Genomic DNA, 111,641 nt, shown 5'->3' with positions numbered 1-111,641 from the left:
CCAAGAAGGCGGTCCAGGACATCCTGGAGCTGGTCGGTCTCAACCCCGAGCACTACAACCGCTACCCGCACGAGTTCTCCGGCGGGCAGCGCCAGCGCATCGGCATCGCCCGCACCCTGGCGCTGAAGCCGAAGCTCATCATCGCCGACGAGCCCGTCTCGGCGCTCGACGTCTCCATCCAGGCGCAGGTGGTCAACCTCCTGGAGGACCTGCAGAACGAGCTCGACCTCACCTATGTGGTGATCGCGCACGACCTGTCGGTGGTGCGGCACATCAGCGACAGGGTCGCGGTCATGTACCTCGGCAAGATCGTCGAGATCGCCGACCGCAAGTCGCTCTACACCTCGCCGATGCACCCCTACACCAACGCGCTGCTGTCGGCGGTGCCGGTGCCCGACCCGAAGGCCCGCGCCGAACGCGAGCGCATCCGCCTGCAGGGCGACGTCCCGAGCCCGATCAACCCGCCGCCCGCCTGCCGCTTCCACACCAGGTGCTGGAAGGCGCAGGAGATCTGCAAGACGGTCGAACCGCCCCTCGAGCAGCTGGCCAGCGGGCACCGCGTCGCCTGTCACTTCCCCGAGAACGCGCCCACCGTCACCCCCGCGCCCGAGACCATCACCGCCTGACCCGCGGCGCGCCAAGGCTGGGGTGGCCTCGATCCGTACGCACAGCCGGATCGAGCCCACCCCGGCCACGGGGCGACCCCCACCTCGTGGGTGAAGATCTCATGGGTGAAGACCTCATGGGTGAAGATCGTGCGCCCTCGCAGGATGAGCCGGCGTCGATCGTGGTGCCCGCCGGAAGGGCGGGCGAAGATCGTGTGCCCTCGCAAGAGCCGGCGAGGATCGTGCGCGGCCGCCAGTAGTGCCGGCGTCGATCGTGCGTGCTCGCCGGAAAGGCCGGGCGAGCATCGTGCGCGCTCGCCCGGACGGCTCAGGAGAGGGCGCCGGGGGTGCTGAGCCCGCTCTCGTAGGCCAGGACGACCGCCTGGACGCGGTCGCGCAGGCCCAACTTGGTCAGCACGTTGCCGACGTGCGTCTTGACCGTCGTCTCGCTCACCACCAGCTTGGCCGCGATCTCCGCGTTGGACATCCCCTTGGCGATCAGTTTGAGCACCTCGAGTTCGCGCTCGGTCAGCCTGTCGAGCCGCGCCGGGGTCGTCTGCTGGTAGGCGGAGGGCAGCTTGGCCGCGAACCTGTCGAGCAGCCGCCTGGTGACGCTGGGCGCCACGATCGCGTCGCCCGCCGCCACCACCCTGATCGCCTGCACCAGCTCGTCAGGCGGCACGTCCTTCAGCAGGAAGCCCGAGGCCCCCGAGCGCAGCGCCTCGACGATGTACTCGTCGAGGTCGAACGTCGTCAGCACCAGCACCTTCGGCACGTGCGCGCCCGCCGCGGCCTCGCGCACGATCCTGCGCGTCGCCTCGATCCCGTCGACGCCCGGCATCCTGATGTCCATCAGGATCACGTCCGGCATCAGCGCCCGCGCCTGTTCGAGCGCGCCCTTCCCGTCACCCGCCTGGCCCACCACCGCGATGTCGGGCTCGGCCTCGAGGATCAGGCGGAACCCCGTGCGCAGCAGTGGCTGGTCGTCCACCAGCAGCACCCTGATCGTCATCATCCGTCCTTCAGCGGGAAAGTCGCCCGCACCTCGAAACCGCCCCCAGTGCGCGGACCGACCCTCAGGATTCCACCATAGAGGGCCACTCTCTCTCGAATCCCGACCAATCCGTGCCCCGTCCTGTCGGCCTGCTCGGCGCTCGAGCCCTTGCCGTCGTCCTCCACGAGAAGGGTGAGCTCGCGGGGCGCCTGCCGTACCGAGACCCTGGCGCGGGCGCCGGGGCCCGCGTGGCGCAGGCTGTTGGTCAACCCCTCCTGGACCAGGCGGTAGGCGGCCAGGTCGAGGCCCGCCGGTACCGCGCTCGCGCCCTCGACCTCCAGCTCGATCGGCAGGCCCGCCTCGCGCATCTGATCGACCAGCGCGGGCAGGTCGCGCAGGCCGGGTTGCGGGCCGCGCTCGGGAGGACCCGAGGGGGAGTCGGTGCGCAGCACGCCGACGATGTTGCGCATCTCGTTCATCGCCATCCTGCCGGTCTCCTCGATCGCCGTCAGCGCCTCACCGGCCAGGTCGGGATTCGCCGTCAGCACCTTCCTGGCCGCCGCGGCCTGCACGGTCATCACGCTCACGTGATGGGCCACCACGTCGTGCAGCTCCCTGGCGATGCGGGAGCGCTCCTCGGCCCTGGCAGCGCGCGTGTCGGCGTCCCTCGCCCGCTCCAACCTCGCGGCGCGGTCCTTCAGCTCCTCGAGATAGGCCCGGCGCAGCCGTACGCTCCTGCCGGTTCCCCACACGGCCACGCCCACCAGCGTCGTCAGCGCGTGGGAGGTCCACATCATCGACGAGGCCGACAGTGAGGCGGAGGTGAAGTACCCGATGGTCGCCACCGACAGCCCCGCCAGCGCGATCGCCAGCCCCCTGTGCGCGGCCACCGTGTAGAGCAGGATGAGCCCCGCGAGGCCGGCCAGCCCGGGATCGCTGTCGAGCGCGCCGAGCAGCACGATGGGCAACTGCGCGAGACAGAGCGCCGCCAGCGGCCGGCGCCTGCGCGCGGCCACCGGCGCGCACGCCAGCACGAGCAGCGCGGCCTCGCCAGGGCCGCCGTGACCGCCGGCGGCCGACAGCGCCACCGAGGCCGCGGCCAGGGCCGCGGCGAAGAGCGAGTCGCGGAGCAAGGCTCGGTCGGTGCGCACCGCTTCAATGTATGACCAGGTGAGAGCCGGAATCCTCCTCCTTTGGGAGGACTTCAGAGCTCGTCCGTGGCCGTCCGCCTGCTGCTTCTGACCGTGTCGCCCGGCTGCCTGGCGGGCACCGGCGGGGGAGTGCCGCCGTACTCGGGGCACAGCGCCTGATGATCGCACCAGTCGCACAGCCTGGACGGCCTGGCCCGCCACTCGCCCGTCTCCAGCGCGCGCTCGATCGCCGCCCACAGCGCCTGCACCTTGCGCTCGGTGGCCCGCAGATCGGCCTCGTCCGGCGCGTAGCGCAGCACCTCGCCGCCGCCACCCAGGTAGACCAGCTGCAGCAGCCTGGGGATCGCCCCACGCAGCCGCCACAGCACCAGGGCGTAGAACTTCATCTGGAACAGCGCCTTGGCCTCGAAGTCGGGCCCAGGCGCGCTGCCGGTCTTGTAGTCGACCACCCTGACCTCGCCGCTGGGCGCCACGTCGAGCCTGTCGATGTAGCCGCGCAGCATCAGGCCGCTGTCGAGGACCGCCTCCACGTAGAGCTCGCGCTCTGCGGGCTCCAGCCGGGTCGGATCCTCCAGCGTGAAGTAACGTTCGAGCATCGAACGGGCCTGCCCCAGCCATTCGCGCTGCTCGGCCTCGTCGGCGAACATCTGCGCGTAGGCGGGCTCCTCACCGAGGAGCCTGTCCCACTGCGGCTCGAGCAACCCGAGCGCCGCCTCGACCGAACGCCGGGGCGCGGGCAGGTCGTAGAGCCGCTCCAGCACCGCGTGGACCACCGTGCCGCGCACCGCCGCCGCCGACGGCTTCTCGGGAATCCTGTCGATCACGCGGAAGCGGTAGAGCAGCGGGCATGTCATGAAGTCACCCGCCCGCGAAGGGGAGAGGGCCCCGATGATCACGGGTTCGGTCAACGTCATGCACCGCACTGTAGGTCAAGGCGCCGACAGAATGGGCACGCCGAGTAGCATCAAGGCAGTCCCCTGGACGAAGGAGTGATGGGTGAGCACCGAGAGTCCGCGTCAGGAGTTCTCCGGTATCCGGATGGGCAGGCCCTTCGGGATCCCTGTCTACGTGTCGTGGACCTGGTTCATCGTGGCGGCCATCATCACCTTCATGTTCAGCGACCAGGTTCGCGGTCAGCTGCCCGAGCTGTCGGAGCCGGCCGTCTACGGCGTCGCCTTCGCCTACGCCGTGCTGCTCTACGTGTCCGTGCTGCTGCACGAGCTGGCACACAGCGTCCTGGCCAAGATGTACGGCCTGCCGGTGCGCCGCATCACCCTCTACCTCCTCGGCGGCGTCTCGGAGATCGAGAAGGAGCCGCAGACGCCCGGCCGCGAGTTCATGGTGGCCGCGGTGGGCCCGCTGGTCTCGCTCCTTCTGGCCGGCATCGGCCTGCTGGCCGACCTCTTCCTGGTCGACGGCGGCGGCATCCCCGAGATGATGGTCTGGTGGCTGTGGGTGGCCAACCTGATCGTCGGCGTCTTCAACCTGCTGCCAGGCCTTCCGCTCGACGGCGGCCGCATGCTGAGGGCGGGCGTGTGGAAGGCGACCCGCAGCCCCGGCACCGGCACCATCGCCGCGGCCTGGGCAGGCAGGGTGCTCGGCGCCGTGCTCATCGTCGGCCCGCTGCTGCTCTACTGGTTCGGCGGGCAGCCCCAGCAGGAGCTGAGCCTGCTGTGGGGAGCCGTCCTCGGCGCCTTCATCTGGTTCGGCGCCACCCAGTCGCTGCGCGTGGCCCGCGTGCGCGCCAGGCTCCCGCAGGCCAACGCCCGCGCCCTGGCCCGCCGCGCCATCCCCGTCACCGCCGAGACCCCGCTGTCGGAGGCGCTGCGCAAGGCGGCCGAGGCCCACGCGGGCGCCATGGTGGTCGTCGACCACGACGGACGCCCGCTCGCCATCGTCAACGAGGCCGCCGTCCAGGCCACACCCGAGCACCGCAGGCCGTGGGTCAACGCCGGCTCGCTGTCGCGCGCTCTCGAGCCCTCCATGGTGCTGCCCGCCGACCTGGTGGGCGAGTCGCTGATCGACGCCATGCGCGACGCGCCGTCGGGCGAGTACCTGCTGGTCGAAAAGGGCGGCGAGGTCTACGGCGTGCTGGCCACCGCCGACGTCAACAGGGTCTTCAGCGGCGTCTGACGACTCGTCTAAACGGCCGCCCCGAGCTAATGTTCTGACAACTGATCAGGTACCAAGGTTTCGAGGCGAGCGGCTCAGGCCGATACTGTTCCTCCAGGTCTGGGTATGCGTATGGCTGGCGGTTGACCGGCGTTTTCCATGGAGGGGAGAGTTCTGTGGCTGAGCAGGGCTTCGGGGTGGTGCGTCCGCTGCCGGGCAACGGGCTGGTCGCCCACATGGGCGGGCTGCTGCTGGTCTGCGACACGGCCGAAGGCACGGGCGGAGAGCTGCTCGAGACTCTGCGCGAGAGCGCCGAGTCAGGAGCGGACGGCCTCGCGCTGGCCCGCCGCGCCGCCCAGGTGCTGTTCCGCTCGATGTCGGGCGAGCCTGTGGCCTGCGCCGTCGCAGGGCCCGCCGCTGGAGGCATGGCCGTGCTCGTCAGCGGCTCCGCCTCGGCGGTGGTCGTCACCGACGACGGCGAGACCCGGCTGTCCGGCCGCGACTCCCTGACCTGGACCGACCGCCTCATCCCCGGCCCCGTGCAGCGGGTCGAGCTGCGCCTGCCCGACGCGGGGGAGGCCCACCCCGTCGTCCGCCTCGACGCCGGCGTGGTCATCGGCGGCGGGGTCCACGGCGAGGTCGACGAGAACGCGCAGCCGCCCGTCAGGCCTCAGGTCAGGCCGCTGGAGACCAGCGAGCTGCCCGCCACGGGCCTCCACTTCGAGCCTGACCTGCTCCCCGGGCCGCCGAGGCAGGATCCGGCCAGGCACGAGCCGTCCAGACACGAGCCGTCCAGACATGAGCCCACCGGGCCCGAGCCGTCCAGACAGGATGCTCACCAGCCGGTCCACGAGCAGCCCCCGCCGCCTCCGCCCACGCACTCGACCCCGCCGCCCATGGCCCCCTACCCGATGGGCGCGCCCTCAGGTCCCCAGGCGCCGTTCGGTCAGCCGCCGATGCCCGAGCCGCATCCCGAGCCCGCCCCGCCGATGCACCAGGGCCCGCCGCCCCTGCAGGGCCCGCCCGGCCCCCACTCCGGTCCGATGCCTCCGCTCGGCCCGCCCCCAGGCCCGATGCCGCCCGCGGGACCGCCCTCCTACGACGAGCACCCCGACTTCGGGCCGCCGCCGCAGGAGCAGCAGGGTGAGCAGCAGACCGACGCCGACGGCAGGCCGATGGTCTTCGGCGTCGACTGCAAGAACGACCACTTCAACGACCCCCGCTCGCCGTACTGCGTGATCTGCGGGATCGAGCTCGTGCAGCGCACGCTGGTGCCGTACAAGGGGCCGCGCCCCTCGCTCGGCGCGCTGCTGCTCGACGACGGCACCTCGCTGCCCCTCGACAGCGACTACCTGCTGGGCCGCGACCCCGAGCGCGCCCCCGAGGTCGCGGGCGGCAACGCCAGGCCCGCCAAGGTCACCAGCCCCGACGGCTCGGTCTCCCGCCGCCACCTGCGGGTCGCGCTGGAGGGCTGGGACGTCAACCTGGTCGACCTCGGCTCGGTCAACGGCACCCAGATCCAGCCGCCGGGTGACCCCAACTTCTACGACATCCCGCCGAACGAGCCCGTCACGATCGCGCCCGGCACGACTGTCCGCATCGGCGTCTCCCGCACGATGCGCTACGAATCCCACCGCAACTGACGGCCTGCCACTGACGGCCGCCTGCTGACCCCGGCGCGGGCCGCCCCCGGGCGCGCGCCCAGCTTCCCCGTCCACACCCGGCCTCCGCCAGGCATGGACGGCGGCAGCGGCGGTCCCCGGTCCCGGGCGGTCAGTGGAAGCGGTTCAGGGCCTTGGCGAGTTCGGCGGGGCTGTTCACCCCCAGCTTCCAGTAGGCCTGGTTGCGATGGTTCATCGCCGTCCGCATCGCGATGCCCAGGCGCTGGGCGATCTCCCTGTGCGAGTGCCCCGCCGCCGTCAGCTGCGCCACCTGCAGCTCCCTGTCGGTCAGGTCGGGCGCCGCCAGGCCGCGCAGCGCCGGAGTGTCCGGCCCTTGGCACGCTCCAGCCAGCGACCACGCCTCCGTCGTCGCCGCCCTGGCCGCCTTCTCGCCCCTGGCGCGACGCAGCACCGCGGCGGCATGGGCGGCGGCCTCGGCGGCGTGCAGGCGCATCCCCAGGGCGTCGAAGCCCTCCGCCACGCCCAGCAGCCCCTCGGGGTCGCCGCCCGCCAGCGCCGCCGCGTGCCGTGCCGCCAGCCGTACGCGCGGGCCCTCGTGCGAGGAGGCCAGCTCTGTGAGCCTGGGGAGCGCGGCGGCGGGGGCGCCGAGCCGTACCACGTCGTGGAGGGCGACCGCCTCGAAGGCGGCCAGTCCGCTCTCACGGCAGTCGGCGGCGGCCGCGAGCGCCAGCTCGACGGCCCTTTCGGTCTCGCCCTCCGCGGCGGCGACCCACACGCGGGTGAGGGCGACCCAGCGCATGAAGGCGGTCCAGGTGGCGCGGTTGCGGGCCAGCGCCGCCCGGAGGGTGTCGCGGGCGGCGGACGCCTCGCCGCGCAGCGCCTGGGTGGCGGCGTAGGCGGCCATGCAGCCGCCCACGGTCAGCGCCGTCTCATGGTTGGCGGGAGCGTGCAGGACCAGCAGCGCCGCGCCCAGCTGCCCGCGCAGGGTGGCGGCGTTGCCGCGGGCGAGCGCGAGGCTGCCTTCGCCGCGCGACCAGCCGCGCTGGCCCGCCAGCGCGGCGCGCATGGAGGCGATGGCCTGGTCCATGACGGCCAGGTCGCCGGAGAAGTACCCGCACATCGCCCACGTGGAGTGCAGCGGCGAGATCAGGGCGGGCAGCTCGTCGCGCCAGGCAGCGGCGTCCCGCAGCGCCTCGTGGACCACCGTGACCGCCTCGCTTGTGCGTCCGGCGTAGCAGAGCGACAGCGCGCGGGAGCTGAGCACCTGGGCGCGCTGGGCGGGGCCGAGGTCGTGGGCGAGCAGGTCGGCGCTGAGGCGGAGCGCGTCGGAGGGCCTGGCGGCCGAGGCGGTCAGCCCCAGCCGCTGGACGGTGACCTGGCGGCGCGGCGGCGCGGCCTTGAGCTCCTTCTCGGCGGTCGACAGCAGGTCGAGCGCGTCGCCGAGACGGTCCATGCCCCAGGCCAGGTTGCTGGCCTGGGCGAGGACCAGCCGCGCCCTCGTCGGCTCGTCCTCGGGCTCGGGGGTGGCGTCGAGCACGGCCCTCGCCCTGTCGGGCTGCTGGGCGTAGTCGAGCAGCGTGGCCAGCTGCAGCGAGGCGGACACGCCGCCGCCCTCGAGGGCGGCCTCGCCGAGGCGGATGGCCAGCGGGTAGTCGTGGGCCGACCAGGCCAGGCGGGAGGCCTCCAGCAGCGGGCGGGGCGCGGCGCCGAGACCTCCCGCCAGGCGCCACACCGTCACCCTGAGCGGGTCCTCCCTGCGGTGCAGGCCCGTGGACTCCAGCGCGGCGACCAGGTCGGCGTGCCTGCGGCGGCGGCGAAGCTCGGGCAGGCGCTCGCGGGCCACCTCGCCGTAGAGGGGGTGGCCGAGGCGGGCGATCTCGCGCCGCCTGTCGACGCGGACCCTGACCAGGCCGCGCTCCTCCGCCTCCAGCAGCGCCCGCTCGGAGGTGAGCGAGCTGAGCGTGCGGGCGCCGATCGGCTCGGCCAGCGCGGTGTACTCCAGCACGTCCTTCAGCTCGGGCGACAGCGCGCCGATCCGCTCGTGGATCAGGTCGACCAGGCGCGGCGCCAGCGGCGGATCGCCCGTCAGCTTCCACATGCCGTGAATGGGCGACAGCGCGCCCGAGGCCATGGCCGCCTGCACCACCTCGTACAGGAACAGCGCGTTCCCCTCCGTCACCTCGCCGAGCCTGCGGACCGTGGCGTCGTCGGGCTGGGCGCCGAGGGCGGCGGTGAGCACGGCGGCGACGTCGAGGTCGCTGAGCGGGTCGGTGTCGTACCTGCGCACATGGCCTTCGCGCCACAGAAGCGTCACCGCGTCGGGAGCCGGCTCGCCGGTGCGCAGGGTGGCGACCATCCGCGCCTGCCTGGCCCTGACCAGTGAGGCGATCACCTCGGCGGAGTGGCTGTCGAGCAGATGCGCGTCGTCGACGGCCAGCACGAGCACGCGTCCCCTCGCGTGGGCCAGCAGCTCGTCGGCGGCCCACCGTAACGTGTTCACCAGGTGCGGAGGGTGCTGTCGCGGGATGAGGTCGGCGAGCGCGCCGTTGGGGATGGAGCTGGCGGCCTTGGTCGCCCTGACCGGCACCAGCGTCACCTTGGCGGCGTGGAAGTGCGTGAGCACCTCGCCTGCCAGGCGCGACTTGCCCACCCCAGCGGGGCCCGCGATGACGACGCCCTGTGCCGTCGGATCCCTGGCCAGACGCACCAGGTCCTCGAGCTCCTGCCTGCGGCCCGCGAACGGCCAGCGTTTCATGGGCCCTCCCATTACGCCCTTGTGGCCAATTTCATCATCCCTTATCGTCCTTTTGTGGCGCGATGGGGTGCGAAATTCGATGTTGATTGTCCGAGTTGTGTCCGCCCTACTGTCGCACGCGAACCTGACGGATTACACAGGGTTTTTCTGCCCGAGCGATTGCGTCCCTATTGGCTGGCGCTGTGCCAGAGCTGCGGGCAGGCGCTGCTGCTGGAATCGGAGCAGGAATTCGACGACCGCGACCCCGACGACCTGCCGGCCAGACCCGCCACCGTGCTATGGCCGCAGGACGGCAGGCCCATCGCCGCCGAGGTGTCACCCGTGGTGCGCAGGGAGCTCACGGCCGCCCGCGCGGGGGTGCGCTCGGGCTCGCCCGCCTCTGCCGTCCTGCACGTGCGGCGGCTGCTGGAGGCGGTCTGCGCCGACCACGGGGTCACAGGGCGCACGCTCTTCCACGCCCTGCGGGAGCTGCGGCGCGGAGGGCTGATCGAGGACTGGCTGCTGAGCTGGGCCGAGGAGCTGCGCGAGCTCGGCAACGAGGCGGCCCACCTCGGCCCGCGTCCGCTGGGCAAGTCCGAGGCGGAGGACGCGGTGGAGCTGGCGGAGGCGTTCGTCGATTACGTTTACGTTATCTCAGGGAAATACCACCGCTTTCGAGTACGGCGCGGCCCCGCCAAATCAGCAAATATCCGAAATGTCGTGCAAGAGACCCCGGCTATCCGGATTCTTCGTCAATCCCAGGTGGCGTTCAGGGTCCATCCTTATCCCCACGATCCGGCCAGGACGAAATCAAGGGCGGCGGTCGCCGACGAACTCGGGATCTCGCCCATGCGCCTGCTCAAGGCCGTCATCCTCTATCTCGGCGAGCACGCCGTCGTGGCCATCGCACCCGTCGAGGGCGTGATCGACGAGCGCGCCCTGGCCCGCGCCTTCGGCGCCACCCGCGCCAGGGTCGCGGGCCTGGCCGACGTCATGCGCATCGGCGCGACGTTCGCCGCCGACGTCGTCAGCCCGCTGGCGCTGCCGTACCTGCCGTCGGTGCTGGAGGAGAGCTCGGCCGCCGCGTCGAGCGTCTTCGTCTCCAGCGGCCGTCACGGGCTCGAACTCGAACTCGACCCTGCCGACCTGGTCCGCCTGACCAGAGCCAGGACCGCTCCGATCGTGAGGTGAGGACATGGCCGAGGTCGTCTTCGAGGGATCCTTCGACGAGGTCGCCTCGCTGGAGGAGTGGCTGCGCGACGCCGACGCGCTGCGGGGCAGGGTCCGGCTGGAGCATCGCGCTCCAGGGCAGGGGCGGATGGGAGGCGAGCCGCCCGCGCTGCGGATCGAGGTCGAGTCGGCGGCGCAGGCCGCCGCCCTGACCAGGACCGTGGAGTTCTGGCTGCGCTCCAGGGGCAGCGACGTGGCGCTCAAGCTGCGGATCGGTTCGGAGGTCACCGCCGACCTCGACCTGCGCGCCAAGCTGGACGTCGACGCCCTCGTCGCCCAGGTCGCCGCCATCCTGCGCGACGCGCTGAACACCGCGGCCGACTGACGACCTGACCTGGCCCGACCCGACCCGACCCGACCGGACCCGGCCGGACCTGGCCCTGCCCTGCCCGACCGGACCCTGCCCTGCCCTGCCCGGCCCGGCACGAGGCCGTGAGGCCGCGCCGCCACGGGCCGCGGCGCGCTCAGACGGTGAACGCGTGGACCGAGCGCAGCATGCGGGCGGCCGCCTCGAGCCCCCTGGAGGCCTCGAGCGCCCGCCCGCAGGCGAGCGCGAGCCTGCCGAGCAGGTGCTCCTCCCTGTCGGTGAAGCGCCCTCCCGCCACCCACAGGTGGGCCAGGTCCCGCGTGGCCAGCGGCACGGGGACCGAGAGGAAGCCGGGCGCGCCCATGGACGGGTCCCGCGCCATCAGGACGGGGCCTGAGCTGACCGCCAGCTCCTTGAGCACGTCCGACTCCTGCAGCCACGCGCGCACGCCCAGCCGGTCGTCCTGCGGGATCAGCACGTGCGAGAGGCGGGCGCGCACCTGCAGGGGGTCGACCTCCACGAACCCCGCGTACGGCGTGTCGCCCACCGCGGCCGCGCACCTGACGACCAGGTCCAGCAACTCGTCGGGCGCCATGTGGGAGAACGACTCGATGAGCTCCTTGACGCAGTCGCTGGTCATTCATCATCCCCTGCTGGAAGGTTCGCCGACGATCGGCGGAGGGTCAACGGGCGGCGACTCGGAGTATCACTCTCAATCCCGCCCTTGAACACCCCTCAACCGGAAATCCGGATTTCTCAGCCTTCATGGGGACGAAGGAGCAGCCACTCGACATCGTCTCCCCGAGTGCCGTCAGAGCGCGGGAACAGCTCCCGATGCACTGCCTCCCTGCTGAAACCCGCCCGCTCCAGCACCATCTGGGAGGCCTGGTTGGTCACGTCGGTGCCGGCCACGATCCTGTGCAGCGCGGTGTTCGCGAACGCCCAGTCGACCAGCAGCCGCACCGCGCGCGACATGTACCCTCTGCCGCGGAAGGCGGGCAGCAGCGAGTAGCCGAGCATGGCCTGGTCGATCAGCGGCGCGATCTGCGCGAGCTGGATGTGGCCCGCGAAGGCGTCGGTGGCCGCGTCGCGTACGGCGAGCTCCACCCGCTGCCCCGACAGCCACCAGTAGCCGGTGTAGCGGCAGCGGCGCTCTGTGCTCTCGATCGTGGAGGCCGGGGCCATCATCCAGTGTGTGACGCTCGGCGCACTCAGCAGGCGGTGGAAGTCAGGGGCGTCGGCGGGGGTCACCGGCGCCAGCCGCACCACGCCGTCCGACAGCCCTTCGGCGTCGAGGAGGGGCAGGTAGCGCGGCACCGCCTCACCAGGGTCGGCGGCCAGCCTCGCGAAGGCCACGAAGTCGGCGGGCCTGCCGTCCCTGGTGCGCCGCCGCTCCCTTTCGATGCCCTCCTGGAGGTATCCGGCGGCGTAGGCGACGCGCAGGCTGGCCAGGTTCTCCACCTCGGCGCGCAGCTCGATGCGGCGAACGCCCTTGTCGAAGGCCCACTCGCTCACCGCCCTGGTCGCCGCGGTGGCCACGCCCTTGCCCCTGGCCCACTCGGCCACCCGGTAGCCGATCTCGTGCGCGCCGTGCCCGCCGGTGGCGCGCAGGCCCACCGCGCCGAGGTAGCGGCCGGTGGCCGCGTCGACGACGCTGAACTCCGCGCCACCCTCGGCCCAGCGCCGCTCGGCCAACTCCAGATAGCTTTCGGCGTCCTTGCTCGTGTACGGCACGGGCAGCAGATAGAGGAACCTGGCGGTCTCGGCGTCAGAGGAGGCCCGCACGATCGCGCCGAGGTCGTCACGCGACGGGGGGCGCAGGATCAGCGAACCGACGGAGATCACTTCACGCGGCAACATGGTCCATTGCTATCAATCCTCCTCCTCTGGCGGCGAATCGGTGTCGAGCAACTCGGTCAGCTCCGTTCTGCCGTTGACGCCGAGCTTGCCGTAGACCGACTGCAGGTGGTTGTCGACGGTCCTGATCGACAGCACCAGCCGGGCCGCGATCTCCTTGCTGGCCAGGCCCGCCGCCGCGAGCCTGGCGATCTCCCTCTCACGCGGGGTCAGCACGGGCCCCTGCAGGCGCGCCAGCGCGGGGGTGCGCGGGTCGCCACAGGCGGCGGCGCACGCCGACGCCCTGGCGGCGGAGGTCCTGCCCTGCTGGGGGCGGCCCCTGGCGCGGTGGGCGGCCGAGGCCTGCGCGTAGGCCTCGGCGGCGTGCAGGATCATCCCCAGCTGCCGGTAGGAGGCCGCCACCCGGTCGAGTTCCTCGCCGTCGCCCGAGGCGGCGGCCGTGGCGTGCGCGGCGTAGACGGTGGCCAGCACTCCGTCGTGGCGCCTGGCGACCTCCGTCAGCCGGGACACCACCCTCCGGGCCGCGCCGAAGCGCACCGCGTCGTGCAGCGCGACCAGCTCGATGGCCAGCAGGTCATGAGAGCGGGCGCGGGCGGCGTGCTCCAGCGCCAGCTCCACGGCGCGCGGCAGCCGTCCGCCCATCGCCGTCACCCAGCGCTGCGCCGAGTCGATGGAGGTCTGCAGCAGGTAGAGCACCTCGGTGCGGTCCCGCTCCGCCTCCGCCAGCAGCGCGCGGGCGCCGGCCTGGTCGCCGAGCAGCGCCGTGCAGTGGGCCAGCTCCGCCACCGCGAGCGCGGTGAAGTGCCCGGCGCCCGCCAGCGTGGTGGCCTCCTTGGTGACGCGCGCCGCCTCGGCAGGCCTGCCCCGCATCCTGGCGATCTCGCCGTGCCACTGCAGGAACATGCGCCTGAACAGCCGCAGCGCGCTGTCGTCGCCCAGCACCTCCTGCCCTTGCAGGACGGCCCGCTCGGCCGCGTCCAGGTCGCCTGACAGCAGCTCGGACAGGTAGTTGCCGGCGATGAGCTTGAGCACCTCGGAGGGCGCCGCGTCGTGCCAGGAGGCCTCGACCGCCCTGGCCCTGCGGAACATCCGCCTGGCCTCGTCGCACCTGCCCGTGTACGGCAGCCCGTAGGCGGTGATGCCCAGGGCCATGGCCTCGCCGACCACCGACAGCTGCTCGTCCTCCAGCATCTCGCAGGCGATGCGCGCGCACTCGTGCACCTCGCCGCGCAGGACGCGCAGGTTCAGCCGCATGGCCTCCACCAGCTGGCGCGGCGACGGATCGTCGAGCATCGCCTCGGCGGCGTCGAGCACGGCGTCGGCCTCGGCCGGACGGCGCAGCCCGAAGTTGAGGTTCCACGCGCGCTGCATGGCCAGCTGCGCCCGCAGGTCGGGCCCGCATGGCTCGTTCCACACCGAGGTCAGCGCGGCCTCGGAGTCGGTGAAAGCCTCCGAGAACGACAGCACGTCCGACAGCAGGATGGCCGCCCGTGCCCCGCCGCCCGCGTTCAGCGCCGCCCAGCCCAGGCGCGTGGCGAGGGTGGCGTCGTGCGCCGCCCACGCGATCGCGCAGCCCGACAGCAGCGGGGCGGGGTCCTTGACGGCGCCGCTCTCCAGACGCCACACCGCCAGCCTCACCACGTCGTCGCGCCGCCGCGCCCCTGCCGCTTCGAGCGCCTCGGCCAGCTGGCGGTAGCGGCGCCTGGTGCGCAGCAGGGGGCTGCCGGCCCTGATCGCCTCGCCGTACAGGGGGTGGGCCAGGCGCACCAGCGTGCGTCTGCCGTCCACCAGGACCCTGATGAGGTCCTTGGCCTCCAGCGACTCGACGATGGCGGCGGGAACCAGGCCGGCCAGCAGTTGCGCGCCGAGCGGCTCGCCCAGCGCGATGTACTCCAGCGCCTCCTCCTCCAGGGGCTCCAGGCGGCCGATGCGGGCGGCGACCAGGTCGGCCAGCGCCGGAGCGACCGGCGGCGCGGACTCCAGGCGCCACAGCCCCTGCACCCGCACCAGCGCCCCCGCGTCGAGCGCGCCGGCCACCAGCTCGCGAAGGAACAGCGCGTTGCCCTGGGCGAGCCTGTGCAGCCTGGTCACGCTGGCCGACTCCACCGGATCGCCGAGCACGGCGGCCAGGATGCGCCCCACGTCGCGCAGGCTCAGCGGGGTCAGCTCCATCCTGGCCAGCCCGAGGTCCTTCCACAGCGAGACCACCGCGTCGGGCACCGGCTCGCCGCTGCGCAGGGTGAGGAGCAGCTGGGCGGCGTCGTCCTGCGCCATGTGCTGCAGCACCGCCGCCGACCCCGGATCGAGCAGATGGGCGTCGTCGATCAGCATCAGCGGGCGCCGCTCGGTCCCGACGAGCGTCTCGGAGATCCACTTCAGCGGGTTGGCGCCCTGGGGCAGCGCGGCGGGCAGCAGGTGGGCCAGGGTCCCGAAGGGCAGCTCGCGGGCGGCCATGGAGGCGATGGCCTGGACGGCCGTGCGGCCGCGCGAGCGCAGGGAGCTCACCACCTCGACCGCCAGCCTGCTCTTTCCCACGCCCGCCGCGCCCACGATCGCGACCCCGCGGACGGCGGGATCGTTCATCAGCGTCAGCAGCCGGTCGGTCTCCTCGATGCGACCGGCGAAGGGCCAGCGTGTCGGCACGTGGCGATGTTACGGTCCAGAGGGGCCCGAATACAGGGGGTCGCGACGGGCCGTTCGAGTGTGCGATTCGCCCTATCCTCATCCCCATGGGTTTTCGCAGGCACGGGCCGTTCCAGGTGGGGGATCAGGTGCAGCTCACCGACCCCAAGAACAAGCGTCACACGATCACGCTGAAGGAGGACGGGGTCTTCCACACGCACAAGGGCGCGATCCCGCACAGCGACCTGATCGGTCAGCCCGAGGGCTCGGTGGTCCGCTCGGCCAACGGCACGCAGTACCTCGCCTTCAGGCACCTGCTGCAGGACTACACGCTGTCGATGCCGCGCGGCGCGGCCGTGATCTACCCCAAGGACGCCGCCCAGATCGTCGGCATGGCCGACATCTTCCCCGGCGCCCGCGTCATCGAGGCGGGGGTCGGCTCGGGCGCGCTGACCTGCTTCCTGCTGCGCGCGGTGGGTCCCGAGGGCAAGGTCACCTCCTACGAGCGGCGCCAGGAGTTCGCCGACGTCGCCAAGAAGAACGTCGAGAAGTTCTTCGGCGGGGAGATGGACAGCTGGCGCCTGGTCGTCGGCGACCTGAACGACTCCATCGACGAGGGCGACGTCGACCGGATCATCCTCGACATGCTGGCCCCGTGGGAGTGCGTCGAGTCGGCCGCCAAGGCTCTCACGCCGGGCGGTGTGATCTGCGTCTACGTGGCCACGACCACGCAGATGTCCAAGACTGTCGAGGCGCTTCGCGAGCACGGGAGTTTCACCGAGCCCCACGCGTGGGAGACCCTGGTTCGCGACTGGCATGTCGAGGGACTCGCCGTAAGGCCTGACCACCGGATGATCGGGCACACCGGGTTCCTCGTCAGCGCCCGCCGCATGGCGGACGGCGTCACGCCCCCGCCAAGGCGCAGACGACCGAAGGGAACCACCGAAGAACTATGACAATTTGGCCACGGCGGTGCCTTGGTGCGTGACACGGGAACAGATCGCCGTGTTCATATGCTGCATGTACTAAACGCTGCAATAGGGATAAATAGCCGAATACTGAATGTCACTCGACGAACACTGCCCGGCCAGGTTACGGAGGGGCCCGAGATAGGTAAGGTCCTTAGTAGTCGCCCTCGACTGGGAAGGAGGTGACGGGGCGTGGCAGCTCGCGATGATGCTGAGGCTCGAGCCGCGCAGCGCGAACGGGAGGTCGCTGATCTTTCAACACAGGTCTCCTTCCTGCAGGAGGAGATCACCGCGCTGAGGCGGAAGCTGGCCGAGTCACCCCGTCAGGCCAGAGTCCTCGAAGAGCGTCTCCATGAGGCGCAGGCCAACCTTGCGGCGGTCACCAGCCAGAACGAACGGCTGGTCGCCACACTCAAGGAGGCCAGAGACCAGATCGTCGCCCTCAAGGAGGAAGTCGACCGGCTGGCCCAGCCGCCATCCGGCTTCGGCGTCTTCCTCGAGGCCAGGGAAGACGGCACGGTGGAGGTCTTCACCGGAGGCCGCAAACTGCGGGTCAACGTCAGTCCCGCGGTCGACGTCGAAGCACTCAGGCGTGGCCAGGAGGTCATGCTCAACGAGGCGCTCAACGTGGTCGAGGCGCTCGGCTACGAAGAGGTCGGCGAGATCGTGATGCTCAAGGAGCTGCTCGAAGACGGGCAGCGCGCCCTGGTCATCTCCCACGCCGACGAGGAGCGCGTCGTGCGCCTGGCGGAGTCGCTGGTCGGACAGCCGATCCGCGCGGGCGACTCGCTCCTGCTGGAGTCCCGCTCCGGCTACGTCTACGAGCGCATCCCCAAGTCCGAAGTCGAAGAGCTCGTGCTCGAAGAGGTCCCCGACATCTCCTACGAGGAGATCGGTGGCCTCATGCGGCAGATCGAGCAGATCAGGGACGCCATCGAGCTGCCCTACCTGCACGCCGACCTGTTCCGCGAGCACAAGCTCCGTCCGCCCAAGGGCGTGCTGCTGTACGGCCCGCCCGGTTGCGGCAAGACGCTCATCGCCAAGGCCGTCGCCAACTCCCTGGCCAAGCAGGTCGCGGAGAAGACAGGGCAGTCCGGCAAGAGCTTCTTCCTCAACATCAAGGGCCCCGAGCTTCTCAACAAGTACGTCGGCGAGACCGAGCGGCACATCCGCCTGGTCTTCCAGCGAGCGCGTGAGAAGGCTTCAGAGGGCACCCCGGTGATCGTGTTCTTCGACGAGATGGACTCGATCTTCCGCACCCGAGGCTCCGGCGTCTCCTCCGACGTCGAGAACACCATCGTCCCGCAGCTGCTGTCGGAGATCGACGGCGTTGAGGGCCTGGAGAACGTCATCGTCATCGGCGCGTCCAACCGCGAGGACATGATCGACCCGGCGATCCTGCGGCCCGGCCGTCTGGACGTCAAGATCAAGATCGAGCGGCCCGACGCCGAGGCGGCGAAGGACATCTTCTCCAAGTACCTCATCTCCGAGCTCCCGCTGCACCCCGACGACCTGTCGGAGCACTCCGACTCCCGCGAGTCGACCATCCACGGCATGATCCAGAGCGTCGTCGAGCGCATGTACTCCGAGAGCGAAGAGAACCGCTTCCTCGAGGTCACCTACGCCAACGGCGACAAGGAAGTCCTCTACTTCAAGGACTTCAACTCCGGCGCGATGATCCAGAACATCGTCGACCGGGGCAAGAAGATGGCCATCAAGCAGTTCCTCGAGACCGGGCAGAAGGGCCTGCGGGTGCAGCACCTGCTGGCGGCCTGCGTGGACGAGTTCTCCGAGAACGAGGACCTGCCCAACACCACCAACCCCGACGACTGGGCCCGCATCTCCGGCAAGAAGGGCGAGCGGATCGTCTACATCCGCACGCTGGTCTCCGGCAAGACGGGCACCGAGGCAGGGCGTTCGATCGACACCGTCGCGAACACCGGCCAGTACCTGTAGTCCTCTGGTCGAAAGGGCCGCCTCCCGAGAGGGGGCGGCCCTTTCGACGTCAGGGGCCGGTCAGCCACTCCCCGAGCTTCCTCCTTCCCAGGGGCGGCGCTCGGGCGGGCCGTCGCGGCCGACACCCACACGCGTCTCCGGCCGGCATCAGCCTCAAGCCGGGAGCCGTCAACGCGCCCACGGTGCGCACGACGTCGGCCACCACTCATACAACGGAGAACGTCCTCCTGGCGGGACGACTGGAGGGAGACCGGCCCAGACGGCGCTCGAGCCGCTCAACGTGCCGCTGACAGGCTCGGCGTCGCCGCGATCCGCTCCTCCCCCTGCAGCCGTCAGGTGCGTGGTTCGGGGCGCACCGGCCGCTCGTCGACGTGGCCTACGCGCCGACGGGGCCGCCTCCCGGCGACCGGTGTGCGGCGAGATCGCGCGGCCACCACCTGCTCGACGATGTGCTCGCGCTGAGCGCGGGCCACGGCAGCAGGAGGCCGCGGGCGAGGATCCTCCACCGTGGCCGTGTCCGATGGAGGCGATCGCTCCCGCGCCGCCGGTTACGTGGACGGGGCCCACCGAGCCGAGCCCGCTGTCGGTGGCCACCTCTCGCGCCGCCGGTTACGTGGGCAGGGTCCACCGAGTCGAGCTCGCTGTCGGTGGCCACCTCGCGCCGCCGGTGACGTGGACGGGGTCCACCGAGTCGAGCTCGCCGTCGGTCGTCACGTCCCGTGCCGCCGATTACGTGGGCAGGGGCCTCGCCGATGGGAAATGATCCTGGTCGGCGACGCCCCCTCGCGCCGTGGGGAGGGCGCGGCGTCCGCTCGCGCCCTCCAGCGGGCTCTGTCGCCCCCCCCGTCTCTCGGCGGCCCCGGCGGAGGCGTCCAGGGGCCGCTGGTCCTGCGGCTAGCCCACCTCGACGCTCTCCAGCAGCCCGAGCGCGTCGGGGACCAGGACGGCCGCCGAATGGTAGGCGGTGACCAGGTAGGAGATGATCGCCTGATCGGAGATCCCGGTGAAGCGCACCGACAGGCCCGGCTCGCGCTCGTCGGGCAGCCCCGTGCGGCGCAGCCCGATCACCCCCTGGTCGTCCTGGCCCAGGCGCATGGCCATGATCGAGGTCAGCCCCCTGTCGGTGACAGGGATCTTGTCGCACGGCAGCAGCGGCACGCCCCGCCAGGCGATCACCCTGCCCCCCTGCACCTCGGTCACCGCCGGATAGAGCCCTCGTGCGTTGCACTCGCGGCCGAACGCGGCGATCGCCAGGGGATGGGCCAGCAAGCAGTGCGTCTTCCTGCGCCTGGACAGCAGCTCGTCCAGGTCGTCAGGGGTGGGAGGCCCCGAGCGGGTGTGGACGCGCTGCCTGAGATCGGCGTTGTGCAGCAGGCCGAACTCCCTGTTGTTGACCAGCTCGTGCTCCTGCCTTTCGCGCAGGGCGTGGACGGTCAGCCGCAGCTGCTGTTCCACCTGGTCCATCGGGTCGCTGTAGAGGTCGGCGACCCTGGTGTGCACCCGCAGAATCGTCTGCGCCACGCTCAGCTCGTACACGCGCGGCGACAGGTCGTAGTCGACGAACGTGCCCGGCAGCCTGGCCTCGCCCACGTGACCCGCCGCCAGCGCCACCTCCGCCTCGCCGTACCTGTTCTGCGGCTTCGGCGCTCCCGAAGGCGTCAGATGGGCACGCAGGGCGGGGGAGCGGTCCAGCAGCGCCCGCAGGGCGGGCGCCGGCAACGCCAGGACGGTGCAGGCGGTGAGGGCGCGGACGGTGAACGCCCACAAGGGGGAGCCGCCGGTCAGCAGCGCGTCACCCACGTGGTCGCCGTCGGCCAGCCGCCCGAGCCCGGCCGAGCCGTCGTAGGCGCCACGCGCCGACTTCTCCAGCTTGCCGTGCGCGACCAGCAGCACCTCCTCGACGGGACGGCCCTGCTCGACGACGACCTGGTCCGGCTCGTACTCCCGCTGCTCGAACAGCCCCGCGAGCTCCGCCAGCGCCTCGGCGTCGTCGAAGCCCCGCAGCGCGGGCAGCTCGCACAGCTCACCCGGGATCACCCTGACATCGGCGCCCGTCGAGGTGAAGCTCACCCTGCCGTCGCCGACCTGGTAGGTGAGGCGCCGGTTGACGCGGTAGGCGCCGCCCGTCACCTCCACCCACGGCAGCACCCGCAGCAGATGCCGAGGGGTGATCTCCTGCATGAACGGCACGGACTTGGTGGTGGTCGCCAGATTCCTGGCGGCCGCCGTGCTCAGACTCAGCGCGGTCACGAGGCGGTCCTCCCCAGCAGCGTGCCGATCCTCGTGCCGGCGGTGCCCAGCCCCGTCGGGCCGGGCACCCAGCGGGCACCCTTCAGCGTCGCCTCGTCATAGCGCCTGCACTCCCTGTGCCAGCGCAGGATGGCGGCCATCCAGTCACCCAGCTCGGCGACGTAGTCGGCCACCGACGCGCGCAGCCGCGCGTCGGCGTCCATGTCGTCGAGCAGGGCGGGCAGGTCGAACTCCGCCACCTTCTGGAACTGCCGCATCCTGGCCGTCACCAGCGAGCCGACCAGCTCGGCCGCCCTCGGCAGGTCGCAGTCGAAGAACGTCTGCACGACCAGCACCATGTTGTGCAGCTCGCCCTCGTACTCGATCTCCTTCTGGTAGGAGAACAGGTCGTTGAGCATGCAGCAGTAGTCGTTGGCCGCGGCGACCATCGCCGTCATCGGCCGCGACCCCCACACCTCGGAGGGGATCGTCCGCCCGGGCGCCAGCCGCGCCAGAGCCATCGTCATGTCCGAGCCGAACGTCTTGCGCCGCATCTCCACGTAGTCGACGGGATCGGGAACCCTGTTCTGGATGTGGTTGGCCAACTCCCACACCCAGCTGGCGGTCATCGCCTCCACCCCCGCCCTGAACTCGGCCCTGCCCTCGGGCGACATCGGCCCCGCCGTACGGAGCCACAGGTCGGCCAGGCCGCGCTCCACGGGGTTGGCCGCGACCGCGGTCACGACCAGATCGAGCGGCATGAACTCCGACAGGCGGCGGTTGAACGCCTTGGCCCCCACGAAGTCGCGGGAGCGGCCGAAGACCACCGGCAGATAGTCGTCGCCGTAGGTGCCCCAGCTCAGCCAGTCAGTGGCCAGGACGAGCTCCTCCAGGCTCGCGTCGGGGTCGATGCCGGCGGCGCACAGCGCCAGGTCGTAGCCGTCATGGCTGTCCCTGTCCCACACCATCGTGTAGAAGCCCATCGCCTCCGCGTAGTCGAGAGTCGCCCTGCGCGCCTCGTCCAGGTGCGGGTTCTCCCGCGCCTGGAACGGCATGAAGATCTCCGGCAGCGGCAGGTGGCCCACCTTCCGGTGCGGGACGTGGGTGTGGTTGCGCAGCCCGCCGGGGCCCATGACATGCCGGGGCGAGACGTGGAAGCCCGTACGCCCGCCGCCGTTCATGTAGCGGTTGGAACGCATGTGCCACTCGTGCCCACCCGACTGCCAGTCCTGCAGGCCCCGCGCGTAGCGCAGCACCGCCTCCTGCTCGTGCGGCGGCAGCGCGTACTCCGCGAACAACACGGGCAGCTCGGTGAAGGTCGTGTGCTCGAAGACGTGCAGGCGCGAGGTCAGCAGGTCGTTGGTGATCTCGGCCGCCTTCTGGGTGTCGCAGCCGAGGAAGCGCTCCACGACCAGCACGCAGTTGGACAGCTCGCCCTCCTCCTCCACCTCCCGCTGATAGGAGAACAGGTCGTTGCGCAGATGCACCGCGTCGGCGAAGGTCTCCGTCAACACCCTGATCGGGCGGCTGCCGACCACCCTCTCCGGCACCTCCACCCCCACGGCGTGCTCCACCAGGCAGGCCGACCACGGAGCGCCGCCGACCTTGCGGCGCTCCTCGATGTACTCGATCGGATTGGACACCTGGCCGTCCTCGATGTGGAACAGCTCCCACATCGACTCCTGCATCAGCTCGTGGTTGGTCCTGGTGAACCGCTCGCGCCACAGCCGCGACATGCCGGGCACCGTACGGGCCCACAGATCCTTCAGCCCGCGCTCCACCGCATTGACCGGCTCGGGCGGATCGTCGGTCATGAACAGGTCGAGCCTGTCGAGGTAGGCCTGGCCGCCCACCACGTCGCGGGTCCGCTTGAACGTCTCGAGGAAGTGGTCGTCGAAGTAGAAGACCCAGACGTACCAGTCGGTGACCAGGTCGAGTTCGGCGGCGTCGCACTCGGGATGTGTGTAGGCGCACAGCAGCCCGTAGTCCATGCCGTCGAACCTGCGCTCCTCCCAGATCTCCGGGTCGTCCAGCATGCCCATCTCCCGCGCCCACTCCTTGGTGTGGGCGCGGGCGCTCTCGACGTGCGGGTTGAGCCTGGCCGGATACGGGAGGTAGAAGTCGGGGAGCTCGAAGGGGCCCATCAGCCGACTTCGACGCTTTCCAGGATGCCCAGCGCGTCCGGCACGAGCACGGCGGCCGAGTAGTAGGTGGTCACCAGGTAGGAGATGACCGCCTGGTCGTTGATGCCCATGAAGCGCACCGAAAGGCCCGGCTGGTACTCGTCGGGCAGGCCGACGCGGTTCAGGCCGATCACACCCTGGTTGGCCTCGCCCAGGCGCATCGCCATCATCGAGGTGACGCCCTTGTCGCTGACCGGGATCTTGTTGCAGGGCAGCACGGGAATGCCCCGCCAGGCGGGCACGCTCTGCCCGCCGTACTCGGTGTTGGACGGATAGAGACCCCTGGCGTTGCACTCGCGGGCGAAGGCCGCGATCGCCTTCGGGTGCGCCAGGATGACCGCGGGGTCCTTCCACACCTTGGCCAGCAGCTCGTCGAGGTCGTCGGGGGTCGGAGGGCCCGAGCGGGTGTGGATGCGCTGCTTCAGGTCGGCGTTGTGCAGCAGGCCGAACTCCCTGTTGTTGACCAGCTCGTCCTCCTGCCGCTCCCTCAGCGCCTCGATCGTCAGCCGCAACTGCTGCTCGGTCTGGTTCATCGGCTCGTTGTAGAGGTCGGCGACCCTGGAGTGGACACGCAGGATCGTCTGGGCCACGCTCAGTTCGTACTGCCTCGGCTTCAGCTCGTAGTCGACGAAGGTGCCGGGCAGCCTGGCCTCGCCCACATGGCCGGCGGCCAGCGCGATCGCGGCCTCGCCGTGATCGTTCTGCGCCCGGTCGGCGGGGCTCGAGGCGCTGTCGAGGTGCGCCCGCAACGACGCGGAGGAGTTGACCACCTCGCGGAAGGCGTGCGCGGGCATCGTCAGCACCGTGCAGGCCGTCACCGCCCTGGCCGTGTACTCCCACTCGCCGTCCTGGCCCAGCAGAACCTGCTCGCCCAGGTAGTCGCCGTCGGCGAGCACCCCCAGCACGCTCTCGTTGTCATAGGCGCCCTGCGCCACCTTCGCCACCTTGCCGTGCGCGATGAGCACCACCTCGTCGCGCGGCCGCCCCGCCTCGACGATCGCCTCACCCTGGGCCACCTCCCGCTGCGAGAAACGGCTCGACAGCGCGGCCAGCGCGTCCTGGTCCTCGAACCCGCGCAGCGCGGGCAGCTCGGCCAGCTCGCCGGGGATGACCCGCACGTCCGCGCCCGTCGAGGAGAAGGTCACCCGCCCGTCGCCCAGCGCGTACGTGAGCCGGCGGTTGACCCGGTAGACCCCGCCGATCGCCTGGACCCAGGGCAGGACCCGCAGCAGGTGCCGCGAGGTGATCTCCTGCATCTGCGGCACCGACTTGGTCGTCGTCGCCAGGTTCCGTGCCGCCGCTGTGCCAAGGCTGAGCTGGTCGTCCGTCATTCCCTCACCCATCCGTTCCGGAGGACTTCGACACGCTCAGTTATCCACAGCTGACGCAAAGTGAAACCTCGAAATGGCAAAGTCTCACCAGCCTCACGGAACCCAACCGCAACAGAACCCGTCAAAAGGGCGTGCACAGACGACGGAAGAGCGCCGGACGGCCACAGGGAACCGGGCGGCTCGCGGAGCTCGACCTGCTTCGCTTCATAGCGGCCATGGCCGTCCTCGCCTTCCACTTCTTCGTCGCCTTCGCCTCCGTCTGGGGTGAACGGCCCGCGACGCTGTTCCCCTGGCTGGCACCCGTGGCGGGGCTCGGCATCCTCGGCGTCGAACTGTTCTTCGTGATCAGCGGCTTCGTCATCCTCATGACGATCTGGGGTAGGGGGCTCGGGGCGTTCGCCTGGTCCAGGTTCGTGCGGCTCTACCCCGCCTACTGGATGAGCCTCGCCGCCGTGGCCGTCGTGTACGGCGTGCTGGCCGCCGAACCTCTGAACCCCAAGCTGTCGGCGGGCGAGTACGCGACCAACGCCACCATGTTCCAGCGGCTGTTCGGCGTGCAGGACGCCAGCGGCGTCTACTGGTCGCTCTGGGCCGAACTACGCTTCTACCTGCTGATCTCCATCCTGGTCATCGCAGGCGTCACCTACGGGCGGGTCCTGGCCTTCATGGGCCTCTGGCTGGCCGCCGCGCTCCCCGTGCACTTCCTCGGCGCCCACGTCGCCTTCTTCCGCGAAGAGGCCGTCCTGCAGATCGTCATGCCCGGCTACGCCGGATACTTCATCGCCGGCATGGCGCTGTACCTCATCCACCGGTTCGGCTCGGCCTGGCTGCCCTGGCTGCTGTTCGCCGCCTCATGGGTGCTGTCGGTGGACTCCGCCCTCGTCCGTGTGGCCAAACGCGTCACAGCGGCCGGCGCCAAGGCCATGCCCGTCACGGACTTCGGCGTGGTCTTCACCATCACGCTGATCTTCGCCGTCATGGCCATGGTCGCGCTCGGCTACCTCAGGATGCCGTCCTCGCCCGCGCTGACCGCGCTCGGCGGGACCACCTACCCGCTCTACCTCTTCCACAGCGTCGTCGCCGTGGCCCTGATCCCGCCGCTGGTCGGCACGATGCCCGCCTGGATCATCGGCGTGATCGCCACGCTTGTGACCCTGGTCTTGTCGTATCTTGTCTATTCCTGTGCCGAACGACCTCTTCAGCGACTCCTCCGGCCTCGCCGCTCACCGCAAAGCACGCCAATGCCCGCCGTACAGGCTGAAAAGGCGTCGGTGCCATAACTCTGTGACCCTCAGGGACTGTGAAGGGCATAGGCTCGGGCATATAAACGGCGGATAGACAGACCCGGACGAACAGAGGGTGCGCATGACGGTGCGTCGGGTGATGGGCATCGAGACCGAGTACGGCATCTCCGTACCCGGCCAGCCAGGCGCCAACGCGATGGTGACCTCCTCACAGGTCGTGAACGCCTACCTGGCCGCCTCGGCCGCCAGGGCGCGCAGAGCGCGGTGGGACTTCGAGGAGGAGAACCCCCTTCGTGATGCCAGGGGCTTCGATCTGGCCCGCGAGGTCGCCGACCCCAGCCAGCTGACCGACGAGGACCTCGGCCTGGCCAACGTCATCCTCACCAACGGAGCGCGCCTCTACGTCGACCACGCCCATCCCGAATACTCCACGCCCGAGTGCACCAACCCTCGTGCGGCCGTCATCTGGGACAAGGCGGGCGAGCGGGTGATGTACGACGCCGCAGTGCGCGCCTCGGCCATCCCCACCAACGCGCCCATCCAGCTCTACAAGAACAACACCGACGCCAAGGGCGCCTCCTACGGCTGCCACGAGAACTACCTCATGCGCAGGGCCACGCCCTTCGCCGACATCGTCAGGCACCTGACCCCCTTCTTCGTCTCGCGCCAGGTCGTGGTGGGCGCCGGCAAGGTCGGCATCGGCCAGGACTCCCGCGGCGAAGGCTTCCAGATCAGCCAGCGAGCCGACTTCTTCGAGGTCGAGGTGGGCCTGGAGACGACGCTCAAGCGGCCCATCATCAACACCCGCGACGAGCCGCACGCCGACCCCGAGAAATACCGCCGCCTGCACGTGATCATCGGCGACGCCAACATGTCGGAGATCTCGACCTACCTGAAGCTCGGGACCACCGCCCTCGTCCTGGCCATGATCGAGGACAACTTCCTCACCCGCGACCTGGCCGTCGACAACCCCGTCCAGGCGCTGCGCGCGGTCTCCCACGACCCCACCTGCCGCTACGAGATCCCGATGCGCGACGGGCGCAAGCTCACCGCCGTCCAGCTGCAGATGGAATACCTCGAGCAGGCCCGCAAGTACGTCGAGGAGCGCGGCACCGCCACCGAGGAGATGAACAAGGACATCCTCGACCGCTGGGAGTCCGTCCTCACCCGCCTGGCCGAGGACCCCATGCAGCTCTCCCGCGAACTCGACTGGGTCGCCAAGCTTGAGCTCCTCGAGGGCTACCGCACCCGCGACGGCCTGGCATGGTCCCACCCGCGCCTGCAACTGGTCGACCTGCAGTACTCCGACATCAGGCCCGATCGCGGCCTCTACAACCGCCTGGTCGCCCGCGGGCGCATGCAGCGCCTGGTCACCGAGGAACAGGTGCAGCGCGCCGTCGAGAACCCGCCCACCGACACCCGCGCCTACTTCCGCGGGCGCTGCCTGCGCCAGTACAGCGAGTCGGTCGCGGCCGCCTCCTGGGACTCCGTCATCTTCGACATCCCCGGACGCGAGTCCCTCCAGCGGGTGCCGACCCTCGAGCCGTTGCGCGGCACCAAGGCCCACGTCGGCGAGCTGTTCGACCGCTGCCGCACCGCCGGCGAGCTCGTGGCGGCCCTGACCGGCGGAGACTAGCCGAAGCCCTCTCCCGCGGGTGCGCGCGTCCTGCGCGTCCCCGGGAGACGGCGTGCCCGCTAGAGCAGCGAGACGCCCAGCGTCAGCGTCCCCGCGGCCAGCGAGAGACCACCCGCGAAGGTGAGCCAGATCAGCCGGCTCGGCTTCGTGTCGCTCGGACGGACCACCGACAGGAAGAAGCCCAGCGGCATCAGGATCGGCGCCGCGACGATCAGCGTGCGCACCAGCGTCCTCATCCCGTCCGTCAGCGGCGACGCGTCGATGTACAGCAGGGCGACCAGGCTGAACAGCACCAGCACGCCCGCGTGAGCGTGTCCCGCCCTCCAGAGCCCTCGGCGGACCGGGTTGTCGTTGTATCCGGGGACGTTGCGCATGAGGTAGGTCAGCAGCGTGACGCCGCCGTAGGCGACGCCCGGGACTGTGATGAGCAACACACCCGCGGTGCTCAGGGTCGAAGGGGACATTCGGGACCTCCTGTGGGATAGGGCTCCAGTATTGGATAGGAGCGCTATCCAGTCAACCCGCTGAAGATCGCGGGGCATGAGGCGCGCAATGTCGGTCGGTTCGGGGAAGATATCCAGTAGAGGCAGTCCCCCAAGCGGAGGTTGATCATGGCGAACAGGGACACCGGCGGTCAGAAGCAGACCGGTCGTCGCGAGAACGAGGTCGAGGAGACCGAGGCCTCGGCAGGCGGCGATGTGCAGGAGCGGCAGGAGAAGCTGACCGACGACGTCGACGCGATCCTGGACGAAATCGACGAAGTTCTCGAAGAGAACGCAGAGGAGTTCGTGCGCTCGTACGTCCAAAAGGGCGGAGAGTAGGGCAAAACGGACAGGCGAAAGGTGCTAGATCGGGTGGAAACGCCGGGTGGGGTTAAGTGGTGTTCGGATTGTGGAGAGACCAAGGCGCTCTCCGAGTTCGGGCTCAACAAGCGCATGGCCCACGGGCGTGCGCGCTACTGCAAGACCTGCTTCCGGGTGAAGTCCACCCAGAGCTACCGCAAGCGCAAAGCCGAGCAAGGAAAGACCGTGCGCGAGCGAGTAGCGGCGCCTGAGGGGCACAAGTACTGCCCCCGCTGTCATGAGATCAAGACCAGTGGCGAGTTCGGCAGGAACCGGTCGCAGAAGGACGGGCTGACCGACTACTGCAAGCCGTGTCACACGCAGGCCATGCGTGAGATCAAGATCAAGAATTACGGTAGTGAGCGGAACTATCAGCTCAAGTACCGCTATGGCATAACAGAGGACGACTTCGAGCGGATGCTCGCCCAGCAGGGCGGGCTCTGCGCCATCTGCCGGGTGGTGCCCGGCACGCACGTCGACCACTGCCACACGAGCGGTCTGGTGCGGGGTGTTCTCTGTTTCAACTGCAACAACGCGCTGGGTCACTTCATGGACGATGTCGTGCTCATGGAGGTGGCCGCCCACTATCTCGACGGCGTCGTGCTGTGGCCGGACTATGTGATCCTGCCCGGGCCGCGGAGTGGATCCGCGGCGCCGACCAGGACGTATCACCTGTCGCAGCGCTATCGGATGCGGCACGAGGACGTGGAGAGGATGATCGGCGCTCAGCACGGCCTGTGCGCCGTCTGCTGGGATCGTCCGCCCGAGCATGTGGATCACTGTCATCGTTCGGGTGATGTGCGGTATGCGTTGTGTCTGCCGTGCAATACGGGGATCGGGCAGTTCAGGGATGACGCGGGGGTCGTGCGGAGGGCGATCTCGTATCTGGAGGCGACCTTCGTCGAGTGGGAGTTGGGGGAGGACGAGCTGGCCGAGCTGGCGCGCCAGGAGGATGCGCGGTGGTCTGAGTTCCTGTCGCGGGCGTCGCTCGTGTAGGTGATCGGGGGGTCGTCGGCCGGGTGTTCACCGGCCGGGTCATGCCGCCGGAGTGGGCTTGGCATGCAGGGTTCCGCCGTTGCCTTCGCCGGTCTGTCCCGGTGGACGGTGAGGTGGGTGGCCCATGCGACCATGTGCCATGGTCATTCCTCCCGCGTTCGTCACCGTCGGTGAAGGTCACCGGTTGGCGGTCCGTCGTAGCGGCCACGGTGGCGTGCCGCTGCTGCTTGTGCACGGCTTTCCCTGTACGAGCCTCATCTGGTCGCACAACATCGAGGAGCTCGCAGCGGCGGGCTTCGATGTCGCCGCCCCTGACCTGCGCGGCTACGGCGACTCCGATTTCGCTCCCGACGGCTTCTACGACTTCGCGGCCTTCAACGCCGACCTGACCGGCCTCATGGACGCCTTCGGCTGGGAGCGGGCGGTCGTCGCGGGGCACGATCTCGGTGCGATGATCGCCATCGATCTGGCCACCCGTCACCCCGGCAGGGTCGACAGGCTGGTGGTGCTCGACGATTCGATGCCCGATCTTCCCGAGGCGTTCGCCGCGGCCGGGATCCCGCCGGGCACGCCCAAGCCGGCCGTCTACGACTACCAGCGTCGCCAGGGCCTGCACGCCGATGAGCTGGTCGCCGAGCTGGACACCCCCGAGCGGCGGCGCCGCTACATCGGCGAGTTCTTCGGCCATCGGATGTGGTGTCCGCCCGGTGCGTTCAGTGAGGCCGATCTCGAGGTGCTGACCGAGCCGTACGGTGACGCCGACCGGTTGCGGGCCTCCTTCGCCGACTACGAGGTGGTGATGGGCGCGCGTCCCATGTCGGCCCCCGAGATGACCGACAGGCCGGTCCAGCAGCCCACGCTGGTGCTCGTGGGGCCCGATCAGGTGACGCTCGGCGAGCACGTCGAGGAGCGGTGCGCGATCGCCTATCCGCAGGTCGTGGGGCCCTTCTGGGTGCGGGGGGCGGGGCACTTCATGCCGTGGGAGAAGCCGACGGTGGTCAACCGCGCCATCCGGTCGTTCTGTGGGGACCTGCTGGCGCGCCACGCGGACTCCAAGGGGGCGCTCTAGCCGTACTCCACCGAGACGCCGAGCAGGCGGACGGGCCGGCCGTGGTCGAAGCGGTCGAAGACGGCGAGGGCGGCCTGTTCGATGGTGGCGGCGTCGTGGGTGGGTTCGGGCAGCTTCGCCTGACGGGTGTGGGTGGTGAACGGGGCCGAGCGGACCTTCACCGTGACGCGGACGACAGGCCGTCCTTCGGTCTCGGCCGCCAGCCGTACGGCCAGGGCGGCGATCTGGGCGCGCATCGCGGCTGGGTCGGTGAGGTCCTGGGTGAAGGTGGTCTCGTGGCTGTGGCCGCGGGGCACCCACGGGGTGGTGGTGACGGTGCTCTCGCCCTTGCCGAGCGCCAGGTAGCGCAGCCAGGGGCCGTTGGTCGGGCCGAAGCGGGCCGCGAGTTCGGTGGGGTCGGCGGCGGCGAGCTGGGTGACCGTGCGCAGGCCGAGGTCGGCGAGCTTCTTGCCGGTCTTGGCGCCGATGCCCCACAGGGCCGTGGTCGGACGCTCTCCCATGACCTCGGGCCAGGTGTCGGTGGTGAGGCGGGAGACGCCTGAGGGCTTCTCGAACTGGGCGGCGAGCTTGGCCTGGTGTTTGTTGTCGCCGATGCCGATCGAGCAGGTGAGCCCGGTCTTGTCGGTGACGGCGCGCTGGATGTCGCGGGCGAGAGCCTCGGGGTCGTCGGTGCGGGCGCCGAGGAAGGCCTCGTCGAGGCCCCACACCTCGACGGTGACGGGGAAGGTGTGCAGGAGCGTCATGACGGCGGCGCTGGCGGACTCGTAGGCGGGCAGGTCGATGGGGAGGTAGACGGCGTCAGGGCAGCGTCTGAGGGCTGTGCGCATGGGCAGGCCGGAGTGCACGCCGTACTCGCGGGCCTCGTAGGAGGCGGTGGCGACGACGGTGCGAGGGGTGGTGGGGTCGCCGTTGCCGCCGACGACGACGACGGGACGGCCACGCAGCTCGGGGTTGCGCAGGATCTCCACCGCCGCCATGAAGGCGTCGAGGTCGAGATGGAGCACCCAGTCGCGCATGGTGTCCAGTATGGACGGGTGCGGACGATCATCGCAGCTCGGCGGGGGAGCGGGCGGAATCGCTACGAGGACGTTGTCACGACATATCGACAATCCGGTCGGTCACTTGGCGCAGAAATGGTTCGCGCTCAGCTGATCGTGGGAAGTGCATGCACCAGCACAACATGAGTAGGGTCGCCCCTAAGGACACTGAGGTTTTGGAGGGAGTCGCGTGGCACAGCACAGGGATCTGCCCGCCGGCTTGATGAGCCAGCTCTTCGTGAACAACGGAAATTCCTCGTTCTCCGAGTTCGTCGGCAGGCACGCTCCTGACCTACTGCCGGCGCGCGGCGAGGCGCTGGCCACGCCGGTCGGGGACCAGGTGCCGCACGCGACCACGATCGTGGCCGCCACCTGCGCCGGCGGTGTGGTGATGGCGGGCGACCGCAGGGCGACGTCGGGGAACGTGATCTCGCAGCGAGACATAGAGAAGGTCTTCAGGACCGACGACTACTCCTGCATGGGCATCGCGGGCACGGCCAGCACGGGCATCGAGATGGCCAGGCTCTACCGGGTGGAGCTGGAGCACTACGAGAAGATGGAGGGCCGCACGCTGTCGGTGGCCGGCAAGGCCAACCGGCTGGCGACGATGATCCGCGGCAACCTCGCGATGGCGATGCAGGGCCTGGTGGTCGTGCCGCTGTTCGCCGCCTACGACCCCGAGCGCGACAGCGGGCGGATCTTCAGCTACGACGTCGCGGGCGGGCCGTACGAGCGCGACAAGTTCGACGCGATCGGCTCTGGCTCGATCTTCGCCAGGGGCTCGCTGAAGAAGCTCTACAGGGAGAACGCCTCCGCCGACGACATCGTGACAACGGTGATCCAGGCGCTGTACGACGCCGCGGACGACGACTCGGCCACCGGCGGTCCCGACGTGACGAGGAAGATCTGGCCGATCGTCTCCGTCATCGACGCCGACGGCTTCCGCCGCCTCAGCGACGAACAGGTCGCCGGCGTGGTCCAGCGGATGCTCGAGGACCGCATGATCTCCCCTGACGGCCCCATCGCCCCGCTGCGCTAGAAAGGACCTGCCGAAGTGTCCATGCCTTTTGGATATGCATCGCCCGAGCAGATCATGCGCGACAAGGCCGACTACGCGCGCAAGGGCATCGCGCGCGGCCGCAGCGTGGTGGTGCTGCAGTACGTCGACGGCATCCTGTTCGTCGCCCCGAACCCCTCGAGGGCGCTGCACAAGGTGAGCGAGATCTACGACAGGATCGGCTTCGCCGCGGTGGGCCGCTACAACGAGTTCGAGGAGCTGCGGCTCGGCGGCATCCGCTACGCCGACATCAACGGCTACACCTACGACCGCACCGACGTGACGGGCAGGGGGCTGGCCAACCTCTACGCCTCCAACCTCGGTCGGATCTTCACCGAGTCGATCAAGTCCCTCGAGGTCGAGGTGGTGGTGGCCGAGGTGGGCGACACCGCCGACGGCGACGCCATCTACCGGCTCACCTTCGACGGCTCGGTCTTCGACGAGCACGGTTTCGCGGCGATGGGCGGCCAGGCCGAGGCGGTGGCGACCCGGTTGAAGGAGCGCTATCGCGAGGGGATGACGCTGGCCGAGGCGCTGGAGGTGGCGCTGGCGGCGCTGACCGAGCCGGGCGGCGAGCGCCCGCCCGCCAACCAGCTGGAGGTGGCGGTCCTCGACCGCAACCGCGAGCACCGCAAGTTCCAGCGCCTGGCGGGTCCCCGGCTGGAGCGCCTGCTCCCGGCCGCTCCGGCGCCCGCGGCCTCCGACGACGAGGACAGCCCGCCCACCGCCCCGGCGTCCGGCGCCGGCGACGGCACCGAATAACCCACCAGCCCGGCAGGCGCATGTACCGGCCCGCAGAGGGCACCAGTCTGTACGGCAGGCGATGCTACGGCCACCGGGGTCACTCGGTGGCCGTCCGTCTTCCACGCTCCTCCAGCGCGACTCCGGCCCTCGCCGTCACATCGCCCCGCACACCCACTGACCCCGGCCCCGCGGCGAGGCCGCTCGCGCCCCGCCCCATGGGGAGGTCGGAGCACCCAGCCCTACGGTGACATCGCCCCCGCACGCGCTCCGGCTGGCGCATCGCCTTTCGCACACCCGTCGGCCTCGGCTACCGCCGTGCGCTCGTCTCCCGCGCATCGCCGGCCGACGGCAGGGGATTGGGGTCGACTTCATCGCTCACCGTCATCTGCCCCGCACTCTCGATGGATGTGACCGGGATCACGTGATCCCGCGCGAACCGGGGCTCCAGGTTGTGGATCAAAGAGCGTGTGAAGACGAGAACCCTCGCGACCGGCGTAGCCGTGCTCGCCTGTTCCCTGGCCCTCACCGGCGGTCTGGCCGCCCAGGCGGAGGCCGGGGCGATCCCGAAGTACAAGGCGCCCCAGATCTTCGGGACGACCTTTCAGGCCGACCCCGGCCATGACTTCACCAAGGGTCTCCACTCGCGCCGCAACGGCATTCTGCGCGGCTGGATCACGGCTGTGCGGAGCGACGGCACCGCCGAGTACGAGCCGATCAAGTGGAAGAGGGGCAAGCACACCGAGGGCTTCTTCGTCGGTCCTCCCGAGGGCGACGTGACCGCCTACGCCTCGCCGATCGCCAAGAAGGTGGTCTTCCTCAGCGCCTCGGGCTGCGGCGGGTCGGGCGTGGGCATGACGGTCGACCGCAGGACCGGCCTGGGCAACAAGAGTTGCTCGAGGAGCGCGCTGATCAAGCGGGCGAAGGCGGGCCAGCGGGCCTCGCTCATCACGGTCCACAAGGGCGAGATCGTGAAGGTTCAGGAGATCTTCACTCCGTGATCGCGCGCGGGACCGTCCGCGGGGGCGGCGGTCCCGCGAGCCACGACGACGGCCACGAACAGCGCCAGGCACAGCGGCGTGTACAGCAGGGCGTTGAGCCAGTAGAACGGCGTTGAGGTCTGCACGCCGATTCCGAGGGTCCACACGAGGCCGAGCACGGCGCGCGCCAGCACACCGAGCGCCAACACCCCGGTGACCAGCCGCACCACGCGCCTCACCAGGGGTCCCGGCATGCGCCGAGCCCCCACCACTTCGGCGACTCCGAGGGCACCGAGCCCGCCAGCGCCACCGCCAGCGCCACCGTCGCCGCCGTCGGCTCCGGCGTCACCATCGCCGGCTTCGGTACCTCCGGTGCCACCAAGGCCGCCGACGCCGCCGTTCCCGGCCCTGTCGGCTCCGCTCGCGCTGTTCCCGATGGCGTGCACTCCGCTCGCGTCGTTCCCTGCGCCGTCGGCTCCGGTCGCGCCGGTCCCGACGTCGCCGAGTCTGGTGGTGGTGAGCAGGGCCGCGGCGGCGGTCAGGAGGGCGGTGGCCAGGGGGAGTAGCACGCGGGGCGTGAAGGGCACCTCCGCGTTGAGTACCGCCAGGGACAGGGTCCTGACGTCGGGGGCGGGCCAGGTGGCGCCCGTCGTCCAGTAGAGGTGGGCGGCGGCGTCCACGGCCAGGACGGTGGCCGCCGCGAAGGCGGCGCGCGCTCTTGTCTTTCGCTTCATGTCCACCAAGGAGGCCGCGCGGAGTCCGGGGGTTCCCGCTTGTGACGCTCCTCACAGGAGGGAACCGATCTTTCCGCCTGTCACTCTTGGCAGGTATGAGGACAGTGACGCGCGCCGCACGGCCGGTACGGCCCCGCGTGGGGCGCCGCCGGGGCCGGGAGCGCCAGTGGTAGATCCGGAGCTGCTGAGGGCCGCCCAGGGCGGCGACACGATGGCGATGAACGACGTGCTGGACGAGCTGTCGCCGTACGTCTTCAAGATCTGTGGTGCGATCGCGCCGCAGTACGGCCCCGACGCGGCGCAGGAGACGCTGATCGCGGTCTTCCGTCATCTGGCGGGGGTGCGGGAGCCCGCGGCGCTGCGCGGCTGGGTGCGGGCGATCGCGGTGCGCGAGGCCGTGCGGATGGCCAAGAGGAACCCGCCAGGGCGCGAGGCCGCGGGGGAGCGGGCCGCCAGGGACGGCGGCGAGCTGTCGGTCGAGGTGCGCGACGTGCTGGCGCGGCTGTCTCCCGAGCACCGGGCGGTGCTGGTCCTGCGCGACCTGGAGGGGCTCGACGAGGAGCAGGCGGCCGCGGTGCTCGGCCTGCCCAAGGGCACGGTGAAGTCCCGCCTGCACAGGGCGCGGCTCGGATTCAGAAGGGCATGGCAGTGAACATGGCGGTCAACGATGATCTGGATTCTGTACGGCGCCTGCGTGTCATGGCGGCCGCGACCCCCGGCTGCGTGGTGGTGGAGCGCGTGATCGCCGCGCCGTTCGAGGAGGTGTGGGCCGTCGCCGCCGACCTGGAGGGCGAGCTGCCGCGCTACCAGCCCAGCGTCAAGACGCTCAGGGTCACCCCGGGCGAGGGCGACAGGCTGGAGGCGGTCGCTCTCGGAAGGGCGGGGCTGTGCGCGAGTTTCGCGGCCGTGCTGCGTCCCGGCTGGTGCTGGATGCAGAGCCGCACCAGCGTGTTCGGGCTCGCGGCCGTCCCCGTCGAGGGCGGCACGCTGCTCGGCCGCGCGGGCGCGACGCGGCGGCGGGGGCTGCGGATGGTCGCCGCGCCGCTGCTCAGGCGGGCCTTCGCCGCCGAGCTCGACAGGTTCGAGTCTCGTGTCAGGCAACGCGCTCAGTAATCGAAAGAAAACTGAAACACGCGAAGATCTCTCCCGCTGGCCTTTTCGGGGAACTAGTGTGAGGTGATGGATCGTCGCATCTTCGGGCTGGAGAACGAGTACGGCGTGACCTGCACGTTCAGGGGGCAGCGCAGGCTGTCGCCTGACGAGGTCGCTCGTTACCTGTTCCGCCGGGTCGTCTCCTGGGGCCGATCGAGCAATGTCTTCCTCCGCAACGGCGCGCGTCTCTACCTCGACGTGGGCAGCCACCCCGAGTACGCAACACCAGAGTGTGACAACGTCATCGAGCTCGTCACCCACGACAAGGCGGGCGAGCGCATCCTTGAGGGCCTGCTCGTCGACGCCGAGAAGCGGCTGCGCGAAGAGGGCATCGCGGGTGACATCTACCTGTTCAAGAACAACACCGACTCGGCCGGGAACTCCTACGGCTGTCACGAGAACTATCTGGTCGGCAGGCACGGCGAGTTCGGCCGCCTGGCCGACGTGCTGATCCCGTTCCTGGTCACCAGGCAGATCATCTGCGGCGCGGGCAAGGTGCTGCAGACGCCGCGCGGCGCGGTCTACTGCGTCTCCCAGCGGGCCGAGCACATCTGGGAGGGCGTCTCCAGCGCCACGACCAGGTCCAGGCCCATCATCAACACGCGCGACGAGCCGCACGCCGACGCCGAGCGCTTCCGCAGGCTGCACGTCATCGTCGGCGACTCCAACATGAGCGAGGCGACCATGCTGCTCAAGGTCGGCGCCACCGACCTGGTGCTGCGCATGATCGAGGCGGGCACGGTGATGCGCGACCTGTCGCTGGAGAACCCGATCAGGGCCATCCGCGAGGTCTCCCACGACATGACGGGACGCCGCAGGGTGCGCCTGGCCAACGGGCGCGAGGCCTCCTCGCTGGAGATCCAGCAGGAGTACCTCACCAAGGCCAAGGACTTCGTCGACAGGCGCGGTGGCGACCCCATCGCCCGCAGGGTGCTGGAGTTGTGGGAGCGCACCCTGCACGCGGTCGAGACCGGCAACCTCGACCTCGTCTCCCGCGAGATCGACTGGGTGACGAAGTACCAGCTCATCGAGCGCTACCGCAAGAAGTACGACCTGCCGCTGTCGAGCCCTCGCGTGGCCCAGCTCGACCTGGCCTACCACGACGTGCACAGGCGGCGGGGCCTGTTCTACCTGCTGCAGAAGCGCGGCGCGGTCGAGCGGGTGGCCTCCGACCTGAAGATCTTCGAGGCCAAGTCGGTGCCGCCGCAGACCACCAGGGCGCGGCTGCGAGGGGAGTTCATCCGCAAGGCGCAGGAGAAGCGGCGCGACTTCACCGTCGACTGGGTGCACCTCAAGCTCAATGACCAGGCGCAGCGCACCGTGCTGTGCAAGGACCCGTTCCGAAGCGTCGACGAGAGGGTGGACAAGCTCATCGCCGGAATGTAGAGACCGTTTACCAGTTACTTATCAAGGTCGTACACGGGGGTCGGGTAGGGTGACGCGAACCTGTCCGACTTCCTTGAGGGAACTCCATGCGCCGCCGCCTGGCCGTACTTGCAGCAGTGCCTTTGATCTTCGCCGCAGCGTGCGGCACGCAGCCCGCCAGTGACACGTCCGCCGCGGCGTCCGGGCTGAAGGTCACAGGGAACGTGGGTGCCAAGCCCACGGTGACCTTCCCCGCCGGCGACCCCGCCAAGAAGTCGTCGGTGGAGGTGCTGAGCCCCGGCACGGGCGCCGGCGTCGCCAAGGGTGACACCGTGTTCGTGAACCTGTCCGTGTGGAGCTGGGACGGCAAGCAGAACACGCTCGAGGGCTCCACCTACGACACCAAGAAGACCGAGCCGATCACCGTCAACGACAACATGCCGAAGGTGATGATCGACGGCTTCGGCAAGACCAAGCTCGGCGGCCGGTTCATGACCGTGGTGGCCAACGACAGCTACACCGAGCAGGAGCTGGCCCAGGCCAAGCAGAACGGCGTCGACACCACCAAGCCGAGGGTCTTCGTCTTCGACCTGGTCTCCACGCTGCCCAAGGCCGCCCAGGGCGAGGCCAAGGACGTCAAGGTCAAGGGCGTGAAGCTGACCAACCCCGGCGGCGACGCCGCGCCGGTGCTGACGACCAAGACCTCCGACAAGCCGCCGGCCAAGCTGATCAACAAGACGGTCATCGAGGGCACGGGCCCGGCCATCAAGAAGAACCAGTCGGCCGTCGTCCACTACACCGGCAAGCTCTGGGGCAGCGACAAGCAGTTCGACTCCAGCTGGGGCAAGGACCCGTTCACCCTGCAGGGCGTCGGCACCGGCCAGGTCATCAAGGGCTGGGACCAGGCGCTCGAGGGCGCCAAGGTCGGCAGCCGCCTGCTGCTGGTGATCCCGCCGAACCTCGGCTACGGCGACAAGGACTCCGGCACCATCCCCGCCAGCAGCACGCTCGTCTTCGTGGTGGACGTTCTGGGCGCCTACTGACACGAAATCTGATAGACCGGTGGCCCGGTGGCAGAGTCTCTGCCGCCGGGCCATTCGTGTCCGACGGGGTGTGTCTCAGGGAGGACGTCCATGCGCCTGCTTCTGCTGCTGGTGCCGCTGGCGCTGCTGACCGCGTGTACGGGCGCCTCCGCGGGCGACGACCTCGACCTCAAGGTGGGCGGGCAGTTCGGGGCGAAGCCGACCATCGTCTTCCCCGACGGCAAGCCCTCGGCCGAGCTGCAGATCGACCAGCTCACCGCGGGCAAGGGCGCGAAGCTGGGCAAGGACGACGTGGCGATCGTGCAGTACACCGCGCACATCTGGGACGGCAGGGAGAACCGCCTGGTCGACTCCAGCTTCAACCGCGGCACGCCCGCCGCCTTCCCCGTCGGCCAGCTGCTGCCCGGGCTGGACAAAGCCCTGCAGGGCCGGGCCGTGGGCAGCAGGGTGATCGCCGCGATCCCGCCCAAGGACGGCTTCGGCGCCAACCCGCCGCAGGGCATCGGCCCGGACGACGGCCTGTTCTACGTGATCGACATCCTCGGCGCCCACGCCAGGGACGCCCACGCCTCGGGCGCCGGCGCGCTGGGCGGGGTCAGGGTGAGCGGCGCGGGCCGTCCGAAGCTGGTCATCCCCGCCGGCGCCGCGCCCCGCGCGTTCGCGGCGAAGGTGCTCGCGCGCGGTGAGGGGCCGAAGACCAGGGCGGGGCAGCTGCTCGTCACCCAGCACGAGGGCGCGGTGTGGGGCTCCAGGAGGGTCTTCGACTCCACGTGGAAGTCGGGCCAGCCCAAAGCGTTCAAGATCGGCGAGGGCAGCGTCATCAAGGGCTGGGACCGCGCGCTCGTGGGCGTCCCGACGGGCAGCAGGGTGCTGATGATCGTCCCGCCCTCCCACGGCTACGGCGCGACGGGCCATCCGCAGTTCGGCATCACGGCGACCGACACCCTGGTGTTCGTCGTGGACGTGCTGGCCGCCTACTAGGGGCTCGTAGACTCCCCGCTGTGAGCGACCTCGAGGCTTTGGCCCAGCTGAACGACCCCGTCCGACGCAGCCTGTACGCGTTCGTGTCGGCCAGCGGCGGTGAGGTGGGGCGCGGCGAGGCGGCGGCGGCCGCCGGGGTGTCCAGGACTCTGGCCGCCCACCACCTCGACAAGCTGGTCGAGGCGGGGCTGCTGGAGGCCGGGTTCAGGGCGCAGGAGCGCAAGGGTCCGGGCAGCGGCCGTCCCGCGAAGGTCTATCGCAGGGCGCGCGCGGAGCTGTCGGTGAGCCTGCCTCCTCGTGACTACGGCTCGCTGGCCTCGGTGCTGGCCGAGGTCGTCGACCTGCTGGGAGGCGAGGAGCAGGCCGAGGAGGCCGCGCGCAGGATGGGACGCAGGCTGGCGGCGGGGCGCGAGGCCGACGCGGTGGAGGTGCTGCGCGAGCGCGGTTACGAGCCCTACGCGGAGGAGGGTGAGGTCAGGCAGCGCAACTGCCCCTTCCACGCGCTGGCCGAGCGGCAGCCGCTGCTGGTGTGCTCGATGAACCTGGCGCTGTGCCAGGGGCTGCTCGAGGGCCTCGGCCAGGATCCGGGGCGCGCCAGACTCGACCCGCGACCAGGAGAATGCTGCGTCGCTCTTTCTAAAACCAATGAGAATTGACATAGTAGGGGTCATGCATCTCGCCCAGCTGAACATCGCACACCTGCGCGCCCCCCTCGACACCCCCGAACTGGCCGACTTCGTCGCCAACCTCGAACCCGTCAACCTGCTGTCCGACGCCGCGCCCGGTTTCGTGTGGCGGTTGAAGGAGAGCGAGAGCGACCCGACCGCCACCGTCCAGCACGAGTACGGCGACCACCTGGTGATCAACTTCTCGGTGTGGGAGTCGCGCGAGACGCTCTGGAACTTCGTCTACAAGAGCCCGCACATGGCCGTGCTCAGGCGGCGCAGGGAGTGGTTCCTTCGCATCGCCGACCCCTACAGCGTGATGTGGTGGGTCCCCGAGGGGACGATCCCCTCGCTCGCCGAGGGCATGGAGCGCCTTGACCGCCTCAGGGCAGAGGGGCCCGGCCCCGAGGCGTTCATCTTCAAGGACTTCTACGAGGCGACCACGATGCCCAGGCACATCTCGTCCTGGGTGCCCTCGCCCCAGACCACGTAGCGCGGCGGCAGGTCGCGCAGCAGCGGCAGCTGGGCGCGCAGCGAGGCGTCGTGGGTGCAGGTGGTGCGGATCGTGTCGCCGGGTTTGACGGTGACAGGCTCGGCCAGCGGCTGCAGCGCCTGGTTGTCGAAGTCGTAGCGCGGCACGTCGAGCAGGGTCCGCGCGCCTGATTTGCCGGGGTTCAGCTCCACCTTGATGGAGCGGCCCAGCAGGTGCATGTGCCCCGCCAGGGCGTGCAGCGTGGCGGGCTCCTGGATCGGCATGTCGCAGTGCTGGGTGGGGCCAGGTGAGGGTTCGCCTCCCGAGCACCACTTCACCAGGGCGGTGGTCTGCTCCTTGGCGTCCAGGCTGAAGCGCCTGCTCACGTCGGCGATGGCGGCCTCGCGCTCGCACAGCGCGCCCTTCTCCTCCGCCGTGCACGGCAGCTCGATGGGGGCCATGAACAGCTCGGTGCGCAGCGGCGTCAGCTTGCCGGTGGTGAGGCGCAGCCTGACACTCGACTGGTCCTCGCCCGCCGGACGGTCGCCGATGGCCAGCGTGCTGTAGTGCACCTGCATGATCAGCGCGCTGCCCGCGGCCATCGGGTAGCCGAGCTTCGGATCGAGCAGGATCTCGCTGGTGCCGGGCGCCCAGTGACCGATCCAGTCGGCGTCGCCCACCCCCGCGTCGCCGAAGCAGCCCCAGCCCTCGCCCGGCTCCTTGGCGTCGTGGGCGCGCACGCCCGCCACCTTGTCGGCGTCCACCCTGAACAGGATGGCGTGGTGCACCACGTCGCCGTTCTGCGCGGCGAACTGGGTGCCGGTCAGGAAGGTGTCGCCGTCCTTCAGACCAGGGTCGATGAGGAAGCAGCGGTATTCATCGGTGCCGCCGTTGGGGGGCTTGGGCGTGTAGGGCTTGGGCATCGTCAGCGTGACGAACCGCTCGCCCCCGCGCAGCGGCGCGGTGGCGGGTGCCGTCTCCGGGCTTCCGTGCAGGCCACTGTGAGCGCCGCTGTGCTGATCACTGGGCCGGGCGGTCGGCCGGGCGCCGCCGGAGACGGCGCCGCCCGCCCCGCAGGCGGTCAGGGCCAGCGCCAGGATCGTGAGCAGCGCGACACGAGTTCGCTTCATCACCTCACGATCCCCGCACGGAGGCGCCGTGTCGTCACTCCTCGGGAGGATCCGGCTCTAGTCCAGAAGTGTGACCGCGTGCCGCCCGGCCGCCGCCGAGGCCAGGAAGTAGGCCAGGTCCTCCTCGAGACCCCGGCCCATCGTCGACAGCTTGACAGGCGAGTCGAGCAGCGCCTCGTACAGCCCGTCCACGGGCACGGAGACCAGCTCGTGCCGTACGGCCAGCAGCTCGGCCTGGTCGCGCACCCGCTCGCCGAACTCACCCGGCAGCTCCGGCACGACCACCTGGGCCGGTGTGAGCGCCACCCTGCCGTAGGCGGTCAGCGAGTGGTGCGAGACGCCGATGTGCCGCTCGCGTGTGTCCCCCTCGCTGATCCGCAGCGCCGCGACCGGGCGGCCGCCCAGCACGGCCGCGGCGTTGACCGCCTCGCCCGCCGACACCCCCGAAAAGCCCCACCTGGTGCCGGTGCCGAGGTTGCCGGGGCCCTGGGTGACGATCACCACGTCGGCCTTCAGCACGTGCCTGGCGGCCAGCAGGCCGGTGTGGGTGGTGACGGCCTCCACGTCCCCGCCGAAGGACTGGCCCACGGTGACCACGCCGGCCAGCCAGCCGATCTCGCGCAGCTTCGCGCAGGCCATGGAGAACCAGGCGGGAAGCGCGCCGCCGTCGAGCATCACGTAGGCGACCCTGGGTCTCGGCCGCATCCCGCACAGGATCGGCGGCAGAGCCGAGTGCAGGTCGGCCACCACGACGGGCATCCCGTCGAGGGAGTCGGCCTCGCGCAGCAGCTCGTGGAAGGGGGAGTCCTGCTCGTCCGCGCCGAGCACGGTGGCCTGCATCGGGGTGTAGCGTGCCTTCACCAGGTGGCCTGGACCTTCAGGATCTTCCGGCAATCTGTTCGGGACGGCCACCACCATGGCGTAACCTCCCGTACCGAGACCCATCGCGAGTGCGGTCGTGTTGAGCAGCACCTCGTCACCCGGTTCAGGACGCCCCACCAGTGGGGGATAGGCCAGCGCCCTGCAGGTCCCCTCGGGGACGGTGACCTCGAGCTCCACAGCTCCCGGCCACTCGCGCCGGATCCGGACAACCTCGCCCTTGCGCCATCTGATCACGGAGGCAGGGTAGCGTCGAATGAGTGAGGAGAAGGGCAGATGTCGCGCCGTAAGACAGAGCGGTTGCTCAATCTTGTGATCTGCCTGCTCGCGACGCGCCGGCCGCTGTCGGCCGAGCAGATCCGCCAGGCCGTCCCCGGCTACGACCGCGACGGCGACGAGGCCTTCCAGCGGATGTTCGAGCGCGACAAGAACGAGCTGCGCGAGATCGGCATCCCCATCGAGGTCCACCGCGACCCGTGGGAGGACGAGCCGGGCTACCGCATCCAGCGCGAGGCCTACGAGCTGCCCGAGATCACGCTGGAGCCCGACGAGGCGGCCGTGCTCGGCCTGGCCGCGCAGGTGTGGCAGCGCGCCAGCCTTGCCGAGGCGGCCAGCGGGGCGCTGCTGAAGCTGCGCGCGGGCGGCGTCGCCACCGACGCGGGGCCCGGCGAGGCGCTGGAGCTGCGCGTCGACACGCGCGACCCCTCCTTCCCCGCGCTGTGGGAGGCGGTGCGCGACAGGCGCGTCGTCAGGTTCGACTACCGCCCCGCCGCGGGCGAGTCGGTGCGCACGCGCACGGTCGAGCCGTGGGGCGTCATCAGCCGCAGGGGCAAGTGGTACGTGGCCGGCTTCGACCGCGACAGGCACGCCCCCCGCGTCTTCAGGCTCAGCCGCATCACGGGACAGGTCGCCCCGGTCGGCAGGCCAGGGGTGGTCGAGGTGCCCGAAGGGGTGGACCTGCGGGAGATGGTCGGCTTCCCCGAGGAGGCGATGCAGGAGCGCACCGCCGTCCTCGAGGTACGGCAGGGCGCGTGCGAGGGGCTGCGGCAGGTCGCGCGGGCCGTACACGAGGGGCGCGAGGGATGGGACACGGTGGAGCTGGTCTTCGCCGACCCCGAGCGGCTGGCGGGATGGATCGCGAGCCTGGGCGCCGACGTGAGGGTGGTGGGGCCGCCCGACGCGAGGGAGGCCGTGATCGCACGACTGAAGGGGGCGCTGGCATGAGTTCGACGGCGGATCGGCTGCCGAGGCTGCTGGCGCTGGTGCCGTACCTGATGTCCCACCCCGGGGCGCAGGTCGACGAGGTGGCGGCGGTGTTCGGGCTGAGCGAGAAGCAGCTCATCGACGACCTGCAGCTGGTGTGGATGTGCGGGCTGCCGGGGCACACCCCCGGCGACCTGATCGACGTCTCGTGGGACGGCGGCGAGATCATCATCGACAACGCCGACACCATCGCCCGCCCGTTGCGCCTCGGCATCGACGAGGCCAGCGCGCTGCTGGTGGCGCTGCGGATGCTGGCGGCCACCCCCGAGCTGGCCGAGTTCGCCCACGGCGACGCGCTGCCCCGCGTGGTGGCCAAGCTGGAGCAGGCGGCGGGAGAGGGCGCGGCGGCCGTCAGCAGCCAGTTCGCCGTCGACGTGGAGTCGGCCCCCGACGCGGCCGCCAGGGTGCGCGAGGCGCTGACCGGCAGGCGCAGGCTCTCGCTGCGCTACTACGTGCCCGGCCGCGACGAGGTGACGCCCCGCGAGGTCGACCCGACCCGCCTGGTCATGGCCGACGGCCGCACCTACCTGGAGGGCTGGTGCTACAGGGCGGAGGCGATGCGGCTGTTCAGGCTCGACAGGATGCTGACGGTCGAGGTGCTCGACGTGCCCGCCGACCCGCCCGCGGGCGCCGAGCCGATCGACGTCACCCAGGGCGTCTTCAGGCCCTCGCCCACCGACGAGCTGGTCGTGCTGGAGGTGACGGCCGCGGGTCGGTGGGTGGCCGAGTACTACCCCTACGAGCAGGTCGAGGAGCTGGGGGAGGGGCGCATGCGCATCACGCTGCGCGCACGTGACGACGACTGGACGCTCAAGCTGCTGCTGCGCCTGGGCGACACCGGCAGGATCGTCTCGCCGCAGGCCATGGCGGCCAGAGTGCAGCAGGAGGCCGAGCGGGCGCTGGCGCTGTACGCTCAGGCGTCATGAGCTGGATCTACGTCGCGGTCGCGCTGGGCGTGGCCGGCCTTGCCGTTCTGGGGTTCGCGACGGCCAGGGTGTTGACCGAGGCCAGGCGGCTGAGCGACGAAGTGCGGCGGGCCGGCGCCCGGATTGCGTCCAGCGAGCAAACATTGCGCCTCCGAAATGGGGCGAAAGGGAGCCGAGGGGATGAGTCTGGGCTTCCGGCAGCGTACGATCGTCGGTGAGATTGCACCTCGCTCAATAAGGATGTTTCATGCCAAACCTCGGAGTGCCTGAGCTGCTGATCATCGCCTGCGTGCTGGTCCTGCTGTTCGGGGCCAAGAAGCTGCCGGAGATGGCGAGGGGCGTGGGCAAGTCACTGCGCATCTTCAAGGCCGAGACCACCAAGCTGCGCGAGGAGGACGACGAGTACAGCGCGACGCAGGGCGCCCAGCCCGCGCCCGCCCAGCCGCAGCCTCAGCCCGCCCAGCCGCTGGCCGCCGCCGCTCCCTCGCCCGAGGAGCAGGCCCGTCAGCTCGAGGAGCAGGCCGCCAAGCTGCGCGCGCAGGCCTCGGCCAACAAGAACGCCTGACTCACACCCCACCTCTCCAGGGACCGCTGAATGGCGCTGCTCAAACGGCCGACCAAGGCCACCGTCGACGATGAGGGGCGCATGCCCCTCATGGAGCATCTGCGCGAGCTGCGCAACAGGCTCGTCTACGCGCTCCTCGCGCTGGTCGTCGGCGCTGTCGTCGGGTTCTTCGTCTTCGATCCCGTCTGGGCCTTCCTCAAGGAGCCCTTCTGCGACACAGCCGCGGCCCAGCAGCTGCGTCCTGGACAGTGCACGCTGACCACAGGCGGCATCCTCCAGTCGTTCTTCACCACGCTGAAGGTCTCGGCGATGGTGGGCATCCTGGTGTCCTCGCCCGTCTGGCTCTACCAGATCTGGGCGTTCGTCACTCCCGCGCTCTACCGTAACGAGAAGCGTTACAGTGTGGCGTTCCTGGCCATCGCGATCCCGCTCTTCCTCGGTGGCGCCGCGCTCGCCTACATCATCATGGACACCAGCCTGGCGATCCTGCTGGGCTTCATGCCGGCCGACACCGTCGCCACCATCCAGATCAACGAGTACCTCGACTACGTGCTGATCATGCTGGTGATCTTCGGGGTCTCGTTCGAGCTGCCGCTGATGCTGGTCTTCCTCAACGTCATCGGGGTGCTGTCGCACGCCACGGTGAAGAAGCACCGCCGCACCGTCGTGTTCCTGATGTTCGTCTTCGGAGCCGTCATCACGCCTGGCGGAGACCCGGTCACGATGATGGCGCTGGCCGCGCCGATGGTGATCCTCTACTTCCTGGCCGAGACCGTCATCTACCTGCGCGAGAAGCGCAGGCCGCAGGATCCCGACGCGCTGCTGTCCGACGACGAGGCGGCCCCGCTCAACCTGGACGACTGACGGGTGGACCTGGCCCTCTTAGTCAACCCCGCCGCCAGGGGCGGCAGGACGCTGCGCCTGCTCGCGCCGCTGGTGCGCCGGTTGCGCCAGGGCGGGGCCGAGGTCAGCGTGATCGTCGGCGACGGCCCTGCCGACGCCCTGGACAGAGCCTGCACCGCGGTGGCCGAGCGCCCCGACGCCCTGGTGGCCTTCGGCGGCGACGGCCTGGTCCATCTGGCCGTCCAGGCGGTGGCCGGAGGCGAGGTGCCGCTGGGCATCATCCCCGCGGGCACCGGCAACGACTTCGCCGCCGCGCTCGGCCTGACGGGCCGCGACCCCGTCAAGACGATCCTGCGCGGCAGGGCGCGCGCCATCGACGCCGCCCGTGTCGGCCCCGACGAGTGGTTCGCGAGCGTGGTGTGCTGCGGCTTCGACTCCAGGGTCAACGAGCGCGCCAACGCGCTCACCTGGCCGCCCGGCATGGCCAAGTACCTGCTGGCCGCGGCCGGCGAGCTGCGCGACTTCAGGCCCATCCCCTTCAGGATCACCCTGGACGGCCGGGTGGTCGAGCAGGAGGCGATGCTGGTGGCGGTCGGCAACACCCGCTCGTACGGCGCCGGCATGCGGATCTGCCCCACCGCCGAGCCCGACGACGGGCTGCTCGACGTGACGATCCTCGGCGCGGTCGGCAAGGGCGCGTTCGTCCGCTCCTTCCCGCGCGTCTACAGGGGCGGGCACGGCGCCCACCCGGCGGTCACCATGCTGAGGGCGAGGACCGTCACGCTGGAGGCGCCCGACGTGGTCGCCTACGCCGACGGTGAGCGGATCGGCCCCCTCCCGCTGACCTGCGCCGTTTCGCCAGGAGCGCTGCGCGTCCTGATTTGAGTAGTGGGCTACTCAGGCGCTGTCCTGCCGGTCGGCTCACCATGGACGCATGCCTCGCCTGATCGTCATCCATCCCCCCGGACTGGAGGGGACCGTCCTGCCCGTCGGGGAGCGGCGGCAGGTGATCGGCCGCGGTTCCGCGGCGGATCTGCGCCTGGAGGATCCGCACCTCAGCGCCGCGCACGCCGCCATCGTGCCCGTCGGGGGCGGCGGCGTCACCATCGAGGACCTCGGCTCCCGCAACGGCACGATGGTCGAGCGGGAGCGGGTCTCCAGGCCGAGACGGCTGCGCGACGGAGAGGTCGTACGGCTCGGCACCGTGCACGCCCGCTACGAGGACGACACGGGCGCGGGTGAGCGCGGTCATACGGCCGCCATGCCGAGAGCCGCCGCCTACCACGTCGGCAGCCAGGCGGCCCACCAGCTCAACAACGTGGCGGGCGACCAGTACAACCACTACATCGAACGGCGCGACAGCTTCCTGCGTCAGGTGGCCGCCTACCGCAGCAAGGCCAGGGCGGTGTTCTGGCTGGGCGTGCTGATGATGTTCGGCGGCGCCGCCGTCTACGCCTACTTCCTGCTCAGAGGGATGGGGGACTTCCAGAGCTCGTTCGGCAGCGGGCAGATGCCAAGGGATTTCCCGTTCGGGCCCGACGTTGGTCTCGGGGTGCCGATCGGGCTCGTCGCCTTCGGCGTGGGCTTCGTCGGCAACATCCTGTTCTGGATCGGGCTGATCATGCAGATCGTCGCGGCGGCGCGGGCGCGCAAGGTCGACGTGGATCCGAGGCACTCATGGAACGCGCCCGCTCTACGGAGGTAGCAGTGGTCTTCAACATCGGTTCGCAGCAGGGCAACATCAACAACGTCGCGGGCGACCAGACGATCCACGGCGGCCAGCAGGCCTTCGTGGGCGGGCAGCCCGCCGACTGGGCCGCCCAGCTGGCCGAGGCGTTGCGGGGGGCGGGGATGGCGGTCCAGGCGGCGCAGGCCGAGGCCGTCAGGGCCGAGCTGGAGAGTCCCGCGCCGGACAGGCAGGCCATCGCGGGACGGCTGACGAGCATCGCGCAGGCCGTCGGAGCAGTCGCGGGGGCGGGGACGACGCTGCGCGAGCCGCTCGCCGCGCTGTGCACCTGGCTGGGGTCCGTGGGGACGCCGATCCTGCGGATGATCGGCCTCTGATCTACAATGTAAAGGCGCTCGCCCGGGACACCCGCCGCCGCGACGGGCGTCCCGGGCTCAGCGCAGGGGCGACCGGCGGAAGGCGCCGATCGGGGTTCCGGCGTGCTGGAATACGGGCCTGCCGGCTGCCTGGCCTGACCGGAATGGCGGTTTCGGTAGGCTGGCGGGTATGACAACGCCAGCGGAACGCTACGCGGCCTTCCGTGACAAGCACGGGGACGACGGCGCCGCACTTCGATCGTTTCGGGGGCACTACGAGTTCGAGCTGGACGACTTCCAGCTCGACGCGTGCAGGGCGCTGGAGGCGGGCGACGGCGTTCTGGTGGCGGCGCCCACGGGCTCGGGCAAGACGGTGGTGGGCGAGTTCGCCGTCCATCTGGCCCTTGAGCAGGGGCAGAAGTGCTTCTACACCACCCCCATCAAGGCGCTGTCCAACCAGAAGTACAACGACCTGGTCAAGCGGTACGGCACCGCCAAGGTCGGCCTGCTCACCGGCGACAACAGCGTCAACGGTGACGCTCCCGTGGTGGTCATGACCACCGAGGTGCTGCGCAACATGCTCTACGCCGGCTCGGCGACCCTGGCGGGGCTGGGCTTCGTGGTGATGGACGAGGTCCACTACCTGGCCGACCGCTTCCGCGGCGCGGTGTGGGAAGAGGTCATCATCCACCTGCCCGAGTCGGTGCGCCTGGCGGCGCTGTCGGCGACGGTGAGCAACGCCGAGGAGTTCGGCCAGTGGCTCGGCGAGGTGCGCGGCGACACCACGGTGATCGTCGACGAGCACCGGCCTGTGCCGCTGTGGCAGCACATGATGGTCGGCAACCGCGTCTACGACCTGTTCTCCACCGAGGAGGGCGACAACCTCTCCAGGATCAACCCCACCCTGCTGCGCCTGACGCGCGACGAGGAGCGGCTGGCGGGCGGCAGGGGCAGGAGAGGGTACGGCAGGCCGCAGCGCTTCCGCACGCCCGACAGGGCCGTGATCATCGACAAGCTCGACTCCGAGGGCCTGCTGCCCGCGATCACCTTCATCTTCTCCCGCGCGGGCTGTGACGCGGCCGTCATGCAGTGCCTGTTCGCGGGCATCAGGCTCACCACCGAGCGCGAGAGCCACGAGATCCGCCAGATCGTCGACGAGCGCACCGCCCACCTGCCCGACGAGGACCTCACGGTGCTCGGCTTCCTGGAGTGGCGCGACTGCCTGGAGCGCGGCCTGGCCGCCCACCACGCGGGCATGCTGCCGGCCTTCAAGGAGGTCGTGGAGGAGCTGTTCACCCGCAGCCTGGTCAAGGCCGTCTTCGCCACCGAGACCCTGGCGCTGGGCATCAACATGCCCGCGCGCAGCGTGGTCATCGAAAAGCTCGACAAGTGGAACGGCGAGACCCACGCCGACCTCACCCCGGGCGAGTACACCCAGCTCACAGGGCGGGCAGGCCGGCGCGGCATCGACGTCGAGGGCCACGCGGTCGTCGTCTGGCAGCCCGGCATGGACCCCATCTCGGTGGCGGGTCTGGCGGGCACCCGCACCTACCCGCTGCGCTCCAGCTTCCAGCCCTCCTACAACATGGCCGTCAACCTGGTCGGCCAGTTCGGCCGCGAGCGCGCCAAGACCCTCCTCGAGGCCTCCTTCGCGCAGTTCCAGGCCGACAGGGCGGTGGTCGGCATCGCCAAGCAGCTGCGCAAGCACGAGGAGGCGCTCGAGGGCTACCACGAGGCGATGCACTGCCACCTCGGCGACTTCCCCGAGTACGCGGGGCTGCGCCGCCGCCTGTCCGACCGCGAGACCGAGCTGGCCAAGCAGCGCGGGAGCGCGCGCAGGGCCGCGGCGGTGCGCTCGCTCGAGGCGCTGAAGCCGGGCGACGTCATCCGCGTGCCCGGCGGACGGCGGGCGGGCCTGGCGATCGTGCTCGACCCCGGTCTCAACCCGCGAGGGCACGGGCCCAACCCGCTCGTGCTGACCATCGGCAAGCAGGTCAAGAAGCTCGACCCCGCCGACTTCCCCGTGCCGGTCGAGCCGCTCGACAAGATCCGCATCCCGCGCAACTTCAACGCCCGAGCGCCGAAGGAGCGCGCCAACCTCGTCTCCACGCTGCTGGCCAAGATCGGCGACCGAGACCTCGGCAAGCCGCCGCGCGCCCGCGACCACGCGGTCGAGGACGAGGAGATCATCGAGTTGCGGCGGCTCATCCGCCAGCACCCCTGCCACGGCTGCGCCGACCGCGAGGACCACGCCCGCTGGGCCGAGCGCTACTACAAGCTGCTGCGCGAGACCGAGGGGCTGCGCCGTCGCGTCGAGGGCCGCTCGCACGTCATCTCCCGCACCTTCGACCGCATCTGCGCGGTCCTCGAGCAGCTCGGCTACCTCGAGGACGAGAACGTCACCGCGGAGGGCCGCCGCCTCGGCCGCCTCTACACCGAGCTCGACCTGCTGACGGCCGAGTGCCTCAGGACGGGGCTGTGGGAGGAGCTCGACGCCGCCGAGCTGGCCGCGTGCGTCTCGGCGCTGGTGTTCGAGTCGCGCCAGGCCGACGACGCCAGGCGGCCCAAGATCCCGGCGGGGCGCGCCCAGGACGCGCTCACGGCGATGGTCAGGCTGTGGGGCGAGCTGGAGGGCATCGAGAAGGACAACGGGCTGTCCATCATCCGCGAGCCCGACCTCGGGTTCGCGTGGGCGGCCTTCCGCTGGACGAAGGGCCACACCCTCGACGCGGTGCTCACGGACGGCATCAACGGCAACGAGCTGGCGGCGGGCGACTTCGTGCGCTGGGTCAAGCAGCTGATGGACCTGCTGGGGCAGGTCGGCAACGCCGCGCCTCCCGGCAGCAAGGTCAAGCAGACCGCCAACAAGGCCATGGACGCCATGCGCCGAGGCGTCGTCGCCTACTCCTCCCTGTCCTGAGCCCACCAGAGGAGACAAGGCAACTTGCCCCCGCTCACCGGACCCGCCGTCTTGGTCGCGGCTCTCGCCCCGGACATGCTGCGGTGTTGCTGCTGACCTGCGGGAACTCCTTGAGAAACACGATCACGGGACGGCGGGCCCAGATTCCACTCCACGCAGGTCACACCCATATCCGTTGGATTTGAGGTGACGGTCTCCAGCAACTCGGAGGTGGCCTGACGGACGAGGTCGGCGGCGTCCGGCAGCCGTGTGTTCGTAATTCCCTGTTGGGGTCCCGGCAGTAATCGCGGAAAATCCCACGGAACTATCACTGACCTGCGGTTACTTAGCTCCCGGGGCGGTTGACGATCTTTGCCTGGCCGGGTGAAGGCGGGCCGCGGCGATCAACGCGGGCATGAGGCGCCACCCACGGAAGCTTTCCCTCGCCGGTCGCGATCACGCTTCCTGCCACGATGAGCAGCCACACCCCGCCGAAACCGGAGATCAGCGTCTTCCAGGTGAGGCGGGTGCCCGTTTGGGATTGGTCATTACCGCATGCGCACCACGTCGCCGAGCTTGACCCGGGCGCCTGTCCGCAGCACCGCCCGCTGGTACACCTTGGCGCCGAAGGCCAACGCCGCGAGCACCGCCGCCACCATCGCGGCCATGGAGAGCCCCGCCTGCCACAGCGGCACCTCGGTCGCGGCCATCCGCATCGGCATGACGATCGAGGAGAAGGGCGGCACGCACGACATGACCGTGGCCAGCGTGCCCGTGGGATCGCTGGTGGCGGTGTAGAAGGCCACGAAGTAGCTCAACATGATCACCATGATGAGCGGCGTCAGCACGCTGTTGACCTCCTCCTGGCGCGAGACCAGCGAGGCGAACGCCCCCGCCAGCGTGGCGAAGAAGGCGTACCCGAGGACGAACCACACCAGCACCCCGGCCACCAGCCCCGGCATGCCGGGCGGGAAGTCGCCGGCGATCCCCGAGAACCTGGAGGCGGCCAGGCCGACCGCCAGGATCGTGACCAGGTTGATCAGGCCCACCGCGCCCAGCCCGACGATCTTGCCGCCGAACAGCTGCCACGGCCGCAGCGTGGCCAGCAGGATCTCCACGATCCTGCTGCCCTTCTCCTCCACCACCCCCATGGCGACCATCGTGGCCTGGCCGATGAGCATCATGAAGAGCACGATCACCAGCACTATGGCGAGCCCGGTGCGCGCGGCCTGATAGCGGGTGTCGGCGCCTACGGACACCACCTGCAGCGGCGGGATCGACACGCCGGCGGCACCGAGCTTCGCCTCGCGGTTGACGCTCTGCAGGAGCACGCCGAGCTGGTCGTCGATCTCCCCGTCCGTGAGCACCTTGGTGCCGTTGACCAGCACCGCATCCACGTCCCCTTCGAGCACGGCCTGCTTGGCGGCGGCCTCGCCGGGGAACGCGCGCCAGGTGAACTCCGCGTCCGGGGCGGCGGCCTCCAGCGGCAGCCGCTGGGAGTTGACGGTGCCGAGGGTGTAGGACTCAGGCCCGTCGAGCAGCTTCGGCGCGAAGGAGACGGCCGCCACCAGCACGGCCGTGATGATCAGGCCGATGACGAACGCCTTCGTGCGGATCTGCGTCACGATCTCCCTGCGGGCGACCAGCATCAACCCGTTCACGCCACGGCCTCCTTGAAGATCTCGGTCAGGGTCGGGCGCTCGTGGCCGAAGTGCTCGACGTGCCCGGCCTTGATGGCGCGGCGCAGGATCTCCTGGTCGTCGCCGTACGTCGTACGCAGAATGTGCCGGTCACCGGACACGGTGACTGTGCCGGGCAGCCCGTCCGCCCAGCCATGGGCCGGATCGCGGACGACCACCCGCAGCGTGTCATTTCCGGCCGAGCGCAGGTCGGCCACCGTGCCCGTGGCCACCATCCGCCCGGCGGCCACGATGCCGACCGAGTCACACAGCCGCTCGACCAGCTCCAGCTGGTGACTGGAGAAGATCACCGGCGCCCCGTCCCTGCACCGCTCCTGCAGCGCGGTGGCCAGCGCGTCCACCGCGATCGGGTCGAGCCCGGAGAACGGCTCGTCCAGCACCAGCGCCTCGGGGTCGTGCACCAGCGCCACCGCCAGCTGCACGCGCTGCTGGTTGCCTAAGGAGAGCGCCTGCACCGGGTCGTTCCCGCGCTCGGCCACGCCCAGCCGCTCCATGAGGTCCTCGGTGGCCTTCTTGGCGGCCTCGGCGCTCATCCCGTGCAGGCGGCCGAAGTATTCGATCTGCTCTGCGACCCGCATCTTCTGGTAGAGGCCACGCTCTTCCGGCATGTAGCCGAAGCGGCGCCGGTCGTCGTAGCCGAGCGAGCGGCCCTGCCAGCTCACCGAGCCGGAGTCGGCCTGGAGCACACCCATCACGATGCGCATGGTCGTCGTCTTGCCCGCGCCGTTCGCGCCGACGAACCCGAACATCTCCCCCGGCCGTACGACGAAACTGATCCCATCCAGGGCGAGCTTGCCGTCGGGAGCGTCGGGGCCGCCCGCGAAGCGCTTGCGCAGCTCGCTGATCTCGAGCATCGGGTCCTCTCCTTCATCATGGGTCAATCGTGGTTTCCGAGCCGTTCGCCCTGCTAGTCGTGGGAAATCATGTGCTCGATGGCGCGGGGCCGGGCCGGTGCTTCGAAAATGACGCGGTCAAGTGATCTTCTCCCCGCTCGCCGCCGCCGGCCTGGCCGCCTCGACGCTCTTGCGCAAAGCGGTCGCGATCGGCTCCCCGGCTGCTGGGCGTCAGCCGTTCCGCCATCTACACGTACGTGCCGGAGCTGAAACCCCGGCGGCGACCGACAGATCGAGGCCAACGTGCCCGCACCACGCCCCGAGCTACTGCGGGGAGCCGGCTGGGCGCACCGATACCTGGAGCAGCCGATGCAGCGTGCCGATCTGCAGGTGCAGCCGCGCCCGGCGCATCTTCCCGGCCAGTCGGCTCGGACGCCGCCTGATCGGCCGCTACGCCGGGCGACCTGACCTTGCCGCCGGGCGCGGTCATGACGAGGTCGGTGCCGCCGCGCCGGGCGTCAGAGCCGCCTGCACGATGCGGATCGCCTCACCCGCGTCGATGCCGACGCTGGCGATCACGGCCGCGTAGTCGGCGGCAGCCCTGCGGGCCCGCTCCCTGCCCTCCTCGCCGGCGGCCGACACGAACGAGCCCGCCCGCCCGCGCGTCTCGATCAGCCCCGCCTCCTCCAGCTCCCGGTAGGCCCGGCCGACCGTGTTGACGGCCAGGCCGAGGTCGGCCGCGAGGTGGCGGATGGTCGGCAGCCGGGCGCCCACGGCCAGCGTGCGGTCCTGGATCTGCCGGGCGAGCTGGGCCCGCAGTTGCTCGAACGGCGGCACCGGCGAGGCCGCATCGATGATGATCATCGGATGTTCATGACCCGCTGGGCCACCGTCGCGCACGACGGCGTCCTGGCATGGAGCGCGACGCACGCGGCCAGGCTCAGGATCAGGTAGGCGAACGCGGCGGCGCCCCACCAGCCGGGCGCGGTGCCGAACAGCACCACCGGCAGCGACCACTGCACACTCGGCGTGGTGAGCTCGCGGGCGTCCTCGACGCGCATAATGACGTCGGCGGTCAGCGACTCCTCGTCCTCCGCCACGACCGGGAACCTGAGCAGGTGGCGCAGCTGCATGGCGGTGATGGCCATCGCGCCGAGCAGGCCGATCAGCACGACGACGGCCATCTGCCGCACGGTGGGCTCGGAAACGGCCAGGGCGCTTGCGGCCAGCGCCATCGCGCCGGCGAACGTGGCGACCGCGAAAATGGCGTACGGCCGGCCGAGCACGGTCCGCCAGCCGGGCTGGATCGGATGGGCGGCCCTGCGTGACAGCGTCGCGCCCGCCCGCTGGTCGACGCGTCGCACCCACCGGTCGAGCAAGGACTGTGCCAGCAGTAGCCCGGCCACCGACGCGGCCAGGGCCAGCAGCGACAGCGGGCGATGCGGCTGGAGGCCGCCGAAAGCGGAAGTGGCGGTGAAGGCGCTCACGATGATCAGCGCGGCCAGGATGACGTAAGTGGCCAGGCGGGCGCGTCTGCGGACCGCCAGCCGGCTGGCGAGCAGCGGGGTCGGGTGGGTGTCGGCCAGGTCGTGGCGGGCCAGCCACTCGCCCGCCATGCGCAGATCGGCCGCACGCGTCGGCGGGCCGGTGTCCGGTAGCGGTTCGAGGGTCATAGCGCCTCCTTTGTCGCAAGCTTTGTAGCAATAGGATGCGTCATAGGTTGCGACAAAGTCAACGCTCCTTGGGCTCTCGCCGTCCGGGTGGCGCGAGCCCCGGCTCAGCGGCGGCCGTCGCCGTGGACCATCAAGTGGACGGCTGCCGGCGCCGGCCACGGCCCCTCCCCGGGGTGCGCGTCGGACGGCCGAGGCCGAGCTCCGCGAGCGTCGCGCCGAGCGGGGCCTCGACCGCCGGGAACGTCTGCGGGCCTCGAGAACGCCAGGGCATGCCGCAGGTCCGGCCCCGCCCAGGACAGGCCCGCCGTCGCGGCCACGCCCGAACCGGGTCGTAGCCCCGGACGCCCAGCCACGACGGTCGCCTCCAGCGCCGTAGTCGAGTCCGCGTCGTGATCGGGCACGCCGCCGTGGCAAGTGCGTCCGCCGACCTCGAACGGGCTCCACGCCCCCGGCACGATCAGCCCGGAACGGGCCAGAACCAGCGGCCCGAGCACCGGATCGGCCGCCAGGGGGTCTTCTCCCGAACGTGTCCCCAGCCCCAGGGCGAGCCGATCTGCGCAGGTCACCCGACTTGCAAGAAGATCGCGTTCTCGGAAGCGGAGACGGTCACGACTTCTGAGAACACGCACGGCTGAGAGGTGAAACCCCAGCTCGGTGCCTCCGAGAAGAGGACCGCGCCGGCAGTTGGCGGCGGGGGACACGTTCGGGAGGAGGAGGCCGTCACCGGTGACCCGGTGGCCTCGACCCGGCCTCGCCGTACAGGAGGAGACTCTGCCGGGGGCCAAGGGCTCGCCTGACGGGCCTGACGTGCCTGACGTGGCGGCGGGGGCCGGAGTTCTGCTGGAGTGGCGTGATGGAGGGACGGTGACCGGTGACCCCGGTGGCCTCGACCCGGCCTTGCCGTACAGGAATCAACGAAGGGCTGACCGGGCGGTCAAGGTGTTGTGGTGGGAGGTTCACCCAACGTCACCTTCAGGCCAGTTTCCTGGGTGATCACAGCGGACATCCCCATGTCGGAAGGTATCCCCCGCCTGGAGGTTGGGATGTTCGCTCTGATCGCTGCCCTGCTGTTCGTGCTCGCCCTCGTCTTCGAGATCGCCGGTGTGGCGGTCGGCGGCCTGCTCACCGTCACCACCCTCGGCACCGCCGGTCTGCTCTGCGTCGCCCTCCACCTCATGGGCGTCGGCGCGGGCTGGAGCCCGCTCAAGAAGTGACCTAGCCATCGGACATCGGACGGGCCGCGCGTGAGGTTCCCCCGGCTTCGCGCGCGGCCTCCGGCCGTCCGCCCCCCGGACCGGCTCGTCAGAGACCGCGCTCGCCCTTGCTCCGCTCGACGCAGAACTCGTTGCCCTCGGGGTCGAGCAGCGTCACCCAGCCGAGGCCCTCGGCGGTGCGGTGGTCCTCGTACAGCTTCGCGCCCAGGCCGATGACGCGCTCGACCTCCTCGTCGCGCGTGCGCTCGGTCGGCATCCAGTCGAAGTGGATGCGGTTCTTCACCGTCTTGCCCTCGGGCACCCTGATGAACAGCATGCCTGGCAGGGGCGAGGGGGCCTCGACGAGCACCTCGGGATCGCCGGGCGCGTCCTCGCCGGACACCGGCCAGCCGGTCACGGTGCTCCAGAACGTCCCGAGCTCATAGGGGTTGGCACAGTCGATGGTCACATGACGGAGAATCATGACGGCCAGCCTAACGCGGGTGCTCACGCCGTCGCCCCGGCTCCAGGGAGGGGCGACGACGGCTCACACGGGCGGCTCAGGCGAGGGCTAGGGCGAAGCGGACCTCCCGGGTGCCGGGATCGGCCTGGGTGAGCCTGACGCGGACGCGCTGCCCCAGCGGCAGCGGCGAGCCGTCACACCTGGCGATGACGGCGGGGTCGGTGAGCTGCACCTGGCCGCCCTGGCGGCGCTCGTCGGTGTCGATCACGACCGCGTCGAAGTCATGGCCGATCCTGTCGCGCAGCACGAACGCCTCCACGAGGTCGATCGAGGCCCGCTCGACGGCGCCCGCGCGGCGTCCGGTGGAGGACATGATCTCCGGCAGGTCCATCAGCCCCGCCTGGATGTCGCCGGGCACCGGTTCGCCCGCGGCGATCGCCAGGCACGTCTCGGTGGCGTAGCGGTCGACCAGGCGCCGCAGCGGCGCGGTGACGTGCGCGTACGGCGCGGCCACCGCCGAGTGCTCGGCCATCGCGGGTGGCTCGCCGTTGAACGAGAGGTAGCCGGAGCCGCGCAGCAGGATCTTCGACTCGTTCAGGAACGCAGCCTGGGCGGGGTTCTTGGGGTCCAGCCCGTGCACGACGTCGCCGTAGGAGGCGCCCTCGGGCCACGGCACCTCCAGGGCGGCGGCGACCCTGCGCACCTTGGCCAGGTCGCCGGGCTGCGGGCTCGGCAGCACCCTCAGCACGCCGATCTCCGCGTCGAGCATCATCGAGGCGGCCGCCATGCCGGTCAGCAGGGAGATCTGCGCGTTCCACGCCTCGGAGGGCAGCGGCACCCGGTACTCCAGCCGGTAGCCGTCGTCGTCGCGGACGACCTCCTGCTCGGGCGTGGGCAGCGTGACGCCGCCACGCTCCCTCTCCAACTCCAACCGCAGCCGGCCGACCTCGGCCAGCAGCTTGAGCGTGCCGTCGGCGGTGCCGGTGTCGACGGCGGCCTGCACGTAGTCGTAGTCGAGCCGCTCGCGGCTGCGAACCAGCGAGCGCTGCACGTCCACGCCGACCGTGCGGCCCTCGGCGTCGAGGTCGATCCGCCACAGCGCGACGGGCCTGGTCACGCCGGGCAGCAGGCTGGCCGCGCCCTCCGACAGCACCTGCGGGTGCAGCGGCACCTTGCCGTCGGGCAGGTAGACCGTCTCGCCCCTGGTGCGGGCCTCAGCGTCGAGCGCGCCGCCCGGTCTGACGAAGGCGCCGACGTCGGCGATGGCGTACCACACGCGGTAGCCCGCGCCCAGTGCCTCGATGAACAGGGCCTGGTCCAGGTCCATGGATCCGGGCGGGTCGATGGTGACGAACGGCAGCCCCGTGTGGTCCTGCCTGGCCGTCCTCGCGGGGCTCTGCGCCACCTGCTCGGCCTCCCGCAGTACGGCCTGCGGGAACACCTCGGGCAGCTTGATCTCGCGCCTGATCCGCTCGAACCCGTCGGCCAGCCGCGGGTGGACATCTCCGGACACTCGGATGTTCGTGGTCACCCGGTCAACTTATCCCCTGACACCCCGCGGCGCCCCCTTCGCTGCCCCGTTCGACGCCACCGAAGAGCGGGCGGCTAAACCGCTCCATCGGTAGACTCCCGCCCTAGAGAAGGGGGAGCCGTGGGGCGACCGACGATTGCCGACATCGCCGCCAAGGTCGGCGTGTCCAAGGGCGCGGTCTCCTTCGCGCTCAACGGCCGCCCCGGCGTGAGCAAGGAGACCAGGGCGCGCATCCTGAAGGTCGCCGAGGAGATGAAGTGGCGCCCGCACAGCGCCGCCAGGGCGCTGGGCGGGGCGCGGGCCGAGGCGGCGGGGCTGGTCATCGCCAGGCCCGCCAGGACCATCGGCGTGGAGCCCTTCTTCGCCCACCTGCTGTCGGGCCTGCAGGCGGGGCTGTCGGCCGGCGCGGTCGCGCTGCACCTGCTGGTCGTGGAGGACACCGCCGCCGAGATCGAGGTCTACAGGCGCTGGGCCTCGGAGGGGCGCGTCGACGGCTTCATCCTGGTCGACCTGCAGGTGCGCGACCCGCGCATCGAGGTGATCGAGGAGCTCGGCGTGCCGGCGGTCGTGCTCGGAGGGCCGGGACCGCACGGCTCGCTGTCCAGCGTCTGGGCCGACGACAGGGAGGCGATGCTGTCGATCGCCGACTACCTGGCGGCGCTCGGCCACACCAGGATCGCCCACGTGTCGGGGCTGCCCGCCTTCCGCCACACCCAGCGGCGGGTCAGGGCGCTTCGCGACTCGGCGCGCAGGCTCCGCCTGCGGGAGGTGGTGTCGGTGCCGACCGACTTCAGCGACGCGCAGGGCGCCGCCGCCACCAGGGCGCTGCTGTCGCGCAAGGAGCGGCCTACGGCGATCGTCTACGACAGCGACGTGATGGCGGTGGCGGGTCTGGGCGTGGCGGCCGAGATGCGGGTGAGCGTGCCGGGCGAGCTGTCGATCGTGGCCTTCGACGACTCGGTGCTGACCCAGATCGTGCACCCCTCGCTGACCGCGCTGTCGCGCGACACGTTCGCGCTGGGCAGGCGGGTGGCCGAGACGCTGCTCGGCGCGATCGCCGACCCCGCCACGCCGGTGAACGTCAGGACGCCGACGCCGGTGCTGACCGTCAGGGAGAGCACGGCGGCGTCGGATAAATCTCTTTAGCGGCTGCTCAGCCGGTCAGGACGTCCAGCAGGCGGTTGAGCGGGGAGTCGAGGCCGTAGCGGTCGGCCAGCCGCACCAGGGCCTCGGGGTCGCGCGGCTTGGCGGGCAGGGTGAGGTCGGCGGAGGGCAGCGGCGCGGAGTCCGCGACCTTGACGACGGCGGGCGCGACCCGCAGGTAGTCGCGGGCGGCGGCCAGCTTGGTGCGCGACCCGGCGGGGAAGCCGTCGTTCTGGCCCGCGTCGAGCGCGGCCAGGATCGCCTCGAGGGAGCCGAACCTGGTGATCAGGGAGGCGGCGGTCTTCTCGCCGACGCCCGCGACGCCCGGCAGGCCGTCGCTCGGGTCGCCGCGAAGGGTGGCGAAGTCGGCGTAGCCGCGCCCGGGGATGCCGTACTTCTCGGTGACGAAGGCCTCGTCGACCAGCTGCAGGTTGCGCACCCCGCGAGCGGTGTAGAGCACCCGCACCGGGCGGGAGTCGTCGACGAGCTGGAACAGGTCGCGGTCGCCTGTCACGATGTCGACCGCTCCGCGGGCCTGGTGGGTGAGGGTGCCGATGACGTCGTCGGCCTCGTAGCCGTCGGACTGCAGGCGGGCGATGCCGACCGCGTCGAGCACCTGCTCGATGACGGGGATCTGCGGCACCAGCGTGTCGGGCACCTCCTCGGTGTGCCCGAAGGCGACCCTGTGCGCCTTGTAGGTGGGGATCGCCGCCACGCGGAAGGCGGGCCGCCAGTCGGCGTCCATGGTGGCCACGAGCTCCGTGGGGGAGTGCTGGCGCACCAGCGTGGCGATCATGTCGATGAGGCCGCGCACCGCGTTGACGGGCATGCCGTCGGGCGCCGTCATCGACTCCGGGATGCCGTAGAAGGCGCGGAAGTAGAGCGACGGGGTGTCGAGAAGCATCAGCACGCCCCCATCGTCGCACCACCCGGCGACAGTTTCGGGCCGCGGCGCAGGGAACGGTCGCTAGAGGCCGAGGATGCCGACGGCCAGCAGGCAGGCGTCGTCCTCGGGATTGGGCCCTCCGATGCTGGTCACCAGCTGGTCGAGGCCCGAGTCGAGGTCGTAGACCGGCAGCTCGCGGGCGGCCGACAGGGCGAGGGCGAGCCCTTCGTCGAGGTCGCGGGTGCGCCGCTCCACCAGCCCGTCGGTGAACAGCAGCAGCAGGTCGTCGGGGCGCAGCTCGATGCTGGCCAGCTCGTACGGCTGCTCGCACACCGCCCCGAGCAGCACCCCTCGCGGCGAGTCGAGCTGCTTGGCCATGCCGTCCCTGACCAGGATCGGCGCGAGGTGGCCCGCCTGCCCCCAGGTGAAGACGTTGGTGGTGGTGTCGAGATGGCCGATCAGCGCGGTGGCCGTGGTGTCGTGCAGGCGGTGCATCACCAGCTCGTTCAGCCACGACAGCAGCTGGTCGGCGGCCTGTCCCGTCATGGTCAGCCCGATGAGGGCGTGGCGCAGCTGGGCCATGTGCGCGATCGCGGGCAGGCCGTGCCCGGAGACGTCGCCGATGGCCAGCAGCACCCTGCCGTCGGGCAGCCCCGCCGCCTCGAACCAGTCGCCGCCCAGGTTGGCCGCCTTCTCCGCGGGCACGTAGCGCACCGCCACGCGGGTGCGCGGCAGGTCGAGGCAGCCGACGGGCTCGGGCAGGATGGCCTCGCGCAGCGCGATCATCACGTTGCGCTCCTCGGCCGCCCTCTCGCGCGCCTCGATGAGCTGGCGGCGCGACTCGGACATGATGCGCTCTGCCCTGCGCCGTCCGGTGATGTCCTGGACGACTCCGTGCACGCCGGTGGTCTCACCTGCCCCGACGAGGGGTTCGAGCACGACGCGCAGGTTGCGCACCTCGCCGCCCCTCCTGATCCTGAACTCCGCGTGCACGGGCTCGACGCCCTCGCCGACCGCCCAGAGCAGCTGGTCGAGCGTGGAAAGGTCGGCGGGCTCGACGTGGTCGGCCAGTTCGGACAGGCCGACAGGCCCCGCCGACGGGTCTCTACCGAAGATCACGTACACGTGGTCGGACCAGACGGCCTCGCCCGTGCGCAGGTTCCACTGGGCCCAGCCCATGTTGCCCAGCCGCTGGGCGTGGCCCAGCTGGACGGACAGCGTCTCGGCGGACTCGCGCCGCCGTAGCTGGTCGGTGAGCTGCTGCAGGAGCTCGGCGGCCGTCATCGGCCCGCCGGGCCGCCGGTCGTCACTGGAGGGAAGGGGTGCCTGAGGGCCGCCCACGACGCCGACCATAAGGGGCTCACTTCTCGTATGCACTGGAACGGGACAATTGCCCCACGTTATGTGATCGTCCTTCTACAGAGTGTAGCGGCGGCTTGCGTGTTGTGAGACTTTTCGGGGAATTTGACGAGGGTAGATTGGCCCTTGTGACGTCCGAAGATCTGTATCCCGTTTCCCGCCTCGCCGCCGCCCAGGAGGCCACCGCCAAGGCGGGGCTCGACGCCCTGCTGCTCACGCCAGGCCCCGACCTGCGCTACGTGAGCGGGTACGAGGCGCTGCCGCTCGAGCGGCTGACCTGCCTGGTGGTGCCCGCCCGTGGCGAGTCCTTCATGATGGTGCCACGTCTGGAGCTGCCTGCGGCGCAAGCCTCACCGGCCGCGCGCCTCGGCCTCGACTTCGTCGCGTGGGACGAGACCGACGACCCGTACGGCGTGGTCGCGAGCCGGCTGGGCTCGGTCGCCAAGGTGGGCCTGGCCGACCGCATGTGGGCGATGGCCTCGCTCCGCTTCAGGTCCGCCATGCCGGGCGCCGAGCAGGTGCTCGCCGGCTCCGTGCTGCGCGAGCTGCGCATGCGCAAGTCACCTGGCGAGGTCGCCGCGCTGCGCGAGGCAGGGGAGGCGATCGACTCCGTGCACCGGCAGGTGCCCCAGTTCCTCAAGGCCGGGCGGACCGAGCGTGAGGTCGGCAAGGACATCCACGACGCCATCCTCGCCGCGGGACACTCCACCGTCGACTTCGTCATCGTCGCCTCCGGCCCGAACGGCGCCAGCCCGCACCACGAGGTCTCCGACAGGGTCATCCAGGAGGGCGAGCCCGTGGTCGTCGACATCGGCGGGCAGCTGCACAACGGCTACTGCTCCGACTCCACCCGCACCTACTGCGTGGGCGAGCCGCCTGCCGACTTCGTCGCCTACTACGAGGTGCTCAGACGCGCCCAGGACGCCGCGTGCGAGGCCGTACGGCCCGGCGTGACGTGCGAGTCGATCGACGCGGCGGCCCGCACGGTGATCGCCGAGGCGGGGTACGGCGAGCACTTCATCCACAGGACGGGCCACGGCATCGGCATCGAGACGCACGAGGAGCCGTACATCGTGGCGGGCAACACCGAGGCGATGGAGCCGGGCTTCGCGTTCTCGGTCGAGCCTGGCATCTACCTGCAGGGGCGGCACGGGGCCAGGATCGAGGACATCCTGGTGTGCACGCAGGACGGCGGCGAGCGCCTGAACAACACCACGCGCGAGCTGGTGATCGTCTAGGGCCGGGTGACAGCGCAGGCCGAGGTGGAACCGGCCGGTGGGGGGCCTGGCACAATCGGGACATCGGAGACCCCGAGCCACATTCCTGGAGCGTGTCGCGATGACCGTTGAGCGTGCCCTGCCCACCCCCGAGGCGCACGACCTGATCGACCTGACCCGAGACCTGATCGCCAAGGAGGTCGCGCCGCGCGCCGCGGGCGACGAGTCCGCGGGGCGCTTCCCGCGCGAGGTCTTCACCACCCTGGGCGCCACGGGGCTGCTCGGCCTGCCGTACCCCTCCGAGTACGGCGGCGCCGACCAGCCGTACGAGGTCTACCTGCAGGTCGTGGAGGAGTTGGCGGCCGGATGGCTGGCCGTCGGTCTCGGCCTGTCGGTGCACACGCTGTCGTGCTTCCCCGTGGCCGCCTTCGGCTCCGACGAGCAGCGCGCCGAGCTGCTGCCCGACATGGTCGGCGGCGAGCTGCTCGGCGCCTACTGCCTGTCGGAGCCCGCCTCGGGCTCCGACGCCGCCGCGCTCACCACCCGCGCCGTCGTGGGCCCCGACGGTTACACCGTCGACGGCGTCAAGGCGTGGATCACCCACGGCGGCGTGGCCGACTTCTACATGCTCATGGCCCGCACCGGCGACAAGGGCGCCCGCGGGATCTCCTGCCTGCGCGTGCCGTCCGGGGTGGAAGGGCTCACCTACGGCGTGCCCGAGCACAAGATGGGCATGCGATCGTCTCCGACGACGCAGGTCCGCTTCGACTCGGTACGGCTCCCGCAGTCCGCGCTGGTCGGCGCCGAGGGTGAGGGCTTCCGTATCGCCATGGCCGCGCTCGACGGCGGACGGCTCGGCATCGCGGCGTGCGCGGTCGGCGTGGCCCAGGCCGCCTTCGACGCCGCCGTCGCCTACGCGGGGGAGCGGCGTCAGTTCGGCTCGCGGATCGTCGACTTCCAGGGCATCGGCTTCATGCTGGCCGACATGGCCACGCAGATCGCCGCCGCCCGCGCCCTGTACCTGGAGGCCGCGCGGCTGCGCGACGCGGGCAGGCCGTACGGCACGAAGGCCGCCATGGCGAAGCTGTTCGCCACCGACATGTGCATGAAGGTCACCACGGACGCGGTGCAGGTGCTCGGCGGCTACGGCTACGTCGAGGACTTCCCCGTCGAGCGCTACATGCGCGAGGCGAAGGTGCTGCAGATCGTGGAGGGCACCAACCAGATCCAGCGCCTGGTCATCAGCCGCGCCCTCACTCCCGAGTCGCGCCGATGACCTCCGCCAGCTCCCTCGGCAGCGGGTAGGGACGCTCGGCCGGCAGCAGAGGAGTCAGGTCGCGGCCCGCGCGCAGCGCCGCGTGCAGGCCGCGGACCTGCTCGGTCAGGTCGGTGATCGACAGCGTCCACTCGCCGACGTAGCGGTCGACGGCCTCGCCCGACAGGCCGATCTGGATCGACCGGTACGGCAGCGCGTTGTGGCGGGGGTCGCGTTCGGGATCCCACTGGACGCGTACCGGCATGTCCCGCCTGTCCGACAGGCAGGAGTGCGTCAGCGCCCACTCGAACCCCTCGCGGGTCAGCTCGATCGCCAGCACGCGGCCCTGGCCCTCCTTGGTGGCGTAGCCGCAGCGGTACATCATCCACAGGAACGACGGTTTGATCCAGGTCATCCGCCCGCGCCTGAACGGCGGGACGAACCGCTGCGCCGCCACCGCGGGAGCGGCGACGGCCGGATCGTAGGCCTGGTAGACGGTGATGGACTCCTCGGTGTAAGCGGCTCGGATCTGCCGGTAGGGGATGCTCATGGCGATCAGCGTGCCGAACCCGCACAATTCCCGGCAACGGGATTACCGTCGCGTCGCACACGTGGACCACAGGGAGAGGACCCCCTCACCGGCGCCCAGGGGACCTCGAGGGACGGCCGCCGTGAACCTTTTCGCGGACATGTGGTGAAAGCAAGGAGACGACCACGTCGGCACGGGGAACCCCGGCTGGCCATCTCCTAGGAGTCTCCTCGTGCACGTGCCATCGCCTGGTTTTGTGCTGCCCGCGAACCGCCATCGCGCGTTCCTGCTGGCGATGATCCCAGCCCTCGTCCTGCGAGTCCTCGCGATGGCCGGCTACCAGCCCGCGCTGTGGTTCTGGGCGGACTCCTTCTCCTACCTCAGAGCGGCGGCCGACCCTGTCCCTGGAACGTTCCGGCCTCTCGGGTACTCCCTGTTCCTCGCCGCGCTGGCGCCGGGTCACAGCCTCGCCCTCGTCACCGCGGTCCAGCACGTCCTCGGTGTGGGCCTGGCGGTCGCGGTGTACGTCCTGCTGCGCCGGCGCGGCCTGCCGGGCCTGGGCGCGACGGTCGTGACCATGCCCCTGCTGTACGACGAGTTCCTGATCCTCCTCGAACACATGATCATGGCCGACGCGCTCTTCACAGTCCTGGTCACGGCGGGGGTGATGGCGCTGTCGCGCCGGGCCGTCACGCCGCTGTCGGCGGGCGTCGGCGGGGCGCTGCTCGGGCTGGGGGCGATCACCAGGACCATCGGCGTGGCCGTGCTGGTGCTGGCCGTGGTGTTCGCGCTGCTGCGCCGTACCGGATGGCGGCCCCTGGCCGGGCTGGTGCTCGCGGGGGCGCTGCCGCTGGTGGCGTACGCCACCTGGATGTACGGCACGAGCGGCACGTTCGGGCTGACTCGGGCCGACGGGCTCTTCCTCTGGGCGCGCACCATGACCTTCGCCGACTGCTCGGTGATACGGCCGGAACCGAGGCTGGCGCGGCTCTGTCCCACGACGCCGGTGACCGCCAGGCCCGCGCCCGCCTTCTGGATGTGGGGAGCGGCGTCCCCGCCGGCCGGTACGCCACGCGACAGGAACGCGCTGGCAGGGCGGTTCGCCCGCGCCGCCATCATGGCCCAGCCCTTCGACTACCTGGCCGCAGGGGCAGGTGACCTGCGGCGACTGCTGCGCTGGGAACGCACCACGGCCAGGTCGGCGTCGATGACGAAGACGAATCCCTACTGGTTCCCCTTCGGGGAGCGGCCGCTGAGGCAGTCCACCAGGGCGGTGGCGGAGGCCTACGAGGGCGGCCCGGCGGCCACGAGGCTCACCGAGCCCTACGCGGGGTGGCTGCGCGGCTACCAGCGCTTCGGATACCTGCCCTTCCCGCTGCTGGTCGCGCTGCTCGGGGGCGCCCTCGTCCTGGCGTCGGTACGGCGGCGGCCCGACGCCCTGCTGCCGGGCCTGGCGGCCGCGGCGCTGGTTCTGGCACCGCCGTTCCTGACCGGGTTCGACGTCCGCTACGTCGTCCCGGCCATCCCGTTGACCTGCATGGCCGCGGGTCTCGCCGCGGCGGGACGCACGCGCGCGCCCGCCCAGGGCAGGCAGTCCAAGATTGTCGGAGGCCCTGCGTAGGGTCCTCGACATGAATCCGTGGCAGGAGGTCGTCGAGCGCATCGAGGCCGGCGACGACAAGGACCTGGTGGAGCTTCTCCGAGGCTTCGGCGAGCTGGGCAGGCGGGCGGTGGCCGTGCAACTGCCCGGCTATCTGGCCGGCCGTGTGGGCCGGGGCTGGGAGGCCCGCTGGGAGGTGCGGGACAGGGCGACCGGGTTCCGGCTGGCGGGCGCGGCCTGCCTGGGCGGGGCGGCGCAGGTCGCGGCCTGGCTGAACCGGCGGGAGCTGCGCGGCGTGTCCGCGCCGGAGACCGACGCCGCCAGGATCCTCTCGCTGATCGAGGACCGGCCGGTGAAATGGCGTGAGGAACTGGCGGTCCGGCTGGTGCGGCGGTTACGCCCGCTCACCCGCCGAGGGTGGCCGAGGAGCGGCGAGGGCTGGGAGCTGGCCGCGGCGCTGGTGCTGGAGACGGGGGTCGACGTCCCCGACAGCGACGCGTTCGTCGCCGGCTGGGCATGGCGGCTGACCGAACGACGGCAGATGGGCGACGCTCCGGACCTGGCCCAGGATCCGCTGCTCGACCAGATGGTTCCCAGGCTCTTCCACGCGCAAGGGGTGGCCGAGGCGCTCGCCTGGGAGAACGGCCGCTCCACCACCATGATCGACGAGCTCGCCGCGCTGGCCGCGGCGGGCAGGGTCAGCAGGCGGACGCTCCTCGAGGGCTGCGCGAGCAGGTTCATGGCGGGAGGCGAGGGCGGCGAGCTCGCGCCCTTCGTGACGCTGTGGCGCCGGCTGGGCGCCGAGGTGGCCGAGATCCCGGTGCTCGACTTCGTCAGGCTGCTGCCGTCCGCCCCCTCGCTCCTCGTGGAGCTCATGGCGGAGGAGCTGCGGCGGGCCGACGCGGCGGGCGCTGTCGACGACGAGCTGTGGGCCGAGGCCGTCCAGGCGCTGACGTTCAGGGCGGAGAAGAAGCACGTCACGGCCGGGCTGCGGTGGATCGCCGAGGCCGCGCCGTCCAGAGCCGAAGGCGCGCTGCCCGCGCTGGCGACCGTCTTCGGCCAGGACACGCCCGCCCTGCGCGACAGGGCGGTACGGCTGGCGGTCGCTCTGGCTCCGCACGCGGGCGAGCCGGCGCGTGAGGCGGTCCGGCAGGAAGCCGGGCTGCTGCCCGACGGGCCGCGCGGCCGCATCGAGGCGGCGTTCGGCGAGGTGGCCGCCGCGCCCTCCGAGCCTCTGGCCGTGGCCGTCCTCATGGCGCGCGACCTGCCCGACCTGCCGCCGCCCATCGCCTCGGCGGCGGAGCTTGCGGTGTGGCTGGAGGCCGAGCCGGCCGCGCCCGCGCAGTTCGAGCGAGCCCTCGCCGCGCTGGTCGAGCTCAGCCATCGCGACCGCGGCGCCGTCGCGCAGGCGCTGCGGCCGTGGCTGGAGAGCCGCTGGTGGCGGCCGCTCGAAGCCGACGGCCACTTCTTCGGACTGGCCGAGAACCACGGCGTGCTCCTGGCGCGATGCGTGCTGGCGGTCGTCTCGCCCGACCACAGCAGGGCCATCACCGCGCGGCTGACCGGCGAGCGCCACTTCGCCGAGCCCCCGCTCACGCTCTTCGTCCGGCGACGCTTCCACGAGATCATCGAACGGCTCGAGGCCGGAGCGACGGTGCCCGTGCTGCTGGCCGCGCCGACCGCGCCGACCGGGCACGTCGACGCCGAGACCCTCGTGACGCGCATGGAGCTGCTCGACGGAGCCGAGCCGCTCGAGGCCGACTTCCTCCAGGCGCTGCTGCGGCTGCCCAGGCGGAGCGAGCCCGCGCTCGCCGTCCGGGCGGGGAGGCTGACCTCGCGGGCGGGCGCGGTACTGGCGGCCTGGCTGCGCGACAGCGGGCTGCCCGACCCGGTGGTGGGCTGGGCGGTGGAGCCGGTGCGCAGGCGGAGCCCCTACTCCTCCCTCATGGAGGAGGTGGTGGAGGCGCACGCCAGGGTCGAGCCGACGACGACCCTGCCCGCGCCGCTGACCGAGCCGCTGACCGAGCTCTGGGCGCTGGAGCGGACGACCGGCTATCCGGGGTACGCGCACGACCTGGAGTGGTGGCCGTCGATCATGCCCTCGCACCGGGAGGTCCTCGCCGCCCATCTGCTCGAGTACCTGCCCACCTCCGGCGATACCGAGGTTCTGGCGGCCCTCGTGCACGGTGAAGGCCCGCTCGGAGCCGCCACCGCGGGCGCGATCGCCGTCGGGATGGGGCACGAACGCCGCGAGCAGCGGGCGGCCGCCGCCGACGCGCTGATCACGCTGGCCGCGCGCGGGCAACTGCCGGCCGCCGACCTGGGGGCGGCCGTCGCGAGCCTGCTCCAGGCCGGCCTGCTCAAGCTCAACCGGGTCACCGCCGTGCTGGACGACGTGGTGATGGCGGGAGCGCACGCCGAGGTGTGGTCGGTCCTCGCCGCAGCCCTTCCGCCGATCCTGCCGCGCCAGGGGCACAGGCCCGCGGCGGGGCTGGGCGACCTGCTGGCGGTCGCGGTGAGAGCGGCCACGCTGTCGGGGACGAGCGCCGACCTGGAGGGCCTCGCCGAACTGGCGGCGCGCAAGGGCGGCAGCCGGGTGGTCGAGCAGGCCAGGAGCCTGGCTCAGGTGGTCGCCGCGGGCGGCTCCGGCGCCTGATCACTCCTTCTCGTGCGGCGGCGTCGCGAGGGGTAGCGTCACGAGGATGACGGACCGCCAGAAGATCACCCTCACCGGCGCGCAGGAGACCCTGCTCGCCACCCTGTACGGCAAGGCGCTCGACACCCGCGCCCGCAGGCCCATCCTGGGTGACCAGGAGGCCGTCAGGGTGATGCGGAGGATCGACTACGACTTCCGCAGGACGGGGATGACCGCGACGACGGCGGCGGGGGTGGCGTTGCGCGCCAGGCAGCTCGACGACTGGATCGTCGAGTTCATGACCGCCAGGCCCGAGTCGACCGTGCTGCATCTGGCCTGCGGCCTCGACACCCGGCCGCACCGGCTCGCCAGGCCCGCCACCGTCCGGTGGGTCGACGTCGACTATCCCGAGGTGGTCGCGCTGCGCGAGCGCCTCCTGCCGGTCCCCGAAGGCGACTACCGGCAGATCGGCGCCTCGGTGACCGGCGAGGAGTGGCTCGAGCAGGTGCCCGCCGACCGTCCGGTCGTGGCGGTCTTCGAGGGGCTGTCGATGTACCTGCGGGAGGAGGAGGGCAGGCGGCTCATCCAGCGCATCACCGGCCGCTTCCCCGGCGGGCAGCTGTTGTTCGACGTCTACGGCTCGATGGGCATCAGGATGCAGAAGCTGGTGCCCGCCGTCCGCAACTCGGGATCGACGCTCCACTGGGGCGTCGACGACCCCCGGGTGATCGAGGGGTGGCACGAGGGGCTGGTCTGCCTCGACGCGCTGCGCAGCGTCGACATGCCGGGCCTGGAACTGCTGCCCGCGGTGGGCAGGGCGCAGATGTGGGTGCTCGCGCGCATCCCAGGGCTCAGGGACGTGGGGCGGATTCTTCGCTACCGCTTCTGAGCGTCGCCGTGGCGTAGGCGCAGGAGGTCTGGACGAGGCTCCAGACGACCTCCAACTCCTCGCGGTCGCGCGGGCCGTACACCATGACGATCGTAGGCGGGATCGGGCCCGTGCCTGCGAGGGGGTGCGGCTCGGCCCAGCCGTGCTCGATCGCGTGGTCCGCTTCGGCCCCCGGCAGCGTGAGGTGCAGGCTGCCGTCGTGCGCGCCGTGCAGGTGGGCGAACTCGGCGCCGATGAGGTACGCGTTCGCGGGCCCCGACGCCTCGGACAGGTGCAGGGCGCGGGTGTCGGGCAGCGAGACGCCGCTGCGGCCGGTGCGCACGCCCGGCAGGCCGGCCATCCTCAGCCACAGCTCCTCCTGCAGCGGCGCGGGCGCGGTCTGGTCGAGCTGCTGGTGGGGCGTGGCAGGGCGGGCCGCACCCGCTTCACCGAGCTGCGGCGGCTGGTCCCCGCGATCACTCCCAAGGTGCTGGCCCAGCGGCTGCGCCAGATGGAGCGCGACGGCCTGGTCGGCCGCACCTACCACGCCGAGATGCCGCCCAGGGTGGAGTACGAGATCACCCCGCTGGCCCGCACCCTGCTGCCCGTCTTCCACACGCTCGTCGACTGGTCCGACACCCATCTCGGCGAGGTGGAGAGGGCGCGCGAGCGCTACGACGCCGCGCCCTAGCCTGGCCGCACGCCTCGACGGGCGGCCCGAGTCTCGCGCGGCGGCGGATTTCGTCGGCCGCCTCTCCTACCATGGCCCGGTGACTTCCCCCGAGCGCGGTCCCCAGGCAAGCGACGTGCTGCGGCGCGTCTTCGGCTACGACTCCTTCAGGGAGGGGCAGCAGGAGATCATCGACCACGTCGTCGCAGGCGGCGACGCGCTGGTGCTCATGCCGACAGGCGGCGGCAAGTCCCTGTGCTACCAGATCCCCGCTCTGGTACGGCAGGGCACGGGCGTGGTGATCTCACCGCTGATCGCGCTCATGCAGGACCAGGTCGACGCCCTGACCGCCGCGGGCGTCAGGGCCGGCTTCCTCAACTCCACGCAGGAGCAGGGCGAGCGGGCCGCGGTCGAGGAGGCGTTCGTCTCGGGCGAGCTCGACCTGCTCTACCTCGCCCCCGAGCGGTTGCGGTCGGAGCAGACGCTGCGCCTGCTGGCCAGGGGGGCGGTCTCGCTGTTCGCCATCGACGAGGCGCACTGCGTGGCGCAGTGGGGCCACGACTTCAGGCCCGACTACCTCACCCTGTCCACGCTGCACGAGCGCTGGCCCGAGGTGCCGCGCATCGCGCTGACCGCCACCGCCACCCCCGAGACTCACAAGGAGATCACCGCCAGGCTGGGGCTCGAGCGGGCGCGGCACTTCGTGGCCAGCTTCGACAGGCCCAACATCCAGTACCGCATCGAGCCGAAGAACGAGCCGAAGCGGCAGCTGCTGCGACTGATCCGCACCGAGCACGAGGGGGAGGCGGGCATCGTCTACTGCCTCTCGCGCGCCTCGGTGGAGAAGGTCGCCGCGTTCCTGCAGGAGAACGGCGTGGGGGCGCTGCCGTACCACGCGGGTCTCGACGCCCGCACGCGCGCCGCGCACCAGGCCCGCTTCCTGCGCGAAGACGGCATGGTCATGGTGGCCACGATCGCCTTCGGCATGGGCATCGACAAGCCCGACGTGCGCTTCGTCGCCCATCTCGACCTGCCCAAGTCCGTGGAGGGCTACTACCAGGAGACCGGCAGGGCGGGGCGCGACGGGCAGCCGGCCACCGCGTGGCTCGCCTACGGCCTGCAGGACGTCGTGCAGCAGCGCCGCATGATCGACACCTCCGAGGGCGACGACGCCCACCGGCGGCGCCAGGCCGCGCACCTGGAGGCGATGCTCGCGCTGTGCGAGACGGCCTCGTGCCGCAGGGTGCGGCTGCTGGCCTACTTCGGGCAGGAGGGCGCGCCCTGCGGCAACTGCGACACCTGCCTCAACCCGCCGGAGACCTGGGACGGCACGGTCGCCGCCCAGAAGCTGTTGTCGACCGTGCTGCGCCTGCAACGTGAGCGGGGGCAGCGCTTCGGCGCGGGCCAGCTGATCGACATCCTGCTCGGCAGGCAGACCGAGAAGGTGCTGCAGTTCGACCACGCCTCGCTGACGGTGTTCGGCATCGGCACCGAACTGCGCGACACGCAGTGGCGCGGGGTGGTGCGGCAACTGCTCGCCATGGGGCTGCTGGCGGTGGAGGGCGACTACGGCACGCTGGTGCTCACCGAGGCGAGCGCCGGGGTGCTGAGGGGAGAGCGCCCGGTGATGCTGAGGCACGACCCGGTGGCCAAGAAGGCCGACAGGCCGGCCAAGTCCGCCAGGCAGGCGGCGGTGGCCGAGCTGCCCGCGGAGGCGCAGCCGGTGTTCGAGCTGCTGCGCTCGTGGCGGGGGGCGACGGCCAAGGAGCAGGGGGTGCCCGCCTACGTCATCTTCCACGACGCGACGCTGCGCGAGATCGCGGCCAGACGCCCGGCGACGCTGGGGGAGCTGGCGGGGGTGTCGGGGGTGGGGGAGAGCAAGCTGGCCAAGTACGGCGAGCAGGTGCTGGCCGCCCTCGCCGAGGCTCCCGCGTAGGAGCGCGGAGCCTGCTCAGACCGTCCTTGTATCCCCACGCCGGCGCCCAGAACTCCGCCACCTTCGCCGGGTGGGCGCAGTCGATCGTCAAAGTCCACCTGATCGCCACGGTGCGCTCCCCCGGGGTGAGTCAAGCGGGTCATGCCAGGGGTCCGACCGGGCCGATCGTCCGGGGGCGAGGTGGATCCGCGGTGCTCGGTCGCCTGCCGACGGGAAGGTTCAGGAGCCGCCGCGGAGCCTTGCCGGGGCGAGGGTCTCGGTCTTTGGGTCAGTGGGAGCGCGATCCAGAAGTGAGGCGATCAACGCGCGGAGGTCTCGGGCTCTGGGTCAGTGGGTGCGATCCAGAAGTGAGGTGATCAGCGCGCGGAGGTCGCGGGCGTCGGGGAAGACGGCGTCGAGCGTGTCGAGGGCGCGGGAGGCGTGGTCGGCGGCCATGGACAGGGCCCGGTCGCGGCCGCCCTCCTTCTCGATGAGGTCGGCGGCCAGCCGTACGGCGTCCTCGTCGTCGGCCCCCGAGGAGAGCAGGAGCGCCAGCTCGCCGCTCGCGGACGTCCCGGCGGAGCCGGAGGATCGCGGCAGGGAGGGGGCGAGGGCGGCCAGCACGGGGAGGGTCTTCTTGCGCCGGCGCAGGTCGCCGAAGACCGGCTTGCCCGTGCGTGAAGGATCCCCCCAGATGCCGAGCACGTCGTCCACCATCTGGAAGGCCAGGCCGAGGTCGCGGCCCATGCCGTACATCCGGGTGGCGAGGTCGGCCGGCGCGCCGGCGAACGTCACGCCGAGGGCGGCGGCGCAGCCGATCAGGGAGCCGGTCTTGTCGGCGGCCATCGAGGTGTACTCGGCCACCGTCACCGCCTCGGGGCCCGTCCACGGCCGCTCCTCGAAGGCCATGTCCAGGGTCTGGCCGTGCACCAGTTCCACCAGCGCCGACGACAGCAGACCCGCGGCCGCGGCGGCGTGCGGGCCACTGGCGGCGGACCTGACGGCCAGGGCCAGCAGCGCGTCACCGGCCAGGACGGCGGGCCCGACCCCGTACGCCTTCCACGCCGCGGGCCGGTGCCTGCGCCGCTCGTCGCTGTCGATGATGTCGTCGTGCACGAGCGAGAAGACGTGCACCAGCTCCACCGCGACCGCGCCGGGGACCGCCGACTCGAACGTGCCGCCCGCGGCCTCGGCGCACAGCATCGCGAGGGCGGGCCGCAGCCCCTTGCCGGTGTCGGCCTCTACGGGTGTGCCGTCGATGTCGGACCAGCCGAGCGTGAAGGCGGCCATCCGCTCGGTCCAGGGATGCAGATCGGCTACGGTCGCGCGCATCGCCGGCTCGAGCAGCTGCCTGCATCTGGCGAGCGCGCCGGCGGGAAAGCCGATGTCAGGCATCGATCCTCCGATGAATCGGCGCGAAGTCAGCCGACGATCCTCCGATGAACCGGCAAGTCACCATAAACAACCACCAATCCCCAACCTTGATCAGTAACAGCCGATCATGTGATACTCCACGCGAACCATCATGAAGTTTGTGAAGTAGGAGTAAATGTCGACCGGTCGGGTCCGTACGCTGCCCTTCTGCCTCGCTCTCGCCGGACCCGCCCGCCACCCGGTCAAGGCGCTCGAACAGGCCGGATCCGAGGCCGGAGGCGCTCAGGTCAAGCTTAGTCTCGGCCCCTCGCGCCCCTTCCTCGCCGCCTATCCCGTCCATGTGCGGCACGTCCTGGGCACCAGTCAGGCGAACCACCTACGTGAGGGTACGTTCTGCGATCCGATGATTCCGCTGTCCGGTGACGGCATCCTCGCCGCCGGCCAGGCCTGGGGCGACAGCGGGAAGGCGCCGCGGCGGCTGTTCACCGCCAAGCGGCTCAGGGACGCCTCTTCGCGCACCGCGCTCCACCTGGAGCGGCAGATCGGCTTCGCCATCGGCTTCCACGGCATCGCCGACACCTGGAGAGAGCTGTGAACGACATCGCCTCGGCGGCACGAGAGCTGGTCGACGGGCTGATGGCCAGGCCGTGGGGCCAGGTGACCGCCTCGGTCTACGAGACGGGCCGCCTCGTCACGCTGGTGCCGTGGCTCACCGGCCACGCCGAACGGGTCGACTACCTGCTGCGCACCCAGCGGCCCGACGGCGCCTGGGGCCCGCCCGACGGCTACGACCTGGTGCCCACGCTCAGCGCGGTCGAGGCGCTGATGTCCGAGTGCCGCCGCACCTCCGGCGCGTCCGACACCCAGCCCGGCCCGCGCGCGGAACTGTCCACCGCGGTCCTGCGCGGCCTGGAGATCCTCCCCGTACGGCTCGGCGCGGGCCACACGCTGCCCGACATGCCCGCCGTCGAGCTCATCGTCCCCTTCCTCGTCTCACTGATCAACGAGCACCTGACAGGGCTGGGCGCGCCGCTGCCGCTGCCCCAAGGGATGGATCACGCCAGGCTGGAGGCGGTGCGGGGCTGGATCGCCTCCGGCGCGAAACTGCCCGAGAAGCTGCTGCACGCCCTGGAGATCGCCGGCTCGGCCGCCAGGGGCGCGCACGCCGTCCGTCCCACCCCGATCGGCACCGTCGGCGCCTCGCCCGCCGCGACCGCCGCCTGGCTCGCCGCGATCCAGGACGGACCCGTGCACGCCGACCTCACGGCCGAGGGGAGCGGCGCGGGCGAGGCGACGCTCGGGGCCGCAGCGGCGAGGCTGCATCTGGAGGCGGTGGCCAGGAGGCACGGCGGCCCGGTGCCCGTGGGCCTGCCGATCACGGTGTTCGAGCGCGGCTGGGTGCTGAGCTGGCTGGCCAGAGCGGGCATCGAGCTGGACGTCCCGCCCGAGATGATCGCCGACCTGCGCGCGGCGATCGGCCCCGCGGGGACGCCCGCGGGCGCCGGACTGCCGGCCGACGCCGACACCACCTCGGTCGCCCTCTACGCGCTGGCCATGCTGGGCGCCCCGCACGAGCCGGGAAGCCTGCTCGCCTTCGACCTCGGCACCCACTTCTGCACCTGGCAGGGCGAGGACGGCCACTCGCCGACCGTCAACGCGCACGTGCTCGACGCCCTCGGCAAATACGTGGAGCGCTGTCCCGTCGCGGGCGATCGTTATCGCCCCGTGATGGCGCGTCTGGGCGGCTGGCTGGCGAGCAGGCAGCGGGCCGACGGGGCGTGGGAGGACCGCTGGCACGCCTCGCCGTACTACGCGACCGCGAGCTGCGCGCTGGCCCTCGACGATTACGGCAGCCCGGAAAGCGCGGGGCCGGTGCGCAGGGCGGTCGCCTGGGTGCTGGACACGCAGCGGCCGGACGGCTCGTGGGGCAGATGGGAGGGCACGCCGGAGGAGAGCGCCTACGCGCTGCAGATCCTGTTGCTGACCACGGCGGGCGACGATCCCCGCCTGGCGCGGGCGGCGGCCGAGGGCTACCGGTTCCTGCGCGGGGCCGACCTCGACAGCCAGCCCGCGCTCTGGCACGACAAGGATCTCTACAGCCCTCGCGCGGTGGTGCGCGCGGCCGTCCTCGCCTCGCTGCATCTCGCGGAACGCGACCAGAGAGTGTCCATCCTGATACGATCATGAATCGGCGGCTCCGCTAAATGCCATTAAATCCGGCAAAAGCGACATTTACAGTTTGTTGTGTATTGAGTGAAGAATGTGGCGTTGCTAGGGTGTCCGGAGTGATGGGGCGCAAGGGGCCGTGATTGTCCTGTGATGAAAGACTTCCTCAGGTGTGCACATGCGCTTGCGTAACTCGCGGTTGCGGACCAAGGTCGCGGCGCTGCTCCTGTCCCTGACGGCGCTCTGGGCGTTCGCCGCGTGGGTGACTGTTCGCGAGGGTGCCGACCTGCTCCGGGCCACCACGCTCAACAGCGGTGTCGCCGACCCGGGTGACGCGCTGGTGATACAACTCCAGCTGGAGCGCCGCCTGTCGCTGGTCCACCTGGGACAGCGGGGCGCCGGCGCGGAGGAGGCGCTGCGCATCCAGCGGGCCAGGACCGACGCCGCGGCGCACGCCTTCACCGAACAGGCCGGGTCCACCAGCGTGGGCCTGGCCGCCTCAGACACCCTCGACCTGCGCCTGCGGCAGGTGTTCAGGCGCATCGAGGGGCTGAAGGCGGCGCGTGTCTCGATCGACGCGGGGAAGGTCGATCGGGTCCGCGCCGCCATCACCTACACCGAGGTCATCGACTCGATCTACCTGGCCCACGACGCGCTCGGCGGAGTCGACGACGAGCAGATCACCAAGGACGCCAGGACCTTCGCCGAGATGAGCAGGGCGATCGAGATCCTCTCGCAGGAGGACGCGCTGATCGCGGGCGCGCTGGCGGCCGGCGGGCCGACCGAGGCCGAGCGCGGTCAGTTCGCGCTGATCGTCGGCGCCCAGCGCTTCGCCAGTGCCGAGGCGGCGAGCGAGCTCCCCCAGGCCGACAGGCAGGGCTACGACGAGCTCGCCGGTGGCGCCGCCTTCACGCGGTTGCGCCAGCTGGAGGACCAGCTCGTCCAGGGCATCGCCCCGCCGGGGCCCGAGCAGTGGAGGGGCGCCGCCGACCCGGTCATGGCCGGCCTCGACAGGACCGTGCAGAAGGGCCGCGACGGCCTCGCCGAGCGCGCCACGCCCGTCGCGGTCGGCGTGATCGTCAGGCTCCTCCTGGTGGGCGGCCTCGGCCTCCTCGCCGTCATCGCCTCGATCGTGCTGTCCGTGACCACGACCAAGTCCATCCTCGCCCAGCTCAAGAAGGTGCGCGACGCCGCGCACGGGCTGTCGGACGAGCGGCTGCGGCGCGTGGTGGAGCGCATCGGCAGGGGCGAGGAGGTCGACGTGGCCGTCGAGGCGCCGCCGCTGACGTTCGGCGACGACGAGATCGGCGCGGTGGGCCGGGCCTTCAACTCCGTCCAGGAGACCGCCGTCAGGGTCGCGGTCGAGCAGGCCGAGCTGCGCCGCAGCATCAGCGACATCCTGCTCAACCTCGCCCGCAGGACCCAGGGCCTGGTGCACAGGCAGCTCACCGTCCTCGACGTGATGGAGCGCCGCGAGAGCGAGCCCGAGGAACTGCGCGACCTGTTCAGGCTCGACCACCTGGCCACCCGCGTGCGGCGCAACGCCGAGAACCTCATCGTGCTGTCGGGCTCCTCGCCAGGCCGTACGTGGCGCAGGTCGGTGCCCATGATCGACGTGGTGCGCGGCGCGCTGGCCGAGGTGGAGGACTACACCCGCGTCCAGCTGTTGCTCACGGGCGAGGCGACGCTGGCGGGCAAGGCCGTCGGCGACGTCGTCCACCTGCTGGCCGAGCTGATCGAGAACGCCGTCTCCTTCTCCCCGCCCTACACGATGGTGCAGGTCGGCGGGCAGGTCGTGGCCAACGGGTACGTCTTCGAGATCGAGGACAGGGGCCTCGGCATGACGCCCGAGGACCTCCAGGCCGCCAACGAGCGCATCGCCGAGCCGTCAGGGTTCAGGCTCACGGGCGCCGCCCGGCTCGGCCTCTACGTGGTCGCCAGGCTGGCCGAACGGCACCAGATCCAGGTCCAGTTGAATGCCTCGCAGTACGGCGGGACCACGGTGGCCGTCCTCGTTCCGCGTGAGCTGATCGGCACCGAGCCCGAGCCCGAGCAGGACCGAAACGGTGTCCCCGCCATCCCGGCGCCCAGGACCGCGTTCGGCGCCGCTCCTGGCACTGCTCCTGGCACTGCATTGGGCGCCACGGCCACGGCGCTCCGGCTGCCACCCACGGCGCTGCGTCCGCCGCCACCGGCCACCGCGCTTCGTCCGCCGCCCGCGACCGGGCGGCCCGCGCGTCCGGTGACCGAGGGGCGACGGGATCTGGCGGTCGGCGCGGGCCCGTTGAGCGACGGCCCGGTGCGCGACAGGCCGGCGCGCGACGCGGCTGTGAACGACGGGCCCGCGGACGACGGGTGGGGGAGCGGTGGGCCGGCGCCTCTGAACGGGCCGGCCGCGGGGGTCGCCAAACCACCGCTGTCCGTCAGACACGCGCCCGGGGCGGAGGCTCCCGAGACGCGCGTGCCGGCAGCGGCGCCGGCGAGCGTGTGCGTCCAGGACGAGGTGGCCGCCCAAGGCGGCCAGGCGGCGAAGGGAGCGCAGGAGAGCGAGCAGGGCGAGCAGGCCACCCCCGTCTTCACCCCGTCGGGCCTGCCGGTCCGCGTGCCGCAGGCCAGTCTGGCCCCCGGGCTGAAGACGGACGACGCCGCGCAGTCGCGGCAACAGGACGAAGACGAGCGCTCGCCTGAGGAGATCCGCGCGATCATGGGTTCGTTCCAGTCGGGTACCCGCCTGGGCAGGACGCAGGCGGCCAAGCTGACCGAGGGGGAGGCGTGAGACCTGGCTCTTCAACCGACCTGACCTGGCTCCTTGACGACCTGGCAGGCCGCATCAGGGAGGTGGAGCACGCGATCGTGCTCTCCTCCGACGGCCTGCTCATGGCCTCGTCCAAGGAGCTCGACAGAACCGACGGCGAGCACCTGTCGGCGGTCGCCTCCGGCCTGCAGAGCCTGGCCAGAGGCGTCAGCGAGCACGTCGGCGGCGGAGCGGTACGCCAGACCGTCGTGGAGTGGAAGTCCCGCTACCTCATCGTGACGGTCGCGGGCGAGGGGGCCTGCCTGGCGGTCCTGTGCCTGCAGGACGCCGACATCGGCCTGGTCGCCTACGAGATGGCCATGCTGGTGGCCAGGGTCGGCCAGTACCTCACCTCTCCCGCGCGCAACGAGGCGAAGCGATGACGCACGAGGAATGGGTCGATCCGGAGATCGTCAGGCCGTACGTGGTGACGCGCGGCCGTACCGAACCCGTCAGGGGCTCCTTCGACCTGATCTCGCTGGCCGTCGCCGTGGGCGGCCCGCCGGGCCCGGAGGCGGGCCTGGACCCCGAGCACCTGTCGATCGCCAGGCTCTGCCGCGAGCCGATCTCCGTGGCGGAGATCGCCGCCCGGCTGGACCTTCCCGCGGGCACCATCCGTGTCCTGCTGGGCGACCTGTTCGACCAGGGGTTCGTCACCGTGCAGGATCCCCAACCCGAGGTGGACATGCAAGACGAGAAGATGTACAGGGCGGTGCTCGATGGTCTTCGGTCGCTCTGATCGGCGGCGGCTGCCGACCGCCATCAAGATCCTCATCGCCGGCGGGTTCGGCGCGGGCAAGACGACCATGGTCGGCTCGGTCTCCGAGACGCGGCCGCTGCGCACCGAGGAGACGCTGACCGACCGGTCCACCGGGGTCGACGACATCTCCGGCGTGGAGGCCAAGCGCACGACGACCGTCGCCATGGACTTCGGCCGCATCACCATGGGCGACGACTACATGCTCTACCTGTTCGGCACGCCCGGGCAGGAGCGCTTCTGGTTCGTGTGGGACGAGCTGGCGCTCGGCGCGCTCGGTGCGGTGATCCTGGCCGACACCCGCCGCCTGGCCGACTGCTTCCCCTCCGTCGACTACTTCGAACGGCGCGGCACGCCGTTCGTGGTCGCGGTCAACTGCTTCGAGGGCTCGCCCGTCTACGAGCTGGACGAGGTGCGGCTCGCGCTGGGCCTCGACCCGTCGATCCCGCTCGTGCTCTGCGACGCCCGCAAGCGCGACTCCAGCCGCGAGGTGCTCATCCAGCTCGTCGAGCACGCGATGAAGCTGAGGGCGCAGCCGGTCGGGACCACCTCGTGACCATCTGCCGCTACCGTTGATCGGATGGAGGAGATCGACCGCAGGATCGTCACGCTGCTGGCCAAGGACGGCCGGATGAGCTTCACCGACCTGGCCAGGGAGACGGGCCTTTCGGTCTCCGCTGTGCACCAGCGGGTGCGCCGCCTGGAGAAGCGCGGGGTCGTGCGCGGCTACGCCGCGCTCGTCGACCACGACGCCGTCGGGCTGCCGCTGACCGCCTTCGTCTCCATCAAGCCGATCGACCCCGCCGCCCCCGACGACGCGCCGGAACGGCTGGCCCACCTGAGCGCGATCGAGGCCTGCCACAGCGTGGCGGGTGACGAGAGCTACATCCTGAAGGTGCGCGTCGCCTCGCCCCTCGCGCTGGAGGAGCTGCTGCAGCACATCCGCGCCTCGGCGAACGTCTCCACCCGCACGACCGTGGTGCTGAGCACGCCGTACGAGCACCGCCCTCCCGAGCTGGGCGACGGCTGAGACCGCACGGGCGGGACGGCGGTGGTGCCCCGCCGTCCCGCCCGCGCGGCGCGCCCGGTGGCCCGGGCGGCTTCACTCCGGCCTCCTCTCCTGCTGGAGAACAGGTCAGAGCAGGTCGCCGAAGTGCCCGCGCAGGCGGGCCTTGGCCTCCTCGTCGGCGCCGATCCTGTCCAGGCCGTTGAGCGCGGCCCCCGCGATCGGCGGCAGGTCCGCCACGACCAGCTTGGCCTGCGGCGCCCGCGCCGTGAACCGCTCGTCGAGCAGCTCGCTCAGCAGCGGGTCGCGGGCACGCAGCACGCCGCCGCCGAGCACCACCTCCGTCGGCGTCTCCAGCAGCTCCAGACGGCGCAGGCAGACCTCCGCCAGCAGCACGATCTCCTCGGCCATCCGCTCCACCAGCGACCTGGCGATCGGATCCCCTGCCGCGGCCACCTCGAACAGCCTGGGGGTGAGGCCGTGCAGGCTCGACTGCTCCAGCTCGCCGAAGTGCAGGGCGAGCGAGACCTCCTCGACGGTGGCGGTGCCGAAGTGCTCGGTGACCAGCGCGGCGAGGGCGGTGGGGCCGCCTCTGCCGTCCTCGGCCCTGACGGCGTGCCAGAGCGCCTCCTCGGCCAGGCCGAGCCCGCCGCCCCAGTCGCCGCTGACCTTGCCGAGCGCGGGGAACCTGGCCACCCGGCCGCTGGGGGAGACCCCGACGGCGTTGACCCCCGCCCCGCACACCACCGCCACGCCCCAGGGGCCCGACGCGCCCGCGCGCAGCAGCGCGAAGGTGTCGTTGCCCACCACGACGTCGGAGGCGAAGCCGCGCGCGGCGAACTCCTCGCGCAGCGCCTCCTCCTCCCTCGGCAGGTCCGCGCCGGCCAGGTAGGCCGACAGCAGGTCACCGTACGGCGCGGCGGGCGCGGTGCCGATGGCCCGCGCCAGCGGGTCGAGCGCCTGCCGTACCGCCTCCTCCACGACGTCGGCGGCCGCCGACACGCCCGCGCTCTGCGGCAGGAAACCCCCTCCGCGGCCGGTGGCAAGGACGGTGCCGTCCTCGGCGACCAGCGCCACGTCGGTCTTGCTGTTGCCGCCGTCGACCGCGAGCACGGTCCTCACGCCGACACCACCCACGGCAGGTGCGCCCTGTTGGCCTCGAGCAGCAGGCGCGTCAGCGCGCCCGCGACGGCCTCCTGGCCGATCAGCGGGTGCGCCAGCAGCGCGTTGCGGACCCTGTCGGCCCCGCCGTGCACCGCCGCCTCGAGGGCCAGGCTCTCGTAGGCCGACACGTTCGCGATCAGGCCCGCGTACAGCGGCTCCACGGCGGGCACCGGCAGCGGCGCGGCTCCCTCTGACCCCACGACGGCGGGAACCTCGATGACCGCCTCGTCGGGCAGGAACGGCAGCGTGCCCGCGTTGCGCACGTTCACCACCTGGGTGTCGCCCCTGTCGCCGAGCAGGGAGGCGATGAGCGCGACCGCGGCCTCGGAGTAGAACGCGCCGCCCCGCTTCTCCAGCAGCGCGGGCTTGGTGTCGACGGCAGGGTCGGCGTACAGCTTCAGCAGCTCGGCCTCCATCGCCGCCACCTCCGCCGCGCGCGACGGCTTGGCCCGCTGCTCCTCCACCACCAGGTCGTGGGCGTAGAAGTAGCGCAGGTAGTACGACGGCACCACGCCGAGCCTGGTCACCAGCTCCAGAGGGAGCCCGATGTCGTCGGCGATCGCCCGGCCGTGCTCGGCGAGCAGCTTGGGCAGCACGTCCACGCCGTCGACGGTGACGGAGCGCTCCCACGTCAGGTGGTTGAGCCCGACGTGGCCGAGCGAGACGCGCGAGGGGTCGACCCCCAGGTGCCCGGCGAAGCGGCGCTGGAAGCCGATGGCCACGTTGCACAGCCCGATCGCCCTGTGCCCCGCGTCGAGCAGGGCGCGGGTCACGATGCCGACCGGGTTGGTAAAGTCCACGATCCACGCCTCAGGCGCGTGCCTGCGCACCTGCTCGGCCAGCTCCAGCACCACGGGGACGGTCCGCAGCGCCTTGGCCAGGCCGCCCGCGCCCGTGGTCTCCTGCCCGACGCACCCGCACTGCGTCGGTAGCGTCTCGTCCACGTTGCGCGCGGCCTGCCCGCCCACCCTGAGCTGGAACAGCACCGCCTGCGCGCCCTTCACGCCCTCCTGCACGGAGGTGGTGGCGACGACCTTCGCGCCGTGCCCCGCGCGGGCCAGCATCCTGCGCGAGACGCCCGCCACCAGCTCCAGGCGGGAGCGGTCCGGATCCACCAGCGCGATCTCGGTGAGCGGCAGCTCGTCCCTCAGGCGCGCGAACCCGTCGATCAGCTCGGGCGTGTACGTCGAGCCGCCCCCGACAACGGCGAGTTTCAACCTTTTACTCCTGTCAACGTGACGCCCTCGATGAAGACTCTCTGGGCGAAGAAGAACACGATGATCACCGGCGCGGTCACCAGCAGGGTGGCCGCCATGGTGAGGTTCCACTGGACGCTGTGGAAGGCCTTGAACGTCGACAGGCCCAGCGAGAGCGTCCAGTTGTCCTGGTTGATCCAGGTGTAGAGCAGCGGGCCGTAGTAGTCGTTCCAGCAGTAGAAGAACTGGAACAGCGCCACCGCGGCGATCGCCGGCCTGGCCATGGGCAGGATCACCCTGACCAGGGTCCTGAAGTCGGAGCACCCGTCGACCCTGGCCGCGTCGGTGTACTCGCGAGGGATGGTCAGCAGGAACTGGCGGAGCAGGAAGATCGAGAACGCGTCGCCCAGCAGCATGGGCAGGATGAGCGGCCACAGCGTCTCGGTGAGCCCGAACCTGGCCCAGATCAGATAGATCGGCACCGCGACGACCTGAGGCGGCAGCATCATCGTCGTGATGACCAGCAGGAAGGCCAGCTTGCGCCCCCTGAAGCGGAACCTCGCCAGCGCGTAGGCGACGGGGATCGACGAGACGAGCATGAACAGCGTGCCGAGCCCCGCGTACATCAGCGTGTTCAGCGTCCAGGTCAGCAGGTGCGACTTGGCGAAGACGTCGGCGAAGTTCGACCAGTTCCACGACTCAGGCCACAGGTTGGTGGTCAGCGCCTGCTCGTCGGTCATCAGCGCGGTCAGCCCGACCAGGACCACGGGCCCTGCGAACATGACCGCCAGCGCCACCGCGATGGCGTGGGTGGCGATCCAGTGCAGGACCCTGCGCCGTCTCGCTCCCGTGGCGGGGGCGGGCAGCGCCCTGGAGTGGCGGGGCGCGGTCAGCGTGGTGCTCATGAGTGGACCTCCTCGGCCTTGCGGAACTGGCGGAGCAGGATCAGCGTGAAGATCATCGAGGTGGCGAACAGCAGCAGCGCCAGCACCGAGCCGTAGCCCATGTTGGAGTCGCGGAAGGCGGCGTGGAAGAACCACTGCGGCAGTGTGAGCAGAGACCCCTCCGGATAGCCGGGGGTGAAGGAGCTGCCCGCCGAGTCGGTGGCGCCAGAGGCGACCCTGGAGGCGATCATCGCCTGCGTGAAGTACTGCAGCGCGTAGATGACGGCCGTGACAAGGGAGAACATCAGCACCGGCGCGATGGTCGGCAGCGTGATGCTCCTGAACTGCCGCCACGCTCCCGCGCCGTCGATGGCCGCGGCCTCGTACATGTGCTTGGGCACGTCGAGCAGGGCCGCCAGGAAGATCACCATGGTGTTGCCGCAGCCCCACACCGCCAGCGCGGTCAGGCTCGGCTTGGACCACGAGGGGTCGCCGAACCAGTCGGGACCCGCGATCCCGACCCACGACAGGATCTGGTTGACCGGGCCGACCGGGTTGAGCAGGAAGACGAAGGCGACGGTCCCCGCCACCATCGGCACCAGCGTCGGCAGGTAGAACAGGGTGCGGAAGAAGCCCACCCCCGTCTTCAGCTTGGTGAGCAGCTGCGCGACGCCGATGGAGAAGACCACCTGCGCGGGCACCATGAAGACCACCAGCCACAGGGTGTTCTTGGCCGAGACCCAGACCCGGTCGTCCTGCAGCAGGTAGCGCCAGTTGTCCAGGCCGACGAACTCCAGCGTGAACATGTTGTAGTTGGTGAAGGAGAAGTAGACGGTCGACGCCAGCGGGTAGGCGAAGAAGATCGAGAAACCCGCAAGCCACGGGGAGAGCCACAGGAGGGCCCGCAGGCCCTCCCGCCGCTTCGGCCTGGCTCTCATCCGCCGGACAGCTTCAGCTTGTCGTTGATGCGCTTGTCGACGCCCTTCAGCCCCGCGTCGAGGTCCTTGACCGCGCCCTTCTCCCAGGTGACCAGGAAGGTCGAGAGGGAGTCCTGGTTGAAGACGCTGTTGACCGACGCGGGCAGCGTGCTCGTGCTCGGGTGGGCGAAGATGTCGAGGAAGGTCTTGAAGTTGGCGTCGGCGGCCAGCCGGGGAGACTCCATCGCCGCCTTGGTGGTGGGCACGTTGCGCAGCGCGTTGGACAGCGTCACCAGGCTGTCGGTGTCGGTGGTCAGGTGCTTGATCAGCTCCCACGCGTGCTGCGGGTTCTTGGCGCCCTTCGGCACGCCGATGACGGTGCCCGCGGTGAAGCCGCTGCCGTACAGGTCGGGCTTGTCGTCGGCGACGGGCAGGGCGGCGGTGCCGTAGTCGAGCGACTTGGCCTTGGAGTCGTTGGCGATCATGGCGTTGCGCCACTCGCCGTCGACGATCATCGCGACCTTGCCCTTGAAGAACGGGTGCGCCGAGCCCCACTCGTCGCCGAGGCTGCGGCGGAACTTCTCCAGGTGGGCGTAGCCGTACCAGTCGACGAGCTCCTTCTGCCAGGTCAGCAGCTGCTTCCAGGCGGGGTCGGAGCCGATGGCTGAGGTGCCGTCGTCGTTGTACCACTTGGCCCCGACCATGGGGGCCAGGTGGGAGGGGGAGTTCTCGTAGTACTGGAAGCTGGGCATGAAGCCGGCCACCTTGATCGTGCCGTCGGGGTCCCTGACCGTCAGCTCCTTGGTCAGCCTGGTCAGCTCCGAGAGCGTCTTGGGCGGCTCGTTCCCCTTCATCAGGGCCTTGTTGTAGAACATGCCGTAGGCGTCGGCCAGCAGCGGCATCATGCAGCGCTTGCCCTCGAACTCGGTGTAGGAGCGCGAGGCCGCGGGCAGCACCGACAGGTCGATGCCGTCCTGCTTGACGACCGCCGTGAGGTCTTGGAACGCTCCCGTCTTGCACCACAGCGCGACGTTGTCGGTGGTGAAGGAGGCAGCCACGTCGGGCGCCTTGCCGCTGCGGATGGCCTGGGTGATCTGGTCGTCCTGGACGGCCTTGGTGGTCTTGACGGTGATCTGCGGGAACTTCTTGTTGAAGCCCGCGATCGCCTCCTCGAAGGCCTTGACCTCGGCGTCGGTCTGGAACCCGTGCCAGAGCTCGATGGTGGCGGCGGGCAGGGCCTGCGAGGCCGAGCCCGAGGGCTTGGGCTGGGCGCCGAGTGAGGGCGGCGCCTCCTTGCCCGCCGTACACGCGGTCAGCGCAAGAGCGGTGAGTCCTGCGGCCGCAAGGGGGACGAAACGCACGGGGGGTGCCTCCTGCAATCTAAGCGGTGGGGACGGTCGAGCTGAAGACCTCTTCACGGACGGCGTCGAGGGCGAGGTCGAGGGCGCCGGCCAGCACCGGGTTGCCCTCGACGGTCGACAGCCGCACGTGCGGCCTGGGGATGGTGAGCGCGTGGAGTTCGTGCTCGATGAGCTCGCGCAGGCTCTCGCCGCCGGACAGCACGATGCCGCCGGTGAGCACGACGAGGCCGGGGTCGAGCACGGAGGTGATCGCGGCAAGGCCCACGGCGATCCTGGCGGCGATGTCGCGCAGGCCCGCGCGGGCGTCGTCGGCCTTCTTGCCGCTGCCAGCCGCGGTTCGCACGGCGGCGGCGACGGCCTGGCGGAAGTCGGTGCCGCGCACGCCGTACGAGCGCAGCAGCTTGAGCACGGCAGGGCCGCCGGTGAGCGCCTGGTAGCCGTGGTTGGCGTACAGGCCCGCCTCGCGCGCGGTCGGCGCGCCTGGGGTGGGCATGTAGCCGACCTCGCCCGCGCCGCCCGTCGCGCCGCGGTGCATGCGCCCGCCGAGGACGACGGCCGAGCCGATGCCCTCGTCGGCCCACAGCAGGACGAAGTCCTGGTGGTCGCGGGCGGCGCCGTGGGCCTGCTCGGCCACGGCCACGAGGTTGACGTTGTTCTCGACGTCGACGGGCACGCCGAGGCCCTCGCTCAGCGTGGGCACGAGGTTGGGGATCTGCCAGCCAGGCATGTCCTTGGCCGTGGCGTAGCCGAGGCGGCCCGTCGAGGGGTCGATCGCGGCCTGCACGCCGATCACCACCCTGCGCAGCGGGCCTGGCGAGCCCGCGCCGTCCAGGGCGCCGCGCAGCCTGTCGATCAGCCCGTCGCTGGGGCGGCGGGAGGTGGGCAGGGTGTACGTGCCGACGAGCTGACCGGTGATGTCGGCGACGCACGCCTCGATGCGGTCGGGGGTGACGTCGAGCGCGGCGACGTAGGCGGCGTCGGGGTTGATCCGGTAGAGCTCGGCCGTACGGCCGGGCAGACCCTCCCTGATGCCGTCGAGCACCACGAGACCCGCCTCCTGCAGCCTGGACAGCAGCTGCGAGGCCGTGGGCTTGGACAGCCCCGTGAGGGTGCCGATCTCGGGCCGGGTCAGCGGCCCCCGGTCCAGCAGCACCTGCAGAGCGGCGCGGTCGTTGATCGCGCGCAGCAGGCTGGGTGTTCCAGGAACCGGACCGTTCACTCGTGACTCCCATTGAGTTAGGAAACTTTCCTAACTCACAATGGACGGCAAAGCGCCATAGAGTCAAGCGGTGAAATGAAGACGTGATGTCAGCGGCTCGACGGACCTGATAAGGTTGCGATTTGTTGCCACAACAGTCAGAAAGGCCCGGAGCGTCCCATTACTACCAACACTAACGGTTCGACGGAGGCTCGTCAAACCGAGCTGACCAGAGAGCAACGCTACGTCTCCCGGCTCTACGAGCGGCTCGACGTGCTGCGCGAGCGCACGCAGAAGCAGCTCAAGGAGGTGCTGGCCGCCGGCGCGGTCGGCACACAGCAGAACAGGTCCGAGCGCGACTCCTTCGCCGGCATGTACGCCGCCAGACTGGCCAGGTTGTGGGCCGTCGAGCGCGGCCTGGTCTTCGGCCGCCTCGACCACACCGAGGAGGGCCGACTCTACATCGGCAAGCTCGGCCTGAGCGACGACGAGCAGGACAGGCTGCTGATCGACTGGCGCGCGCCCGTCGCCCAGCCCTTCTACCGCGCCACGCCGACCGCCCCCATGGGGGTCACCCGCCGCCGTCACCTGCAGACGCGCGGCCGCGAGGTGATCGGCGTCGACGACGACCTGCTCGACCTCGACGGGCTCAGCGACGACGACAGGGCCACGCTGAACGGCGAGGCCGCGCTGCTGGCCGCCCTCGACGCGAAGCGCACCGGCAGGATGCGCGACATCGTGGCGACCATCCAGTCGGAGCAGGACCGCGTCATCCGCGCCGACCTCAACGGCGTGCTGGTGGTCCAGGGCGGTCCCGGCACCGGCAAGACCGTCGTCGCCCTGCACCGCGCCGCCTATCTCCTCTACACCCACAGGGAGCGGCTCGAGCGCCGCGGCGTGCTCATCCTGGGCCCCGGCCTGACCTTCCTGCGCTACATCGAGCAGGTCCTGCCCTCGCTCGGCGAGACCGACGTCATGCTGTCCACGGTCGGCGAGCTCTACCCCGGCGTCAGTGCCACCCGCAGGGACCGCCCCGAGGTCGCCGCGGTCAAGGGCGACGTGCGCATGGTGGAGGTGATCGCGCGAGCGGTGAGGGACAGGCAGCGGGTGCCGCGCCAGCCGATCGAGCTCCCGCTCGGCCGCCAGCGGCTCACCATCGACCGCTCGATGATGGAGAACGCCAAGAACAAGGCCGCCCGCTCGAGGCGCAGCCACAACCAGGCGCGCTCGGTCTTCGTGCGCTCCCTGCTCAACGCCCTCGCCAGGCAGCTGGCCAAAAAGCTCGGCAAAGGCCTCATCGACGACGACGAGCTCGCCGACCTGCGCGAGGAGCTGCGCACCGAGCCGGTCGTCAAGAGCGCGCTCAACAGGCTGTGGCCCTACCTGACGCCGCAGCGGCTGCTGATCGGCCTGTACGGCTCGCCCGAGCGTCTCGACTACGCGGCGGGCAACCTCAGCCGCGAGGAGCGTGCCCTGCTGCTGCGCACCTCCACCGAGTGGACGGAGGCCGACGTGCCGCTGCTCGACGAGGCCGCCGAGCTGCTCGGCGACATCGACGAGCAGGTGCTGCGGGCCACCGCGATGCAGGCGGAGGAGGAGCTGGCCGCCGCCCGCGCCGCGGAGGAGCGGGAGAAGGAGTCAGAGCTCGCCTACGCCCGCGAGGTGCTGGAGCTGACGGGCCTGTCGGACATCATGGACGCCGAACGCCTCGCCGAGCGGCAGCGCGGCGACCAGCCGTACCTGACGACGGCGGAGAGGGCCGCGGCCGACCGCACATGGGCCTTCGGCCACGTGATCGTCGACGAGGCGCAGGAGCTGTCGCCCATGGCGTGGCGGGCGGTGATGAGGCGCTGCCCGACCAGGTCCATGACGATCGTCGGCGACATCGCCCAGACCGGCTCCAGCGCCGGCGCCCGCTCATGGGGTCAGGCGCTCGACCCCTACGTGGCGGGGCGCTGGCGCGAGGAGACCCTCACCATCAACTACCGCACCCCCGTCGAGCTGATGGAGCTGGCGCAGCGGGTGCTGGCCTCCATCGACCCCGCGCTCCAGGCCCCCACCTCGGTGCGCGAGAGCGGCGCGGTGCCGTGGGCCGCGCCGCTGGACCAGCTGCCCGAGCTGGTGCTGAGGGAGACCGGGAACGGCGGGCGGGTCGCCGTCCTCGGCCCCGACGTGCTGCTCGACAAGCTCGCCGACCAGATCGGCGGCGTCACGGGACGAGGCGTGCTCGAGGCCTCCGTCGCGGTGCTCGGCGTCGCCGAGGCGAAGGGGCTGGAGTTCGACTCGGTGATCGTCGCCGAGCCCGCCATGATCCTCGAGCAGTCACCGCGCGGCGCGAGCGATCTCTACGTGGCGCTCACCCGCGCCACCCAGCGACTGGGCGTCGTTCATGATATGGAGCTGCCCGAGTCACTGGGCGGACTCGCGGGGAGTTAGGGCATTAGACTGGCCTCGCCGAGCATGTCCTACCTGCGAAAACTTGAGGTTTCCGCTGATCGGGACACGGTTGACATCTGAGTTGGAGTCGGTAGTTTGCTGCCCAGTCCAGCACGGGACTTGGCCGGTTGGCCGTCTCTGACATCGTCGGATCCTGCGTCCGTGACGGAGCGTGACTTCGTCCATACAGCCAGGTGCAGGGCCGTCGGTCCGTCGAGTCGGGGCACCCCAACCGGGCGGGGGGTTGGACCCGGGACGGGCCCGGTCGCCCAGTAGACAACGGAACTCCGCGCTCGCCGCCGACGAGACGGATCCGGTCCGAAGGGTTTCCGGGCCCTCTTCCCGCTCCCGTGCGCTCGGATCACACCGCTAGCGGGTGATCCCCTGGCCTCCGTCTGCCAAGGGATCACCCCGCCAGCGTGTGTGCCCTTTGGGGGTCGGCCACCTCGGGCGGTAGCGTTTCCGCAAGCAGCAGCTGATCGCGAGGAGAACCCCGGCCGTGGTGCAGGAGAAGCAGGGCGCCGTGACGCCGCCCCCCGCGCCGGTCGGCGCGTCAGGCGGGCGGCTGTGGGCCAGGGCCGCCGCGGCCGTCGCCGGCGGGCTGCTGCTGTTTCTCGCCTTCCCCCCGCTCGGCTGGTGGCTGTGCGCGCCTGCCGGCATCACCCTGATCGTCCTCAGCCTGTACGGCACGCGCCCCCGCCGCGCCGCCTGGCTCGGCTACCTCGCCGCCCTCGTCTTCCTGCTGCCCGCGCTGGCCTGGGTCCGCCCGATCGGCGTGGACGCCTGGCTGGCCCTGGTCGCCGTCGAGAGCCTCTTCTACGCCGCCATGGCCGCGCTGGCCGCTCTGGTGTTCACGCTGCCCGCCTGGCCGCTGTGGTTCGGCGCGCTGTGGGTGGCCATGGAGTGGGCGCGCGGCCTGTTCCCCGTCGGCGGCTTCCCCTGGGCCAGGGTGGCCTTCAGCCAGGGCGAGAGCCTGTTCACCGGCTACGCCGCGCTCGGCGGCGTGCCGCTGGTCTCCTTCGCCGTCACCCTGTGCGGGGCGCTGGTCGCCTACGCCGTGCTGCGGCCGCGCAGGGTCGTGCCGCTGGCGCTCGCGCTGGCGCTGCCGCTGCTGACCTTCGCCATCCCGCGACCCGGCGACGAGGGCAGGACGGTCAACGTCGGCATCGTGCAGGGCGACGTGCCGGGGGAGGGGATGTACGCGCTGGGCGACGAGCCCGCGATCGTGCTGCGCAACCACGCCAACGGCACCCACGCGCTGGCCAAGGCCGCCCGCGAGGGCACGCTGGCCAAACCCGACCTGGTGGTGCTGCCCGAGAACTCCACCGACATCGACCCCTACCGCGACGCGACCGCCAGGCAGATCATCGACGACTCCGTCAAGGACGTCGGGGTGCCCACGCTGGTCGGCGCGGTGGTCGCGATCGGCGAGTCCAACCGCGCCACCCGCAGCCTGGTGTGGGACCCGGTCACCGGCCCCGGCGCCTACTACGACAAGCAGCAGCTGGTGCCCTTCGGCGAGTACACCCCGTTCAAGGAGATCTTCCTGGCCCTGTTCGAGCGGGCCAACCTGGTCGGCAGGCAGTCGGTGGCGGGCGACAAGCCGGGCGCCCTCCGCATGGGGCCGGTCACCATCGGCGCGGTCAACTGCTACGAGGTGGCCTTCGACTGGGTCGTACGGCAGGCCGTCCGCGCGGGTGGCACGCCGCTGGTCGTGCAGACCAACAACGCCACCTACGCCCTGTCGAACCTGCCCCCGCAGCAGCTGGCCATGTCGCAGCTGCGGGCCGTCGAGCACAACAGGGCGGTCGTCACCGCCGCGACAACGGGGATCTCCGCCTATGTCACGCCAGAAGGTAGGGTCGCCTGGCAGACGAAGGAGCGCGTCGCCGACATGAACGTGGTTCAGGTCCCGGTGCGCACCCGGACGACGATCGCCACGCGACTGGGCGCGGCGCCGGAGTGGGCTTTGATGGTGTTGGGAGTGGCCGCGATCGGCGCGGCCGTGTGGCGTCGCAGGGGAGCGAACCGATGATGGAGCACACGCTCGGCCGGGTCCTCGTCGTCGTCCCCACCTACAACGAGCGGCAGAACCTGCCGCTGATCACCGAGCGGGTCCGCAAGGCCCTGCCTGGCGCGCACCTGCTGATCGCCGACGACAACAGCCCCGACGGCACGGGCGAGCTCGCCGACTCGCTGGCCGCCGCCGACGACCACGTCCACGTGCTGCACAGGCCGGGCAAGGAGGGGCTGGGCGCCGCCTACATCGCCGCCTTCCGCTGGGGCATGGCCGAGGGCTTCGACGTCCTGGTGGAGATGGACGCCGACGGCTCGCACCAGCCCGAGGAGCTGCCCAAGCTGCTCGACGCGCTGGCCGAGGGGGCCGACCTGGTCATCGGCTCGCGCTGGGTCCCGGGCGGCAAGATCGTCAACTGGCCCGCGCACCGCCAGTTCCTCTCGCGAGGCGCCAACGTCTACACCCGGCTGATGCTCGGGCTGCCCGTCCGCGACGCCACCGCGGGATTCCGCGTCTACCGCGCGGCCGCCCTGGAGAAGATCGGGCTGGCCAACGTCGAGTCACAGGGCTACTGCTTCCAGGTCGACCTCACGCTGCGCACCACCAGGCACGGGCTGCGCGTGACCGAGGTGCCGATCACCTTCGTCGAGCGGGCCCACGGGGCCAGCAAGATGAGCAGGAAGGTCATCTCCGAGGCGCTCTGGCGGGTGAGCGTGTGGGGCGTCACGGGGCTGCCCTCCAGGATGCGCCGCCGCAGGGGCTAGGAACGTCCGAGCCCCGCCGGGCGTTGTTATCTTTGGCAATGCGGTCCGCCTGCGCGAATGAGGAAAACGATGGTCCGGCTCCTGCTTTTTCTGGCCTTCCTGGTCGTCCCCGTCCTGGAGATCTGGCTGCTCATCCAGGTCGGCTCGGTGATCGGAGGCTGGGCCACGGTCGGGCTGCTGCTCGCCGACAGCCTGCTCGGCGCCTGGATCGTCCGCCGCGAGGGCCGCAGAGCCTGGCGCAGCCTGCAGAGCGCCCTGCAGACCGGCAGGATGCCCGACAGGGAACTGGCCGACGGCGGGCTCATCCTGGTGGGCGGCGCGCTCCTGCTGACCCCGGGCTTCGTCACCGACATCCTCGGCTTCCTGTGCGTGCTGCCGTTCACGCGGCCGTTCATGCGGCGGCTGGGATCGTGGTTCTTCGCCAAGCGGGTCAAGGCGATGGCGGCGGCTTCGCCGTACGCGCATCTCGGGGTGCCCTTCCAGCGCGCTGACGACGCCGGTGCGGCGCCTGCGCCTGGCAACAGCAAGGTGGTGCACGGCGAGGTCCTGCGCGAGGACTGAGCCTCCTCACGGCCTCGCGCTCGAGGCTGCGTGGGACGCCTCCCACCGAGGCAACGCAAAACGCCCCGGACCGGGCAGGTCCGGGGCGTTCCAGCGTCACCGTGTGGAGGTCAGGCGCTCTTGCGTCGCTGTGCGCGAAGGATCGCCAGCCTCTCGTTGAGTACCTCTTCCAGGTCCTCGATGGACCGCCGCTCGAGCAGCATGTCCCAGTGCGTCCGCGGGGGCTTCGCCTTCTTGGCCTCCGGCAGCTCACCGTCCACGCGAACCGCGGTCGCGCCGCACATGCGGCACTCCCACGTAGCGGGGATCTCTGCCTCGGCTGCAAGCGGAACCTCGAAGCGATGCCCCTTCGAACAGGTGTAAGACACCTCCTGGCGCGGGGCCAGATCCGTGTTACGGTCGTTCTCGTAGCTGGTTGCCCCGAGCCTGGTGCCACGAAGTGCGCGCTCGCCCATGTTTAATAGCCTCCTACAGGGCCCCCATCGTGGGGGTCTGTCTCCCACGGTGTCTAACGCTTGATACCGTGAGTGGATTCCCACCCAAGGGGTGATCCAATCGCGCTTTTTGCGATGAGAGCTCACGCCGGCGGTGTTCCTGGCCCACGAGCCCCCGCGTGAACCCCTGTCCAGCAGGGCCGATCGGGCCTCGCGCCCCTGTTTCCCGCCCTCCTGAGAGATCTCGCGTCCTCGCGCGGCTCGCACAGCCCGTTAGATCCGTCCAGGACGGGACAGGAGAGAGGCGTTCTGACGGAAGACGTACGGGAGGGGTGGCGATGTTCACGCGAGGCAGGCGGAGAGTGGCGCTCGGCGTGGCGGCGCTGGCGGCGCTGACCGGGTTGGTCACGGGCTGCGGAGGCGACGGCGACGACGACGGGGACGACCGTCCTGACGTGGTGAACACGGGCGACAACGACGGGGACGACGACTGAGTCACACACGAAGCGGCTGCGCCGGTGCTCGTCCGAGCACCGGCGCAGCCGCTTCGTCATCTGTCAGCCCCTGGGTGGCACGGGGTCGTTGCCGGGGGCGATCGTCCGCTGGTCGCGGACCTTGCCGTCGGTGCCGTGGACGCGCAGCTCGCCGCCGCCGTCGCGCTGCAGGAGCTCGCTGGCCCGCTTGACCGCCTCCGCCTGGGTCTCCGCTGTGAACAGCGCCCGTTCGCCCTCCGGCCTCGTGACCGCCCAGCTGCCGTCGGGGCGCTGGACGACGTCTCTGGAGTTGGCCTGACCTGCCATGGGGGATTCACCCTTTCTGGGTCGTAACGGTGGGATGCCTCGCCTGCCCCGGTTTTCGGGGTTCAGTCCCGGGCCGTCAGGACGCCTCGGTGGACCCTGGGGGTGTCTCAGGCGGTGACGGCGACCTTGACTCCGGCCTCGGCGCGGGTGGCGGCGTGGGTCCGGGCCAGGGCGAAGGCCAGCCACAGCCCGCCGATCGCGATCAGCGCGCCATGGGCGACGCGCAGGCCGTAGAGGGGCGCGAAGAACTGCGGGATGAACAGGGCGAACCCCGCCGCCAGCGGCACGGCGCTCCACCTGGAGACGGTGCCTGAGCGCCAGACGGCGACCGCGGTCATGATCGCGCCGATGCCCAGCAGCCCGAGGCCGATCGCGAACATCGTGGACGCCAGCGCGTCGTAGCGGAACTCGCCCGCCAGCTCCATCAGCTCGGGCGTGCCGTCGCGCAGGGCACGCTCGGCGATGACGTTCAGGCCGAAGTCCTCCGCGCCGTAGTAGGGGAGTGTCAGGCCCGCGCCGATCCAGGTCACCACGGCGGCGCGCAGGGACAGCCGGTCCTTCAGCAGCTGGTGGACGCCGAGGGCGGCCAGGCCGAGCAGGACGAAGCCGATCATCGCGGCCAGGTGACCGAGGACCCAGGCGGTGGAGGAGATGGCCGCGGCGTCGTCACCGGAGGGACGGACGGCGGGATAGACGAGGAAGAGCAGGCCGGTCACGGCGTAGGTCGCGGGGGTGAGCTTCACGGGGAGCACTCCAGGGGGATCGTTGCTCTTATGTGTGAGCAATGCTCTCCGGGGAGAGCGCTGATGTCAAGAGCGGTGCTCTCGAGAGAGGGTGGGTGCTCACAGGATCGCGGAGTGAGTCCATGTCGGAGAAGTGCCAGAATCACCCCATTGGTATGCATTTTTCATAGGGGGGCGGATGGACGATCTTCAGCCACGCCTGGCGCGCGCCCTCCTCTGGACGATGCTCGGCCTCCTGTGGGGCGTCAGGCTCATCGGCGCGTTGACGGAGGGTGTCGCCTGGCCGGACATCGCGCGGATGGCCGTCGTCCAGGCGCTCATGCTCGCGGTCCTCGTCGCGGCCTGGCGCAGCGTGCCGTACTGGCTGGTGGCGGCGCAGGTGGCGCTCTGCTACGTGGCCTTCCTCGTCTTCGGCCACGCCTTCGCGCCCTCGCTGTGGATCGGGGCGGCGACCGTCCTGCTCGCCCTGCCGCCAAGGTTCGGCCGGCCGCTGGCTGCGCTGATGGCCGTCTCGGGCGGGCTGATCGGGCTCGCGGCGGGCGCCGGCCCGCTGATCGCGCTGTGGTACGTGGCGGTGACGGTCGACAACGGCCTGGTCGTCTTCGGCCTGGCCTCGCTCGCCGCGACGGTCGAGCGGCTCCATGCCGCCAGGGACGACCTGGCCGTGCAGGCGCTGGCGGCCGAGCGCGACCGCGTCCACAGGGACCTGGGACGGCGCCTGCACGACGATCTGACGGCCATCGGCTTCCTGGTCAGGAACGCCGACCTCGACGGCGCGGTCGAGCTGGCCAGAAGGACGCTGTCGGTGGTCCGCGCGCCCGTGCGCGAGGGGGCGGACGCGCCGGTGCCCGTGGAGTCGCCGAGAGCGGCGCGGCTCGTCCTGGCGGTCGTCCTGTCCGTCTACGCGTTCATCACCGAGCTGAACCTGCTCGCGTACGCGAGGCTGAGCCCGCCCCTGCTCGTCGTCACAGGCACCGCCCTGGTGGTGATCGTCGTGCTGCACCTGCGCCCGCCCACCGGGCGGACACTGGCGGTCCTCGTCGTCCTGATGGCGGCGCTTGCGCCGTTCTCGCCCGAGTGGTGGGTCGGCATGGCGGGCTTCCTCGCGGGCCGCATCCTGCTCACCGTCCGCCCGCCGCGCTCGTGGGCCCTCGCCGCCGTCTTCCTGGCCGCCCAGGTGCCCCCGATCGCGCTGACCTACGGGGACCTGCCCATCGTCCTCTACGCGGTCTTCGGCACCATCGCCGTCGCCCTGTTCGTGTACGGCCTGAGCCGGTTGAGCGGCCTCATAGCGGCGCTGGAGGCGGCCAGGCGCGAGCTGGCGAGGAACGCGGTCGCCAGGGAGCGTGACAGGCTCGCCCGCGACCTGCACGACGTGCTGGGCTTCAGCCTGTCGGCCGTGGTGCTGAGGGGCGAGCTGGCGGCGCGGCTCAAGGACTCCGACCCCGACAGGGCCGCCGCGCAGGCCGCGGCGCTGACGCCGCTGGTCGAGCGGGCGCGCCTGGAGCTCGCCTCCGTGACGGGCGATCAGGTAAGGCTGTCGCTGGAGGAGGAGCTGCCGACCCTCCTGGCCACGCTGGCCCTGGTGGGAGTGCGCGCGGAGGTGACCGTCGCGCCCGCACCCTCCGCTCCCGAGGTGGACAGCGTGGTGGCGACGGCGCTGAGGGAGGGCGTGACCAACGTGCTCAGGCACAGCCGCGCGCGGCACTGCGAGATCGAGATCACCTCCACACCCGGGCGGGTACGGCTGCGCGTCGCCAACGACGGCGTGGCGGCGGGCGGCGAACGGGCGGAGGGCAGCGCGCGAAGCGGGAGCGGCCTGGCGGGGCTGGCCGAACGGGCCCGCGGCGGCCTCAGGGCGGGCGTGGACGAGAGGGGCTGGTTCGAGCTGGTCGCGGAGTTCCCGACGGCACCGTCACAGCCAGCCGGACTCCGTGGCGATGCGGATGGCGTCGACCCTGTTGCGGGCGCCCAGCTTCACGACGGCCGTGGTGAGGTAGTTGCGAACCGTGCCGTAGCTCAGGAACAGCCGTTCGGCGATCTCGGCAGGCTGCGCCCCCGTGGCCGACATCCGTAGCACCTCGCTCTCGCGCGGCGTGAGCGGGCTCTCTCCGGCCTCCAGCGCCGACAGCGCCAGCGCGGCGTCGATCACCCGCCCTCCCGCCGCGACCGTCCTGATGGCCGCCGCCAGCTCGCCGGGCTTCACGTCCTTGGGCAGGAAGCCCTGCACCCCTGCGGCCAGCGCCCGCCGTACCTGGCCTGGTCGGTGGAGCGCGGTGAGGATCAGCGAGCGGCACGAGGGCAGCCGCTCGCGCAGCAGCGCGGCGGCGCTGATGCCGTCGAGTGACGGCAGGTCGATGTCGATGACCGCGACGTCGGGCAGCCACGCCAGCGCCGCGGGCACGATCTCGTCGCCGGCCGAGACGCTCGCCACCACCTCGAGGTCGTCCTCCTGGGAGAGCAGCTCGGCCAGGGCCTCGCGCAGGATCTGCATGTCCTCGGCGAGAAGGACCTTCAGCGGCATGCTCTCATTGTGGCCTGCGCATGGAGGGCGCGGAACACTTCGAGTTCACTTTAACAACTGACTATGCTGGGGTCATGAACAGGTTCGGGGAGATGCACTGCTCGATCGCTCAGGCGGTGGGGGTGATCGGCGAGCCGTGGACACCGCTGATCCTTCGCGACCTGTTCCTGGGCGTGCGCAGGTTCGACGAACTGGCGCAGGATCTCGGGATCTCCCGCAACCTGCTGACCGCAAGGCTCGAACGGCTGGTCGAGGCCGGGGTGGTCGAGCGCAGGCCCTACCAGGAGCGGCCGGTCCGCTACGAGTACCACCTGGCCGAGGCGGGGCGCGAGATCGTGCCCGCGCTGATCACGCTGATGGCGTGGGGCGACAAGTGGTCGACTCCGCCCGGCGGCCCTCCCGCGCTGCTGGTGCACTCCTGCGGGCAGCTGTTCACGCCCGTCGTCACCTGCCCGCACTGCGGCGGGGAGGCCAACGCCGACACCATCACCGTCATGGGGGGACCCGGCGCCGCCCAGGGCCCCGGCACCATGGTGCTGGCGGCTCCCCAGGGGAGCTGACCCCCTCACCCGCGAGGCGCGGGCCGTACGGCCGCGGCCACGATGTGCTCGAGGCGGTGGGCATGGGCGCCGCGCCAGTAGACACGGCCGCACGCCGCGCAGCGCGCGAAGACGTCGTAGCTGTGGCGGGTGCCGGGTTCGAGCAGGGCTTCGACGTCGGCCTTGTCGACGGGCGACAGCTTCCCGTTGCACGCCGTGCACCTGGTCCATGGCGCCAGCGGCGGCGCGAACCGGTCGAGCACGTCGGCGAGCTGCTCGTCGGCGCGCTCCCCCCGCACGTAGGCGCCGAGCCACAGCGCCCTGCGGCGCAGCAGGCCCCGGTCTCTGGTCAGCAGCAGCCTCCGCTCGGCGTTGGCCCACCTGACCAGGGCGTCGTCGTCACGGTCGTTGTGGTAGGCCGTGTCCACGCCCAGCAGCCGCAGCCGCCTGGCGAGCGTGCCGAGATGCACGTCGAGCAGGAAGCGCGGCGGTGCGATCGGCAGCGCCTGCGGCCGCGCCGCCGGCAGCACCCCGACGACGTCGCCGTCGCCCGGCCGATGGGAGGGCGGCACCGGCCTGCCGTCGACGACGAGGCGGCCGACCTCGGGCAGCGGGACACCGAGTGACTCGACCACGTGGCCGAGCGAGGAGGTGCCGTCGTAGGCCACGGGCACGCGCTCGCGCCGGTGCCGTGGCGCCAGGAACAGCCACAGGTCGGCGTCGAAGCGAATGCTCAGCTCCGGCCCTTCCATCCTCTCAGCATGCCATCACAGGCGCTCTGGCACCTCGTTGCCCGCCGCGCGGATCGCCTTGGGCAGGTTGACGGCCGCCAGCAGCGCCCCGCCGAGCACGAAGAAGACGATCAGCGAGATGATGCCCAGCCGGTAGCTGTCGGTCAGCTGCAGCGCCATGCCGAGCGTGAAGGAGCCCAGGAACGTCGAGCCCTTGTCGCTGATCTCGTAGAGGCTGTAGTACTCGGCCTCCTTGCCGCGCGGGATCACGTGCGAGAACAGCGAGCGCGACAGCGCCTGCGTGCCGCCCATGACGATCGCGATCGCGAACCCCAGGGCGAAGAAGGCCGTCGCCGACCCCTTGGGCAGGAAGTAGGCCACGCAGACGACGCCCGTCCACGCCACCAGCGCCGCCAGCACCACCCGCTTGGCGCCGAAGGTCCTGGCCATCCTGCTCAGCGCCAGCGCGCCGCCGAAGGCGACGAACTGCACCATGAGGATCGCGCCGATCTGCACGGTCTGGGAGAGCTCGAGCTCCTTGTCGGCGAAGGTGGCCGAGAAGGAGATCACGGTCTGCACGCCGTCGTTGTAGAGCAGGTAGGCCACCAGGAAGGCCAGCGTGAGCGGGTAGCGGCGCAGGTCCATGGCGGTCCTGCCGAGCTGCCTGAAGCTGCCCGCGACCGCCTGGCCCGCGCTCTCGCCGCGGGCGGCCAGGCCGCGCCTGTTGCGCAGCCGCAGCAGCGGGATGATCGTGAACCCGCCCCACCACAGCCCCGCCGAGCTGAGCGCGATGCGCGCGGCGGTGCCGGAGTCGATGCCGAACGACTCGGCCCGCAGGAACAGCACCAGGTGGACGGCCAGCAGCAGCCCGCCGCCGAGGTAGCCGAACCCCCACCCCATGCCCGAGACCCTGTCGCGCTCGGAGGGCGAGGCGATCTCGGGCAGGAAGGAGTTGTAGATGACGAACGCGCACGCGAACCCGACGTTGGCGACCAGGAACAGCGCGCCGCCCAGCAGGTAGCGCCCGTCGCCCGCGAACCAGAAGCACACCGTCGCCGCCGCGCCGAGCATGGCGAAGAAGCCCATGAGCTCCTTCTTGCGCCCGGTGTGGTCGGCCAGCGCTCCCGCGATCGGCATCAGCACGATCTGCAGCACCGCCGCCACGCCGACCACGAAGGAGTAGTAGGCGCTCGGCCGCACGTCGAAGCCGAGCACGTCCACGTAGGGAGCGCCGGCCGCCGCCGCCTCGGCGACGTCGGTGAGGTAGGGCCCCAGGAAGACCGTGAGCACCGTGGTCGGGAAGGCCGAGTTGGCCCAGTCGTACCAGTACCAGCCGCGCTGCTCACGGCGGCGGGCGGTGGGGGAGTCGTCGAAGACGGCAGGGGGGGTGGGAACTGCCAAGGGAGGGCTCCTAGGCTGCGAGCTGGCCGGGATGCCAGAGCCCGCGCCGGTCGAGGACGTCGCGCAGGCCGGAGATGTTGTCGGTCATGATGCCGTCGACCCCGAGGTCGAGCAGATAGTCCATGCGCAGGGTGTCGTTGATGGTCCACACGTGGACCTGCATGCCGAGGGCGTGCGCCGTACGCACCAGGGCGCGGGTGGTGACCCGCAGCCCGCGAAAGCCGATCGGCACCTGCGCGCAGGGCACGCCCGAGCGGACCAGCCTGGTCAGCACGCGGCCGTAGCCCGAGGTGGCGGCGGCCGCGCGCAGGGAGGCGACGCCGCGAGGGCCGAGCGCCGAGCAGACCTCGCGGCCCATGGCCGCGCGCGCCCTGGCCAGGCGCTCGTCGGAGAAGGAGGTCAGGCAGATCCGGTCGTAGGCGTTGGTGCGCCTGACCATGTCGGCCAGCGGCCTGATCGCGCCCGCCTCCTTGACGTCGATGTTGAACTTCGCCGAGGGGAAGGAGCCGAGGAGGTCCTCCATCAGCGGGATCTCGTCGGCGCCGCCGATGCGGGCCTGCCTGACGGCGCTGTAGGGCAGCTCGGCGATCCTGCCCCTGCGGTCGGTGACCCTGTCGAGCGTGTGGTCGTGGAAGGCCAGCAGCACGCCGTCGGAGGTCGCGTGCGCGTCGGTCTCGAGGTACTCGTAGCCCAACCGCACCGCCCGCTCGAAGGCCGCGGCGGTGTTCTCGTGCCCCTCCAGGGCTCCACCACGGTGAGCGAAGGCCAGCGGGCCAGGATGGTCGAGGAAGGCGAAACGACGGCTGAGCACACGGCGAGTATGCCGCTTGTGAGCTCGGCGCGTCATGTCGGCGTGGTTACGACTCGGGCAATTTACTCCATTCCTGACGTCGCGTCTCCGACAGCGCGATGGCCGCCGCCACACCGACGTTGAAGGAGCCGACCCGCCCGACCTGCGGGATGTAGGCGGCCAGGTCGGCGGCCTCCAGCAGGGCGGGGGAGCAGCCGTGGTCCTCGCTGCCGACCACCAGGCACACGTCGCGGTCGAGGTTGGTGCGGTGGAGGGGCTGGGCCTCGCCGGTGAGCTCGATCGCGATCACCGTGTAGCCGTCGTCCCTGGCCTCGCGCACCGCGTCGAGCACGGGGACGGCCTCCTTCCACGCCACGAGCCTGTCGGTGCCGAGCGCCACCTTGGCCGCCTTGGGGTTGGTCGGCGGCGTGGCGTTGCCCGCCAGCCAGATCTGGTCGACGCCGAAGGCGGCCGCGCTGCGGAAGATGGAGCCCACGTTGAAGGGACCCGTCACCGACTCCACGATCATGGAGAGCCGGTTGCCCGTGCTCCTGCGCCAGGTGCGGTTGAGCCGCTTGACGTCGGTCGGGCGCAGTTGCTTTCTCATCGGGTCACCTTCAGGATTCGGTACGCGGCGCGGGAGGCCTCGCGGGTGGCCTGCCAGCCCTGGTCGGACAGCCAGCGCTGCAGGGAGTCGGAGCCGAGGTGCTTCTGCACCACGAGGTAGGCGACCCCGTCGGGGGTCAGCCTGGTCAGCCAGCGGGTCAGCATCTCGTGCATGGCCTGCTTGCCGATGCGGATCGCCGGGTTGGACCAGATCGCGGCGAACCGCACGTCCTCGGGAACCTCGTCGACGTGCGCGGGTCTCACCCTGCCGAGGGCGGCGGCCTTGGCGTTGCGCTCGGTCAGCTCGAGCGAGCGCCTGTTGACGTCGACGGCCCACACGGTGGCCGAGGGTGCGCGCGAGGCCATGGTCAGCGCGATGGGGCCGTAGCCGCAGCCCAGGTCGAGCAGGTGGCCCTCCTGCGGAGGCGCGGGCACGCTCTCCAGCAGGACGCGGGTGCCGAGGTCGATCCTTTCGGGGGAGAAGACGCCCCTGTCGGTCTCGAGCCTCAGGTGCAGGTCGGGCAGGACCAGGTCGACGCTCGACGGTCTGCTCGCAGCCTGGGGCTGCTCCTCGAAATAGTGGGCCACGTGCGAAAAGCTTAGGGGATGCGGTGGCCGAGCAGGATGGCCGCCGCCGCGACGACCAGTCCCGCGACGATCGCCGCGATGATGAAGTACTGGCTGATCTCCTGGCTCACGGTCTTGAACCCCAGCGACGTGCCGATCTGCTCGTAGACCTGGCGCAGCTCGTTGCCCGACTCGGCGGCGTAGGCGCGGCCGGAGGTGCCGTCCGACAGCGTCTGCAGGGTGGCCTTGTTCACCGGTACGGTCACCGGGCGCCCGTCGATCATGACGGTGCCCTCCTGCGTGCCGTACGCGATGGTCGAGACAGGCACCCTCGCCTGCTTGGCGGCGTCGACGGCCTCGCTCACCGAGCGCCCGGAGGTGTTGTCCCCGTCGGACAGCAGCACGATCGCGGCGGGCGGCGGGTCGGTGACCGCGCGCTGGTCGAAGGAGCGGATGGAGTCGAGGGAGTTGAAGACCGCCTCGCCGATGGCGGTGCCGGGACGGGTGTTGAGGTTGCCGAGCGCGGTGACGACCGCCTGCCTGTCGGTGGTGGGGGAGATGACCACGTTGGCGGAGCGGGCGAAGGAGACGAGGCCGACGTTGAAGCGTTCGGGCAGGCCGCGCACGAACGTCTGCGCCGCGATCCTGGCCGCGGCGATCCTGCTGGGCGGCACGTCGTCGGCGTCCATCGACAGCGACACGTCGAGCGCGACCATGATGGTGGCCCTGTCGCGCGGGACGCGCACCTGGTCGGCGGGCCTGGCCGCGCCGATGACCAGCAGGCTCATCATCACCAGGAACAGCAGGGGCGCGAGGTGGCGCCGCCAGCCGGGGCCGTGGGGCGCGACCATGTTCAGCAGGGCCAGGTTGGTGAAGCGCACGGTGTAGCGGCGCCGCCTGAACTGCGCCACCACGTAGGCCGCGATCACCAGCGCCACGAGCGCGAACAGCCACAGATATCCCGGCGCCAAGAACGTCACGGACTCTCCTGTCCCTGGTCGGCTTCCTCGCTCACGTGCCAGCCCTCCGGTGTGCCAGGTGCGCCATGCGCCGCTGGCGTAGCGCGAACTGCGCGATGTCGAACACCCAGTCCCTGTCGGTGCGCAGCACCAGGTGGGCCACCCCGGCCTTGCGCAGCGCGGCCCGGGTGCCCTCCCGCTGCAGGGCCGCCGCCTCTGCGTAGGCGGCGCGCACCCGCGGCGAAAGGTGTACCTCGCTTACGTGCCCAGTCTCCGGGTCCGTGAACGCCACCGTGCCGACGTCGGGAAGCTCCAGTTCGCGGGGGTCCATCACCTCGACCGCCAGCACCTGGTGGCGCGCCGCCAGGCGCCTGATCGGCCGCTCCCACGCCCGCTCCGCGCCGGGGTCGAGGCTCGGCTGCGCCTCGAGGAAGTCGGAGACCACCACCCGCAGCCCGTGCCGTCTGCGCATGGCGGCCAGCACGTCGATCCCCTCGGCCAGATCGGGGGCGTCCTGGACGGCCCGCCCCCTCGGGGCGTCGAGCAGCGAGTGCAGCAGGCCGTACAGCGCGGGCCTGCCCGTCCTGGCGGGCATCCTGTGCAGCGCGTCGTCGTGCAGCACCAGCGCGCCGAAGCGGTCGCCCATCCTGCTGGTCAGGAAGCCGATCGCGCCGATCGCCGAGACCACCAGGTCGCGCTTGTCGGTGTCGGTGGTGCCGAAGTCCATGCTGGGCGAGAGATCGGCCAGCGCCCAGGTCTCCAGCTCCCTGTCGGAGACCAGGTCGCGCACGTGCGGGACCGTCGTGCGCGCGGTCACCGCCCAGTCCATCCGCCGCACGTCGTCCTCGCCGGGCACGTACACTCTGCTGTCGCCCGCCTCGCTGCCGGGGCCGGGCAGCAGGCCCTGGTGCTGGCCGTGCAGCAGGCCGTCGAGCCTGCGGCTGATCGTCAGCTCGAGCCTGCGCAGCGCCTGCTCGGCCTGGTTCGTCATCGGCCCTGGTTCCAGACGACGAGCGGCGGCGGTACGGAGTGCAGCACCTGCCTGACCACGTTCTCGGGGTCGACGCCGTCGGCGAGCGCGTCGAAGGTGAGCATCAGCCGGTGGCCCATCACGTCGACGGCCACGTCGCGCACGTCGTCGGGCAGCAGGTAGTCGCGCCCGCGCAGCACCGCGAGCGCCCTTCCCGCCGCGACCAGGCCGAGCGTGGCGCGCGGGCTCACGCCGATCTCGATCGTGTCGGCCAGGTCGGGCATGCCGTACTCGGCGGGGGAGCGGGTGGACATCACCAGGCGCACCACGTAGTCGGCGACCAGCTGGTGCACCGAGACCTGCTCGGCCTGCCGCTGCAGGGCCATCAGCCGCTCGGGGTCGAGGATCGGCTCGGGCACCGGTGGCGTGACGCTCATCCTGTGCAGGATCTCCAGCTCCTCCTGCGCGGTCGGGTGCGGCACCCTGACCCTGAACAGGAAGCGGTCGCGCTGCACCTCGGGCAGCGGGTAGACGCCCTCGGACTCGATCGGGTTCTGGGTGGCCAGCACGATGAAGGGCTTGGGCAGCGGGTGGGTGACGCCCGCCAGCGTGACCTGGCGCTCGGCCATGACCTCCAGCAGGGCGGACTGCACCTTGGCGGGGGCACGGTTGATCTCGTCGGCGAGCAGGAAGTTGACGAAGACCGGGCCGAGCTCGACGTCGAACTGCTCGCTGGAGGGGTGGTAGACGCGGGTGCCGACGATGTCGCTCGGCACGAGGTCGGGGGTGAACTGGATGCGGGCGAACGTGCCGCCCACCACCGTGGCGAGCGTCGAGGCGGCCAGCGTCTTCGCCACGCCGGGCACGCCCTCCAGCAGGCAGTGGCCGCGCGCCAGGAGCGCGACCACCAGCCGCTCCACCATGTGATCCTGTCCGACGATGACGCGCCGGACCTCCTCAAGGGTCTGACGCAGCACGGCCGCGTCCGTACCTGTCGACAGCTCTTCGGCAGCGCTCATGTGTGCTATTCCACCAAACAAGGCTTATGGGTGCACGACCCGCCGCGCCGGGTATACCTGCTTTGATGACTCGCATGGCCGCTCCGCTCCAGTACGGTGACCCGCCAAGACTCGGGGGGTTCGCCGTGCAGGCCCGCCTGTCCACGGTGCCGGCGGGGCTGGTCTACCTCGGACAGGGGCCCGACGGCAGGGCGGTGTCCATCGCGCTGCTCACCAGGGGCGCGGCGCTCGACCCCTCGGCCCGCGAACGGTTCGTCACGGCCATCCGCTCCTCCTCGGGGGTCAGGGGCTGGATGGCGAGGGCCAGAGGGAGGACCACCACGCTCGACGGGCCGCCCGTCGTGGCCGCGGAGCTGGGCGACGCGCCGTGGGTGGCGGTGCCCTACACGCCGGGACGGCCGGGCGCCGAACGCTTCCTCGAGCCCGTCATGGTGGGCGGCACGCTGATCGGCGAGGTGCACGGGCCCGACTTCGTCCCGTACTGGCTGGCCGACAGGGCACCTGCGCTTCCGGCGCCGCCCCTGCCCAGGCCCCCGCTGACCGAGACCAGGACCAGGGTGCTCGTCGCCGGCGCGGTGCTGGCGCTGCTCGTGCTGCTCGGCGCGGTGATCGCCCTTCTGCTGTTCGGCGGCGGGGACGACAGCGCGCCGATGCCGCGGCCGATGCCCCCCACGCAGTACGTGCCGAGCCCGCCGCCGGTGCCCGCCTCACCCGAGCCGCAGGAGCCCCAGCCCTCGCCCTCGCCGGGGGAGACGGGCAGGAGCACGCCCGGACAGTCGCCCGGCGAGGACACCGACGAGGGCAACCCGATCTAGGCCGTGACGCCGGGCGGCCGGGTGTCAGCCGAACTGCTGCCAGCCGAGCCTGGCCACCATCGCCACCACGACGCACAGCAGCACGACGCGGACGAAGCCGGTGCCGCGCCTGAGCGCCATCCTCGCGCCGAGCTGGGCGCCTGCGATGTTGCAGACCGCCATGCCGAGGCCGAGCGCCCACAGGATGTGCCCCTGGTAGCCGAAGACCAGCAGCGCGCCGAGGTTGGTGCCGGTGTTGATGATCTTCGAGGTGGCCGAGGCGTGGACGAAGTCGAGGCCGAGGATCGTGGTGAAGGCGATGATCAGGAAGGTGCCGGTGCCGGGGCCCATGATCCCGTCGTAGAAGGCGATCAGCACCCCCGAGACCAGGATCGCCGCCCCCACTCTCGCGCGGGTGCGCAGGTGCGGCTGGGGGAGCGCGCCGAAGGAGGGGCGCAGGGTCACGAAGGCGGCCACGCCCAGCAGGATGACCATCACCAGCGGGCGCAGAACCTCGGAGGAGATCGCCGCGGCGGCGGAGGCGCCGAGCCCCGAGCACAGGACGGCGAGCACCCCCGCGGGGACGGCCACCTGCGGGTCGAGCTTGGTGGTGCGGACGTAGGTGACGGCCGCCGAGGCGGTGCCGAAGACGGACGACAGCTTGTTGGTGGCGATGGCCTGGATGGTCGGCACGCCCGCGACCATGAGGGCGGGCAACTGCAGCAGACCGCCGCCGCCCACGACGGCGTCGATCCAGCCCGCTCCCGCGGCCGCCGCCAGCAGTACGACGACCTGTTCCAGCGACACCCCTGCACTCCCCGCAGCGACCCGTCCAATCCCTCAGCAGGGTATAGGCCGATATTTCGTGATACGCCCTGGGGGTGGTGCCTTCGGGGAACGTGCGCGGCCGGGTGAGCGGTCGGTGGGGTGCGGTGCGGGCCGGTGGGATCCGGTCCCCGCGCGGCCCATCGTCGCGCGGGGACCGGAGAGAGCGCCCACCGTGACCTGCGAGCGCCCCCGCCATGGGAGGTGCGGGGAAGGGACCCGCTCAGTGGGCGGCGGCCAGCGGTCGCTTCCTGCTGGCGAACACGTCGTCGATCAACCGGTACGTGCGGGCCTGTTCGGCCGTCATGAACCGGTCGCGCTCGATGTCCTTCCTGACCTCCGCCGCAGGCCGCCCCGTGTGCTTGGCCAGGATCTCCTCCTGCTGGTCGCGCATCCGCAGGATCTCGCGCGCGTGGATCTCCAGGTCGCTCGACTGGCCCCTGGCCCCCTCGGTGGCGGGCTGGTGGAGCAGGATGCGCGCGTGCGGCAGCGCGGCCCGCTTGCCCGGCGCGCCTGCGGCCAGCAGCACCGCGGCGGCCGAACTGGCCTCACCGATGCACACCGTCTGGATCTCGGGCCTGACGAACTGCATCGTGTCGTAGATGGCTGTCATCGCGGTGAACGAGCCGCCAGGAGAGTTGATGTAGAGCTGGATGTCGCGGTCGGGGTCGAGCCCCTCCAGGGTGAGCAACTGCGCCATCACGTCGTTGGCCGAGGTGTCGTCGATCGGCGTGCCGATGAAGATGATGCGGTCCTCGAACAGCTTGTTGTAGGGGTTCATCTCCTTCACGCCGTAGCTGGTGCGCTCGACGAAGGAGGGCAGCACGTACCTGGCGTTCATCGCTGGATCACCCCGTTGGCGTTGGCCACGACATGGTCGACGAACCCGTACTCCCTGGCCTCCTGCGCGGTGAACCAGCGGTCCCTGTCGGAGTCGGCCTGAATGCGCTCGAGCGGCTGCCCGGTGTGCTGCGCGATGAGCTCGGCCATCAGGCGCTTGGTGTAGATCATGTTCTCGGCCTGGATCTGGATGTCGGTGGCGGTGCCGCCGATGCCGCCGAGCGGCTGGTGCATGACGATCCTGGCGTGCGGGAGAGCGTAGCGCTTGCCCCGCGTGCCGCCGCTGAGCAGGAACTGACCCATGGAGGCGGCGAAGCCCATCGCGACCGTCGAGACGTCGCAGGGAACGAACTGCATCATGTCGTAGAGCGCCATCCCCGCGGACACCGAACCGCCGGGGGAATTGATGTAAAGAGTGATGTCGCGGTGCGGGTCCTCGGCCGCCAGCAAAAGCAGCTCGCCGCACAGTCGATTGCATATCTCGTCGTCGACCTCCTGGCCGAGAACGACAATGCGCTCCCTCAGCAAGCGCTGGCCGAGCTGTTCCGGCCAGGCGGTGCGAGTGGCCTCTGTCATGCGTGCGCCTTTCTCTCGGTACTAATGCGACGTTATCCAGAAGCGCCTCGAATTAGTCATGACTTTCTCCGTGAGCAGATTTCACCAAAAGCGCATTTCGCTCGGAGTGAATAAACGTCGACATAGAATGGCTTCTGTGAGATGGACCCTTGTCGCCCGCAGATGGGCCTGCCTCGTCCTCGGTGGGGCGCTGCTGATGCCGTACATGATGCTCGGGGTGCTGGTCAGCGGCACGGTCGGCAGAGTGGGCGCCGACCTGCTCCTCCCCATCGACGTGCTGGTCTTCGTCGCGGTGCTGCCCGTGGTGGCGCTGACGGGTCTGTTCCTGCCGCTGCGCGCCTTCGAGGTGTCGGCGGCCGAGGGGCTGCTCGGCGTGCGGATCGACCCGCTGCCCCGCCGCGCCCGCACCTGGGCCGAGCGGCGGCGCATGGCGGCGTGGTTCACGCTGCACCTGGGTGTGGGCGGGGTCGTCAGCGGCGTCACGCTGGCGGTCGTGCCGTTCGTGGTGTGGTCGATGGCGGTGCCCTTCACCGGTGACAGGTTCGGCATCCTCGGCCAGGGTCCCCCGCTCGGCTGGTGGCCGCTGGGCGGGCTCGCCTTCCTGGTCCTGCTGGTGGCGCTGGTCCAGGGGGCGGGCGCGCTGCTGGCCAGGCTGGCGCCCGTGCTGCTCGGCCCCTCGCCCTCCGACCGGCTCGCCCTCGCCGAGGAGCAGGCCCGCACGCTCGCCGAGCGCAACAGGCTGGCCCGCGAGCTGCACGACTCCGTCGGTCACGCGCTGAGCGTGGTCACCCTGCAGGCCGCGGCGGCCGGCAGGGTGCTCGACCGCGACCCCGCGACCGCCAGGATCGCGCTGGAGGCCATCGAGCAGTCGGCCAGGGCCGCGCTGGAGGACCTCGACCACGTGCTGGGCGTCCTGAGGGAGGATCCGCAGGCCAGGGCGCCGCAGGCGACCCTCGCCGACCTCGACGAGCTGATCCGCACCTCGGGCGCCGACGTCACGCGCGAGGTGGGCGACCTCTCGGCGGTGCCCGCCGTGGTCTCGAGGGAGGCCTACAGGATCGTCCAGGAGGCGCTGACCAACGCCATCAAGCACGGCCACGGCACCGTACGGCTGGCCGCCGCCGTGCGGGAGGACCAGCTGAGCATCGAGGTCACCAACGCCGCGGGCGCCGGAGGGCACGGCGGCGGCAGAGGCGTCGCCGGCATGCGCGAAAGGGTCGGGCTGCTGCGCGGCACGCTCCACGCCGGCCCCGTGGAGGCGGGCGAGTGGCAGGTGTCGGTGCGACTGCCGCTACGGTCGGGGGTGTGATGCTCAAGGTCGTGATCGCCGACGACGAGGCCCTCATCCGCACCGGCCTGCGGATCATCGTCGACTCCGAACCGGACCTGAGCGTCGTCGGCGAGGCGGCCGACGGCGCCGAGGTCGTCCCCGTGGTGCGCGCGCAGCGTCCCGACGTGGTGCTGATGGACGTCAGGATGCCGCGCGTCGACGGCATCCAGGCCACCAGGCAGCTGGTCGCGCTCGACGACCCGCCCAAGGTGCTCGTCGTGACGACGTTCGAGAACGACGACTACGTCTACGACGCGCTGAGAGCGGGGGCGAGCGGCTTCCTGCTGAAGCGCACCAAGCCCGACGACCTGGTGCGGGCCGTACGGGTGGTGGCCGCGGGCGAGGCGCTGCTGTTCCCCGCCGCGATCCGCGCGCTGGCGGCCACGCGCGGTCATACCGCGCAGGTGCCCGGCATCGGCAGGCTCACGGGGCGCGAGGGCGACGTGCTGCGCCTGATGGCCAGGGGGCTTTCCAACGGGGAGATCGCCGCCGAGCTGGTGGTCAGCCAGGAGACGGTCAAGACCCACGTCGGCAACGTGCTGGCCAAGCTCGACGCCCGCGACCGCACCCAGGCCGTCATCGCCGCCTACGAGTCGGGCTTCGTCGCCCCCGGCTGAACCCGCCCCCGGGCTGAACCCGCCCCCGGGCTGAACCCGCCCCCGGGCTGAACCCGCCCCGGGATGAACCCCGCCTGAGATGAACCCGCCACCTGGATGAGCCGGCTTACCGGGGCCTCGCCCGCCAGGACTCGAGGATCTCCTCGGCGGGCAGCGTGGTGCACTCCGTCGCCGACATGCCGGTGGCCTCCAGGTGCGCCTCGACCAGGCGCAGGCCCGCGGGGTAGCCCGCCATGTCGGAGATGCCGCGCGGCTCCTGGCCGAACCTGCTCATCGCCGAGTCGCCGAGCACGTACGCGGGCGTGTTCTGCATGCCGGCCAGGTCGAGATCGGCTTCGATCCTGGCGAAGACCTCGTCGGCGAGCGGGCGGGTCGTCCACGGACCCATCGCCCCCGGGCCTGACATCTCGCGGACGAACGCCTCGGCCAGGCCCTCGGCGACGACGTGCTCGCCGACGGTGACGGTCTCGGGGTTCCACTCGACGTTGCGGAAGCGGACGTTGTGGTGGAACTCGTGCACCGCGCAGTGCGCGATCCTGTCGATGACGTCCTCGCGGGGCCAGGCGATGACGTAGAGCCAGTCGCCGTAGGAGCCCATGCCGTAGTAGCCGCCCGCGACGTCCATGAGATAGTCGTCGTCGGGGTCGCCGAGAACGAACATCACGTTCAGGTGGTCGGGGCCGTCGAAGCTCCTCAGACGGTCGGCGGCGTCGGCCAGCGCCCGCTCGATCCGGCCCCTGACGTCCCTGTCGATGAGGTTTCGCACGGCGGGCAGGTAGCGCTCGTCCTCGCGGTCGACGCGGAAGCCCGAGCCCATGTGGTGGAGGTCGACGCTGTCGCCCGGCATGGGGATGGAGGCCCGCATGGGCGCCAGCATCGCCGTCAGCAGGGCGGGGCGCTCCTCGAGAGGGCGCTCCAGCAGGTCGGCCATCGCGGAGAAGGTGTCGTGAACGGTGAACTTCATGCCGAGGACGCTAAAGGCTCCCGTTACGTGAGGCTCAACCCCTTTTCTCCTGAGGACACAATGGGGACATGCGCGCCAGCCGTCTGCTCTCCCTCCTGTTGCTGCTCCAGACGCGCGGCCGCATGACCGCCACCGAGCTGGCCGAGGAGCTCGAGGTGTCGGTCAGGACCGTCTACCGCGACGTCGAGGCCCTGTCCTCCTCCGGTGTGCCGGTCTACGCCGACCGCGGTCCCGCGGGCGGCTACCAGTTGCTCGACGGCTACCGCACCAGGCTCAACGGGCTCACCGCGGCCGAGGCCTCCTCGCTGTTCCTGGCCGGGATGCCCGGCCCCGCGGCCGAGCTGGGCCTCGGGGAGGTGGCGGCCAACGCCGAGCTGAAGCTGCTGGCCGCCCTGCCGCCCGAGCCGCGCTCCCGGGCGACCATGATGCGCGAGCGCTTCCACCTCGACGTGCCGGGCTGGTACCGGGGCGCCGACGACGTGCCGCACCTGGCCGAGGTGGCCGAGGCGGTGTGGGACCACCGTCCGCTGCGCATGAGGTACCGGCGGTGGGGGCGCCAGGAGGTGGACAGGGTGATCCATCCGTACGGGCTGGTCCTCAAGGGCGGCTCGTGGTACATGGTCGCCGCCCCGCCCGGCGGCGACCCGCGCACCTACCGCGTCTCGCGCATCCTGGCGATGGAGACCCTGCAGGGCCGCTTCGAGCGGCCGCCCGGCTTCGAGCTGGCGGAGTTCTGGCAGGCCTACGCCAAGGACTTCAGGGAGAAGATGTACACCGCCGAGGCCGTCATCAGGTTCGAGCCCGGCGCGGAGAGCCTGCTGGAGTACACCCTCAGCATGCCCGTGCCGATGCCGGAGCCCGACCCCGACGGGTGGCGGACGGTGACCGTGCCCATCGAGTCGGTCAGGCACGCCCGCTGGCTGCTGCTGCGGATGGGCGCGAGCGTCGAGGTCCTGGCCCCCGCCGAACTGCGCGACCTGATGCGGCAGTCGGTCGCGGACCTCGGCAAGATATACCAATCATGAGCAAAGTACATGTGGGTCTCGTCGGCGTGGGCAACTGCGCCTCCTCGCTGGTGCAGGGT

104 protein-coding genes and 1 pseudogene (1 of these 105 running past the window's edge) are annotated in these 111,641 nt (G+C 71.2%); 57 read left to right on the top strand and 48 right to left on the bottom strand.

Annotated elements, in window-relative coordinates; genetic code table 11:
- Nucleotides 1-626 carry the 3' portion of an ABC transporter ATP-binding protein gene (locus ABFX55_RS17195; RefSeq protein ID WP_346122198.1) on the top strand. Its footprint begins 391 nt before the window's first position, so 626 of the gene's 1,017 nt are visible here — the last part of the coding sequence; the start codon falls outside the window, past its left edge; its stop codon occupies nt 624-626.
- A gap of 307 nt (nt 627-933) precedes the next feature.
- Here the strand turns inward: ABFX55_RS17195 and ABFX55_RS17190 are convergent, their stop codons facing one another.
- Genes ABFX55_RS17190 through ABFX55_RS17180 form a run of 3 tightly spaced genes read right to left on the bottom strand, consistent with a single transcriptional unit; the run spans nt 934 to nt 3,664 of the window.
- On the bottom strand, nt 934-1,617 hold the full coding sequence (locus ABFX55_RS17190; RefSeq protein ID WP_346122196.1) for a response regulator: 684 nt from the start codon (nt 1,615-1,617) through the stop codon (nt 934-936).
- Complete coding sequence (locus ABFX55_RS17185) at nt 1,617-2,750, bottom strand: sensor histidine kinase (protein WP_346122194.1); 1,134 nt, start codon at nt 2,748-2,750, stop codon at nt 1,617-1,619. The genes ABFX55_RS17190 and ABFX55_RS17185 overlap by 1 nt, the downstream gene beginning before the upstream one ends.
- Before the next feature lie 53 nt (nt 2,751-2,803).
- Nucleotides 2,804-3,664 (bottom strand): RecB family exonuclease, encoded by an 861-nt coding sequence (locus ABFX55_RS17180; RefSeq protein WP_346122192.1) that lies wholly within the window; start codon nt 3,662-3,664, stop codon nt 2,804-2,806.
- 82 nt (nt 3,665-3,746) lie between these two features.
- Here ABFX55_RS17180 and ABFX55_RS17175 point away from each other — a divergent pair, with 82 nt between their 5' ends.
- Complete coding sequence (locus tag ABFX55_RS17175) at nt 3,747-4,883, top strand: site-2 protease family protein (RefSeq protein ID WP_346122190.1); 1,137 nt, start codon at nt 3,747-3,749, stop codon at nt 4,881-4,883.
- A 155-nt stretch (nt 4,884-5,038) separates the two neighbouring features.
- Nucleotides 5,039-6,505: an FHA domain-containing protein gene (locus ABFX55_RS17170; RefSeq protein ID WP_346122188.1), complete on the top strand. Its 1,467-nt coding sequence runs from the start codon at nt 5,039-5,041 to the stop codon at nt 6,503-6,505.
- A gap of 130 nt (nt 6,506-6,635) precedes the next feature.
- Here the strand turns inward: ABFX55_RS17170 and ABFX55_RS17165 are convergent, their stop codons facing one another.
- Nucleotides 6,636-9,239, bottom strand: a complete 2,604-nt coding sequence (locus tag ABFX55_RS17165) for an AAA family ATPase (protein ID WP_346122187.1) — start codon at nt 9,237-9,239, stop codon at nt 6,636-6,638.
- A gap of 159 nt (nt 9,240-9,398) precedes the next feature.
- Between ABFX55_RS17165 and ABFX55_RS17160 the strand changes: the two genes are divergently transcribed.
- Nucleotides 9,399-10,409 carry a DUF4145 domain-containing protein gene (locus ABFX55_RS17160; protein WP_346122185.1) on the top strand — a complete coding sequence of 337 codons (1,011 nt, stop codon included), beginning with the start codon at nt 9,399-9,401 and terminating at the stop codon, nt 10,407-10,409.
- 4 nt (nt 10,410-10,413) lie between these two features.
- The gene (locus tag ABFX55_RS17155) at nt 10,414-10,773 is read left to right on the top strand and encodes an effector-associated constant component EACC1 (protein WP_346122183.1); all 360 of its coding nucleotides are present in this window, start codon (nt 10,414-10,416) and stop codon (nt 10,771-10,773) included.
- Between the two features lie 139 nt (nt 10,774-10,912).
- Here the strand turns inward: ABFX55_RS17155 and ABFX55_RS17150 are convergent, their stop codons facing one another.
- The 3 genes from ABFX55_RS17150 to ABFX55_RS17140 all read right to left on the bottom strand — a co-directional run bounded on the left by ABFX55_RS17150 (nt 10,913) and on the right by ABFX55_RS17140 (nt 15,255).
- Nucleotides 10,913-11,395, bottom strand: a complete 483-nt coding sequence (locus ABFX55_RS17150; RefSeq protein WP_346122181.1) for a hypothetical protein — start codon at nt 11,393-11,395, stop codon at nt 10,913-10,915.
- Nucleotides 11,396-11,511: 116 nt separating this feature from the next.
- Entirely contained in the window at nt 11,512-12,615 is a 1,104-nt protein-coding gene (locus tag ABFX55_RS17145; protein ID WP_346122179.1) for a GNAT family N-acetyltransferase, read from the bottom strand.
- Between the two features lie 12 nt (nt 12,616-12,627).
- On the bottom strand, nt 12,628-15,255 hold the full coding sequence (locus ABFX55_RS17140) for a helix-turn-helix transcriptional regulator (protein ID WP_346122177.1): 2,628 nt from the start codon (nt 15,253-15,255) through the stop codon (nt 12,628-12,630).
- 86 nt (nt 15,256-15,341) lie between these two features.
- On the opposite strand from ABFX55_RS17140, the gene ABFX55_RS17135 reads away from it, so the two are divergent.
- Both ABFX55_RS17135 and arc read left to right on the top strand, forming a co-directional pair.
- Complete coding sequence (locus tag ABFX55_RS17135) at nt 15,342-16,190, top strand: tRNA (adenine-N1)-methyltransferase (protein ID WP_346122175.1); 849 nt, start codon at nt 15,342-15,344, stop codon at nt 16,188-16,190.
- Between the two features lie 204 nt (nt 16,191-16,394).
- Nucleotides 16,395-18,158, top strand: coding sequence for a proteasome ATPase (arc, locus tag ABFX55_RS17130; RefSeq protein ID WP_183661695.1), 1,764 nt, complete (start codon nt 16,395-16,397; stop codon nt 18,156-18,158).
- Between the two features lie 894 nt (nt 18,159-19,052).
- Here arc and ABFX55_RS17125 read toward each other — a convergent pair.
- From ABFX55_RS17125 to ABFX55_RS17115, 3 genes are read right to left on the bottom strand one after another with little or no spacing between them, the layout of a single operon-like run.
- Nucleotides 19,053-20,408, bottom strand: a complete 1,356-nt coding sequence (locus ABFX55_RS17125; RefSeq protein ID WP_346122172.1) for a family 2B encapsulin nanocompartment shell protein — start codon at nt 20,406-20,408, stop codon at nt 19,053-19,055.
- The gene (locus ABFX55_RS17120; protein ID WP_346122171.1) at nt 20,405-22,531 is read right to left on the bottom strand and encodes a terpene synthase family protein; all 2,127 of its coding nucleotides are present in this window, start codon (nt 22,529-22,531) and stop codon (nt 20,405-20,407) included. Before ABFX55_RS17120 ends, ABFX55_RS17125 begins: the two co-directional genes overlap by 4 nt.
- A complete protein-coding gene (locus tag ABFX55_RS17115; RefSeq protein WP_346122169.1) occupies nt 22,531-23,901 on the bottom strand; it encodes a family 2B encapsulin nanocompartment shell protein in 1,371 nt (456 codons plus the stop codon). The genes ABFX55_RS17120 and ABFX55_RS17115 overlap by 1 nt, the downstream gene beginning before the upstream one ends.
- 131 nt (nt 23,902-24,032) lie before the next feature.
- On the opposite strand from ABFX55_RS17115, the gene ABFX55_RS17110 reads away from it, so the two are divergent.
- Entirely contained in the window at nt 24,033-25,181 is a 1,149-nt protein-coding gene (locus ABFX55_RS17110) for an acyltransferase family protein (protein ID WP_346122168.1), read from the top strand.
- An 85-nt stretch (nt 25,182-25,266) separates the two neighbouring features.
- The gene (dop, locus tag ABFX55_RS17105) at nt 25,267-26,781 is read left to right on the top strand and encodes a depupylase/deamidase Dop (RefSeq protein ID WP_346122166.1); all 1,515 of its coding nucleotides are present in this window, start codon (nt 25,267-25,269) and stop codon (nt 26,779-26,781) included.
- 59 nt (nt 26,782-26,840) lie between these two features.
- Here the strand turns inward: dop and ABFX55_RS17100 are convergent, their stop codons facing one another.
- The gene (locus ABFX55_RS17100) at nt 26,841-27,245 is read right to left on the bottom strand and encodes a hypothetical protein (RefSeq protein ID WP_346122164.1); all 405 of its coding nucleotides are present in this window, start codon (nt 27,243-27,245) and stop codon (nt 26,841-26,843) included.
- Between the two features lie 147 nt (nt 27,246-27,392).
- Here ABFX55_RS17100 and ABFX55_RS17095 point away from each other — a divergent pair, with 147 nt between their 5' ends.
- The 3 genes from ABFX55_RS17095 to ABFX55_RS17085 all read left to right on the top strand — a co-directional run bounded on the left by ABFX55_RS17095 (nt 27,393) and on the right by ABFX55_RS17085 (nt 29,688).
- Nucleotides 27,393-27,602 carry a ubiquitin-like protein Pup gene (locus ABFX55_RS17095; protein WP_183661680.1) on the top strand — a complete coding sequence of 70 codons (210 nt, stop codon included), beginning with the start codon at nt 27,393-27,395 and terminating at the stop codon, nt 27,600-27,602.
- A 33-nt stretch (nt 27,603-27,635) separates the two neighbouring features.
- A complete protein-coding gene (locus tag ABFX55_RS17090) occupies nt 27,636-28,619 on the top strand; it encodes an endonuclease VII domain-containing protein (RefSeq protein ID WP_346122162.1) in 984 nt (327 codons plus the stop codon).
- A 214-nt stretch (nt 28,620-28,833) separates the two neighbouring features.
- Complete coding sequence (locus tag ABFX55_RS17085; protein ID WP_346122160.1) at nt 28,834-29,688, top strand: alpha/beta fold hydrolase; 855 nt, start codon at nt 28,834-28,836, stop codon at nt 29,686-29,688.
- Here the strand turns inward: ABFX55_RS17085 and ABFX55_RS17080 are convergent.
- Entirely contained in the window at nt 29,685-30,704 is a 1,020-nt protein-coding gene (locus tag ABFX55_RS17080) for a DNA polymerase IV (RefSeq protein WP_346122159.1), read from the bottom strand. The two genes, ABFX55_RS17085 and ABFX55_RS17080, sit on opposite strands and share 4 nt — an antisense overlap.
- A 211-nt stretch (nt 30,705-30,915) precedes the next feature.
- On the opposite strand from ABFX55_RS17080, the gene prcB reads away from it, so the two are divergent.
- The 3 genes from prcB (at nt 30,916) to ABFX55_RS17065 (ending at nt 33,524) form a co-directional block, all read left to right on the top strand.
- The gene (gene prcB / locus ABFX55_RS17075; protein ID WP_379479154.1) at nt 30,916-31,764 is read left to right on the top strand and encodes a proteasome subunit beta; all 849 of its coding nucleotides are present in this window, start codon (nt 30,916-30,918) and stop codon (nt 31,762-31,764) included.
- A 21-nt stretch (nt 31,765-31,785) separates the two neighbouring features.
- Nucleotides 31,786-32,544 (top strand): proteasome subunit alpha, encoded by a 759-nt coding sequence (prcA, locus tag ABFX55_RS17070; RefSeq protein ID WP_346122157.1) that lies wholly within the window; start codon nt 31,786-31,788, stop codon nt 32,542-32,544.
- Between the two features lie 449 nt (nt 32,545-32,993).
- Entirely contained in the window at nt 32,994-33,524 is a 531-nt protein-coding gene (locus ABFX55_RS17065; RefSeq protein WP_346122155.1) for a hypothetical protein, read from the top strand.
- Here the strand turns inward: ABFX55_RS17065 and ABFX55_RS17060 are convergent.
- On the bottom strand, nt 33,503-34,237 hold the full coding sequence (locus tag ABFX55_RS17060) for a DUF3995 domain-containing protein (protein WP_346122153.1): 735 nt from the start codon (nt 34,235-34,237) through the stop codon (nt 33,503-33,505). The two genes, ABFX55_RS17065 and ABFX55_RS17060, sit on opposite strands and share 22 nt — an antisense overlap.
- 166 nt (nt 34,238-34,403) lie before the next feature.
- Here ABFX55_RS17060 and ABFX55_RS17055 point away from each other — a divergent pair, with 166 nt between their 5' ends.
- The 7 genes from ABFX55_RS17055 (at nt 34,404) to ABFX55_RS17025 (ending at nt 39,936) form a co-directional block, all read left to right on the top strand.
- A complete protein-coding gene (locus ABFX55_RS17055; protein WP_346122151.1) occupies nt 34,404-34,889 on the top strand; it encodes an RNA polymerase sigma factor in 486 nt (161 codons plus the stop codon).
- The gene (locus ABFX55_RS17050; RefSeq protein ID WP_346122149.1) at nt 34,880-35,350 is read left to right on the top strand and encodes an SRPBCC family protein; all 471 of its coding nucleotides are present in this window, start codon (nt 34,880-34,882) and stop codon (nt 35,348-35,350) included. Before ABFX55_RS17055 ends, ABFX55_RS17050 begins: the two co-directional genes overlap by 10 nt.
- Nucleotides 35,351-35,416: 66 nt before the next feature.
- Nucleotides 35,417-36,775 (top strand): Pup--protein ligase, encoded by a 1,359-nt coding sequence (gene pafA / locus ABFX55_RS17045; RefSeq protein WP_346122147.1) that lies wholly within the window; start codon nt 35,417-35,419, stop codon nt 36,773-36,775.
- A 122-nt stretch (nt 36,776-36,897) separates the two neighbouring features.
- Nucleotides 36,898-37,797: an FKBP-type peptidyl-prolyl cis-trans isomerase gene (locus tag ABFX55_RS17040; RefSeq protein ID WP_346122145.1), complete on the top strand. Its 900-nt coding sequence runs from the start codon at nt 36,898-36,900 to the stop codon at nt 37,795-37,797.
- A gap of 90 nt (nt 37,798-37,887) precedes the next feature.
- A complete protein-coding gene (locus ABFX55_RS17035) occupies nt 37,888-38,778 on the top strand; it encodes an FKBP-type peptidyl-prolyl cis-trans isomerase (RefSeq protein ID WP_346122143.1) in 891 nt (296 codons plus the stop codon).
- A 20-nt stretch (nt 38,779-38,798) separates the two neighbouring features.
- Nucleotides 38,799-39,434: a helix-turn-helix transcriptional regulator gene (locus ABFX55_RS17030; RefSeq protein WP_346122141.1), complete on the top strand. Its 636-nt coding sequence runs from the start codon at nt 38,799-38,801 to the stop codon at nt 39,432-39,434.
- 13 nt (nt 39,435-39,447) lie between these two features.
- Nucleotides 39,448-39,936 carry a DUF3291 domain-containing protein gene (locus tag ABFX55_RS17025; protein ID WP_346122140.1) on the top strand — a complete coding sequence of 163 codons (489 nt, stop codon included), beginning with the start codon at nt 39,448-39,450 and terminating at the stop codon, nt 39,934-39,936.
- Here the strand turns inward: ABFX55_RS17025 and ABFX55_RS17020 are convergent.
- Nucleotides 39,873-41,045: a monooxygenase gene (locus tag ABFX55_RS17020; protein ID WP_346122138.1), complete on the bottom strand. Its 1,173-nt coding sequence runs from the start codon at nt 41,043-41,045 to the stop codon at nt 39,873-39,875. The genes ABFX55_RS17025 and ABFX55_RS17020 overlap by 64 nt on opposite strands.
- A gap of 57 nt (nt 41,046-41,102) precedes the next feature.
- Entirely contained in the window at nt 41,103-42,161 is a 1,059-nt protein-coding gene (locus tag ABFX55_RS17015) for a DUF3866 family protein (RefSeq protein WP_346122136.1), read from the bottom strand.
- A gap of 39 nt (nt 42,162-42,200) precedes the next feature.
- Here ABFX55_RS17015 and ABFX55_RS17010 point away from each other — a divergent pair, with 39 nt between their 5' ends.
- The 8 genes from ABFX55_RS17010 (at nt 42,201) to ABFX55_RS16975 (ending at nt 50,484) form a co-directional block, all read left to right on the top strand.
- Nucleotides 42,201-43,148: a helix-turn-helix transcriptional regulator gene (locus ABFX55_RS17010; protein WP_346122135.1), complete on the top strand. Its 948-nt coding sequence runs from the start codon at nt 42,201-42,203 to the stop codon at nt 43,146-43,148.
- A complete protein-coding gene (locus tag ABFX55_RS17005; RefSeq protein ID WP_346122133.1) occupies nt 43,145-44,113 on the top strand; it encodes a helix-turn-helix transcriptional regulator in 969 nt (322 codons plus the stop codon). Before ABFX55_RS17010 ends, ABFX55_RS17005 begins: the two co-directional genes overlap by 4 nt.
- A gap of 247 nt (nt 44,114-44,360) precedes the next feature.
- The gene (gene tatA / locus ABFX55_RS17000; protein WP_346122131.1) at nt 44,361-44,678 is read left to right on the top strand and encodes a Sec-independent protein translocase subunit TatA; all 318 of its coding nucleotides are present in this window, start codon (nt 44,361-44,363) and stop codon (nt 44,676-44,678) included.
- 30 nt (nt 44,679-44,708) lie between these two features.
- Nucleotides 44,709-45,542 carry a twin-arginine translocase subunit TatC gene (tatC, locus tag ABFX55_RS16995; protein WP_346122129.1) on the top strand — a complete coding sequence of 278 codons (834 nt, stop codon included), beginning with the start codon at nt 44,709-44,711 and terminating at the stop codon, nt 45,540-45,542.
- A gap of 3 nt (nt 45,543-45,545) precedes the next feature.
- On the top strand, nt 45,546-46,406 hold the full coding sequence (locus tag ABFX55_RS16990) for a diacylglycerol/lipid kinase family protein (RefSeq protein ID WP_346122127.1): 861 nt from the start codon (nt 45,546-45,548) through the stop codon (nt 46,404-46,406).
- A gap of 49 nt (nt 46,407-46,455) precedes the next feature.
- Nucleotides 46,456-47,226 carry an FHA domain-containing protein gene (locus ABFX55_RS16985; protein ID WP_346122125.1) on the top strand — a complete coding sequence of 257 codons (771 nt, stop codon included), beginning with the start codon at nt 46,456-46,458 and terminating at the stop codon, nt 47,224-47,226.
- A 2-nt stretch (nt 47,227-47,228) separates the two neighbouring features.
- Nucleotides 47,229-47,585 carry a hypothetical protein gene (locus ABFX55_RS16980; protein WP_346122123.1) on the top strand — a complete coding sequence of 119 codons (357 nt, stop codon included), beginning with the start codon at nt 47,229-47,231 and terminating at the stop codon, nt 47,583-47,585.
- Nucleotides 47,586-47,754: 169 nt separating this feature from the next.
- Nucleotides 47,755-50,484 carry a DEAD/DEAH box helicase gene (locus ABFX55_RS16975; RefSeq protein ID WP_346122122.1) on the top strand — a complete coding sequence of 910 codons (2,730 nt, stop codon included), beginning with the start codon at nt 47,755-47,757 and terminating at the stop codon, nt 50,482-50,484.
- Nucleotides 50,485-51,011: 527 nt separating this feature from the next.
- On the opposite strand, the gene ABFX55_RS16970 is transcribed toward ABFX55_RS16975, so the two are convergent.
- The 4 genes from ABFX55_RS16970 to ABFX55_RS16955 all read right to left on the bottom strand — a co-directional run bounded on the left by ABFX55_RS16970 (nt 51,012) and on the right by ABFX55_RS16955 (nt 54,669).
- The gene (locus tag ABFX55_RS16970; RefSeq protein WP_346122121.1) at nt 51,012-52,124 is read right to left on the bottom strand and encodes an ABC transporter permease; all 1,113 of its coding nucleotides are present in this window, start codon (nt 52,122-52,124) and stop codon (nt 51,012-51,014) included.
- The gene (locus ABFX55_RS16965) at nt 52,121-53,017 is read right to left on the bottom strand and encodes an ABC transporter ATP-binding protein (protein ID WP_346122119.1); all 897 of its coding nucleotides are present in this window, start codon (nt 53,015-53,017) and stop codon (nt 52,121-52,123) included. Before ABFX55_RS16965 ends, ABFX55_RS16970 begins: the two co-directional genes overlap by 4 nt.
- A gap of 465 nt (nt 53,018-53,482) precedes the next feature.
- The gene (locus ABFX55_RS16960) at nt 53,483-53,860 is read right to left on the bottom strand and encodes a GntR family transcriptional regulator (protein ID WP_346122117.1); all 378 of its coding nucleotides are present in this window, start codon (nt 53,858-53,860) and stop codon (nt 53,483-53,485) included.
- On the bottom strand, nt 53,857-54,669 hold the full coding sequence (locus ABFX55_RS16955; RefSeq protein WP_346122115.1) for a hypothetical protein: 813 nt from the start codon (nt 54,667-54,669) through the stop codon (nt 53,857-53,859). Before ABFX55_RS16955 ends, ABFX55_RS16960 begins: the two co-directional genes overlap by 4 nt.
- Nucleotides 54,670-55,712: 1,043 nt before the next feature.
- Here ABFX55_RS16955 and ABFX55_RS16950 point away from each other — a divergent pair.
- Nucleotides 55,713-55,883 (top strand): hypothetical protein, encoded by a 171-nt coding sequence (locus ABFX55_RS16950; RefSeq protein WP_183661613.1) that lies wholly within the window; start codon nt 55,713-55,715, stop codon nt 55,881-55,883.
- Nucleotides 55,884-55,971: 88 nt separating this feature from the next.
- On the opposite strand, the gene ABFX55_RS16945 is transcribed toward ABFX55_RS16950, so the two are convergent.
- Both ABFX55_RS16945 and ABFX55_RS16940 read right to left on the bottom strand, forming a co-directional pair.
- Nucleotides 55,972-56,346: a VOC family protein gene (locus tag ABFX55_RS16945; protein WP_346122113.1), complete on the bottom strand. Its 375-nt coding sequence runs from the start codon at nt 56,344-56,346 to the stop codon at nt 55,972-55,974.
- Nucleotides 56,347-56,422: 76 nt separating this feature from the next.
- Entirely contained in the window at nt 56,423-57,856 is a 1,434-nt protein-coding gene (locus ABFX55_RS16940) for an RNB domain-containing ribonuclease (RefSeq protein WP_346122111.1), read from the bottom strand.
- A gap of 120 nt (nt 57,857-57,976) precedes the next feature.
- On the opposite strand from ABFX55_RS16940, the gene ABFX55_RS16935 reads away from it, so the two are divergent.
- Nucleotides 57,977-59,002 carry a LacI family DNA-binding transcriptional regulator gene (locus ABFX55_RS16935; protein ID WP_346122109.1) on the top strand — a complete coding sequence of 342 codons (1,026 nt, stop codon included), beginning with the start codon at nt 57,977-57,979 and terminating at the stop codon, nt 59,000-59,002.
- 7 nt (nt 59,003-59,009) lie between these two features.
- Here the strand turns inward: ABFX55_RS16935 and ABFX55_RS16930 are convergent, their stop codons facing one another.
- Complete coding sequence (locus ABFX55_RS16930; RefSeq protein ID WP_346122520.1) at nt 59,010-59,903, bottom strand: 5'-3' exonuclease; 894 nt, start codon at nt 59,901-59,903, stop codon at nt 59,010-59,012.
- 63 nt (nt 59,904-59,966) lie between these two features.
- Nucleotides 59,967-61,226 (bottom strand): PP2C family protein-serine/threonine phosphatase, encoded by a 1,260-nt coding sequence (locus tag ABFX55_RS16925; RefSeq protein WP_346122107.1) that lies wholly within the window; start codon nt 61,224-61,226, stop codon nt 59,967-59,969.
- Between the two features lie 146 nt (nt 61,227-61,372).
- Here ABFX55_RS16925 and ABFX55_RS16920 point away from each other — a divergent pair, with 146 nt between their 5' ends.
- Both ABFX55_RS16920 and ABFX55_RS16915 read left to right on the top strand, forming a co-directional pair.
- The gene (locus ABFX55_RS16920; RefSeq protein ID WP_346122105.1) at nt 61,373-62,482 is read left to right on the top strand and encodes a M24 family metallopeptidase; all 1,110 of its coding nucleotides are present in this window, start codon (nt 61,373-61,375) and stop codon (nt 62,480-62,482) included.
- Nucleotides 62,483-62,582: 100 nt separating this feature from the next.
- A complete protein-coding gene (locus ABFX55_RS16915; protein ID WP_346122103.1) occupies nt 62,583-63,737 on the top strand; it encodes an acyl-CoA dehydrogenase family protein in 1,155 nt (384 codons plus the stop codon).
- On the opposite strand, the gene ABFX55_RS16910 is transcribed toward ABFX55_RS16915, so the two are convergent.
- Nucleotides 63,715-64,266 (bottom strand): DUF4291 domain-containing protein, encoded by a 552-nt coding sequence (locus ABFX55_RS16910; RefSeq protein ID WP_346122101.1) that lies wholly within the window; start codon nt 64,264-64,266, stop codon nt 63,715-63,717. The two genes, ABFX55_RS16915 and ABFX55_RS16910, sit on opposite strands and share 23 nt — an antisense overlap.
- A 235-nt stretch (nt 64,267-64,501) precedes the next feature.
- Between ABFX55_RS16910 and ABFX55_RS16905 the strand changes: the two genes are divergently transcribed.
- From ABFX55_RS16905 to ABFX55_RS16895, 3 genes are read left to right on the top strand one after another with little or no spacing between them, the layout of a single operon-like run.
- On the top strand, nt 64,502-65,866 hold the full coding sequence (locus ABFX55_RS16905) for a hypothetical protein (RefSeq protein ID WP_346122099.1): 1,365 nt from the start codon (nt 64,502-64,504) through the stop codon (nt 65,864-65,866).
- Between the two features lie 10 nt (nt 65,867-65,876).
- Complete coding sequence (locus tag ABFX55_RS16900) at nt 65,877-68,501, top strand: DUF7825 domain-containing protein (RefSeq protein ID WP_346122097.1); 2,625 nt, start codon at nt 65,877-65,879, stop codon at nt 68,499-68,501.
- Nucleotides 68,502-68,547: 46 nt separating this feature from the next.
- Nucleotides 68,548-69,369: a class I SAM-dependent methyltransferase gene (locus ABFX55_RS16895; protein ID WP_346122095.1), complete on the top strand. Its 822-nt coding sequence runs from the start codon at nt 68,548-68,550 to the stop codon at nt 69,367-69,369.
- On the opposite strand, the gene ABFX55_RS16890 is transcribed toward ABFX55_RS16895, so the two are convergent.
- Entirely contained in the window at nt 69,332-69,709 is a 378-nt protein-coding gene (locus ABFX55_RS16890; protein WP_346122093.1) for a luciferase domain-containing protein, read from the bottom strand. The two genes, ABFX55_RS16895 and ABFX55_RS16890, sit on opposite strands and share 38 nt — an antisense overlap.
- Nucleotides 69,710-69,763: 54 nt before the next feature.
- Between ABFX55_RS16890 and ABFX55_RS16885 the strand changes: the two genes are divergently transcribed.
- Together ABFX55_RS16885 and recQ are read left to right on the top strand one after the other, a co-directional pair.
- Complete coding sequence (locus ABFX55_RS16885) at nt 69,764-70,039, top strand: winged helix-turn-helix transcriptional regulator (protein ID WP_346122092.1); 276 nt, start codon at nt 69,764-69,766, stop codon at nt 70,037-70,039.
- Nucleotides 70,040-70,118: 79 nt separating this feature from the next.
- A complete protein-coding gene (gene recQ, locus ABFX55_RS16880; RefSeq protein ID WP_346122090.1) occupies nt 70,119-71,954 on the top strand; it encodes a DNA helicase RecQ in 1,836 nt (611 codons plus the stop codon).
- Nucleotides 71,955-72,281: 327 nt separating this feature from the next.
- Here the strand turns inward: recQ and ABFX55_RS16875 are convergent, their stop codons facing one another.
- Nucleotides 72,282-73,328 (bottom strand): polyprenyl synthetase family protein, encoded by a 1,047-nt coding sequence (locus ABFX55_RS16875; protein WP_346122089.1) that lies wholly within the window; start codon nt 73,326-73,328, stop codon nt 72,282-72,284.
- 154 nt (nt 73,329-73,482) lie between these two features.
- Here ABFX55_RS16875 and ABFX55_RS16870 point away from each other — a divergent pair, with 154 nt between their 5' ends.
- The 7 genes from ABFX55_RS16870 (at nt 73,483) to ABFX55_RS16840 (ending at nt 80,054) form a co-directional block, all read left to right on the top strand.
- Nucleotides 73,483-73,902 carry a hypothetical protein gene (locus ABFX55_RS16870; protein WP_346122087.1) on the top strand — a complete coding sequence of 140 codons (420 nt, stop codon included), beginning with the start codon at nt 73,483-73,485 and terminating at the stop codon, nt 73,900-73,902.
- Nucleotides 73,899-75,494 carry a prenyltransferase/squalene oxidase repeat-containing protein gene (locus tag ABFX55_RS16865; RefSeq protein ID WP_346122085.1) on the top strand — a complete coding sequence of 532 codons (1,596 nt, stop codon included), beginning with the start codon at nt 73,899-73,901 and terminating at the stop codon, nt 75,492-75,494. Before ABFX55_RS16870 ends, ABFX55_RS16865 begins: the two co-directional genes overlap by 4 nt.
- Before the next feature lie 157 nt (nt 75,495-75,651).
- Nucleotides 75,652-78,249, top strand: a complete 2,598-nt coding sequence (locus tag ABFX55_RS16860; protein WP_346122084.1) for a sensor histidine kinase — start codon at nt 75,652-75,654, stop codon at nt 78,247-78,249.
- Nucleotides 78,246-78,650 carry a roadblock/LC7 domain-containing protein gene (locus ABFX55_RS16855; protein WP_346122082.1) on the top strand — a complete coding sequence of 135 codons (405 nt, stop codon included), beginning with the start codon at nt 78,246-78,248 and terminating at the stop codon, nt 78,648-78,650. Before ABFX55_RS16860 ends, ABFX55_RS16855 begins: the two co-directional genes overlap by 4 nt.
- Nucleotides 78,647-79,006, top strand: a complete 360-nt coding sequence (locus ABFX55_RS16850; RefSeq protein ID WP_183661577.1) for a DUF742 domain-containing protein — start codon at nt 78,647-78,649, stop codon at nt 79,004-79,006. Before ABFX55_RS16855 ends, ABFX55_RS16850 begins: the two co-directional genes overlap by 4 nt.
- Entirely contained in the window at nt 78,987-79,580 is a 594-nt protein-coding gene (locus ABFX55_RS16845; protein WP_183661576.1) for a GTP-binding protein, read from the top strand. The genes ABFX55_RS16850 and ABFX55_RS16845 overlap by 20 nt, the downstream gene beginning before the upstream one ends.
- Nucleotides 79,581-79,604: 24 nt before the next feature.
- The gene (locus ABFX55_RS16840; protein ID WP_183661574.1) at nt 79,605-80,054 is read left to right on the top strand and encodes an Lrp/AsnC family transcriptional regulator; all 450 of its coding nucleotides are present in this window, start codon (nt 79,605-79,607) and stop codon (nt 80,052-80,054) included.
- 105 nt (nt 80,055-80,159) lie between these two features.
- On the opposite strand, the gene ABFX55_RS16835 is transcribed toward ABFX55_RS16840, so the two are convergent.
- From ABFX55_RS16835 to ABFX55_RS16810, 6 genes are read right to left on the bottom strand one after another with little or no spacing between them, the layout of a single operon-like run.
- On the bottom strand, nt 80,160-81,152 hold the full coding sequence (locus ABFX55_RS16835; RefSeq protein WP_346122079.1) for an N-acetylglucosamine kinase: 993 nt from the start codon (nt 81,150-81,152) through the stop codon (nt 80,160-80,162).
- Nucleotides 81,149-82,411, bottom strand: a complete 1,263-nt coding sequence (locus ABFX55_RS16830) for a 6-phospho-beta-glucosidase (protein ID WP_346122077.1) — start codon at nt 82,409-82,411, stop codon at nt 81,149-81,151. The genes ABFX55_RS16835 and ABFX55_RS16830 overlap by 4 nt, the downstream gene beginning before the upstream one ends.
- Nucleotides 82,408-83,295, bottom strand: coding sequence for a carbohydrate ABC transporter permease (locus ABFX55_RS16825; protein ID WP_346122075.1), 888 nt, complete (start codon nt 83,293-83,295; stop codon nt 82,408-82,410). Before ABFX55_RS16825 ends, ABFX55_RS16830 begins: the two co-directional genes overlap by 4 nt.
- A complete protein-coding gene (locus ABFX55_RS16820) occupies nt 83,292-84,212 on the bottom strand; it encodes a carbohydrate ABC transporter permease (RefSeq protein WP_346122073.1) in 921 nt (306 codons plus the stop codon). Before ABFX55_RS16820 ends, ABFX55_RS16825 begins: the two co-directional genes overlap by 4 nt.
- On the bottom strand, nt 84,209-85,552 hold the full coding sequence (locus ABFX55_RS16815; protein WP_346122071.1) for an extracellular solute-binding protein: 1,344 nt from the start codon (nt 85,550-85,552) through the stop codon (nt 84,209-84,211). The genes ABFX55_RS16820 and ABFX55_RS16815 overlap by 4 nt, the downstream gene beginning before the upstream one ends.
- Nucleotides 85,553-85,571: 19 nt before the next feature.
- On the bottom strand, nt 85,572-86,771 hold the full coding sequence (locus tag ABFX55_RS16810) for an ROK family transcriptional regulator (protein WP_346122070.1): 1,200 nt from the start codon (nt 86,769-86,771) through the stop codon (nt 85,572-85,574).
- Between the two features lie 252 nt (nt 86,772-87,023).
- Here ABFX55_RS16810 and ABFX55_RS16805 point away from each other — a divergent pair, with 252 nt between their 5' ends.
- The 4 genes from ABFX55_RS16805 (at nt 87,024) to ABFX55_RS16790 (ending at nt 92,528) form a co-directional block, all read left to right on the top strand.
- On the top strand, nt 87,024-89,186 hold the full coding sequence (locus ABFX55_RS16805; RefSeq protein WP_346122068.1) for a HelD family protein: 2,163 nt from the start codon (nt 87,024-87,026) through the stop codon (nt 89,184-89,186).
- A gap of 499 nt (nt 89,187-89,685) precedes the next feature.
- Nucleotides 89,686-91,221, top strand: coding sequence for an apolipoprotein N-acyltransferase (gene lnt / locus ABFX55_RS16800; RefSeq protein ID WP_346122066.1), 1,536 nt, complete (start codon nt 89,686-89,688; stop codon nt 91,219-91,221).
- On the top strand, nt 91,221-91,967 hold the full coding sequence (locus ABFX55_RS16795) for a polyprenol monophosphomannose synthase (RefSeq protein WP_346122518.1): 747 nt from the start codon (nt 91,221-91,223) through the stop codon (nt 91,965-91,967). The genes lnt and ABFX55_RS16795 overlap by 1 nt, the downstream gene beginning before the upstream one ends.
- A 69-nt stretch (nt 91,968-92,036) precedes the next feature.
- Entirely contained in the window at nt 92,037-92,528 is a 492-nt protein-coding gene (locus ABFX55_RS16790; RefSeq protein ID WP_346122064.1) for an FxsA family protein, read from the top strand.
- Nucleotides 92,529-92,638: 110 nt separating this feature from the next.
- On the opposite strand, the gene ABFX55_RS16785 is transcribed toward ABFX55_RS16790, so the two are convergent.
- Entirely contained in the window at nt 92,639-92,983 is a 345-nt protein-coding gene (locus tag ABFX55_RS16785; protein WP_183661557.1) for an RNA polymerase-binding protein RbpA, read from the bottom strand.
- 317 nt (nt 92,984-93,300) lie between these two features.
- Here ABFX55_RS16785 and ABFX55_RS16780 point away from each other — a divergent pair, with 317 nt between their 5' ends.
- The gene (locus ABFX55_RS16780) at nt 93,301-93,456 is read left to right on the top strand and encodes a hypothetical protein (RefSeq protein WP_183661556.1); all 156 of its coding nucleotides are present in this window, start codon (nt 93,301-93,303) and stop codon (nt 93,454-93,456) included.
- 63 nt (nt 93,457-93,519) lie between these two features.
- On the opposite strand, the gene ABFX55_RS16775 is transcribed toward ABFX55_RS16780, so the two are convergent.
- Nucleotides 93,520-93,762: a DUF2188 domain-containing protein gene (locus ABFX55_RS16775; protein ID WP_346122062.1), complete on the bottom strand. Its 243-nt coding sequence runs from the start codon at nt 93,760-93,762 to the stop codon at nt 93,520-93,522.
- A gap of 107 nt (nt 93,763-93,869) precedes the next feature.
- Nucleotides 93,870-94,505 carry a hypothetical protein gene (locus ABFX55_RS16770; protein ID WP_346122060.1) on the bottom strand — a complete coding sequence of 212 codons (636 nt, stop codon included), beginning with the start codon at nt 94,503-94,505 and terminating at the stop codon, nt 93,870-93,872.
- A 178-nt stretch (nt 94,506-94,683) separates the two neighbouring features.
- Here ABFX55_RS16770 and ABFX55_RS16765 point away from each other — a divergent pair.
- Nucleotides 94,684-95,991, top strand: a pseudogene (locus ABFX55_RS16765) (histidine kinase); the annotation flags it as partial.
- Between the two features lie 429 nt (nt 95,992-96,420).
- Here ABFX55_RS16765 and ABFX55_RS16760 read toward each other — a convergent pair.
- Nucleotides 96,421-97,029: a response regulator transcription factor gene (locus tag ABFX55_RS16760; RefSeq protein WP_346122058.1), complete on the bottom strand. Its 609-nt coding sequence runs from the start codon at nt 97,027-97,029 to the stop codon at nt 96,421-96,423.
- Between the two features lie 74 nt (nt 97,030-97,103).
- On the opposite strand from ABFX55_RS16760, the gene ABFX55_RS16755 reads away from it, so the two are divergent.
- Entirely contained in the window at nt 97,104-97,589 is a 486-nt protein-coding gene (locus tag ABFX55_RS16755) for a winged helix-turn-helix transcriptional regulator (RefSeq protein WP_346122056.1), read from the top strand.
- Between the two features lie 5 nt (nt 97,590-97,594).
- Here ABFX55_RS16755 and ABFX55_RS16750 read toward each other — a convergent pair whose 3' ends face one another.
- Genes ABFX55_RS16750 through ABFX55_RS16715 form a run of 8 tightly spaced genes read right to left on the bottom strand, consistent with a single transcriptional unit; the run spans nt 97,595 to nt 104,611 of the window.
- On the bottom strand, nt 97,595-98,320 hold the full coding sequence (locus ABFX55_RS16750; RefSeq protein WP_346122054.1) for a Mut7-C RNAse domain-containing protein: 726 nt from the start codon (nt 98,318-98,320) through the stop codon (nt 97,595-97,597).
- 15 nt (nt 98,321-98,335) lie between these two features.
- On the bottom strand, nt 98,336-99,700 hold the full coding sequence (locus ABFX55_RS16745) for an MFS transporter (RefSeq protein WP_346122052.1): 1,365 nt from the start codon (nt 99,698-99,700) through the stop codon (nt 98,336-98,338).
- A gap of 10 nt (nt 99,701-99,710) precedes the next feature.
- On the bottom strand, nt 99,711-100,511 hold the full coding sequence (locus tag ABFX55_RS16740) for a glycerophosphodiester phosphodiesterase family protein (RefSeq protein WP_346122050.1): 801 nt from the start codon (nt 100,509-100,511) through the stop codon (nt 99,711-99,713).
- Between the two features lie 46 nt (nt 100,512-100,557).
- Entirely contained in the window at nt 100,558-101,097 is a 540-nt protein-coding gene (locus ABFX55_RS16735) for a TrmH family RNA methyltransferase (protein ID WP_183661548.1), read from the bottom strand.
- Nucleotides 101,094-101,684: a class I SAM-dependent methyltransferase gene (locus tag ABFX55_RS16730; protein ID WP_346122048.1), complete on the bottom strand. Its 591-nt coding sequence runs from the start codon at nt 101,682-101,684 to the stop codon at nt 101,094-101,096. Before ABFX55_RS16730 ends, ABFX55_RS16735 begins: the two co-directional genes overlap by 4 nt.
- Nucleotides 101,685-101,695: 11 nt before the next feature.
- Entirely contained in the window at nt 101,696-102,643 is a 948-nt protein-coding gene (locus tag ABFX55_RS16725; protein ID WP_346122046.1) for a VWA domain-containing protein, read from the bottom strand.
- Between the two features lie 31 nt (nt 102,644-102,674).
- Nucleotides 102,675-103,613: a DUF58 domain-containing protein gene (locus ABFX55_RS16720; RefSeq protein ID WP_346122044.1), complete on the bottom strand. Its 939-nt coding sequence runs from the start codon at nt 103,611-103,613 to the stop codon at nt 102,675-102,677.
- A complete protein-coding gene (locus tag ABFX55_RS16715; RefSeq protein WP_346122042.1) occupies nt 103,610-104,611 on the bottom strand; it encodes an AAA family ATPase in 1,002 nt (333 codons plus the stop codon). Before ABFX55_RS16715 ends, ABFX55_RS16720 begins: the two co-directional genes overlap by 4 nt.
- Nucleotides 104,612-104,685: 74 nt before the next feature.
- Between ABFX55_RS16715 and ABFX55_RS16710 the strand changes: the two genes are divergently transcribed.
- Nucleotides 104,686-105,426, top strand: a complete 741-nt coding sequence (locus ABFX55_RS16710) for a hypothetical protein (RefSeq protein WP_346122040.1) — start codon at nt 104,686-104,688, stop codon at nt 105,424-105,426.
- A 24-nt stretch (nt 105,427-105,450) separates the two neighbouring features.
- Here ABFX55_RS16710 and ABFX55_RS16705 read toward each other — a convergent pair whose 3' ends face one another.
- The 3 genes from ABFX55_RS16705 to ABFX55_RS16695 form a co-directional block, all read right to left on the bottom strand.
- Nucleotides 105,451-106,212, bottom strand: a complete 762-nt coding sequence (locus ABFX55_RS16705; RefSeq protein WP_346122038.1) for a TSUP family transporter — start codon at nt 106,210-106,212, stop codon at nt 105,451-105,453.
- A 241-nt stretch (nt 106,213-106,453) separates the two neighbouring features.
- Entirely contained in the window at nt 106,454-107,071 is a 618-nt protein-coding gene (locus ABFX55_RS16700) for an ATP-dependent Clp protease proteolytic subunit (RefSeq protein WP_346122036.1), read from the bottom strand.
- Nucleotides 107,068-107,646 (bottom strand): ClpP family protease, encoded by a 579-nt coding sequence (locus ABFX55_RS16695; RefSeq protein WP_346122034.1) that lies wholly within the window; start codon nt 107,644-107,646, stop codon nt 107,068-107,070. Before ABFX55_RS16695 ends, ABFX55_RS16700 begins: the two co-directional genes overlap by 4 nt.
- 136 nt (nt 107,647-107,782) lie before the next feature.
- On the opposite strand from ABFX55_RS16695, the gene ABFX55_RS16690 reads away from it, so the two are divergent.
- Nucleotides 107,783-108,955, top strand: a complete 1,173-nt coding sequence (locus ABFX55_RS16690) for a sensor histidine kinase (RefSeq protein WP_346122032.1) — start codon at nt 107,783-107,785, stop codon at nt 108,953-108,955.
- On the top strand, nt 108,955-109,593 hold the full coding sequence (locus ABFX55_RS16685) for a response regulator transcription factor (RefSeq protein WP_346122516.1): 639 nt from the start codon (nt 108,955-108,957) through the stop codon (nt 109,591-109,593). Before ABFX55_RS16690 ends, ABFX55_RS16685 begins: the two co-directional genes overlap by 1 nt.
- A gap of 106 nt (nt 109,594-109,699) precedes the next feature.
- Here ABFX55_RS16685 and ABFX55_RS16680 read toward each other — a convergent pair whose 3' ends face one another.
- Entirely contained in the window at nt 109,700-110,557 is an 858-nt protein-coding gene (locus ABFX55_RS16680) for a DUF2268 domain-containing putative Zn-dependent protease (RefSeq protein WP_346122030.1), read from the bottom strand.
- 68 nt (nt 110,558-110,625) lie between these two features.
- On the opposite strand from ABFX55_RS16680, the gene ABFX55_RS16675 reads away from it, so the two are divergent.
- A complete protein-coding gene (locus tag ABFX55_RS16675) occupies nt 110,626-111,582 on the top strand; it encodes a helix-turn-helix transcriptional regulator (protein WP_346119254.1) in 957 nt (318 codons plus the stop codon).
- Nucleotides 111,583-111,641: the final 59 nt, after the last annotated feature.

This window comes from Nonomuraea roseola, from assembly GCF_039535395.1.
Lineage (GTDB): Bacteria > Actinomycetota > Actinomycetes > Streptosporangiales > Streptosporangiaceae > Nonomuraea > Nonomuraea roseola.
This window is presented reverse-complemented; position numbering and strand designations above follow the sequence as displayed.

What these genes read in the sequence shown, in the direction of transcription:
- ABFX55_RS16820 (WP_346122073.1), bottom strand. Translation starts at nt 84,212, where the DNA reads ATGAGAGCCAGGCCGAAGCGGCGGGAGGGCCTGCGGGCCCTCCTGTGG.
- ABFX55_RS16795 (WP_346122518.1), top strand. Translation starts at nt 91,221, where the DNA reads ATGGAGCACACGCTCGGCCGGGTCCTCGTCGTCGTCCCCACCTACAAC.
- ABFX55_RS16710 (WP_346122040.1), top strand. Translation starts at nt 104,686, where the DNA reads ATGGCCGCTCCGCTCCAGTACGGTGACCCGCCAAGACTCGGGGGGTTC.
- tatA (WP_346122131.1), top strand. Translation starts at nt 44,361, where the DNA reads ATGCCAAACCTCGGAGTGCCTGAGCTGCTGATCATCGCCTGCGTGCTG.
- ABFX55_RS17150 (WP_346122181.1), bottom strand. Translation starts at nt 11,395, where the DNA reads ATGACCAGCGACTGCGTCAAGGAGCTCATCGAGTCGTTCTCCCACATG.
- ABFX55_RS16985 (WP_346122125.1), top strand. Translation starts at nt 46,456, where the DNA reads ATGCCTCGCCTGATCGTCATCCATCCCCCCGGACTGGAGGGGACCGTC.
- ABFX55_RS16900 (WP_346122097.1), top strand. Translation starts at nt 65,877, where the DNA reads ATGAATCCGTGGCAGGAGGTCGTCGAGCGCATCGAGGCCGGCGACGAC.
- ABFX55_RS16750 (WP_346122054.1), bottom strand. Translation starts at nt 98,320, where the DNA reads ATGGAAGGGCCGGAGCTGAGCATTCGCTTCGACGCCGACCTGTGGCTG.
- ABFX55_RS17005 (WP_346122133.1), top strand. Translation starts at nt 43,145, where the DNA reads ATGAGTTCGACGGCGGATCGGCTGCCGAGGCTGCTGGCGCTGGTGCCG.
- ABFX55_RS16930 (WP_346122520.1), bottom strand. Translation starts at nt 59,903, where the DNA reads ATGCTTCTCGACACCCCGTCGCTCTACTTCCGCGCCTTCTACGGCATC.
- ABFX55_RS16850 (WP_183661577.1), top strand. Translation starts at nt 78,647, where the DNA reads ATGACGCACGAGGAATGGGTCGATCCGGAGATCGTCAGGCCGTACGTG.
- ABFX55_RS16715 (WP_346122042.1), bottom strand. Translation starts at nt 104,611, where the DNA reads ATGAGCGCTGCCGAAGAGCTGTCGACAGGTACGGACGCGGCCGTGCTG.
- ABFX55_RS17190 (WP_346122196.1), bottom strand. Translation starts at nt 1,617, where the DNA reads ATGACGATCAGGGTGCTGCTGGTGGACGACCAGCCACTGCTGCGCACG.
- ABFX55_RS17180 (WP_346122192.1), bottom strand. Translation starts at nt 3,664, where the DNA reads ATGACGTTGACCGAACCCGTGATCATCGGGGCCCTCTCCCCTTCGCGG.
- ABFX55_RS16700 (WP_346122036.1), bottom strand. Translation starts at nt 107,071, where the DNA reads ATGAACGCCAGGTACGTGCTGCCCTCCTTCGTCGAGCGCACCAGCTAC.
- ABFX55_RS16975 (WP_346122122.1), top strand. Translation starts at nt 47,755, where the DNA reads ATGACAACGCCAGCGGAACGCTACGCGGCCTTCCGTGACAAGCACGGG.
- ABFX55_RS16895 (WP_346122095.1), top strand. Translation starts at nt 68,548, where the DNA reads ATGACGGACCGCCAGAAGATCACCCTCACCGGCGCGCAGGAGACCCTG.
- ABFX55_RS17050 (WP_346122149.1), top strand. Translation starts at nt 34,880, where the DNA reads ATGGCAGTGAACATGGCGGTCAACGATGATCTGGATTCTGTACGGCGC.
- ABFX55_RS16890 (WP_346122093.1), bottom strand. Translation starts at nt 69,709, where the DNA reads ATGGCCGGCCTGCCGGGCGTGCGCACCGGCCGCAGCGGCGTCTCGCTG.
- ABFX55_RS16695 (WP_346122034.1), bottom strand. Translation starts at nt 107,646, where the DNA reads ATGACAGAGGCCACTCGCACCGCCTGGCCGGAACAGCTCGGCCAGCGC.
- ABFX55_RS17115 (WP_346122169.1), bottom strand. Translation starts at nt 23,901, where the DNA reads ATGACGGACGACCAGCTCAGCCTTGGCACAGCGGCGGCACGGAACCTG.
- prcA (WP_346122157.1), top strand. Translation starts at nt 31,786, where the DNA reads ATGCCTTTTGGATATGCATCGCCCGAGCAGATCATGCGCGACAAGGCC.
- pafA (WP_346122147.1), top strand. Translation starts at nt 35,417, where the DNA reads ATGGATCGTCGCATCTTCGGGCTGGAGAACGAGTACGGCGTGACCTGC.
- ABFX55_RS16675 (WP_346119254.1), top strand. Translation starts at nt 110,626, where the DNA reads ATGCGCGCCAGCCGTCTGCTCTCCCTCCTGTTGCTGCTCCAGACGCGC.
- ABFX55_RS16950 (WP_183661613.1), top strand. Translation starts at nt 55,713, where the DNA reads ATGTTCGCTCTGATCGCTGCCCTGCTGTTCGTGCTCGCCCTCGTCTTC.
- ABFX55_RS16790 (WP_346122064.1), top strand. Translation starts at nt 92,037, where the DNA reads ATGGTCCGGCTCCTGCTTTTTCTGGCCTTCCTGGTCGTCCCCGTCCTG.
- ABFX55_RS16910 (WP_346122101.1), bottom strand. Translation starts at nt 64,266, where the DNA reads ATGAGCATCCCCTACCGGCAGATCCGAGCCGCTTACACCGAGGAGTCC.
- ABFX55_RS16915 (WP_346122103.1), top strand. Translation starts at nt 62,583, where the DNA reads ATGACCGTTGAGCGTGCCCTGCCCACCCCCGAGGCGCACGACCTGATC.
- ABFX55_RS17080 (WP_346122159.1), bottom strand. Translation starts at nt 30,704, where the DNA reads ATGCGCGACTGGGTGCTCCATCTCGACCTCGACGCCTTCATGGCGGCG.
- ABFX55_RS16965 (WP_346122119.1), bottom strand. Translation starts at nt 53,017, where the DNA reads ATGCTCGAGATCAGCGAGCTGCGCAAGCGCTTCGCGGGCGGCCCCGAC.
- ABFX55_RS17060 (WP_346122153.1), bottom strand. Translation starts at nt 34,237, where the DNA reads ATGAAGCGAAAGACAAGAGCGCGCGCCGCCTTCGCGGCGGCCACCGTC.
- ABFX55_RS17145 (WP_346122179.1), bottom strand. Translation starts at nt 12,615, where the DNA reads ATGTTGCCGCGTGAAGTGATCTCCGTCGGTTCGCTGATCCTGCGCCCC.
- ABFX55_RS17135 (WP_346122175.1), top strand. Translation starts at nt 15,342, where the DNA reads ATGGGTTTTCGCAGGCACGGGCCGTTCCAGGTGGGGGATCAGGTGCAG.
- ABFX55_RS17035 (WP_346122143.1), top strand. Translation starts at nt 37,888, where the DNA reads ATGCGCCTGCTTCTGCTGCTGGTGCCGCTGGCGCTGCTGACCGCGTGT.
- ABFX55_RS16755 (WP_346122056.1), top strand. Translation starts at nt 97,104, where the DNA reads ATGAACAGGTTCGGGGAGATGCACTGCTCGATCGCTCAGGCGGTGGGG.
- ABFX55_RS17165 (WP_346122187.1), bottom strand. Translation starts at nt 9,239, where the DNA reads ATGAAACGCTGGCCGTTCGCGGGCCGCAGGCAGGAGCTCGAGGACCTG.
- ABFX55_RS16945 (WP_346122113.1), bottom strand. Translation starts at nt 56,346, where the DNA reads ATGATTCTCCGTCATGTGACCATCGACTGTGCCAACCCCTATGAGCTC.
- ABFX55_RS17025 (WP_346122140.1), top strand. Translation starts at nt 39,448, where the DNA reads ATGCATCTCGCCCAGCTGAACATCGCACACCTGCGCGCCCCCCTCGAC.
- ABFX55_RS17120 (WP_346122171.1), bottom strand. Translation starts at nt 22,531, where the DNA reads ATGGGCCCCTTCGAGCTCCCCGACTTCTACCTCCCGTATCCGGCCAGG.
- ABFX55_RS16735 (WP_183661548.1), bottom strand. Translation starts at nt 101,097, where the DNA reads ATGAGAAAGCAACTGCGCCCGACCGACGTCAAGCGGCTCAACCGCACC.
- ABFX55_RS16760 (WP_346122058.1), bottom strand. Translation starts at nt 97,029, where the DNA reads ATGCCGCTGAAGGTCCTTCTCGCCGAGGACATGCAGATCCTGCGCGAG.
- ABFX55_RS16775 (WP_346122062.1), bottom strand. Translation starts at nt 93,762, where the DNA reads ATGGCAGGTCAGGCCAACTCCAGAGACGTCGTCCAGCGCCCCGACGGC.
- dop (WP_346122166.1), top strand. Translation starts at nt 25,267, where the DNA reads ATGACGGTGCGTCGGGTGATGGGCATCGAGACCGAGTACGGCATCTCC.
- tatC (WP_346122129.1), top strand. Translation starts at nt 44,709, where the DNA reads ATGGCGCTGCTCAAACGGCCGACCAAGGCCACCGTCGACGATGAGGGG.
- ABFX55_RS17155 (WP_346122183.1), top strand. Translation starts at nt 10,414, where the DNA reads ATGGCCGAGGTCGTCTTCGAGGGATCCTTCGACGAGGTCGCCTCGCTG.
- ABFX55_RS16840 (WP_183661574.1), top strand. Translation starts at nt 79,605, where the DNA reads ATGGAGGAGATCGACCGCAGGATCGTCACGCTGCTGGCCAAGGACGGC.
- ABFX55_RS17100 (WP_346122164.1), bottom strand. Translation starts at nt 27,245, where the DNA reads ATGTCCCCTTCGACCCTGAGCACCGCGGGTGTGTTGCTCATCACAGTC.
- ABFX55_RS17010 (WP_346122135.1), top strand. Translation starts at nt 42,201, where the DNA reads ATGTCGCGCCGTAAGACAGAGCGGTTGCTCAATCTTGTGATCTGCCTG.
- ABFX55_RS16870 (WP_346122087.1), top strand. Translation starts at nt 73,483, where the DNA reads ATGTCGACCGGTCGGGTCCGTACGCTGCCCTTCTGCCTCGCTCTCGCC.
- ABFX55_RS17095 (WP_183661680.1), top strand. Translation starts at nt 27,393, where the DNA reads ATGGCGAACAGGGACACCGGCGGTCAGAAGCAGACCGGTCGTCGCGAG.
- ABFX55_RS16780 (WP_183661556.1), top strand. Translation starts at nt 93,301, where the DNA reads ATGTTCACGCGAGGCAGGCGGAGAGTGGCGCTCGGCGTGGCGGCGCTG.
- ABFX55_RS16680 (WP_346122030.1), bottom strand. Translation starts at nt 110,557, where the DNA reads ATGAAGTTCACCGTTCACGACACCTTCTCCGCGATGGCCGACCTGCTG.
- ABFX55_RS17020 (WP_346122138.1), bottom strand. Translation starts at nt 41,045, where the DNA reads ATGAAGCGAACTCGTGTCGCGCTGCTCACGATCCTGGCGCTGGCCCTG.
- ABFX55_RS16860 (WP_346122084.1), top strand. Translation starts at nt 75,652, where the DNA reads ATGCGCTTGCGTAACTCGCGGTTGCGGACCAAGGTCGCGGCGCTGCTC.
- ABFX55_RS16825 (WP_346122075.1), bottom strand. Translation starts at nt 83,295, where the DNA reads ATGAGCACCACGCTGACCGCGCCCCGCCACTCCAGGGCGCTGCCCGCC.
- ABFX55_RS16685 (WP_346122516.1), top strand. Translation starts at nt 108,955, where the DNA reads ATGCTCAAGGTCGTGATCGCCGACGACGAGGCCCTCATCCGCACCGGC.
- ABFX55_RS16785 (WP_183661557.1), bottom strand. Translation starts at nt 92,983, where the DNA reads ATGGGCGAGCGCGCACTTCGTGGCACCAGGCTCGGGGCAACCAGCTAC.
- ABFX55_RS16955 (WP_346122115.1), bottom strand. Translation starts at nt 54,669, where the DNA reads ATGACCCTCGAACCGCTACCGGACACCGGCCCGCCGACGCGTGCGGCC.
- ABFX55_RS16720 (WP_346122044.1), bottom strand. Translation starts at nt 103,613, where the DNA reads ATGACGAACCAGGCCGAGCAGGCGCTGCGCAGGCTCGAGCTGACGATC.
- ABFX55_RS16875 (WP_346122089.1), bottom strand. Translation starts at nt 73,328, where the DNA reads ATGCCTGACATCGGCTTTCCCGCCGGCGCGCTCGCCAGATGCAGGCAG.
- ABFX55_RS16960 (WP_346122117.1), bottom strand. Translation starts at nt 53,860, where the DNA reads ATGATCATCATCGATGCGGCCTCGCCGGTGCCGCCGTTCGAGCAACTG.
- ABFX55_RS16845 (WP_183661576.1), top strand. Translation starts at nt 78,987, where the DNA reads ATGGTCTTCGGTCGCTCTGATCGGCGGCGGCTGCCGACCGCCATCAAG.